The organism is Methylobacterium gnaphalii (genome assembly GCF_007992215.1).
In the GTDB taxonomy this organism is placed as follows: Bacteria; Pseudomonadota; Alphaproteobacteria; order Rhizobiales; family Beijerinckiaceae; genus Methylobacterium; species Methylobacterium gnaphalii.
The window spans coordinates 1-115,343 of record NZ_BJZV01000005.1 but is presented as its reverse complement, the minus strand read 5'-3'; the positions used below and the strand labels follow the sequence as shown (position 1 = coordinate 115,343).

The following is a 115,343-nucleotide window of genomic DNA, read 5'->3' as shown; positions in this document are numbered from 1 at the left end:
GGGCAGGTGGTCTTCACGACGGCTGGCGTGGCGTCGGACACGGGCACGGTCATGGCGTGATCCTCGGCAGGGGTGGGGTCAGCAACAGCAGGGTCGGGCCGAACCCTCCCCCCTCAGCGGGGGAAGGTTTGATGGGCTGTCAGTACACGTCGGCCTGATACCGCCCCGCTTTCTTCAGGCCCGCGAGATAGGTCACCGCCTCGTCCGGGCTCTTGCCGCCGTGCTGGGCGGCGATGTCGATGATCGCGCGCTCGACGTCCTTGGCCATGCGCTTGGCGTCGCCGCAGACGTAGAAATGCGCGCCGCCCTCGAGCCACTTCCAGAGATCGGCGCCGGTCTCGCGCATGCGATCCTGGACGTAGGTCTTCTCCTTGCCGTCGCGCGACCAAGCCAGCGACAGGCGGGTGAGGATCTTGTCGTCGCGCAGCTTGGTCAACTCGTCCTTGTAGAAGAAGTCCGAGGCCTGGCGCTGATGGCCGTAGAACAGCCAGTTGCGGCCCGGCGCCCCCGTGGCGGCACGCTCGCGCAGGAAGGCGCGGAACGGGGCGATGCCGGTGCCCGGCCCGCACATGATGACGTCCTTGGAGAGGTCCTCCGGCAGGGCGAAGCCGTGCGCCTTCTGCAGGTAGATCTTGACCTTGGTCTGCTCGGGCAGACGCTCGCCGAGATGGGTCGAGGCGACGCCCAGCCGCAGGCGCGAGCGATGGTTGTAGCGGACCGCGTCGACGGTCAGCGAGACCCGGCCGGCGTCCATCTTCGGCGAGGAGGAGATCGAGTAGAGCCGCGGCTGCAACTCGTCGAGCGACTCCAGGAAGACTTCAGCATCGGGCCGGGCGCCTGGGAATTTGTGGAGTGCGCCGAGCACGTCGAGATAGGCGGCGTCGCCATCCGGATCCTCACCGGCCGCGAGCGCCTGCGCCTTCTTGCGCGCCTCGCCGGAGGTGAGCAGCGAGAGCAGCTGGTAGAGCCCGTCCGGCGCCGCGCCGAGGGAGTAGTCGGTGAGCAGCGCGTCGCGCAGCGTACGGCCACCGATGATCCGCTCCGGACGCGCGCCGAGTTCGGCGATCACCGCATCGACCAAAGCCGGGGCATTGGCCGGGAACAGCCCGAGGGAGTCGCCGACGGCGTAGTCGATCGGCGTGTCCTTGAGGTCGATCTCGACGTGCCAGGTCTCCTTCTCGCCGCCCGGAGCGTTCAGGCGCGTACGGGAGAGAAAGGTCGCGTAGACGGGGTTTTCGCGGCAATAGCCGAGGGGACCAAGCGCAACGTCAGCCTTCGGCGTTTCGCCTGACTCCGCATTTGCCGGGGCCGCGCCGCCGGAGGCGCCGAATTCCTCCTCCAGCTTCTTGAGCATGCGCAGCGTCTCCTTGCCGCCGGGCTGGCAGAGGTTCAGCCGCTCCTCCTTCTTGAGGAAGATCGCATTGGCGTAGTCGGCGCAGTTGTACCCGCACTGGCCGCAATCCTGCTGGGCCATGGCGGCCATCAGCTTCTGCGGCTCCGAGGCATCCTTGGCCATCGCCATGCGGTCGGCGATCGGCGTCGCCGGGTCGTGCCAGGGCGCATCATCGTTGTCGGCGAGCTTCGGGCCGGCCGAGGGGCCCTCGCCTGGCGCCAGCGCGGTTGCGCCGCCGACGGCTGGGCCGAGCAGGGCCGCGAAATAGCCCGACAGCCAGGCGCGCTGATCGGTGTCGAACGGGGCCGTCTCGGGGATCAGGACGAGCGGGGGAGCGACGTGCTGGGTCATGCTGCGGCCTTGAGGACGGGCTGTTCTTCGGCGGCATCACGCAGGGCCTCGGGGCCTTTGCGCGCGGTGAAGGCCTGGAAGCTCTCGTCCTTGCTGGTGCGCAGGGCGATGTAGGTCTTGAGCAGGGCTTCGACCCGGCCGGGGCAATCCTCGGCCTTCACGGCCTTCCAGATCTCGGTGCCGATCTTCGGGTTCTCGGCGAAGCCGCCGCCGACCACGATGTCGTAGCCGGCGACCATGTCGCCGTCCTCGCCCACGGGCACCTTGGCGCCAATCAGGCCGATATCGCCGATATAATGCTGTGCGCAGGAATGGTGGCAGCCGGTGAGGTGAACGTTCACCGGCACGTCTAGGTCGCTCACCGTCCGCTCGACATGGTCGGCGATGAGGATCGCGTCGCCCTTGGTGTCGGCGGCCGCGAACTTGCAGCCGTTACTGCCGGTGCAGGCGACGAGGCCCGAGCGGATGCCGGCCGCCTTGGTGGTAAGCCCAAGGGCCGCCACGCGACTTTCGACTTCGGCGACCTTGGCGTCCGGCACGCCGGAGAAGATGAAGTTCTGCCAGACCGTGAGACGGATCTGCCCGTCGCCGCATTCCGACGAGATCCTGGCGAGTTCGCGCATCTGGTCGGTGGTCATCTTGCCGACGGGCAGGACGACGCCGACCCAGTTCAGGCCGTCCTGCGCCTGCCGGTGCACGCCGACATGGCTGAAACGGTCAGTCGGCTTGCGAGGAGCAACGTGCTCGGGAGCAACCCGATCGAGCTTGCGCCCGAGCTTTTCTTCGACGGCGGCGAGGTACTTGTCGAAGCCCCAGGCATCGAGGACGTATTTCATCCGCGCCTTCGCCCGGTTGGTGCGGTCGCCATTCTCGATGAAGACGCGGATGATCGCGTCGGCCACCAAGTTGCAGTCCTCGGGCTTGAGGACGATGCCGGTGTCGCGGGCGAGGTCCCTGTGACCGGAGATGCCGCCGAGGACGAGGCGCATCCAGACGCCCGGCTCGACGCCTGCTCCCTCCACCACCTCGACGGCCTGGAAGCCGATATCGTTGGTCTCCTCCAGCACCGGCATCACGCCGCCGCCGTCGAAGGCCACGTTGAACTTGCGCGGCAGGCCGTAGAGCGAGCGATCGTTGAGGATCCAGTTGTGCCAGGACTTGGCGAGCGGGCGCGTGTCGATGAGCTCCTGCGCGTCGATGCCGGCGGTGGGCGAGCCGGTGACGTTGCGGATGTTGTCGGCACCCGCGCCGCGCGCGGTCAGGCCGAGATCGGTCAGGCCGTCGAGGAAGGCCTGGCCGTGCTCCGGGGTGATCTCGCGCACCTGGAGATTGGCGCGCGTCGTGACATGCGTGTAGGGGCCACCATGCGCGTCGGCGAGATCGGCGACACCGGCGAACTGCCAGTGCTGAAGGATCCCGTTCGGGATACGCATCCGGCACATGTAGTGAGTCTTGTTCGGCGCGAGCCAGAACAGGCCGTGGTAGCGCCAGCGGAAATTGTCCTCCGGCTTCGGCTGGGTGCCGGCGGCGGCCTCGCGGATCAGCCGGTTATGGCCATCGAACGGGTTCTCGGCCCGCTTCCACTTCTCCTGGTCGCAGAGCTTGCCGCCGTCCTTGACGGTCTTGTCCTGCGCCTTGATGTGGATCGCATCGGGCCCCGTCGGCTCGGACGGGGCCGCCGCGGCACCTCCCCCGAGGGCGAGGCCGCCGGTCAGGCGAGCGGCGGCGATGCCCGAGGCGAAGCCTTCGAGGTAGCGCTTCTGCTCGGCGTTGAAGTCTCCGGCCATGGTCATGTCCGTTACGCTGCAAGGGCTTGCGGTTCGCGGCGCCCGAACATCAGGTCGTCGCGGTCGTCGAGGGTGAGAGGGGCGCCGGAGCGGATCAGCTCCTTGCACCGAGCCTGCTCGGAGATGTCTCCGACAAAGACCGCGCCGGCCAGGCGGCCATCGATGATCGTCAGCTTGCGGTAGAGGCCGGCGGCGGCGTCGTGCACGGTGATCGCGTCGGTGCCCTCGGGCGTGTCGACGATGCCGGCCGAGAAGACCGGCAGGCCCGAAACCTTGAGGCTCGTCGCCAGCGAAGTGCCGGCATAGGCCGCCTCCTCGCCGATGAGATGCCGGGCCAGCACGTCGGCCTGCTCGTAGGCCGGCTCGACGAGCCCGTAGGCGATGCCGCGATGCTCGGCGCATTCGCCCAGCGCGAAGATGCGCGGGTCCGAGGTCGTCATGTGGTCGTCGACGGTGATGCCGCGCCCGGTTGCGAGGCCGCAGGCCTGCGCCAGGGCGGTCGAGGGCCTGATGCCCACCGACATCACCACGAGATCGGCCGGCAGCACCGTGCCGTCCCTGAGCCGCACGCGCTCGACCCTCCCGTCGCCCTCGATGCCGGCGGTGTCGGCCGAGAGCCGCATCGTCACACCGCGCGCCTCCATCGCTGCCGTCACGAGGCGGGCAGCGGTGTGGTCGAGCTGGCGCTCCATGACCCGGTCCATGACGTGGAGCAGCGTGGTGTCGACGCCGAGCCGGGCGAGGCCGACGGCGGCTTCGAGGCCGAGCAGGCCGCCGCCGATGACGATCGCCTTCGCCTGGTCCACCGCCGCCGAACGGATCGCGGCGACGTCGGCGAAATCGCGAAACGTGACGACGCCGGGCAGATCCGCGCCTGGCAGCGGCAACCGGATCGGCAGCGAGCCCACGGCGAGAACCAGCCGGTCGAAGGGCAGGACGTGGGTCTCGCCGACGACGACCAGACCGTTCTCGCGGTCGACCGCCGTGACCGGTGCGCCCGTGATCAGCCGGATGCCGTGCCCGGCGTACCAGTCGAGCCCGCGGAAGCCGCAGGCCGCCTCGTCGACCTCCCCGCCGAGCAGCGAGGAGAGCAGCACCCGGTTGTAGGCGGCGACCGGCTCTGCCCCGACGACGGTGACGTCGAAGCGACCCGGCGCCCGTTCCGTCAGCCGCTCCAGGAAGCGGAGCGAGGCCATGCCGTTGCCGACGACGACGAGTCTTTCCCTCGCACTCATGACACGCTGACCCTCGTCCTCAGGCTGCGAGAGAGGCGGGCTTGGCGTGGCGCGCGTAGAGGAACTCGAGCACCGCGGCGCGGGCATGCACGTAGGCGGCATCCTCCACGAGTTCGAGCCGGCGGCGCGGACGCTTCAGCGGCACCTCGAGGATCTCGCCGATCGTGGCGGAGGGGCCGTTCGTCATCATCACGATGCGGTCGGAGAGTAGCACGGCCTCGTCCACGTCGTGCGTGATCATGATGACGGTGTTCTTCAGCCGCATCTGGATCTCCATGATCGAGTCCTGGAGATGCGCGCGGGTGAGCGCGTCGAGGGCGCCGAAGGGCTCGTCCATCAGCAGCACCTTCGGTTCCATGGCGAGCGCCCGGGCGATGCCTACGCGCTGCTTCATGCCGCCGGAGATCTCGGCCGGACGTTTGTCGGCGGCATGCATCATGTTCACGAGGGCGAGGTTGTGCTCGATCCACTCGGCTCGCTCGGTGCGGCTCTTCTTGCCGGCGAGCACCTTGTCGACGGCAAGCGCGACGTTCTCGCGCACCGTCAGCCAGGGCAGAAGCGAGTGGTTCTGGAACACCACGGCACGGTCGGGGCCGGGAGCGTTCACCTCCTTGCCGTCGAGCAGCACCGCGCCGGTAGAGGCCTTGAGCAGGCCGGCGACGATGTTGAGCACCGTCGACTTGCCGCAGCCGGAGTGACCGATGATCGAGACGAACTCGCCTTTGGCGATGGTGAGGTCGACCTCGCGCAGCACCTCGGAGGTCTTGCCGGCGCGGGTGAAGCTGATGCCGACCTGGGAGAGGGTGAGGTGGGACATGCGCGTTCTCCTCAGGCTGCGCTGGTGCCGCGGGTCACGAGCAAGCCCACGCCGGCCACCAGCCGGTCGAGGACGAAGCCGATGAGCCCGACATAGACGAGGGCGACGATGATCTCGCTGATGTGCGACGAGTTCCACGCGTCCCAGATGAAGAAGCCGATGCCGACGCCGCCGATCAGCATCTCGGCCGCGACGATGGCGAGCCAGGACAGGCCGACGCCGATCCGCAGGCCCGTGAAGATGTACGGCGCCGCAGACGGCAGCATGATCTTGAAGAAGAACTCGATCGGGTTCAGCCGGATGACCGCGGCGACGTTGCGGTAGTCCTGCGGGATGTTCCGGATGCCGACCGCCGTGTTGATGATGATCGGCCAGATCGAGGTGATGAAGATCACGAAGATGGCCGATGGCTGCCCATCGCGAAACGCGGCGAGGGAGAGCGGCAGCCAGGCGAGCGGCGGGATCGTGCGCAGCACCTGGAAGATCGGATCGAGGCCGCGCATGGCCCATTCCGACTGGCCGACCAGCGTGCCGAGCAGGACACCGGCGACGACGGCGAGCGAGAAGCCGAGAGCGACGCGCTGCAGGCTGGCGGCGAGGTGCCAGAACAGGCCCTTGTCGGTGCCGCCATTGTCGAAGAACGGGTTGGCGATGATGTCCCAGGCCTCGGACACGACGCGCGAGGGCGGCGGCAGGCCGGCCGTCGGGGCGGAGCACAACATCTGCCAGAGCAGCAGGAAGCCGGCGAGCACCACCAGCGGCGGGATCACCCGGGCGGCGACCGCCCGGATGCCCTTGATGGTCACGAAGGGCCCGCGGCTCCTGGCGGAGGCCTTATCGCGGGCGGCGCCGATGGCCGAGGAGAGTGCGGAGCTCGAGGCCATCACGCCACCTTCTTGATGCCGAGGCTGGACAGGTAGGCGGCCGGGTCGGCCGGATCGAAGACCTTGCCGTCGAAGAAGGTTTCCTTGCCCCGCGAGGTCGAGGTGGGGATCGCCGAGACGCCGAGCGCCTTGGCCGCATCCTTCCAGAGATCTTCGCGATTGACCTTCGCGATCAGCGCCTTGGCGTCGACATTCGCGTCGTACTTACCCCAGCGGATGTCCTCGGTGATGAACCAGAGGTCGTGCGACTGGTAGGGATACGAGGCGTTGTCGGCCCAGAACTTCATCGCCACCGGGCTGTTCTCGACGACGCGGCCGGTGCCGTAGTCGAACTTGCCCTTCATGCGGTCGACGACGTCCGCGACCGGCACGTTGATCCACTGGCGCTTGGAGACAATGGCCGCGAGCTCTTCCTTGTTCTCAGGCTTCTCGCACCACTGTTGGGCTTCCATCACCGCCATCAGCAGGGCCTTGGCGGCGTTGGGGTACTTGTCGACCCATGCCGATCGCATGGCGAACGACTTCTCCGGGTGGTCCTTCCAGAGCTCGCCGGTGGTCAGCGCGGTGTAGCCGATGCCCTGGTGGATGAGCTGCTCGTTCCACGGCTCGCAGACGCAGAAGCAGTCCATTGTGCCGACCTTCATGTTCGCCACCATCTGGGCGGGCGGAACGACGATGGTCTCGATGTCCTTGTCGGGGTCGATGCCGCCGGCGGCGAGCCAGTAGCGGATCCAGAGGTCGTGGGTGCCGCCTGGGAAGGTCATGGCGGCCTTGACCGACTTGCCGGCGGCCTTCTTCGCGTCGAGGAGCGCCTTGAAGGGCTTGGTGTCGACGCCGATCTTGGCGTCGATGTACTCCTTGGCGACCGAGATGCACTGACCGTTCAGGTTGAGCCGGGCCATGATGTACATCGGCACCGGCACGTTGTTCTGGGTCACGCGGCCGGACGAGATCAGGTACGGCATCGGCGTGAGGATGTGCGCGCCGTCGATGCCGTTGCCCTCTGAGCCGAGGACGAGGTTGTCGCGGGTGGTGCCCCAGGAGGCCTGCTTCAGCACCTCGACATCGGGCATGCCGTATTTGGCGAAGATGCCCTTCTCCTTGGCGACGAAGAGCGGGCCGGCATCGGTCAACGCGATGAAGCCGAGCTTCGCCCCCTTCACCTCCGGACCCGCACCTTGTGCGAAGGCGCCGCCCGGAAGCGCCGTGCGCGCGGCGGCGGCCAGCGCGAGGGTGGCGGAGGCGCCTTTCAGAAGGCTGCGACGGGTGCTGCTGCGATCGAAATCCATGATGTCCCCACGCCTCGCCGCGCCTATCGCGGTCGAACAAAAAAGGCCGCTGGTCGAGATCGTCCGCGCGATGGCATCGCGTGGGATGATCCGGATCAGCGGCCTTGCTGACGGCTAGAATCCGTCGCCGTTGACGGATGTAGGGACGTTTGCACGAACCGTGCCAAATTGGCCGGATTGAGCTAAATTGCTGATTTTAAGAGATAAAATCTACACCTTGCAGCATCTGGCGCACACGAATGCTCAAGAAGGTGCGTTGCACAAAAATGAGGCGATTGACGCTTTGCGCTGCAAAAGGGCAGGCGACCCCCAAACAATGGTCAAGCTTTGAGCAGGCTTGGCCGATAGAAGGCCTCGGCTTCCTCGCAAACCTCGGTCGCATCGGCGATCTGGCCCGATGCCGCCATTTGCCTGGCGAGCCAAGCCCTGTGTTCTGGCCTCGGCCGATGCACGCTGGAGCCGAGCCTCAGATAGTCGGGGGCGGTCCGGCACAGCCCCGTGGGATCCACCACGAGATGACCGGTGAGCGTTCGACGAATCAGATCGGTATCGGGGCCGAGGCCGCCCTTCTCCGAGAGCAGGCCGGCCAACTCGCCGACATTGGCCGGGTCGGCGCACCAAGTGCCGGCGCGGTGCAGCGCCTCCACCAGGGGGGACAGTGCCTCCGCTTGTGACCCGTGCACGGCGAGCACCTTTTCCGGGCAATCGGGCACGATCTCGCAGCCGAGCGCGGCGATGCGGCCGAGCCCGGCGGCAACGGCGATGCTGTTCCAGGGGGCGCCGACGCAGAACCCGTCGATCTCGCCGCGCCGGAGCGCATCGACGGTTTGCGGCGGCGGGACCACCACGATCCGGACCGCCCGCCCGAGATCGAGGCCGCCCCGCTCGGCAAAGATCCTGAGCTGGTAGCTGTGGCAGGAGAACGGGTGCACGGTGGCGATGGTCAGCGGCCTTCCCTCCCCTGCCCGCGCCATGGCGAGACGGGCAAAGGCCGAGGCCACCGCGTCGAGGTCATCGGCCTCTGGAGCCATCGCTTCCCATAGCGGCAGAGAGACCGTGATGGCGTTTCCGTTGAGGTTCAGCGCCATCGGCGCCACGAGATCCGCCTGTGGGCCGGACAGGCCGAGCCGGGTCGCAAGCGCCAGCGGCGCCAGCATATGCGCGGCATCGAGATGGCCGAGCGCCAGGCGGTCGCGCAGGGTCGCCCAGGACGGCTCCGGCGACAGCACCAGGTCGATCCCTTCCTCCCGCGCGAAACCGAGTTCTGCCGCCGCAATGACCGGAGCGGCGTCCGTCAGGGGCACGTATCCGAGATCGACCCTCATCCGAGCAGATCCGCCGCCGTGACGATCGCCCGGGCGATGTCGATGATCTTGCGCTTCTCGTTCATGGCCTGCTTGCGGAGCAGCTTGTAGGCCTCCTCTTCGGGCAAGCCCTTGCGGCTCATCAGAATGCCCTTGGCCCGGTCGATCACCTTGCGGTCGGCGAGCTCGCTCTTGGCCTCCATCAGCTCCCGCTGCAGCCGGGCGAAGGCGTTGAAGCGCAGGATCGCGATGTCGAGGATCGGCTTGATCCGTTCGGTGCGCAGGCCGTCGACGACATAGGCCGAGATGCCGGCATCCACCGCCGCCTGCATCATGGTGGCGTCGGAGCGGTCGACGAACATCGCCACCGGCCGCTCCACATGCCGCGAGATGCCCGACATCTGTTCCAGGATGTCGCGGCTCGGGCTCTCGAGATGCACCACCACCACGTCGGGCTTCAGCGCACCGACCCGCGCCTGCAGGTCGGGTCCGTCCGGCACGACCACGACCGAGTCGACCCCGGCGGCGCGCAGGCCCTCTTCGAGGATCGCGGCGCGCAGGCTGCTGGGATCGATCACGGCAACGGTGAGGCTGGTCTCGGTCATCGAGGCCGGGTGCTTTTTGCTGAGCGATGAGACGGGGTTGCGGTAGCGTGACGGCAAATGGATTTGCAAGCCGCGTGCCTGAGGTTCTGCGCGGCGATTGGCTCCGGAAGAGCGGCCGGTTCCCTCGACGCTGTGTCTGCAATTGTTTCCGTCCAGAGACGAAACGGCCCTGGTTCTGCCGCAAACCGGTCGGCAAATGCCGGAACGAGGCGAACCGGAGGCTCGAGCCGATGAGCGCATGCGCCCCCCGCGATCCCGGAGTGGAAGCGCTCACGGTGGCGCGCGGATCGGCCTTGCCCTTTCTGCCGACGCTCGTCACCGCGCTCGCCGTCGGACTCCTGTCCCTGCTCTGCCACACACCGTCCGCTCCCGAGGCGCCTCCCCTGTCCATGGTGACGGCCGCGGCCTCGATGACGATGCCCGGCGGCTTCCATCCGGTGCTGCCCGGATCCGAGGCGATGCCGAGCGTCCATGCCGCCGTTGCCTTCGGGCGTCTGCCGGCACCGGTTCTCGAAGTGCCGCAGATGGCCGACGTGTCGCCCGCCGCCAAGGCGCCTGCCACTCAGGGCGCGAACCGCCCCGTCCGGAATGCGGCCCGCCGCCCCTGTGCTGCGCCCCATTGCGCCGATAGCCGCCGCGTCGATACCGCGACGCGCAACGCGCCGGTCAGGGCTGCATCCGAGCCCGAGGCGGTGCCCGCGCCGATGCGGGGCCGTGGCGAGGTCGACGAGGATCTGCCCACCGGCGCTCTGCCCTTCGCCGCCACTGCTGCCTCCTGGGTCGAGCGCGTACGCACCATCGGCGGCAGCGTCGGCAACGGTGCCGCCTCGCTCAGCGGCTCGGTGGTCGATCTGCTCGCCAGCCTCCGCTGAGCGTCCCTGGCGCGGCGCGCTCCCATCGCGCTGCAGCACAGATGCGCATCAGGAAAGCGCGGCCGGGCTGGACCGGTCCAATACTGGCCCTACCTCCGATCTCGCGGCCTTCGCCAGTGCCGTCGCCCGAGGTTCCATGGCAGGTCGAATCGAAGATTACGCGCTGATCGGCGACGGCCGTACGGCGGCGCTCGTCGGGCGAGACGGCAGCATCGACTGGCTGTGCTGGCCGCGCTTCGACGCCTCGGCCCTGTTCGCGCGGTTGCTCGGCACGGAAGAGCACGGATTCTGGAAGCTGGCGCCCGTGGCCGAACAGGCCAAGCAATCCTGGCGCTACCGCACCGGCTCGCTCGTCCTCGACACCTACCACACGACCCGCGAGGGCGAGGTTCGGGTCACCGACTACATGCCGGCGGGCGACGGCTCGCACCTGATCCGCCTCGTCGAGGGCCTCAAGGGCCGGGTCGCCATGCGCATGGATCTCGCCGTGCGCTTCGATTACGGCTCGGCCGTTCCGTGGGTCTCCCGCAACGAGCTCGGTGACCTGCGCGCCATTTCAGGCCCCCACAAGGTCATCCTGCGCACGCACGCCCCGCTGCGCGGCGCCGGCAAGACCACGATCAGCGAGTTCACGATCCACGAGGGCGAGAGCGTCTGGTTCGTGCTGAGCTACGGCGCGTCGCATTGCGAGGACCCGCCGCCGATCGAGCCGCGTAAGGTGCTCGCCGACACGAACCGCTTCTGGCGCGAATGGTCGGACAACTGCGCCTCGGGCACGCCCTGGGACGAGATGCTCAAGCGCTCGCTGCTGACGCTGAAGGCGCTGATCTACCGGCCGACCGGCGGCATCGTCGCCGCGCCCACCACCTCCCTGCCGGAGGATCTCGGCGGGGTGCGCAACTGGGACTACCGCTTCTGCTGGCTGCGCGATTCGACCTTCACCCTGATGGCGCTGATGGATTCGGGCTTCATCGAGGAGGCGCGGGCCTGGCGCGACTGGCTGCTGCGCGCCGTCGCCGGCAGCCCGGAACAGGCGCACATCCTCTACGGCATCGCCGGCGAGCGCCTGCTGCCCGAGATCGAGCTGGCCTGGCTGCCGGGCTACGAGGGCTCGCGGCCGGTCCGGATCGGCAATGCGGCGATCGAGCAGTTCCAGCTCGACGTCTACGGCGAGCTGTTCGACGCGCTCTTCCAGGCGCGCCAGCGCGGCATGCGCGGCGACAAGGACGGTTGGCGCGTCGGCCGCGCGATCATGAAGCATCTGGAGACCGCCTGGCGCGAGCCGGACGAGGGGATCTGGGAGGTGCGCGGCGGGCGCCGCCACTTCGTCCATTCCAAGGTGATGGCCTGGGTGGCCTTCGACCGGGCGATCCGTGCGCATACGGAGGAGGAATCGCCCCAGGCGCCGGTCGGCCTCTGGCGCCGGATCCGCGACGAGATCCACGCCGAGGTCTGCGAGAAGGGCTTCGACCGGCAGCTCAACAGCTTCGTCCAGTCCTATGGCGCGAAGGCGCTCGATGCGAGCCTGCTGCTCATCGCGCATGTCGGCTTCCTGCCCCAGGACGACCCGCGCGTGATCGGCACCGTCGAGGCGGTGGAGAAGCACCTGATGCGCGATGGCTTCGTCCTGCGCTACGAGACCGAGGGGTCCCGCGTGGACGGCTTGCCGGGGGGCGAGGGTGCTTTCCTGCCCTGCACATTCTGGTACGCCGACAACCTGATCGGTCTCGGGCGCTGCGACGAGGCGCGCGCCATCATCGAGCGCCTGATCGGGATCTGTAACGACCTCGGACTGGTTTCCGAGGAATACGACGTCAAGCGCAAACGCCTGGTGGGGAACTACCCGCAGGCGTTCACACACGTTGCACTCGTGAACACGATCCTCAATTACAGCCGCGCGACCTCGCCGAAGGCGACGCGTGGCACGGCCGAGGCGGCCGGCGGGGATGATGAGGACGATACGTCCTCGCTCTCACCGGCGACCGCCCTGCCGCTCTGACAAAATTGGGAAGACACACGGTATGAGCGGAGCAGACACCGTCGCCAAGAGCGGCTTCAGCGAGAGCGACCAGCTCGCGATCAACACGATCCGGACGCTCGCCATCGACGCGGTGCAGAAGGCGAATTCCGGCCATGCCGGCGCCCCGATGGGCCTCGCGCCCGTCGCCTACACCCTGTGGAACCGCTACCTGCGCTACGACCCGGCCAACCCGCACTGGCCGAATCGCGACCGCTTCGTCCTGTCCTGCGGCCACGCCTCGATGCTGCTCTACGGGCTGCTGCACCTCGCCCGCGTGGTCGAGAAGGACAGCGGCAACGCCCCGGCCATCGCCCTCGACGACATCAAGGCCTTTCGCCAACTCGACAGCCGCACGCCGGGCCATCCCGAGTACCATTTCACCACCGGCGTCGAGACCACCACCGGCCCCCTCGGCCAGGGCGTTGCCAATTCCGTCGGCATGGCGATCGGCAGCCGCTTCCTGAACAGCCGCCTGAACAGGCCCGGCCTGCCGCTCTACGATTTCGACGTCTACGCCCTGTGCTCGGACGGTGACCTGATGGAGGGCGTCGCCTCCGAGGCCGCCTCGGTCGCCGGGCATCTGCGCCTGTCGAACCTGTGCTGGATCTACGACGACAACACCATCACCATCGAGGGCCATACCGAGCTCGCCTTCTCGGAGGAGGTCGCCGCCCGCTTCCTCGCCTATGGCTGGCAGGTCATGCGCGTGGCGGATGCCAACGACGCGCACGCCATCGCCGCGGCGCTCGACACCTTCAAGGCCTCGCACGACCGGCCGACCCTGATCATCGTCAAGTCGATCATCGGCTACGGCGCACCGACCAAGCAGAACACCTCGAAGGCGCATTCCGACGCGCTCGGCGAGGAGGAGGTCAAGGGCACCAAGCGCGCCTATGGCTGGCCGGAGGACAAGCAGTTCTACGTGCCGGACGGCGTCTACGACACCTTCGCCGACGGCATCGGCAAGCGCGGCGCCGCCCTGTTCACGGAGTGGCAGGCGCTGCTGGAGGAGGCGCGGCAGGCCGACGCAACCCATGCCGAGGAGCTCGACGCCTTCCTCGAAGGCCGCCTGCCGGAGGGATGGGACAAGGACATCCCGGTCTTCCCCGCCGATGCCAAGGGCCTCGCGACGCGCGAATCCTCGGGCAAGGTGCTCAACGCCATCGCCCCGCGCGTGCCGTTCCTGCTCGGCGGCTCGGCCGACCTGGCGCCCTCGAACAAGTCGAACCTCACCTTCGAGGGGGCCGGCTCGCTGACCCCGCTGAACCCGGGCGGACGCAACGTGCATTTCGGCGTGCGCGAGCATGCCATGGGCTCGATCGTGAACGGCCTCGGCCTCGTCGGCCTGCGCGCCTACGGCGCCACCTTCCTGGTCTTCGCCGACTACATGCGCCCGCCGATCCGGCTCGCCTCGCTGATGGAGCTGCCGGTCTTCCACATCTTCACGCACGACTCGATCGGCGTGGGCGAGGACGGCCCGACCCACCAGCCCGTGGAGCAGCTCCTCTCGCTGCGCGCGATCCCCGGCCTAGTCACCCTGCGCCCGGCCGATGCGAACGAGGTCGCCGAGGCCTATCGCGTGATCTTCTCGCTGAAGAACCAGCCGGCGGTGCTCGCGCTCTCGCGCCAGCCGCTGCCGACCTTCGACCGCTCCACCTACGGCCCGGCCGCCGGCACCGCCAAGGGCGCCTATGTGCTGGCCGATTGCGAGGGCACGCCCGACATCCTGCTGCTCGGCTCCGGCTCCGAGGTGCAGCTCTGCGTCGGCGCCTACGAGACCCTGAAGGCCGAGGGCGTGAAGGCCCGCGTGGTCTCGATGCCGTCCTGGGATCTGTTCGAGCGCCAGGACGAGGCCTACCGGAACGCGGTCCTGCCGCCCGAGGTCACGGCCCGCGTCGCCGTCGAGCAGGGCACGGTGATCGGCTGGGACCGCTATGCCGGCTCCGCCGGCGCGATCATCGGCATGCACACCTTCGGCGCCTCGGCGCCGATCAAGGACCTCCAGAAGAAGTTCGGCTTCTCGGCCGAGAAGGTCATCGAGGCCGCCCGCGAGCAGCTTGCACGGCACAAGAAGTAGGGCTGGGCAGGAAACGCCATCGTCAATCCGGGCCCGCTGAAGGCGGGAACCCGGAATCCACCCGTGATGCTGCGCCTTTTCGTGGCGCTCCATCCTGGATTCCGGGTTCCGCTTTGCGGCTCCGGGCTGACGGAGAGAGATGGAAGGCCGTCGGGCGAATCCGACGAAGAAAATGCCCGCTCCCGCCGCGAGAGAGGGTGCTGCGGTCAGCGTTCGAGCCCTATCTCTCGGACGCGGACGAAACGAAGTTCTTGAGGATCGACCGACATGAGCGCGCTGAACGCCCTCTTCAACGACCACCAGCAGGCGGTCTGGCTCGATTTCGTGGCGCGCGGCTTCATCGCCAAGGGCGAGCTGAAGGCGCTCGTCGAGCGGGACGGCCTGCGCGGCGTCACCTCGAACCCGGCGATCTTCGAGAAGGCGATCGGCCATTCGGCCGAGTACGACGACAGCCTCAAGGCGGTGCTCGACAAGGGCGATGCCCGGGTCATCGACCTCTATGAGGGCCTCGCCATTGCCGACATCCAGGCCGCCGCCGACGTGCTGCGCCCGGTCTACGAGTCGAGCGACGGCGCCGACGGCTATGTCAGCCTCGAGGTCTCGCCCTACCTCGCCCTCGACACGGAAGAGACGCTGAAGGAGGCGCGCCGGCTGCACAAGGCCGTGGGCCGCGACAACCTCATGGTGAAGGTGCCCGCGACACCGGAGGGCATCCCGGCGATCCGCCAGCTCACCGCCGAGGGCATCTCGATCAACATCACGCTGCTGTTCTCGCAGAGCACCTACGAGACCGTCGCGCGCGCCTTCATCGACGGGCTGACCGAGTTCGGCGCCCGGGGCGGCGACGTCTCGCGGGTCGCGAGCGTCGCGAGCTTCTTCATCAGCCGCATCGATTCCCTGGTCGACAAGCTGCTCGACGAGAAGGGCGGCTTCGAGGATCTCAAGGGCAAGGTTGCCATCGCGAACGCGAAGCTCGCCTACCAATCCTACAAGCGCATCTTTGCCGGCGCCGACTGGACGGCCCTCGAGGCCAAGGGTGCCAAGGCGCAGCGCCTGCTCTGGGCTTCCACCGGCACCAAGAACAAGGCCTATCCCGACACGCTCTACGTCTCCGAGCTGATCGGCCCCAACACCGTCAACACCATGCCGCCCGCGACCATGGATGCGTTCCGCGACCATGGTCAGGTGCGGGCCTCGCTGGAGGAGAATATCGGCGATGCCGAGGCCGTGATGGCGCGCCTCGCCAAGGCCGGCATCGACATCGAGGCCGTGGCCCGCCAGCTCGTCGATGAGGGTGTGCAGCTCTTCGTCGATGCGGCCGATGCGGTGCTCGGCGCGGTGGCCGGCAAGCGCGCCGCCTTCCTCGGCACGCGGCTGAACGGCCAGAGCTGCAAGCTCGGCGACCAGCTCCAGGGCTCGGCCGACAAGACCATCGAGGCCTGGCGCGCCAAGGGCGCCATCCGCCGCCTCTGGGCGCATGACAAGACGGTCTGGACCGGCCGCGACGAGGACAAGTGGCTCGGCTGGCTGCGCATCGTCGAGGATGGGCTCGACAGGCTCGGCGAGTATCAGGCCTTTGCCGAGGAGATCCGCTCCGAGGGCTTCACCGACGCGGTGGTGCTCGGCATGGGCGGGTCGAGCCTCGGCCCGGAGGTGATCGCCGCCAGCTACGGCGCTCGCGAGGGCTGGCCGAAGCTGCGGATCCTCGACTCGACCGATCCGAGCGAGGTCCGCACCGTCGAGGCCGCGGTGAACCTCGAGAAGACGCTCTTCATCGTCGCCTCGAAATCCGGCTCGACGCTCGAGCCCAACGTGTTCCGCGACTACTTCCTCGGCCGCATGAAGGAGGTCGTCGGCGACCGGGCCGGGCGCCACTTCGTCGCCGTGACCGATCCCGCATCGGCCATGGAGAAGGCAGCCCGTGACGACGGCTTCCGCGAGATCTTCTACGGCGTGCCGCAGATCGGCGGCCGCTACTCCGTACTCTCGGCCTTCGGGCTGGTGCCGGCCGCGGCGGCCGGCGTCGAGATCGACGAGTTCCTGGAGAGCGCGCACATCATGGTGCGCTCGTCCGGCCCGGCGGTGCCTCCGGCCAACAATCCGGGCGTGCGCCTCGGCGCGGCGATCGGCGCGGCCGCGGTCGAGCACGGCCGCGACAAGGTGACGATCATCTGCTCGCCGGGCGTCGGCACCTTCGGCACCTGGGCCGAGCAGCTCATCGCGGAATCCACCGGCAAGGAAGGCAAGGGCGTCATCCCGATCGAAGGCGAGCCGGTCGGCGTGCCGGCGGTCTACGGGCACGACCGCTTCTTCATCTACCTGCGCCTCGACGGCCGCGCCGATGCGGGGCAGGATGAGGCGGTGCGGGGCCTGGAGAGCGAGGGACATCCCGTGGTGCGCATCGACCTGGAGAAGGTCGAGCAGCTCGCGCAGGAATTCTTCCGCTTCGAGATCGCCACGGCCGTCGCGGGCGCGGTGGTCGGCATCAACCCGTTCGACCAGCCCGACGTCGAGGCAAGCAAGGTCGAGACCAAGAAGCTGTTCGCGGCTGCCGAGGAGACCGGTTCGCTCCCGGCCGAGACGCCGCTTTTCGAGGACGAGACCATCGCCCTCTACGCCGACACCGCCAATGCCGAGGCGCTGGCCCAGGGCGAAGGCGGCGTCGAGGCGACGATCGCCCGCCATATCGGCCGGCTGAAGGAGAACGATTACGCGGCCATCCTCGGCTATATCGAGCGCAACGAGGCCCATCACGCCATCCTGCAGCCCGCCCGGCTCGCCATGCGGGACGCCAGGAAGGTCGCGACCTGCCTCGAATTCGGGCCGCGCTTCCTCCACTCGACGGGGCAGGCCTACAAGGGCGGCCCGTCGAGCGGCGTGTTCCTGCAGATCACGGCCGACCCGTCGCAGGATCTGCCCATCCCCGGACGCAAGCTCGGCTTCGCCACCGTGATCGCGGCGCAGGCGCGGGGCGACTTCTCCGTGCTCGCCGAGCGCGGCCGCCGGGCGCTGCGCGCCCACATCAAGGGTGGCGACGTCGAGGCCGGCCTCAAGCGCATCGCCGCGGCGATCAAGGAGGCGGTGGCGTAACGGCCTTCCTCGCCCTCGCCCTCATCCTGAGGTGCTGCGAAGCAGCCTCGGAGGAGGGCGCCAGGGATCACCGAGACGTCTGGAGACCTCCTTCGAGGCCTCCGCTTTGCTTGCAGCACCTCAGGACGAGGTGGTGGTTTGGACGAGCGGGCCTCGTTGCGCCCGACTGCCGTTCTGAAGGAGACCTGCGATGCAACTCGGAATGATCGGCCTCGGCCGGATGGGCGGCAACATCGTCCGGCGCATCATGCGCAACGGCCATACGGCCGTGGTCTTCGACAAGGACGCCAAGGCCGTCGAGGCCCTCGCGGGCGAAGGCGCGACGGGGGCCACGAGCCTCGAAGACCTCGTCGCCAAGCTGGACAAGCCCCGCGCCCTCTGGGTGATGCTGCCGGCCGGCCGGATCACCAACGAGACCATCACCGCCCTGCACGGCTTGATGGAGGCCGACGACATCATCATCGACGGCGGCAACTCGTTCTACCAGGACGACATCCGCCACGCCGCCGAGCTCAAGGACAAGGGCATCCATTTCGTGGATGTCGGCACCTCCGGCGGCGTCTGGGGCCTGGAGCGCGGCTACTGCATGATGGTCGGGGGCCACAAGAAGGCCGTCGACCGGCTCGACCCGATCCTGAAGACCCTGGCGCCCGGCCGCGGCGACATCCCGCGCACGCCCGGCCGGGAGGGCCGCGATCCGCGCGCCGAGGAGGGCTACATCCATGCCGGCCCGACCGGCGCCGGCCACTTCGTGAAGATGATCCATAACGGCATCGAGTACGGCCTGATGCAGGCCTATGCCGAGGGCTTCGACATCCTCCGGCACGCCAATTCCGAGGACGTCCCGGATTTCCGCCGGTACGATCTCAACCTCGGCGACATCGCCGAGGTCTGGCGGCGCGGCAGCGTGGTCTCGTCCTGGCTTCTCGACCTCACGGCGACGGCGCTCGCCGGCAACGAGAGCCTCGACGGGTTCTCCGGCTACGTCGAGGATTCGGGCGAGGGTCGCTGGACCATCAACGCGGCCGTCGAGGAGGCCGTGCCGGCGGACGTGCTGTCGAACGCGCTCTATCGCCGCTTCCGCTCGCGCGATCACGACAGCTACGCCGACAAGCTGCTCTCGGCCATGCGAAAGGGTTTCGGCGGCCATATCGAGGGCGCGCCGGCTCCGGCCATGGGATCGTCCGGCGGCCGCAAGTAGGGGGGCCCCATGATCGCCCTGCCCCCGAACACCACCCTCCTGCCCGATGCCGAGGCGACGGCCCGCGCCGCCGCCGACCACCTGCTGTCGATCGTGGACACGGCGACGGCGGATCGCATCGCGGTCTGCCTGTCCGGCGGCTCGACGCCGAAACGGCTCTACGAACTCCTGGCCAGCGGGGCCTATGTCGGGCGCCTGCCCTGGTCGCGCCTGCACTGGTTCTTCGGGGACGACCGGGTCGTGCCCTGGGACGATCCCCTGAGCAACGTGCGCATGGTGCGCGAGGCCTTCGGCCACGGCGCGGCACTGCCGACGACGCATTTCCACTTCATCCCCTCCGACGGGGGGGCGGAGGTCGGCGCCCGTGCCTATCAGCGGACGCTGCAGGACTTCTACGGGGCGGACACGCTCGATCCGGCCCGGCCGCTCTTCGACCTCGTGCTGCTGGGCCTCGGCAACGACGGGCACACCGCCTCGCTGTTTCCAGGCAAGCCGGTACTGGAGGAGGAGACGGCCTGGGTCGTGCCGGTGCCGGAGGCGGGCATGGAGCCCTTCGTCCCGCGCATCTCGCTGACCTTCCCGGCTCTCTCCTCCTCCCGCTCGGCGATCTTCCTGGTGAGCGGCGCCGGCAAGCGCGATCCCCTCTCCCGGCTCGCCGCCGGCGAGGATCTGCCCTCCGGCCGCGTCAGCAGCCTGGGGCGCCTCGAATGGCTCATCGACGAGGCCGCGGCCGACGCCTGATCTGTGGCCTCCCGGCCTCGATAGGCGACATCCCTGACGCCGCAACGACTTCCCGACAACCGATCGAGCGGCGGCGCGCCGGCTGCCACACTTTCGCCACAGCCGCTAACGGGTTGTTGCCGAAGAGATATGGCAGCGGCCGAGGGCGCATGATGTCGAGACTGTTCGGGCGCCCCGCGCGCATCGTTCCCGGTCCCCTGAGGGCCGTATCGGCGGCCGGCGGCAGCCCGGTGCCGTTTGCCGCGCTCGCGCTGACGGCGGCCGCCCTCGCCGGCGGCCTCGTCCTGATCCCGCATCTCTCGCAGCCTCGTCCAGCCGCCCTTGCCCCGGTGGCGGAGGTGGCGCAGCCTGCACCCGTGAAGCCGCGCACGGTCGCGCTCTTGACGCCGGCCGCGCCGGCCCCCGCCGAGCCGCAGGCCGTCGTCGAGCCCATCGCCGCCATCGTGCCGGCAGCGGCCACGGACGCGCCGGCGGAACTGCCGGCGGTGGCCGCCGCCGAACCTGCGCCGGCCGCGCCCGCGGTGGTGGATCAGGCGCTGTTCCAGCTCGACGCGCTGCCGGTCCTCGAAGCCAATGGCGAGGAGCTCGACATCGCGGCCGTCGCGCCGAAGCCGGCCGCGCGGTCCGCCGCCCGCCGGAGCCCCGGCAGCCGCAGCGCGGCCCTCGCGGACCGATAGTCCCGACACCGCGCGGACCGGCGCCAGAAATCATGGCCGGGCCGAGCGATCGCGCATGAATGTGGTCGCGGGTGAGCACCGCGGTCATGTTCGGCGTGTGCTCAGCTGGGTCGGCCTTGCGCCGGGCCATGTCGAGCCCGGCGCCCTCCTGTCAGGAAAAATGCTTCGAGAGCTTCAGGCCCTGCGCCTGATAGTTCGAGCCGGCGCCCGCGCCGTAGAGCGCCTCCGGCACCTCGGCCATCCGCTCGTAGACGAGGCGGCCGACGATCTGGCCGTCCTCCAGCAGGAAGGGCACGTCGCGCGAGCGCACCTCGAGCACGGCGCGCGCGCCGGCCCCCCCTGCCCCGGCATAGCCGAAGCCCGGATCGAAGAAGCCGGCATAGTGCACTCGGAACTCACCAACGAGCGGGTCGAACGGCACCATCTCGGCGGCGTGGTCCGGGGGGACCTGCACTGATTCCTTCGAGGCGAGGATGTAGAACTGGCCCGGATCGAGGATCAGCGTGCCGCTGCCGTCGGCGGCGAGTGGCTCCCAGAAGTCGGCGGTCTTGTGGGCGCCCGGCTTGTCGACGTGGATCAGGCCGGTATGGCGCTTGGCCCGGTAGCCGATCAGCCCGTCGAAGCCTGCGAGATCCACCGAGACCGCCACGCCGCCGGTAAAGGACGGCGAGGCTGCGCTCACCAGCGGCGAACGCGCGTGCAGGGCGGCGAGCTCAGTATCGTTCAGCCTCGGCTCGCCCCTGCGGAACCGGATCTGCGACAGCCGCGTGCCGGTTCGGACGAGGACCGGGAAGGTGCGCGGGGATATCTCGGCATAGAGCGGGCCATGATAGCCGGCCTCGACCTGGTCGAAGGCGGCGGCCCGGTCGGTGATGACGCGGGTGAACACGTCGATCCGGCCGGTGGAGCTCTTCGGATTCGCGCTGGCGCAGAGGTCGGCGGGCAGAGCGAGGTGCTCCTGCACCTCGGCGATGTAGACGCAGCCCGTCTCGAGGACGGCGCCCACAGTGAGGTCGACCGGATGCAGCGCCAGCCCGTCGACGCAGGTGTCGACGGTGCGCCCCCTGCCCGGCAGGAAGCTCGTGCGGACGCGATAGGCGCGGGCGCCGAGACGCAGATCGAGGCTCGCGGGCTGGATCTGGTCCGCCGCATAAGGCCGCTCGGGCTTGATCGCCCCCGCCTCGGTCAGGGCGGCGATGCCGCGCGCCGAAAGAATGCCGTCCTGCGCGGCCGCATTGCCTGTCATGCTGCGATCTTTCCCGAGCTGGCCTCGGAGGGTACGGGCGGGGTCTGGAGCCCTGTCGGGGCATCGCGCTTCTCCGCCCCGGTGCGGGACAGGACGCTGCGAATGAAGGAGAGGCGCGCGAGCGCGCCCATGGCAATCAGCCCCGCAATCAGGCTCGCGACAACCGGAAACCGGCCGCCCCCAAGGAGCGGCAGCAGCACAAGGATGGCGGCGGCGAGGCCCGGCATCGCGCCGAGCGGCAGGACCAGCGACGGCAGCCCGCCCATCGCCAGCGCCAGCCCGCAGCGCCGCGAGAGGGCCGCCGCGGCCAGCCGCGAGGCGGCGTCGAGCGCGATCGCGGCGGCCAAAGCGAGACTCGCCGGTCCGTTCGAAACGGGCGCCTGGGAGAGGAAGCCGGCGGTCACGGCGAGCAGCGCGGCTGACCCTAGGCAGTAGGACAGGGAGGCGTCGGCAACTCGAGGATGCAGGGCCTGGGGCGAGGCTTGCGCCAAGAGAACTCCGACGTACTTCGTCGCGATTGACGGGACTCTGGGCGCCACGTACCACGAGGCCGAGCGGTTGTCGCGTGACCGCTTGCGATGGGCGAGGGAGACCATTCCGGCGATGTACAAGGCCGAGACCCGCGGCATCACGGTGACCGTCGAGCCTCGCTTCGTCGAGGAGGAATCGTCACCCGGCGATAGCCGCTATTTCTTCGCCTATACGGTCGAGATCGTGAACAACGGTAGCGAGAAGGTCCAGCTGCGCTCCCGCCATTGGCGCATCATCGACGGGCACGGCGCCTGCCAGGAGGTGCGCGGGGCCGGTGTGGTTGGCAAGCAGCCCCTCCTCGGCCCGGGCGAGTCGTTCAGCTACACCAGCGGCTGCCCGCTCACGACGCCGGACGGCCTCATGGCTGGCAGCTACACCATGACGATCATCGGCGGTGACAGCTTCGAGGCGGAGATCCCGGCCTTCTCGCTCGATTCGCCGCACGTTCGCCGCAGCATCCACTGAGGCGATGCCGTCGGAAGCGAGCCGGTTCACGACCCTCGAACTCCTCGAACGGCTCGTTGCCTTCGACACTGAGAGTTCGAAATCCAATATCGCGCTGATCGATTTCGTCGCCGGCTATCTGGACGGCTGGGGCGTGCCCTATGTCCGCGTGCCGAACGCGGCCGGCGACAAGCAGGCAATCTTCGCGACCCTCGGACCGATGATCGACGGCGGCGTCGTGCTCTCGGGCCATACCGACGTGGTGCCGGTCACCGGCCAGGCCTGGACCTCCGACCCCTTCAGGCTCCGCATCGCCGACGGGCGCGCCTACGGCCGCGGCTCGGTCGACATGAAGGGTTTCGACGCGCTGGCGCTCGGTCTGGTGCCGCAGGCGGTGGAGACCGAGCTGAAGCGGCCGATCCACATTCTGCTCTCCTACGATGAGGAGGTGAGCTGCCTCGGCGTGCTCGACACCGTCGCTCGCTTCGGCGTCAGCCTGCCGCGTCCGGGTGCCGTCATCGTCGGCGAGCCAACCGGGCTCGAAGTGGCGGACGCTCATAAAAGCGTCGTCACCTACGACACGGTCGTGCACGGCCACGAGGCACATTCCTCGAAGCCCTCGCTTGGCGCCAACGCCGTGGCGGCGGCGGCCGATCTCGTCGCCGAGCTGAACCGGATCTCCGACGTCATGATCGAGCGGGGCGACTCCTCGGGCCGGTTCGATCCTCCCGCCACCACGGTGCATGTCGGCGTGATCCAGGGTGGCACGGCGCGCAACATCCTCGCCAAGAGCTGCAGCTTCCAGTGGGAGTTCCGCGGCCTGCCCGATCTCGACCTGACTGAGATTCCGCGGCTGTTCGCTCAGGCGAGCGAGCGCGTGCTCTCCGACCGGCTCAACCGCTATGGCGCATATGGTCGGATCGAGACCATGGAGGAGGTTGCGGTGCCGGGCCTCGCGCCGGAACCGGGCTCCGAGGCCGAGACCCTGGCTCTGCGGCTTGCCGGGCGCAACCGCACCATCTCCGTCTCCTACGCCACCGAGGCTGGCCGCTTCCAGCAGGCAGGCCTGCCGACGGTGGTGTGTGGGCCTGGCTCGATCGACCAGGCGCACCAGCCCGACGAGTTCATCGCCCTGAACGAGCTGGAGCGGGGGGAAGCCTTCCTGCGACGCCTGCTGGCCGAGTGCAGGGCATGAGCGCGAGGCGATCGGCTGGCCTGGTGAAGCTGAGACCGCTGGAGCGCGAGGACCTGCGCTTCGTGCACCAGCTCAACAACAACGACAGCATCATGCGCTACTGGTTCGAGGAGGCCTACGAGTCCTTCGCCGAACTGCAGCAGCTCTACGAACGCAACATCCACAACCAGACCGAGCGGCGCTTCATCATAGCGACGGAGGGGGACGAGCCGGCCGGGCTGATCGAGCTCGTCGAGATCAACCACCTGCACCGGCGCTGCGAGTTCCAGATCGCGATCCACCCGGGTTTCCAGGGGCGCGGCTATGCCTGGAAGGCGACGCGGATCGCCATGGACTACGCCTTCAGCGTGCTGAACATCCACAAGCTCTATCTGCATGTCGACCGGGACAACACGCGGGCAGTGGGCATCTACGAGCGCTGCGGCTTCAAGCCCGAGGGTGTCTTGCGTGACGAGTTCTTTGTGAACGGCCGCTACCGGGACGCCGTCCGCATGTGCCTGTTCCAGCCCGACTATCTCGCCCAGCGCGGCAGCGGCAATGTCGGCGAGCCGGTGCTGAAAGTCTGATTGGCAAAAAGAAAAGGGGCCGTTTCCGGCCCCTCTCCGTTCGTCAGATGATCGCGCCTGCAGCTCAGTTGCGGCCGCCGCCAGCACCGGCCCCGGCGCCACCACCGGCACCGCTGCCCTTGCCCATCGCACCGCCGGCGCCCATAGAACCGCGGTCGCCGCCTGCATTGCCGGCGCCAGCCGCGCCGCCACCCGCATTGCGGATACCGCTGCCCGTGCCGCCATTGTCCGAGGCATTGCGAATGCCGCTGCCGGATTTGGTGTCGGTGCCGGCATTGCGCATGCCGCCCTCATTGCCGCGGGTCATACCCTTGCTGCCCTCGGTCTGCTCGGCACGGCGTCCGCTGCGCTCGTCGCGACCGCGGAAGTTTTCACGGGACGAGACGCTCGTGCGGGTGGAGACGCGATCACGCTCGAAGCCGCCACGGCCGCCGACATTCACCGAGAGACGGCGATACTCCGGCGAGCCGTAGAGCACGCGCTGACCGCGGATGGTCACGTAGCGCTCACGGGTGCCGCCACGACGCTCGGTGACGATCAGACGACGGTATTCCGGCGAGCCGTAGATCACGCGTTGGCCACGGACCATCACGTAGCGCTTGCCGCGGTTGCCGCTGCGCTCGGTGACGACGAGGCGGCGATACTCGGGCGAGCCGTAGATGACCCGCTTTCCGCCGATGAACACGTAGCGCCCACTGCGGCGACCGCCGTCGAAATGCTCGCCGCGCGACGAGGTGCGGACGTCGAACCGGCTGCTGCTGCGCTCGCTGAAGCGCTCGTTGTGGCCGCCGCGCTCGGCCCTGTCGCTGCGAACGCCGCGGTCATCGCGCATTCCGCCGCCGCGCTCATTCGTGGCGGCTCTGCCGGCACTGCGGCTGGTTTCTGCCCCGGCACTACGGCCTTCTGCCCCGCCGGCTGCGCTACCCCTGTCGCTGCCACGAGAGGCCTGCGCGGCACCTGCACCGCCACCCTCATCGCGGGAAGCCGCCGCACCGCCACCAGCACCGCCGCCGCTGCGTCCGCCGCCCATGGCGGACCTTTCAGAGCCGCCGCCTGCGTTGCCAGCGCTGGCAGCGCCGCCACCTTGCTGGGCGTAGACCGATGTGCTCAGCAGAAGCGCAGCCAGACCAATCGCAACTCTCTTCATGAGACCTTCCTCCAGTTTCAAATCTGGGTTCGAAACGTCAGAAGGGCGAAAAGGGTTTCGACATTTTTGGATTTGTCGATCCTAGTCTCGATAGCGGCCCAAGCTTGACCATAAAGGGGCGCTCCGATCACGATCTGTTGCAGCTTGCGGCGCAAATTGACTTTGCGAGACCTTGATCAATAAGCGGCGCAGCCAGACAGGAGGTTGGTCGTTCCTTCCATGCTCACCGCAGGCGGCTGGCCGTTTCCGCAGCTTTCCGGATCGCGGCCGGATTGGGCGTGCCCGCTGGCACGACCCAGCTTCCACCGACGCAGAGCACCGATGGATGGGCGAGCCATTCCGGCGCCGTGACCTCGGAGATGCCGCCGGTCGGACAGAAGCGGACGTTGCCGAACACGGCCGCCAGCGCCTTCAGCGCCTTGAGGCCGCCCGAAGCCTCCGCAGGGAAGAACTTGAACCGGTCGAGCCCATGGTCGAGCCCGCGCATGATGTCGGCGGCATTGGCGATGCCGGGCAGATAAGGCACGCCGCTCTTTTGCGCGGCCTCCGTCAGTGGGGCCGTGAGGCCGGGGCTGACGATGTATTTGGCTCCGGCCGAGAGCGCCGCGTCGAGATCTTTCGGGTTCAGCACCGTGCCGGCACCGACCACTGAGCCCGGCACCTTCGACATCTCACGGATCACGTCGAGAGCCGCAGGGGTGCGCAGGGTAACCTCGAGCGCGACGAGGCCGCCGGCGACCAGCGCCTCGGCGATCGGAGCCGCATGGGCGACATCCTCGATCACTAGGACCGGGATGACGGGGACGGAGCGCATGAGTGCGTCGATGTCGTTGGCCATCAGTGTCTCCTCGTCAGCGTCGTCTTGTCGTCATTGCGAGCGCAGCGAAGCAATCCAAGGCCAACTCGCTGACGTCGGGTGAGTGGTCCTGGATGGCTTCGCTGTCGGCTCGGAATGACGGGCTCGCGGCTTCGGCTAGAGTCCCGCCGCGGCCAGCATCGTGGAAGCGCCCTGCTCTGCTCCATCGGCGCCGTGGCGCATGAAGGCGAATAGCTCGCGTCCAGTGCCGAGGCCGGACGGCGGCGGAACAGCGTCCTCGCGCGAATCCCACTCGGCCGGATCGACAAGGGCTTCAAGCACGCCCTCCTCCGCCGACAGCCGGATCACGTCGCCGTCGCGGATGCGGCCGATCGGGCCGCCGCCGACACCCTCGGGGCTGAGATGGATCGCCGCCGGCACCTTGCCGGACGCGCCCGACATGCGCCCATCCGTCACCAGCGCGATCTTGAAGCCGCGGTCCTGCAGCACGCCGAGCGGCGGGGTCAGCTTGTGCAGTTCCGGCATCCCGTTGGCGCGCGGGCCCTGGAAGCGCACCACCACCACCACGTCCTTCTCCAACTCGCCCGCCTTGAAGGCAGCAATGACGTCGTCCTGGTCGGAGAAGACGCGGGCTGGCGCTTGAATCGTGCGGCGCTCGGGCGCGACGGCGCTGGTCTTGAAGGTGGCGCGACCGAGATTGCCCTTGACCAGCCGCATGCCGCCATCCGGCTGGAACGGGGCTGCGGGATGGCGCAGCATCGTGTCGTCGAGGCTCTGGGCGACGGCGTCTTCGAAGACGAGATCCTCGCCGGACAGCTTCGGGTCGCGGGCATGGTCACGCAGCCTTGAACCCGAGACGGTCAGGATGTCGTCGTGCAGCATCCCGGCATCGATCAGGCTCGCGATGACGTAGGACATTCCTCCGGCCGCGTGAAAGTGGTTCACGTCGCCGGCACCGTTCGGATAGACGCGGGCAATCAACGGCACGGCGGCCGAGAGCCGGTCGAAATCCTCCCAGTCGACGACGATACCCGCCGCGCGGGCTATCGCCGGCAGGTGGATGGCGTGGTTGGTCGAGCCGCCGGTCGCGAGCAGCCCGACGATGGCGTTGACGATGGCCTTCTCGTCGACGCAATGGCCGATCGGGCGGTAATCGTTTCCGCTCCAGCCGATCTGGGTCAGCCGGTGGACGGCTGCGCGCGTTACGGCCTGGCGCAGCTTCGTGCCGGGGTTGATGAAGGAAGCGCCCGGCATGTGCAGGCCCATCACGTCCATCATCATTTGGTTGGAGTTGGCGGTGCCGTAGAAGGTGCAGGTGCCGGCCCCGTGATAGGAGGCCGACTCACTCTCTAGGAGTTCGGCGCGGCCAACCTTGCCCTCGGCATAGAGCTGGCGGATGCGCTGCTTCTCCTTGTTGGCGAGGCCCGAGGGCATCGGCCCGGCCGGCACGAGGATCATCGGCAGGTGACCGAAGCGCAGCGCGCCGATCATCAGGCCGGGCACGATCTTGTCGCAGATGCCCAGCAGCAGCGCGCCCTCGAACATGCCGTGGCTCAGACCCACTGCCGTCGACAGCGCGATGGTGTCGCGGGAGAACAGCGACAACTCCATGCCGCGCTGGCCTTGGGTGACACCGTCGCACATGGCCGGGGTGCCGCCAGCGACCTGTGCCGTCGCGCCCACCTCGCGGGCGAAGACCTTGATCTGGTCCGGATAGCGCCCATAGGGCTGATGGGCCGAGAGCATGTCATTGTAGGCGGTGACGATGCCGATGTTCATGGCCCGGCCTGCGATGATCGCCGGCTTGTCCTCGCCCGACGCCGCGAAGCCGTGGGCGAGGTTGCCGCAGGCGAGCATCGGGCGGTGGACACCGGCCTCGCGCTCGCGCTCGATCAGGTCGAGATAGGCGCGGCGCGTGTCGCGGGAGCGCGCGATCACGCGCTCCGTGACGGCGGCAATCTCGGGGTGGAGGTCGGTCATGCGATCCTGGCCCTGCTCGGATCCGGCGCATGGGGCCGATCGCACGAGAAGAGCGATGACCAGCCTGCTGCGCCGCAACGTTTCGCCTAACATGGAACGGATCCAGTCAAGCGCACACCCCCTTAGTGGAGGCTCTCGCCTGCCTCAGACGCGGCCTCGCCTTCGGCCTCGGCCGGATCGACAACGTAGCGGCGCGAACAGAATTCGCAGGTGATGCCGATCTTGCCGTCGTCGGCCACCATGTCGCGACGCTCCTCGTCCGAGAAGGACCGAATCATACCGAGCACCCGCTCGCGCGAGCAGCGGCATTGCTCGACCAGTGGCTGTGCCTCGAAGACGCGCACGCCGCGCTCATGGAAGAGTCGATAGAGCAGTCGCTCGCTCGACACAGCCGGATCGACGAGCTCGTGGTCCTCCACGGTCGCGGCCAGCGAACGTGCCTCGACCCAGGCGTCGTCCTCCGGCAGCGCGTTCTCATCGAGCCGCTCGTGACCCTCCGGCGCGTCGCCGGGGTTGAGATCGGCCTGGCGCATCCGATCGGGCGAGGAGGGCAGGAACTGCATCAGCAGGCCGCCCGCTCGCCAGCGCTGCTCGCCACCCTCAACCTGTTCGGCGACGGCCAATCGCACACGCGTCGGGATCTGTTCCGATTGGCGGAAGTACTGGTGCGCGGCCTCCTCCAGCCCCTGCCCTTCCAGCGCGACGACGCCCTGGTAGCGGCTCTGGGTCGAACCCTGATCGATGGTCATGGCGAGGTGGCCGTTGCCGATCAGGTCGGCCGCCTTCGCTTTGGCGCCGAGGGCAGCGACGCGGGAGGCATCGAAGCGCGCCGTGGCGCGCAGCCGGTCGGGCGCCTCGTAATCGACGACGATCATCTCGACCGGACCGTCCGTCTTGGTCTGAAGCTGGAAGCGGCCTTCGCCCTTCAGCGAGGAGCCGAGTAGCGCCGTCAGAGCGGTTGCCTCTCCGAGGAGGCGCGCCACCGGGTTCGGATAGTCGTGCCGTCGCAGGATGGTGTCGATGGAGGGGCCGAGCCGCACAGAGCGGCCGCGCAGATCCAGCGGCTCCACGGCAAATGGCAGGATCGCATCGTCGGCACCTTCGGCGAGCGGTGCTGCTGTCGTGGGCAGTCCGGAACTCATGACGTCTCCGTTCGGCGGATCGCCGTGCTTGCGGGATCGGCAATGCTGCGGCCAACGCGTCACGTCGGGCCGTGCTTGGGCCGGGGCTGCATAGCGAAGGGCGGGTGAGGCGCGCAAATCGCGCAAAGACGATATGGAGAGCGACGCCGGAAATTGCGAGCCGTGGGCCCGGCATCGATCGACGGAGCCGTCCCCATGAGAACTGCGATTCTCGTCCTCTGTTTCGCCCTCGTTGGCTCCCTCGCAACGCAGGCTCGGGCTGCGGAAGGCGGCTCGCCGGAGGGCCTGCTCAAGGCGCTCTACGGGCTCTATCCCCGGAAGGGCGGCGCCTCGCCTATCTTCGACACCCCCCAGAATTGGCTCGCCGATCCGCTGCTGCAGCGTGTTCGCGAGGATCAGCGGCAGGCCGCCAAGAACGGTGAGGCCGGCAATCTCGACTTCGACCCGATCTGCGCCTGCCAGGATGATACGGGCCTGAAAGGGACGAAGGTCTCGGTGGAAGAAGAGGACGGCAAGACTGCGCGGGTGAGCGCGCGGTTCATGATCGGCAAGAGCACCATCAACGTGCGCTACAAACTCGCCGCCACGCCGTCCGGCTGGCGGATCGCCGACATTTCCACGAAGGACGTGCCGAGCCTGCTCGCGATGCTCGCCAGGGCTCAGCGCTGAGAGGTCGATCCTGGCAGCGGATCAGACGAGGCTCGCGGGCTCCGCGAGCATGCTATCGACGAACCCCGCGAGTCCGGTGCGGCGCACGCGCTTCAAGCGCTCGGCGGCGAGGATCGATTCGAGCGCTCGAAAGGACTCGTCGAGGTCGTCGTTGACGATGACGTAGTCGTACTCAACCCAGCGCTGCATCTCGTTGCGCGCATTGGCGAGGCGCTTCTCGATGGTGGCAGGGGAGTCCTCGGCCCGGCGTTCCAGGCGATGGCGGAGCTCCGAAAAGCTCGGCGGCAGGATAAAGACAGTGACGACGTCGTCCTGCAAGCGCTCGCGGACCTGCCGAGTGCCCTGGTAGTCGATGTCGAAGATCATGTCCCGGCCCTCGGCCAGGGTCTTCTCAACGGCACGGCGCGGCGTGCCGTAGAAGTTGCCATGGACCTCCGCCCATTCGAGCAGATCGTCGCGGGCGCGCAGACCCTCGAACGCCTCGCGGTCGATGAAATGGTAGTGCCGGCCGTCGATCTCGGAAGGGCGCCGCTCGCGGGTCGTGACCGAAATCGAGAGTTCCAGCCGCCAGCCGCCGGCATTGGCGATGTTGCGCGTGAGCGTCGTCTTGCCGGCACCGGAGGGCGAGGACAGGATCAGCACCAGGCCGCGTCGCTCGATCGGGCTGGGGGTCGGTGCAGTCTTCTGCTTCATCGGTCCTTCACCGCGGACATGGTCTCGGGCAACGTCACTCGACGTTCTGTACCTGCTCGCGGAATTGCTCCACCACGGCCTTCAAGTCGAGTCCGATCCGCGAGAGTGCGATGTCGTTGGCCTTGGCCGAGAGAGTGTTGGCCTCGCGGCCAAGCTCCTGCGCCAGGAAGTCGAGCCGCCGGCCGATGGGTCCGCCCTTGGCGAGTAATTCGCGGGCCGAGGCAAGATGGGCGCGCAGCCGGTCGAGTTCTTCGCGCACGTCCGCCTTGGCGGCGAGCAAGACGGCCTCCTGATGCAGCCTGTCCGGATCGAGGCTGCCATTCTCCGCGAGCGACGCGACCGCCGCTGCAAGCCGGGCGCGTACCGCTTCAGGCTTGCGGGCCGGGCAGGCATCGGCAGCCTCGGTGAGACGCTCCATCTCGGTGAGTTGACCTTCGATGATACCCACGAGCTGACGCCCTTCGGCGGCGCGCATCTCGACGAGGTCGGCGACGAGGCTTTGGGCCGCAGCGGCGAGATCGCGGTCGAGCGCATCGCGATCGGTGCCAGTCTCCTCCTCCGACTCGATCACCCCCCGGATGCCGAGCAGGCCATCGAGCGTCGCAGGCCCGAGGCCCGCCGAGAGCGGTACACGCGAGACGGCCGCCGCGAGATCGGCGAGCAATGCCTCGTTGATGCGGACACGAGGCGCGGCTTCCGGCCGGGTCAGGTTGAGGGAGAGCTGACACTGCCCGCGAGCGAGCGCCTTCTGCAACGCCGCGCGGACCGCCTCGCCGGGACCATCGAATCCACTCGGCACGCGCACCCGTATGTCGAGCCCGCGTCCATTGACGGAGCGAACCTCCCAGACCCACTGCACCGGACCCGTGGTTCCGGCGGCGCGGGCGAAGCCCGTCATGCTGGCGATCATGATGCTGAGCGCGGCCTCGTGTCGGCTAGGGAAGCCGGCTCATAGCACCCGTGCCCGGCTGGCCCAAGACGGATGCTGCCTCACGCGCGGCCGCTGGATGACTGGTGGCCGCATCGCCGTTCGATCACGGGTTCTTCAGCTGAGGCACCATCTTCGGGGAGGTGAGATCGTAGCTGCGGTTCTTCAGCGGATCGAGCCGGGTGCCCTCGGACGCATCGAAAGCCTTTGAGCGCTGCCCATTCGTGCCCATGGTCGAGGTGTCGGCCGTGAAGGTCGAATTTGAGCCCGGCGCGTAGGCAGACGCTCGGCCCGGCTGCGCCGCGTTCGGCTCGCCCGCGGCCGGATCAAGCTTGTCGACGCCGCCGGCGGCATCCGGCTGTTGGGTCTGCTGTCGCGAGCGCTCGACCTGACGCCAGCGGGTCACGTTGCGCTGGTGGCCTTCGAGGCTGTCGGCAAAGGCATGCCCGCCGGTGCCGTCGGCGACGAAGAACAAGTCCTTCGTGCGGGACGGGTTGGCTACCGCCTCGAGCGCGGCGCGGCCCGGATTGGCGATCGGTCCGGGTGGCAGGCCTTCGATCACATAGGTGTTGTAGGGCGTGGCGCGCTCGATCTCGGAGCGCTGGATGCCGCGCCCGAGCGTTCCCCGGCCACCGACGAGACCATAGACGATGGTCGGGTCGGATTGCAGCTTCATGCGCTTGTTGAGGCGATTCACGAAGACGCCCGCGACACGCGGACGCTCATCGGCACGGCCGGTCTCTTTCTCGACGATGGAGGCAAGCGTGACCATCTCGGCGGGGGTGCGCACGGGCACGTCGGTGCTGCGGCGCATCCAGATCTGGTTAAGCACCTCGCGCTGCTTGGCGCGCATGAGGTTCACGATCTGCTGGCGGGTGGCGCCGCGCTCGAACTTGTAGGTGTCGGGCAGCAGCGAACCCTCGGGCGGGATCTCGTTGATCTCGCCGGAAAGAATGTCGTTCTCGTTGAGGCGGCCGACGATCTGCTCGCTCGTCAGGCCCTCGGGGAAGGTGATGGCGTGCTGCACTTGGCGGCCGTTGGTCAGCGTCTCGACGGCGTCGTCGATGCTAGCATGAGCCTTGAACACGTACTCGCCGTGCTTGAGCGGACCCTTGGCGCGGAAGCGCGCGGCGAGTTCGAACAGAGTGGTGCGGTCGATCACGCCCTCGCGGCTCAAAGTCTCGGCGATTTCGCTGGTACCGCTGCGGCTTGGGATGACCACGACTTTGTCGGTGGCGAGCGGCCCGGGCTCGCGGAACTCACGCGTCACGATGGTGAGCCCGATCATCGCCCCGATGGCGAGCACCACCAGCAGTGTCAGAAGCCCACTGACCATGCCGAGGAGGCCGCCGCGCTCGCGCTCGGGCTGCTCCGGCGGCGGTGGGGCGGCGGTCGGCTTCAGCGCCTCGCTCGGGCTGCGCGGCGCGAGGCGCTGTGGCAGGGCCGGGCCGCCTTCCTCATCGGAGGCCGCCGGTACAGGCGGAGGCGTCTTACTTCTGCGGAACATCGAGGATCCTGCTCTCGTCTCGCGCGGCCGGTCCGGTGTCTCGACCGGCCGAAGCCTCTCGGATCAGGCCATGCGCGAATGCTTACCCTCACGCGATTTTGTGGCAAAAATCGAGTGCCGGCGGCTTCTAGGACGCCCTCAGCGGATGCGCCACGCCTTGAGCGCCGTTCCGTTGAGCAGGATCGGATCGAGCCAATCCGCCGTGACCTCACCTCGGGCGAGGCGCGCGCTGAAGGCCTTCTCTTCCTTGTCGGGACACACGACGAGATACCTTGCGTGCGTGGCCTCGGCCTGCCGGCGGAGTTCGTCCTCGCTGCCGTCGGTCACGGCAAGGCCTGCGATCAATCCGGCAAAGGCGCGGTGATAGGGCGCGGCGGCGATGGAGTGGTGGGTGTAGGCGAGGAGGAAAGGCCCTAGATCGATCGCAGCGAGAACGACGCCCGGCTGCAGGCCTTCGAGTGGACGGATCGCTGCGGGTTCCAAGCAGCTATCGGCTTGAGTCTGAACATCTTTCGGTGTGCTTGCCTTCTGCAGGATTTGCTCTCCAGCGCGGCCGCCAGCCAGCCAGATATGCGCATTAAGTGCGAGTGCCGCGAGTACGAGCGCGACCTTCGCGGCTTTGCCGATCCGTGGTGCGTTCGAAACCGGCAGCGCCCGGTCGAGGCAGACGCCTGCGATTATCGGTACGAAAGCCGAGGCGACGTAGAGGCCGCGCATCTGGAAGCAAGTTTGAACGGCGCCGACAGCGAGGAAGAGGCCGGTAACGACGAAAATCCTGCGATGCGCGCGGTCATAGACTGCCAGGGCAGCCGCTGCGATGACGGCGACGAACAGGGTGGCTGCGACCCCCAGGCCCTCTGCGGGCGTCGCCCAGATGATCGTTCCGATCGGCTGCATCTCACGCACCTGGTCGAGCCAGTGTAGGCGCACCGCTTCCGGCATGCCCGTGAAAGGTCCGCGCAGGCAGGCCGGGAATAGCACTGCGAAGCCGGCGACGCCGGCAAGCCCAACGTTCGCTGCGAGGCCGAACCGGGCGAGTGCGCGGGTCGGCGCGATCACTGCCGCCGCAAGCGTGGTCACCGCGCCGATCCCGGTGAGCCAGAGCCAGGGCGGCGAGAGGGCATCGCAGTAGCTACCGCCCCACAGCCTGGGCGAGGTCTGGATCGCGAACAGGGCTACCGAAGCGCCAGCGAGACCCAGGCCGAAGCCGCGGAACGCAGGCATGGCGGGCTGCCCCTTATGCCACCAATCCACGACGGCGATCAGGCCGGCGATCGCGACGAGGGGAAGCGCTTCCAGGCCGATTGCGAGGGAGCCCGCCGCGAGGACGCCGGCGATCGCCCCAGTGCGCCACGTCCGCTCTGCCTGGACCAAGCAGACTCCAACACCGAAGATCAGGATGATCTGCACGTTGTGGTGGTCGATCCGTGTCGGGCTGAATTGCATGACCAGCCCAGCGGTCTGCGTTGCCGCAAAGACACCGAGGAGAGCCGTCCTCGGGCCGAACAGCCCGCGCATGCCGCGAAACAGCATCAGCAGATAGACGAGGAACAGCACCACCGGCCAAACGACCGTCGTCGCGCGCTCGGCGAGTGGGGCTCCGAGCAGAGGAGTCAGGATGGCAATTGCGGCTGCGAGCGGTGCGTCGAGAAGGCGCGACCAGTGGCTCAGCACGCCAGTCGGCGGCAGGAAGCGGTGCTGGATCATGTCGAACCAGCCTTGCCCTGCCACGAGGTCGCGCACCTGGACGAAGCGCATGGCGTCGTCGCTGTCGGAGAAGTGCAACGCGCGCAAGGACGTCGTGAGATCGCCCGTCGCATACACAGAGAACAGCCCGAAGGCAGCGAGCAACCACGGCAGGATCGGGCTGTCGAGCAGGCTAGGCGAGGTCTGTCGAGCTGCGGTGAGAGAGGAGTTTGGAGCCATCATTGCATAGGTCGTTTCTGACGCTCGCCGGCTCAGCGACAAGCGAACAGGCTAGCTCGAAGTCCTTAAGCGAAATTGGACATGTCTGAGGGTGCGCGTCGTGCGGCGATGTCAGTCTGAGCACGCTGTCGTAGCCAGTGCGACTTTCATAGTCCCAGAGCGCCGAGACCAATGAATGCCCAGAGTGTCACCGCGAGCGGATACGGCAGCAGCGAATGACATGAGCGGAAGGGAATGTTCGAGGGGTAGGAGAAGACGCGACTGGTGATCGTCGTAGTGCTCGATCGATCGGATTGCTGAAGACCGGATCAATGCTGCCACGGGTTGAGTAAGCGCCAGCCGGCCGCCCAGTCCTCAGGTCGTCTTAACCATTCCGCCGGTAGAACAAGGCGTTCCGGCGTGCAGCGTCGGCGCTTGCCCGCCATCGGGCTGGAGTTCCTCGATGAGCCACCATACCGAGACGCTGGTCATCGGCGCCGGTCCTGCCGGGCTGACGGCGGCCTATCTGCTGTCGAAGGAGGGCCGTCAGGTCACGGTGTTGGAGCGCGACCCTGCCCAGGTCGGCGGCATCAGTCGCACGGTCTCGCACAATGGCTACCTTTTCGACATCGGCGGCCACCGCTTCTTCTCGAAGTCCAAGGCGGTCGTAGACCTGTGGGACGAGATCCTACCGAACGACTTCATCGATCGCCCTCGTCTCTCGCGGATCTTCTACAAGGGTCGCTACTACGCCTATCCGCTCAAAGCCTTCGAGGCCCTGAAGAATCTCGGGCTGATCGAGAGCGCGGCCTGCGTTGCCTCCTATGCCTATGCGCGTATCCGACCGGTGAAGGACCCGAAAACCTTTCACGAATGGGTGCGCAATCAGTTCGGCGAGCGGCTCTTCTCGATCTTCTTCAAGACCTACACCGAGAAGGTCTGGGGCATGTCCTGCGACGCGATCTCGGCCGATTGGGCCGCGCAGCGCATCAAGGGCCTCGACCTCGCCTCCGCCATTATCGACGGCGTCACTCGCTCGCTCGGCCTGCGCCGCAGGCAGAAAACCGATGGCCCGGTCATCAAGACGCTGATTGAAAGCTTCCGCTATCCTCGCCGCGGCCCCGGCATGATGTGGGAGGCCGCTGCCGAGAAAACGCGCGCGAATGGGGGCCGGGTGCTGCTCGACCGCAGCGTCGAGCACCTGTCCTACGAGCCGCGTACCGGGATCTGGACGGTGACGGCGCGGCGCGGCGACGGCAGCGTTGAGACCCACACCGCCCGCAACCTGATCTCCTCTGCCCCGATCCGCGAACTGGTGGACTCGATCCGCCCGACCCCGATTTCAATCTTCAACGCGCGCGCGCTCAAGTATCGCGACTTCCTCACTGTTGCCCTCATCGCCAAGGCGCGCGAGGACTTTCCCGACAACTGGATCTACATCCACGATCCCTCGGTGATGGTCGGCCGCGTGCAGAATTTCCGGTCCTGGTCGCCGGAAATGGTGCCGGACGAGAGCCACACCTGCCTCGGCCTGGAATATTTCTGTTTCGAGGGCGACGGTCTCTGGAATGCGCCGGACGAGGAGTTGGTGGCGCTTGCCAAGCGTGAGGTCGCGCAGATCGGTCTGATCGCCGAGGGCGACGTGGTCGACGCCTGCGTCGTCCGTCAGCCCAAGGCCTATCCAGTCTACGACGAGGACTACAAATCCCACGTCGCTACGATCCGGCGCGACTTGGAGCGGGCCTATCCGAGTCTGCACCTCGTCGGCCGCAACGGCATGCACAAGTACAACAACCAGGACCATGCGATGATGACCGCTATGCTGACGGTCAAGAACATCGTCGCAGGAGGGCGAGTCTACGACACCTGGTGCGTGAACGAGGACGCCGAGTACACCGAGGCCGGCGTCTCTGGGGCTCACGAGGCGCTCGCCAGCGAGCGCCTCGTGCCGCGAAAGGTCGCCTGATGCCTCAATCCGACGCTCGGCAGCGGTGCCGCCGAATGCCGAGCGGGATCATCCTCTGACGAAGGCCAGCAGGTCTTCGTTGAGGACGTTGGCATGTGTGGTCAGCATCCCGTGCGGGTAATCGGGATAAGTCTTGAGCGAGCCATTCTTGAGCAGCTTCACCGAGAGCCGGGCGCTGTCATCGATCGGCACGATCTGATCGTCCTCCCCGTGCAGAACCAGCGTCGGCACGCTGATCGACTTGAGATCATCAGTCTGGTCAGTCTCCGAGAAAGCCTTGATGCCGTCGTAATGGGCCTTGGCGCTTCCCATCATGCCCTGGCGCCACCAGTTGCGGATCGCTCCTTCGATGACCGTCGCACCGTCCCGGTTGAAGCCGTAGAACGGCCCCGCCGGGACATCGAGGAAGAACTGAGCCCGGTTGTCCGCCAACGCCTTTCGGAAGCCGTCGAAGACCTCGATCGGCAGGCCACCGGGATTGCCCTCGGTCTTGAGCATCAGGGGCGGGACGGCGCTTACGAGAATGGCCTTGGCGACCCGTCCCTGCGGCTCCCCGTACCGTGCGACGTAGCGCGCGACCTCGCCGCCTCCGGTGGAGTGGCCGATATGGACCGCGCCCTGCAGGTCGAGATGCTGGACCACCGCGGAGGCATCGGCAGCGTAGTGGTCCATGGTGTGCCCGTCCCAGACCTGTGCGGACCGACCATGGCCGCGCCGGTCGTGCGCCACGACCCGGTAGCCCTTCGACAGGAAGAACAGCAGCTGCGCGTCCCAGTCATCCGACGAGAGCGGCCAGCCGTGATGAAAGACGATCGGGCGAGCGTCCTTCGGGCCCCAATCCTTGAAGAAAATTTCCACGCCATCCTGAGTTGTGACGAAGGGCATTTCTGGCATTCCCTTAGATCAGCAGCGACGCTCGACTCGCCAACCCAATGTTCGGATGCCGGCCAGCAGTCGTTCAAGTGCATTTTATGAGCTTCGGCGCAGCATTCAGTGCCTTGTTGGGTAACCTGCTGCAGATCCAGCCACGCCTACCCAGCCGGATCGGCACGTCGCGCAAACAATAACCCTCTCCTCGGGGGAGGAGAGGGTTGCGTCGCCCTAGTGTGTATGAGCCGGCGATCAGCGACCGCCGCCACCGCCGGCGCTGTTCGAGGTGGGCTTGTTGTTCTGTTCGGCGTTTCCGGAGGCAGCCGAGGAACTGCTGGGGTCACGGCCTTGCGCAAGGACGGGGCCGGCCAGCGTGACGGCCAGAACCGTGAGTGCGGCGAGCTTACGCATATTCGGTCTCCTCACCGGTGAACCCGGCGAAGACGTGAAACTGTTCGATGTCGAGATGGTTGCCGGATCGCGTGAAAAGCTTACTGCGGCTCGAGCAATGGGTTGCCACTCGACGCCTACTGGCTGGCGGGGCTGACTTGTGCTTTCCCCACCCGGCTCTACGACAGCTTAGTCGACGCGTCGCACCACCAGCGAAGCGTTGGTTCCACCAAATCCGAAGGAATTCGACAGAGCGACGTCGACGCGCTTGCGCTTGGCCTCATGCGGGACGAGGTCGATCGCGGTCTCGACGCTCGGGTTGTCGAGATTGAGCGTCGGCGGGATCACGCCATCGCGGATCGTAAGGATCGAGAAGATCGCCTCGACTGCGCCGGCGGCGCCGAGCAGATGCCCAATCGCCGATTTGGTAGAGGACATTGCGACCTTCGAGGCGGAATCGCCGAGCAACCGCTCGACGGCTTTCAACTCCAACTCGTCGCCGGCCGGCGTCGAGGTGCCGTGAGCGTTGATATAGTCGATCTCGCTCGGCTGGATGCCGGCGCGCTTGAGCGCAGCGACCATGCAGCGGTAGCCGCCTTCACCTTCCGGTGCTGGCGAGGTGATGTGATAGGCATCGCCCGAGAGACCGTAGCCGACCACCTCCGCGTAAATCTTGGCGCCGCGCGCCTTGGCGTGCTCGTACTCCTCTAGCACCACCACACCGGCGCCCTCGCCCATGACAAAACCGTCGCGATCCTTGTCATAGGGCCGCGAGGCACGGGTTGGCTCGTCGTTAAAGGCGGTTGAGAGGGCGCGACAGGCGGCGAAGCCCGCGAGCGCGAGGCGGTTGACTGGCGACTCGGTCCCGCCGGCCACCATCACGTCGGCATCCCCAAGTGCGATCAGTCGGGAGGCGTCACCAATGGCGTGCGCGCCCGTGGAACAGGCGGTGACGACGGCATGGTTTGGCCCCTTGAGGCCGTGCGCGATCGAGACCTGACCGGAGGCGAGGTTGATGATGCGGCCAGGGATGAAGAACGGAGAGATTCGCCGCGGCCCCTTCTCGTGCAGGGTGATCGAGGCGTCGTAGATCGTGCCGATGCCGCCGATACCTGAGCCGATCAGCACGCCCGTGGCACACTGGTCTTCCTCGCTCTTCGGATGCCAATCGGCGTCGTCGAGCGCCTGGCCGGCAGCAGCCACGGCGTAGGTGATGAAGGGATCGACCTTGCGCTGCTCCTTCGGGTCCATCCAGATGTCTGGATTGAACGTCCCGTCGGAGCCGTCGCCGGTCGGGACGGTGCAAGCGATCTTGCAGGCAAGGTCGTCGACCTCGAAAGCCGTGACCCTTCGGGCGCCGCTGTCACCAGCGACAAGGCGGCTCCAGGCATGCTCGACGCTGCTCCCCAGCGGCGACACAATCCCCAGCCCCGTCACCACGACCCGACGCATCATGCTATCCCGAACCGATCCTCGTCTTCATCGAAAACGCGTGGAGCGGGAGACCGGTTCGACCCGCCCGGGCGCATGGGCCCTGCGTCCACTTCGATGGCCCTGAGGCGCGTGCCCCCAAGGCCGTCCGCCACAGCAGGCCGGTTGCTGCGGCCTGCGAAGTGTCGACTGCGAGCGGCGGCGCGCAGTCGCCTTGACCCGGTGGCTGACGATGCCGAAGCTCTCAGCCGCCGGGCCGTAGCCCTCAGGCCGAGTTCTTCTCGAGGAACTTGATCGCATCGCCGACCGTCTGAATGGTCTCGGCGGCGTCGTCCGGAATCTCGACGTTGAATTCTTCTTCGAACGCCATCACCAGCTCGACGGTGTCGAGGCTGTCGGCGCCGAGATCGTCGATGAAGTTAGCGCCCTCGGTCACCTTCTCGGGCTCGACGCCCAGGTGCTCGACGACGATCTTCTTCACGCGCTCAGCGATATCGCTCATCGTTTTTTGTCCTCGTCTTCTCAGATCGATGGTGAATGCGCCGTGGCCGCCCGTCCCGCTACTGGGGATCTTGTCAGGCGGCCGGTGTCCGATCGCGCGTGTTCTCGCAAGCCGTAACCCGCTGAACCGTCAACTCCCCTCGCACGGCTGAGCCGGGTGTTAACACAGGGTTTCCACTCTGGCGAGAGGCGGTTCAGAAAGCGTTCATCGGCGTGGTTTTCAGATCGAAGAGGCTAGGTTTTCGATGCTGCAGAGCAGCGAAACTTAGCTGTCAGATCATGGCCATGCCGCCGTTCACATGCAGGGTTTGGCCGGTGACGTAGGCGGATTCGTCAGCCGCCAGATAGACCGCCGCAGAGCCGATCTCGGCGCCAGAGCCGAGCCTGCCCATTGGCACGCGGCCCAGGATGCCCTCTCGCTGCTTCTCGTTCAGCGCATCGGTCATGGCCGAGGAGATGAAGCCCGGCGCGATGCAATTCACAGTGATGTTGCGCGAGGCAACCTCGGCGGCGAGTGCCTTGGTCATGCCGACGAGGCCGGCCTTGGCGGCAGCATAATTGCCCTGGCCTGGATTGCCCGTTGTCCCGACCACCGAGCCGATATTGACGATGCGCCCGTAGCGCCGCTTCATCATGCCCTTCACGGCCGCCCGCGAGAGCCGGAAGGCGGCGGTGAGATTGACCGCGATCACCGCGTCCCACTCATCGTCCTTCATGCGCATGAAGAGGTTGTCGCGGGTGATGCCAGCATTGTTGACCAGAATGTCGAGACCGCCCAGCGCCGCCTCCGCCGCTGGAATCAGCGCCTCGGCGGACTCCTTATCCGAGAGGTTGGCCTCGACCACCGAGACCCGCTCGCCACCGAGTTCGGCAGCGAGCTCGTCGAGCACCGTGCGCCGGGTGCCAGATAGCGCCACATGGGCGCCCTGTGCGTGGAAGGCCCGCGCGATGGCTCCGCCCAATCCGCCGGTGGCACCGGTGACGAGCGCCTTGCGGCCGGTGAGATCGAACATGGAAGCTGTCCTCAAGCGTAGGCGGCGACGTCGTCCGCCGTACCGATGGCATTGGCGGCGACCCCAGGGGCGATGCGCTTGACAAGGCCGGTGAGCACTTTGCCGGCGCCGAGCTCGTGGAAGCGGTCGATGCCGGCTTCAGCCATCGCGGCGACGCTCTCAGCCCAACGTACAGTGCCCGTGACCTGAGCCACGAGCGCCTCTCGGATCGCCTCCGGATCGCTCAGCGGGGCGGCGGTAATGTTGGCATAGACGGGCACCGACGGCGCGTGCATCGAGACGCCGGCGAGTGCCTCGCGCATGGCCTCTGCCGCCGGGCCCATCAGGGCGCAGTGGAAAGGCGCGGAGACGTTAAGCAGGATCGCGCGCTTCACGCCGCGGGCCTGCGCGATCGCGATGGCCCGCTCGACGGCCGCCTTGTGGCCGGAGAGCACGACCTGCCCTGCCCCGTTGTCGTTGGCGACGCCACAGACTTGCCCCTCGGCGGCCTCCTCGGCAATGGCGTGGGCGGTGGCGAGATCGGGGCCGATCAGCGCCGCCATAGCGCCCTCGCCCGGCGACACGGCGCGTTGCATCGCCTCGCCACGGATGCGCAGCAGGCGGGCGGTGTCGGCGATGGAGAAGGTGCCGGCGGCGGCGAGCGCCGAATATTCACCGAGGGAGTGTCCGGCGACGAAGGCCGCGTCGCGAGCGAGGTCGAGGCCCTTCTCGGTCTCCAACGTGCGCAAGACTGCGAGACTCGCCGCCATCAGCGCCGGCTGGGCGTTGGCGGTGAGCGTCAGCTCTTCAGCAGGTCCCTCGAACATGATCCGGGAGAGGTTCTGGTTCAGCGCGTCGTCGACCTCGGAGAAGACGTGGCGCGCGGCCTGGGAGGCTTCGGCGAGCGCCTTGCCCATGCCCACAGCTTGACTGCCCTGACCGGGGAAGATGAAGGCTCGGGTCATTCGCGTCGTCCTCCCTCGTCGCCTTAAGCGCCATCGAGAGATGGACTGGGCGCTCAAGGCGCGGCGCACTCGCATCCGCGGCAGCGAGTGTCAACGATGCGACGCACAAGGAAGGTTTCGGAAGACGCGCCCTCAGGTTGCAATCGGATGCCGGCAATCAGTGCTGATCGACTTGGCAAAGGCGGCGACGAGGCCGTCTTCCAGCTTGCCCGCCATGCCGTGCAGAATGCGCAGAGCCTCCGTTTCGGGCAGCGGCTTCTTGTAAGGACGCCGCTCGATCAGTGCCGAGTAGATATCGCAGATCGTCAAGAGCCGTACAGGGTCGGCAATCGCATCGCTGCTGAGCCCATCGGGGTAGCCCGAGCCGTCGAGTAACTCGTGGTGATGGCGGGTGACGGCAAGGGTGATCGGATCGCAATTTCCGGAGGCGAGCAGGATTTCGTGTCCGATCGGTGCGTGGGTGCGCATCACCGTGAACTCGTCTGGATCGAGCCGGCCCGGCTTGTTCAGGATCTCGGGCGGGATGCGAGACTTGCCGACGTCGTGGACGAGGGCGGCGCGCACCATGAGGTGAGAATCCTTACTCGACAGGCCGAGCGAGCGGGCAAACCCGGCGGTCAGACCGGCGACGAGCAGGCAGTGCTGGAACGTGACGTCGTCATGCGCACGCACCACCTCGAGCCAGCCGGTCAGGCCGCCTTCCTTGACCGCGTTCAACACCGGATCGAGCCCCTGCTCGACCTCCTGCATGTCGATCTGGCCCGTTGCAGCCGTCTTGAACATGGAGTTGATCAGGGTGCCGGTCCGCGCGATCTGGCGCTGGACCACCAACTCCGACACGGTCGAGTCGGGCTGGATCTGGCGAAACAGTGCCTCGACCACCGTATTGGAATCGAGCAGGGAGGAGAGGCAGGCCGTCGCGCCGAAGGCTTGTGCCTCCCGCACCGTCGAGGCGGTGCTGTTGCGGACGAGATGGATGAAGGGCATCCGGCGCCCCTGCAGCCGGCGGAGCAGCAGGGTCAGGCAACGCCGTGCCTCGGGCTCTGTCAGATTCACGTTGGCAATGATGCCGATGACGTCGTCGATCTCGGCCCAGCGCTCGTCGAGTCCAATCAACCGGCATTCGCTGACTGCGCCAACCGCGTCGGCCAGGGCCCGATCGCGATCGGGCCGATTGCTCAAGACGACGATGCTGCCGGTCAGCACGCGGGCCCCCTTCGAAGTCGATACCGAATGGCTTGGTTTGCCACCGGGGGAAAGCACTTTACTGCTGCCGTGGTTGACGAGACGTTCCTGATCCCATCGCGAGCTCAAGAGTACGTGTGAGATCTGCATTTTCCTTCTGCAGCGCTTACGAAAAGGGGCGGATGGCGGTGCAGTCATATCCTTGCATGGCTCGCCCGCTCATCGTCTTTCATGCACGCTTGTTGCAGGGCCGCATCGGGTGTAAGGAGCCCGTTCACTCCGCAACACTCCGTACGCGTTTGGGAAGGAGCCGCTTCACATGGCTCGCGTCACCGTCGAAGACTGCATCGAGAAGGTCGAGAACCGGTTTGAATTGGTGTTGCTCGCCAGCCACCGCGCCCGCCTGCTTGCCTCCGGCGCGCCGCTCACCGTCGATCGCGACCGCGACAAAAACCCGGTCGTGGCGCTTCGCGAGATTGGCGACGAGACCATCACGGCGGACGACCTCAAGGAGCAACTGATCCACTCGCTGCAGAAATATGTCGAAGTCGACGAGCCTGAGGCCGAGACCGTGCCGCTGCTGTCGAGCTCGCCGGCCGCTGCCGCCGTGGCACCGCAGACGAACTCAAGCGACGACAGCGAGGTCAGCTTCGACCGTATGAGCGAGGAAGACCTGCTCCGCGGCCTTGAGAACCTTGCGCCTCCGACCGAGACGGACGAAGAGGGCGATTGAGCCTGGGTCATCGATCGCGAGGTCCTGATGAAGCTCGGCCCATGCGGCCGGGCTTTTTCTTTGCCGCAGCGCACGCAACGCCATATCCTCATCGCGGCATCTGGCGCCGCGCGGCTCGATGCGGGAATAGTCGGGTCTGAGAATTCCAGCCGGATTTGCGGAAGGTTGTTTCGGCGGATGATGCGCCAGTACGAACTCGTGGAGCGGGTCAAGCGCTACAATCCGCACGCGAACGAGGCCCTGCTCAACCGCGCCTACGTCTACGCGATGCGCGCCCATGGCACCCAGAAACGGGCCTCGGGCGACCCGTTCTTCGCGCATCCGCTCGAAGTCGCGGCGATCCTGACGGATCTCAAGCTCGACGACGCCACCATCATCGCGGCGGTCCTGCACGACACTGTCGAGGACACTGCGGCGACGCTGGAAGAGATCGGCCGGCTGTTCAGCCCCGAGATCGGCGCCCTCGTCGACGGATTGACCAAGCTAAAGCGGCTCGATCTCGTTTCGAAGCGCGCGGTGCAGGGCGAGAACTTTCGCAAGCTGCTGCTCGCCGTGGCCGAGGACGTGCGCGTCCTCCTAGTGAAGCTGGCCGACCGGCTGCACAACATGCGTACCCTCGGCTTCATGCCGCCCGAGAAGCGCGCCCGCATCGCCGAGGAGACACTGGACATCTATGCGCCTCTCGCCGGCCGCATGGGCATGCAGGAGCTGCGCGACGAACTGGAGGACCTCTCGTTTCAGACCCTCAAGCCGGAGGTGTATGCGACCATTACCAAGCGGCTGGAGGCGTTCTCCGAGACCTCGCAGAGCCTGATCAAAACCATCGAGAAGGATCTCACCGCACGGCTCGCCGCGCAGGGCATCGCCGCGGAAGTGAAGGGCCGGCTCAAACGGCCCTACTCGATCTGGTCCAAGATGGAGCGCAAATCCGTCGGCTTCGAGCAGCTCTCGGACATCGTCGGCTTCCGCATCGTCGTGGCCACCACGCCCGAATGCTACGGCGCGCTCGGCGTCGTCCATACGAGCTGGCCAACCGTACCGGGCCGCTACAAGGACTACATCTCGACCCCGAAACAGAACGACTACCGCTCGATCCATACGACGGTGATCGGGCCGAAGCGTCAGCGCGTCGAGCTGCAGATCCGCACACGCGCCATGGACGAGATCGCCGAGTACGGCATCGCCGCCCATGCGCAGTACAAGGAATCCGGCGAGGGCGATGAGGGCGAGATCCATCCCCGCCTCGCTACCGAGAGTGGCGCCTATCAGTGGCTGCGCCGCACGATCGAGCTCTTGGCCGAGGGCGATTCGCCGGAAGAGTTCCTTGAGCACACCAAGCTCGAACTCTTCCAGGACCAGGTCTTTTGTTTCACGCCCAAGGGCCGTTTGATCGCCCTGCCCCGTGGCGCCACGCCGATCGATTTCGCCTATGCGGTGCATACCGATGTTGGCAACACCGCGGTGGGCGCCAAGATCAACGGCCGCATGGCGCCACTGTTGCACGAGCTCGCCAATGGCGATGAGGTGGAGATCGCCCGCTCCGACGGCGCCTCGCCGCCTGCGGCCTGGGAATCGCTGGTCGTAACGGGCAAGGCGCGCGCTGCAATCCGACGCGCCACCCGAGCCGCCGTACGCCGCCAATATGCTGGCCTTGGCCGCCAGATCCTCGACCGCGCCTTCGAGCGCGCGGGCAAGAACTTCACAGAGGAGAAGCTGCGCGGCGCGCTCGCCCGCCTGGCCCGTGCCTCGGCCGACGACGTGTTCGCAGCGGTGGGGCGCGGCGAGATGTTCTCGGGTGACGTGGTGAAGGCGGTCTATCCCGACTTCAAGGACAGCCGCAGCACCGGCTCGCCGGGCTCACTCGCTCCGGCGGGGAATGCCGATGGCGCGGGCAGGCTCAGCCGCAAGGACCAGACGATCCGCCTTACCTTCGCCGAGGGCTCCGCCGACGGCGCGGGCGCGAATGGCGGCATCCCGATCCGCGGCGTTGCTGGCGATTTGCCGGTGAGCTTCGCGCCGAATGGCGGCGCGGTGCCGGGTGACCGCATCGTCGGCATCCTCACACCCGGTGTCGGCGTCACGATCTATCCGATCCAATCGGCTGCGCTCGCGGATTTCGACAATGAGCCGGAGCGCTGGCTCGACGTGCGCTGGGACGTCGAGGCTGGTTCGAGCGAGCGCTTTCCCGCCCGTCTCATGGTCGAATCGATCAACGAGCCCGGCGTGCTCGCTCAGATTGCCCAGGTCATCGCCGACCACGACGGCAATATCGACAACGTCAAGATGACCCGCCGCACGCAGGACTTTACTGACATCATCATCGACCTCGCCGTCTGGGACCTGAAGCATCTCAATGCCATCGTGGCGGAACTGCGAGCCAAGCGCTCGGTAAGTCGGGCCGAGCGCATGAACGGTTAGGCAGCACTCTTGCCTCGCTGGGCTTGCCTTGCGAGAAGCCCCAGGTTTGCCCTTGCGCCTGAAAGCCGTGCCAGCATGACCCATGAGGACGTCCTCGAAGAGTTCCGCTCGTCCGGTGCGCTGCTTCAGGGGCATTTCGTGCTCAGTTCTGGCCTGCACTCCCCGACCTTCCTGCAGAAGATGAACATCTTCTCGGACCCCCCGCGGACTGAGCGCCTATGTCGGGCTCTGGCGGAGGTGATCGCGGCGCGGTTCGGCCAGATCGACATCGTGGTCTCGCCAGCGATCGGCGGCATCGTGCCCGGCTATGAGACGGCCCGGCATCTTGGCGCCCGGGCGATCTTCGTCGAGCGCGATCCTGGCGGCCCGTTCCAACTCCGCCGCGGCTTCAGCATCCCTGCAGGCAAGCGCGCCGTGATCGTCGAGGACATCGTCACCACAGGACTTTCAGCGCGGGAATGTCTCGCTTCGCTCGCCGGAGAAGCTGGCGAGGTGGTGGGCGCGGCCTGCCTGATTGATCGTTCGGGCGGACGCGGTGAGATCGGCCTGCCAATGATCTCGCTCGCCGCTCTCGACATCCCTGCCTATTCGGCCGACGCGCTGCCGCCCGAACTGGCGGCTTTGCCTGCCGTGAAGCCGGGAAGCCGCGCGATTCCCGTACCTTGACGCGGATGAGAGTCTGTCAGACGACGCCACTTTAAGTTGTTCGATAGGACTACGTTCACGAAACTTCGCCGATAGACGAATTACTTGCAGCAAAAACTTCTCGTCGCTTGACAATATCGTGACGGTTCATCAGAAATATTTGGTATCGATTGCATCTGCTTTTTCTTTAGGAGAAGATGTTTTCGGGTTGGATGGCTGCGTTGCCGATTTTCGGTAGCATTTAGTTGCCGAGCCTCTCACGCAGTCTCGGTTGCAAGTGACTTTACACAGTCGACAGGACTCTTTCGCGGCCCGTCAGCCTCGCGGCGAGCCATCACCAATTTCATTGATTTGATTTCGATGGATTTTTGAATGCCGACGCATCAACGTAGCGCGCTCTTCATTGACGGCGCTAATCTCTACGCGACCACCAAGGCGCTCGGGTTCGACATCGATTACAAGCGTCTACTGAAAGAATTCCAGGCGCGCGACAATCTCATTCGCGCTTTCTACTATACGGCCATGGTCGAGGATCAGGAATATTCTTCGATTCGCCCGCTGATCGACTGGCTCGATTATAACGGCTACCGAGTCGTCACCAAGCCAGCGAAGGAATTCACGGACTCGGCCGGGCGACGCAAGGTGAAGGGCAACATGGATATCGAGCTCGCGATCGACGCGCTCGAACTCGCCCCCTACATCGACCACATGGTCCTGTTCTCCGGTGACGGTGATTTCCGCTCACTGGTCGAGGCGATGCAGCGGCGCGGCGTGCGTGTGACCGTGGTCTCGACCATCCAGACCCAGCCGGCGATGATCGCCGACGACCTGCGCCGGCAGGCGGACGAGTTCCTCGACCTGACTCAACTCATCAACCGCGTCGGTCGTGATCCCGGCGAGCGCCCTGCCCGTCCTGCGGCAGATAATGGCCGCCGCGAATTCGCTGAGCGTGGAGCCCCACGCGGAGCCGCCCCAAATCCGGGGCTGGAGAGCCGTTACGGCATCCGCCAGCCGGGCGACGAGGACAGCGCCGACGCGTGAGCGTTCAGGCCCGTGCGTCGAGCCAGTCGATGACCTGCTCGGCACCCCGGTTCGGCGGAAATACTGGGTAGAATGCCTTCGTCACGACACCCTCGTCGATGACGAGGGTGAGGCGCTTCAACAGCACAGTGCCGTTTGCGTCGAAGGTGGGCAGCCGCGCTGCAAGGGCGAAAGCAAGGTGCAGGTCGGAGAGCAGCGCGTAGGGCAGGTGCAGCCGCTCGGCTGCCTCCCGCTGATACGCGCTCGACTGTGTCGACACACCGTGTACCTGCGCGACGCCACGCTTGATCAGGTCCGCATGCCGGTCGCGAAACTCGCAGGCCTGTGGCGTGCAGCCTCGGGCGCCCGGGATCGCGTCCCAGTTCTCGACGAGGTTCCGCTGTCCTGGCTCGCCGGTGCGAGGATAGGCGAAGACGACGGTGCGGCCCGACAACCGGGCCAGTGAAACGATTGTCCCATCCGTCGCAGTTAGCGCAACGTCTGGTAGGCGCAGGCCGGTCAGGTGATCGGCGCCGCCGTCATCGACGGGCACTGGCAGATCGGTGGGAAGATCGGCAAAATCGGGCGTGGCCATCGTGGTATCTACCGCCTTTCGCGGAGGGATCAGCCCCTGTCGCGCATGAGCCGTGCCTTGTCCCTCTGCCAGTCGCGCTGCTTGGTCGCCTCGCGCTTGTCGTGATTTTGCTTGCCCTTGCCGAGACCGAGCTCGACCTTCGCCCTGCCCTGCTCGTTGAAGTAGATCTTGAGCGGGACCACAGTCATGCCCTGGCGCTGTGTGGCGCCGATCAGCTTGTCGATCTGGCGGCGATGCAGCAGCAGCCGGCGCGGGCGCTTGGGCTGGTGGTTAAAGCGGTTGGCCTCAAGGTATTCCGGGATGTTGCAGTTGAACAGCATCAGGTCGTTGCCCGACGGACCGGCATAGGACTCGCCGATCGTCGCCTTGCCGTTGCGCAAGGATTTGACCTCGGTGCCGCTCAGCGCAATGCCGGCCTCGATCACGTCCTCGATCGCGTAGTGGTAGCGCGCCGAGCGGTTATCCGCGACGACCTTGCGGTTGGGGTCGGACTTAGGGGCCATTGTTCGGGAGTCGATCGTATCTGCGGCGGATCGCCTGATATGGCATCGAAGAGGTCGTTCAGCGAGGCCGAAGCCTCAGACCAGTTCCGTCTGATCGCTTCGTCGCCGCTTCATCATTGCGAGCCGCAGGCGAAGCAACCCAGGCCCCACGACGTCGCCCTGTATTGCTTCGCTGCAATCGCGATGTCGACCGAGCGCGGACCAACGGGGGCCAAGCCATCGGGTGGACACGATGTCAGCCGGCGATCAGCCCCGCATAGCGGAGCGCCGCATCGACGGCCTTCTTGCAGCCCTCGGTCGGCGGTACCATCGGGAGGCGCGCCTCGCCCGACATCAGGCCGAGGCGGCTGAGGGCGTACTTCGTTGGCACGGGGTTCGACTCGTAGAACAGGGCCGCGTGCAGCGGAGTCAGCCGGTCCTGGATCGCGAGCGCCTTGGCGTAATCGCCGGCGAGCGTGGCCTCCTGGAGATCGGCTGAGAGGCGCGGGGCGACGTTTGACGCCACGGAGATGCAGCCCTTCCCGCCATGCGCGTTGAAGGCGAGCGCCGTCGCATCTTCGCCCGAAAGTTGGATGAACTCTTCTCCCATAGCGTGGCGCTGCAGACTGACGCGGTCGATCTTGGCGGTCGCGTCCTTCACGCCGGCGATGTTCTTGAGTTCGAACAGGCGCGCCATCGTCTCGACGCTCATGTCGACGATGGAGCGGCCGGGAATGTTGTAGATGATGATCGGGATGCCGACGGCGTCGTTCACCGCCTTGAAGTGGGCGTACATGCCCTCCTGCGTCGGCTTATTGTAGTAGGGTGTGACGGTGAGCACCGCGTCCGCGCCTGCGGCCTCAGCATGACGGGCCCGCTCCACGGCCTCGATGGTCGAGTTCGACCCGGCGCCCGCGATCACGGGCACTCGGCCGGCGGCCTGCTCGATGCAGATCTCGACCACACGGTCGTGCTCTTCGTGGCTCAGTGTCGGGCTCTCGCCGGTGGTGCCGGTGGGTACCAGCACGTGTGTGCCCTGCTCGATCTGCCAGTCGATGAACTTTCTGAAGGCAGCCTCGTCGACGGCGCCGTCACGGAACGGCGTCACCAGCGCGGTCATCGAGCCCCGCAGACGGTCGGTCGGGCGCGAACGGGTATCGGTCATCGTGCTGGTCCCAGCCGTCTCGTGAAGTGCCGTTCTTCCGCCGCCATAAGGCCGTATCCGCGAAAGGGGCGGGCAGACATAGGCGCTCGGCCGCAGCCGCGCAAACCCTCTGCAGGCGCAGTTAATGCCTTCTTAACGCAGCAGAGGCCAGCTTAACGTTTGGCCTCCCGACTCGGGGTGAACCATGGCGGTCTCTGATCGACCTCGACTTGCGCTTCTCGCGCTCGTCCTTGGCGGCGTAGCCTTCGCCGCGCCGGGATGGGCGGCAGAGACCGCGGAGCCGGCCGCCAAGGTGGTCCCGTCGAGCGACGCGGATGCCAGTTCCAGTCGATTGAAGGATACCGCGCCCTCCGACCCAGTCGCTGCCGATGCGCTGCGAGTCGAGCCCTCGAAGAGCGAGGCTGCCAAGGGCGAGGGTGCGAGTGATGCGCCGCTGCCGGCCGGTGCCAGCGCTTACGCCTCCACCGATACCGATATACCCCTCGCCTTCCCGTTACCCGACGCCTCTGCATCGCCCGCAGCCCCTGTGCCCGAGGTGCCAGATCCGGCCCGCGCGCTCTTCGCTGGCGACACAGATCTTGGCCAGCTCCGGCAGGCGATCGACTTCTACCGCAAGGGCAAGTTCGCCGACGGTGACCGCCTTCGCGACGGCTTCAAGGATCCGGCTGCCCGCGCGCTCTGCGAATGGGTGGCGATCCGGGCCGGGACCGGCGTCGATCTCCGCCGCATCACCGCCTTCCTGCGTGATAATCCCGGTTGGCCGGCAGGACCCCTGGTCCGCCGCCGTGCCGAGGAGCGTCTGCTCGCCGAAAAGAAGGACGCGGCACAGGTCCGTGCCTATTTCGCGACCTCGAAGCCCGAGACGGCGCCGGGCAAGCTCGCTCTGGCGCTCGCCTTCAAGGCCGACGGGCTCGATGCGGATGCTGCCGATCTCGTGCGCGATCTCTGGCGCGGCGACAGCTTCGGGCGCGCCTTCGAGGCCAAGGTGATGGACGCCATGCCCGGCATCCTCACCACCGTCGATCACCGTACCCGCATGGAGCGTGCCCTCCTGAAAGAGGACTGGGAGATGGCGGGTCGTGCGGCCGGCTATGCCGGCGGCTCCTATGCCAGCCTGGTGCGGGCGCGCCGCATCGTCGAGGCGAAGGGCTCCGGGGCACCCCAGGCGCTGAACGCCGTGCCGCCGAGCCTGCGCAACGATTCCTCCTTCATGCTCTCTCGCGCCCAATACTACCGCCGGGCTGAGAAGTTCGAGGAGGCGGCCAAGATCCTCGCCGCCGCGCCAACCAATCCGGAGGTGCTCGTCGACGGCGACGAGTGGTGGGTCGAGCGCCGCATCGTCGCCCGCAAGCTCATCGATAAGGGTGACAGCAAGACGGCCCTGGCGATCGTCGGTGGGCACAGCGCGCGCACGGTCGAGAAGCGCATCGAGGCCGAGTTCCATGCTGGTTGGATTGCCCTGCGCTTCGCGGGCGATGCCAAGGCTGCGCAGGCGCATTTCGCCAAGGCCGCGGCCATCGCCGAGACGCCGATCTCGATCGCCCGCACCGCTTACTGGGAGGGCCGCGCTGCCGACCAGCTCGGCGAGGCAACAGAAGCCAAGGCCTTCTACGAGCGTGCCGCGGCCCAGCCGATTGCCTATTACGGCCAGCTCGCCCGTGCCAGGCTCGGCCAGTCGAGCCTCGACCTGCGCCGCGCTGCCGATCTCGACGCCGACGCGCGGAAAAGTTTTGACGACCGGCTGTTCGTGCGTGCTCTCAAGCTCCTTGCCGCCGCCTCGATGAAGGAGCTGGCGCTGCCGCTCTACATCGACGCGGCGAAGTCGCTGACGAGCGAGGCGGAGCTGAACGCCCTCGGCGATGTCGCCACCCAGATGCGGGATGCGCGCGCGCTCGTCGCTCTCGGTAAGCTTGCAACGCAGCGTGGCCTGGCGCTGGACGTGCATGCCTACCCGACCATCGGCATCCCGGATTACGAGGCGTCCACGGCGGTGCCGCAAGTCGAGCGGGCGATGGTCTTCGCCATCGCGCGCCAGGAGAGCCAATTCGATCCGCAGGCCCAGTCGGGTGTCGGCGCGCGTGGCCTGATGCAGATGATGCCGCAGACGGCTCAGCGCACCGCCAAGCGCGTCAGCACCGGCTTCGAGCAGGCGCGGCTTACCAGCGACCCGGCCTATTGCGCTCGGCTCGGCCAGGCGCATCTCGGCGAGCTGATGGAGGATTGGCGCGGTTCCTACATTCTCGCCTTCGCCTCCTACAATGCCGGCGGCGGCAACGTGAAGAAGTGGATCGACGCCTACGGCGATCCGCGCAAACCCGGCATCGATCCGATCGATTGGGTGGAACGCATCCCCTTCACCGAGACGCGGAACTACGTGCAGCGCGTGATGGAGAACCTCCAGGTCTATCGCAACCGGCTCGCTGCCAAGGGTGACGGCAAGACCACGCTACTGATCGAGCAGGACCTCGCCCGCGGCGCGCGCCCGGCGGCGAGCGCGGAGGCGATGCCCGCAGCGCGATAGGAGCGTCGTCAGGACGCCTGCGCCGCCGCATTGTCCTTCTGGCGGTCGACCTCGTTCCGGATGCCGCGGCCGGCCAGGAGGATCTCGACGAGGAAGGCCGCGATGGCGGCCACGGTGCAGACGAGCGCCACGCCGAAGCAGAAGAACAGGACCGTCGTGGTGGTGGCGTCGCGCAGCACCCCGACGAAGAGGGTGAGCACGGCGATGCCGGTCATGATGCCGCCCGCCGAGGCCAGCACCACGGCTATGTCGAGGACGAAGGAGCGCCTGCGCAGGTAGGACAGTTCGGCGCCGAGCCGGTCCGCCTCGGCCGGGCCGGCGCCGCGCAGCGCATTGGCAGCGAGATCGACCTTGTCGGCGACGCGTGCGAGGCGGGTCGAGAAGACGTTCAGCAGTGTTGCCAGCGCCGTCAGCAGGAAGGCCGGCGCCAGGGCGACCTGGATGATGTGGGCGATGTCGTCGGGCGCGAAGGCGGAGGCGGGCATGGCCCGCAGATAGGTCATGGCGGGACGCGCTCAAACAGGGGGTATGATGCGGCCCTCCGTTGCAAGGCGCGTGAGCGGGCCGAACATGTTCCAGGTGCTGTTCCAAGGCGATCTCTTCGCGGATTACTTCCAGATCTACCTGCACGACGAGAACCACCCGGAACTTCCCGACGATTACACGCCGGAATCCCTCGCGCGCCGCCTGATGGCGGGGCCGTACGGGCTGATCCTGCACACGGCGCGCAACATGACGGTGCCCGTCTGTGTCGAGTGGCATGCGGGGCGCCCGGAGCCGGAGCTCGACGGTTTCCAGCACGTCGCCGAGGCCGGCATCGCCTGCCCGACGGGGCGCCTCGTTCTGGCCGGGTTGACCGATGACGCGGCCGTGGCGCCCCGGCTCGCGGTGAAGCCGGGGCCGCTCGCGGCGCGGGTGAGTTTCGCCGGGCTCGATACCCTCGACGCATCGGGGCTGGAGGGTGACGACCGCTACCTCGTGCAGCTCTGGTCGGCCCCGATGACGGCCGGCATCGCCGTGCTCAAGCTCTGGCGCGACGCCTGAGACGGTGTCCGGCGCCGCCGGCGAGGCATCCGACGAGATAGGCTGCGAGCATCAGCGTCGCGGTCTCGACCCAGAGGCCCGCCTGCCCAGGCACCGTCTGCGAGACGGTGAGCCCACCGAGAACGGCCAGGGCCACGACCAGCGATGCGGCGGCGATCAAGCTCGCCCGCTCGCGCGGCAGGCCTGTGAGGGCGCCGATGCAGGCGCCGAGCAGCAGGGCTCCGGCGAGGCCGGGCCACAGGGCGGAGACGAGGAGGGTCATGAGCGCAGCGCCAAGCCGATGCCTTGCCGGTCGCTGAGCGGCGCGCCGCCCTGAACTGCCAGCGCCTGATCGGGCGAGACGCCCGCCTTCAGGAGATAGTCGATGATCGCCGCTGCCCGCGCGGCGGCGAGGTCGGGTGCAGGCTCGGAATCCTTGGCGGCCTGAGCCGGCTCGGACGGGCCGGAGGCAGGCTTGTCCGCCGCTCCCGGTTTGCCCGCGCTCTTCGCCTTGGCTATATCCGATGCTTTAGCTTTGCCGGGCTTCGCCTTGTCGGGCTTAGACTTTTCGGTGTCCGCCTCCGGCAACACAGCGGGCTTCGGCGCCGGTGCCCCGGCGGGATCGAGATGGCCGAGCACCTCCACGTGCTCGGCCCGGCAGGCCTTCGCGATCTCGGCGACGGCGTCGAGCACGGGGTAGAAGTCCGGCTTGAGCTCGATGCTGCCGGGGGCGAAGCGCAGGGTGTGACCCGCCACCCGCTCGGAGAAAAGCCGGGCGCAGGTCGCGGCATCGTAGGCGGGCTCCGCATCGCGCGACGACACCGCGGCCGTACCCTGCCAGCCCGGCGGCAATGCGCGCCGCAGGTCGTCGCCCGCACGGCGGGCGCTCTGCGGATACAGGCTCTCGCCGCTCAGCCGGATCGACGCATCGGCCGCCTCGACCTCGCCGTTCGCCAGCGTCGAGAGCGGCCCGAGGGAGCCGGTGAGCGCGGCGACGAACTGGGCCGGCGCGCCGGACGCGATCCGCGAGCGGTCGACGATGGTTTCGCGCAGGAAGCGCTGGCGCAGGACGGCGTTCAAGCGTTCGCGGGCTGGGCGGTCAGGCAGATAGCCGGAGAGAGTGACACGCCCCGGCTCGCGCCGAATGCGGAACGGGTAGGGCGAGATCGGACGAAGCTGGAGGTCGACCGATCCGGCGGAGACACCGGCCGGGCGCCCAACGCGCATCGCCGCCTCGGCCTCGCCGACTGCCTCCTCGTCGAGCGCGACGCCCGAGACGGAGAGACGGCCCCGCTCGAACCGAACCGAGCCCTCGCGAATCAGGCCAGCGAGCCGGATCGCGGCCCTGGTGAGTTCGGCTGGGTCGATCGCCGGATCGAGCCCTCGGGCAGGCAGCAGGGTGTCGCCGACGGCGGTACGCGGCCCGGCGCCCGGCGCCGGATCGGGCGCGAGCGAAGAGGCCATCGCGAGCGCCTCGGCCCGCGCGGCCTCCGAGACGACATGGCCACCAAGCGTGATAGCGCCGTCCGGCCTCCGTTCGACGACGAAGCGGAAATCGTCCACCCGCGGCGGCCCGATCTCTGTCGCGCCGAACGCGAATCCCTGCGGCGGCCGAGCGGCCCGGGCGGCCTCGTAGGCGGCCGCGTCGACGGCCTCGCCCCGTAGGGACAGCGTGGTGTCGCTGAGCGTCGCCACCGCGCCGGGCGCCAATCCGCGAAGCGCCTCGACGAGAGAGGCGGCCGCTTCGGCGAATCCGTCCGGGCCGCCGCGGGCCGCCCTCGCCCGGTCGCGCAGGGTCGCATCGGCCGGCAAGGCGCGCGTGAGTTTCGCGGCGAGCGCCGCCGCGCCGATCTCGACCGGGCGGTGGCCGCTGGTCTCGATCAGGTCCGGTGCGGTGCGCGTCGCGGTCCAGACGAAGGGTGTAACCGTCTCGATCAGGCCGGTCCGGTCATCGAGTCGCCTCAGGGCGGGGATCGCCTTGAGCCGGGCCAAAGCTGCGTCGCGCAAGGCGACATCCATGGTTTCGCCAAGCGCCAGCAGGTCGCGGCCCTGCACCTCGACGCGTAGCCATGGCTCCGGCTCGCCGCCGCCCGTCTCGCGCACGATCGTGGCACTCTCCCCGCGCAGCGCATCGCCGATCACCGGCGCCGTCACGAAGGTCGCACCGGCCCAGAGCAGGGCGAGGACCGGCAGCCCGGCGAGCCAGCCGAGGCGGTATCGCTTGAGGGACGTGGCGGTTGCGGAGGTCACGGGCCTTGAGAACCCTCGATCGCGGCAGAGCCGGCAAAGCGGGGTGATGACGCGACCCCCTGCCCGCCTTTCACGTCGAGATGAAGGCTGCGCGGCCTCAAGGCACAAAAAAACCCCGGCCGAAGCCGGGGTTGGAGGTTTGCCGATGGTTGGTCTGCGAGACTTAGAAGTCGCGCTGGACGCGGACGCGAGCCTGGAACGTGTCCTGGCCGGAGACCAGACGACCCGTATCGGTGTTGAGGACGCGCTGACCGTTGAGGGTATCGACGCGGATGTACTGGCCTTCCGCACCGATATCGAGGTCCTTGACCGGCGACCAGATCAGGCTCGCACCGGTCACGAGCTGTGACGTGTTGACGAGCGTCGAGGTCGCGGTCAGGGCAGCCGGATTGGCAGACGGCAGGCCGCTGATACCCGTGCCGCCGGCGGCCAGACCGCGAAGCGCTGCGGTGGCGCCGCCGGGCTGACGCATCTCGCCGTACGAGCCGTACACGGCCGAGCGCCACTGAGGCGTCCAGTAGTGCAGGTACGAGGCGACGACGGTCCAGCTGGTCGACAGCTCGAGACGACCCGTGACCGGGTTCACCACGGCGTCGTTCATGTAGACGTTCCACGGGCCACCGCTGACGATGCCGGTCGCCTGGGTGTAGCGGCCGATATACGAGGTGTAGCCGGTGTAGTTGGCTGCGCCCTCGCCGTAGGCACCCTGCAGGTAGAACGAGTCGCCGGGAGCGATGAAGGGCAGGTTGAACTTGGCACCGCCCTGGACGGCCCAGCCGTAATCGGTCTGTGCACCCGAGGTGATGCCCCGAGCCGCGAGCGCCCCAGCGGCTGCGCCAGCTCCGATAGCCGCCTGGCCAGGAGCCGTCGTGATGGTGCCGAGGAAGCCGCCGATGTTGACGTCCTTGACGGCGCCGGAGATCTGGAGCGAGCCCCAGGGCTGATCGTAGCGCAGGGCGCCGACGAAGTCGGGCATGCGAGAGCGCTGCACGACGTCGACGTAGCCGACGTTCGCAACCGCACCGGTCGGACCGAAGTTCAGGATGACGGGGCTCGGAGCGTTCGAGCCAACGGCAAGGAAGGTCTGGCCGATGGCATTGGCGGCCGTGTTGCCGGGAAGCGAACCGCCGTTCGAGAAGATCGGGTTCTTGCGGAAGTTCGGGTCTTCCATCGAGACCGTCGCCGAGAAGCCCTCACCGAAGGTCTTGGTGTAGGCGAACAGGTTGGTCGAGGCCTGATCCGAGCCGAGCGACGAGCCGATGATCTCGAAGTCGTGGGCGTAGAAGTCGAAGAACGAGGAGGCGCGACCGGCGGTCAGGCCAGCGAACTGGATGAAGGCCTTCTCAGCCTGGATGTAGTCCTGCACGCGGTTGAAGGCGTCCTGGCCGGTGCCGAAGAATGCGTTGCCGATACGGGCCTGGGTGCCGGAGGCCATCTTGCCTTCACCGGTGGCGCTTGCCGCCTCGATGCGGGCGAAGGCGCGCAGGGTGCCGAATTCGGTCTGGGTGCGGGCATCCACGTTGAGGCGCAGCAGGCCGCGGAACTGGGAGGTGTCGCCGCCGCCGGCAACCTTGCGGTTCGGGCTGCGGTTGTAGCCGGCCTCACCACGCGCACGTCCCGAGACGCGCAGGCAGGTGTCCGTGCCCGGGATGTAGAAGAAGCCAGCGCCGTAAGCGCCGCAAACACGAACGTACTCGATCGGTGCGGCCTTCTTGACCGGCAGATCGGCTGCCTGTGCCCCTGCGACCGCGGTCAACCCCGCCGCCGATCCCAGGAGAAGGCTCTTGATGAGCTTCATTGTGGAAACCTCCGAAAGTTTCGAGACCCTTGGGAGCGGACTTTGTTTGTGGCTGCATCGTCCCCCGAGAGGAGCGCTGCGAGCCTCGTCCTTCTTCCCTTAGTGGTTCGGCCCTCCCCGCAGAGGCATCGGCCAGACCAGCGACGAGGTTTTTGTCTCTGTCGCCGGGGCACCATGCGGGAGCGTGGCCGCACGAGCAACAGACTTCGGCGTCGTAGAGCTGTTGCAAACTGGCTTCCGCAAAAGCTGTTGCGCGTCCGCAACGCTTTGTTCGCGCGGGAAAACAACTTCTGCTGCACACGAGCGCGATCTTGCAATGATCCTTCTATCGACCTGCCGTCGATTGTAGATCACCTTGGCTGACGGAAGACGAGGCAGCCGGAGCCGCGAGTCGAACGTCGGATTCGTCTTCGGCCGATACGGTGCTGGAGCAGGCTGCGCGAAAGCGCACACGGCTTTTCGCCGAGAGCCTGCGCCAACGCTTTGAATCGATCGTGTCTTCTGCGTCTTGATGGATCCCATCGACACGCAGCGTGATCGGGAGGCTCAGGACTCGCGCAAGATTTCGAGCGCCAGCCAGCGATCCTCGGCTGTGGCGAGCTCGGCCTGGGCCGCGGCCAGCATGGCGCTCGCCTTCTCGAACCGCGCGGGGTCGCGCGCGTAGAGGGTCGGGTCGTCGAGGACGCCCTGCAGGCGCTCCATCGCGGCTTCCAGTTCGCTCATCCGCGCGGGCAGGGTCTTCAGCTCGTGCTGCTCCTTGAAACCGAGCTTCTTCCGCGATGGCTCGGCGGCCTTTGGCTTGTCCGATCCCGCATCGTCGCGCTGAGGGCGCTCGCGACCCGGCACGGTGCGGGCCTCGATGCCCCTGCCCCGCTGGGTGAGCATGTCGGAATAGCCGCCGGCATACTCGGTCCAGCGGCCCTCGCCTTCCGAGACCAGGACGCTGCCGACGACGCGGTCGAGGAAGTCGCGGTCGTGGCTCACCAGGATCAGGGTGCCGGAATACTCGTCGAGCATCTCCTGCAGCAGGTCGAGGGTCTCCAGGTCGAGGTCGTTGGTGGGCTCGTCCAGCACCAGCAGGTTCGAGGGCTGCGCCAGGGCGCGGGCGATGAGCAGGCGGTTGCGCTCGCCGCCCGACAGCACCGAGACCGGCGTGCGGGCCTGTTCCGGTGTGAACAGGAAGTCCTTGAGATAGCCGATGACGTGGCGGCTGTGCCCGCCCACCATGATGGAATCGCCGCGACCGCCCGTGAGCACGTCGGTCACCGTCATGGTGGGCTCGAGGGTGGCGCGGGCCTGATCGAGGAGCATCATCGAGAGGTTGGTGCCGAGGCGCACTGAGCCCGAATCGGGGCTAAGCTTGCCGGTCAGCAGGTTCACCAGCGTGGTCTTGCCGGCGCCATTGGCGCCGACGATGCCGAGCCGGTCGCCGCGCGTCACCCGGATCGAGAGATCCTGCACGATGGCGCGCTCGCCATAAGTTTTTGAGATGCCCTTGGCCTCGACCACCAGCGTGCCGGAGGCCTCGGCCTCCACCGAAGTCATGGTCGCCGTGCCGACCGGGCGGCGGTCCTCGCGGCGCTCCTTGCGCAAGGCGTGCAGGTTGCCGAGGCGCCGGACGTTGCGCTTGCGCCGGGCGGTGACGCCGTAGCGCAGCCAGTGCTCCTCGTCGGCGATCTTGCGCTCGAGCTTGTGCCGGTCCCGCTCCTCTTCCTCGAAGAAATTGTCGCGCCAGGCCTCGAAGGCGGAAAAACCCTGGTCGATCCGCCGGGTGACGCCCCGGTCGAGCCAGATCGTGGAGCGCGACAGGCCGGACAGGAAGCGGCGGTCGTGGCTGATCAGCACGAGCGCGGCGCGCGTGCGGCCGAGTTCGCCCTCGAGCCATTCGATCACGGGCAGGTCGAGATGGTTGGTCGGCTCATCGAGCAGCAGGATGTCGGGCTCGGGTGCCAGGGTCTGCGCCAGGGCCGCGCGGCGCGATTCTCCGCCTGAGAGACTTTTCGGGTTCTCCTCGCCGGTGAGCCCGAGGCTCTCGACGAGGTAGCGGGCGCGGTAGTGGTCGTCGCCGGGCGCGAGGCCCGATTCGACGAAGTCGAGCACGGTGTCGAAGGCGGAGAGATCCGGCTCCTGCGCGAGATAGCGGATGGTGGTGCCCGGCTGCAGGAAGCGCTCGCCGCGGTCGGGCTCGACCAGCCCGGCCGCGATCTTCATCAGCGTCGACTTGCCCGAGCCGTTGCGCCCGACGAGGCAGGCGCGCTCGCCCGGTGCGATCGTGAGTTCGGCGGACTCGATCAGCGGGGTGCCGCCGAAGGTCAGCGCGACGTCTTTGAGGGTGAGGAGCGGAGGAGCGGCCATGGCCGGGGCTTAACCCGGCCCGGGGCCGCGGCGCCAGAGCGGTTCAGGCCGTGGGATTGGCCGGACCGGTCGGCGTCGGCTGCGCGGGCGGAGGCAGCGGCACCTCGACGGGGCTCTCGCCGGGCGATTCAGGCGGCGTGCCTCCAGGAATCTCCGGCGCCGGACTCGGCGTGGGCACCTGCGGCGGATCGTAGGGCGTATCCGGCGGCGCGTCCGGGGTCGGGGTTTCCGGGATCGGCTGTTCCGGGATCGGGCCGGGATTCGACATGCATGCTCCGGTGACGCTGGCGGACGGTCGCCCCTCGGGCGCCCGGTGGGCCAACGCCAACGGGTGCGGGTGGAGGCCGGTTCCGGCCGGCTACTTCTTGGTGAGGAGCTTGGTGCCCTCGTTGCCGACGATGCGCTGGAGCTTCTCCGCGAAGAACGCCAGCAGCAGCGGCAGGCGGACTTCGAGCCGCACCATGTCGGGATGGACGTCGATCTGGCCGTCGACCTTCTGGCCCATGGCGCCGACGCCGAAATCGAGCCGGTCGCCGGTCCAGGCGAGGGTCTCGACCTTGAGGCCGCTCTTCTCGAGCAAGGCCTTGCCGCGCTCGGTGCCGTCGGTGAGTCGACGCTTGGCCTCCTCGAGGCCGAGCTCGTGCGGGATCTCCATCACCAAAGGCTTCGCCATCGCTCGACGCAACTCCCCTCTCGCCGGCCGCTGGGCCGATCCATGCCCTGAAAATGGGAACCGGCCGGCGTCTCGACAACGCCGACCGGTCAGGTCCTCGACAGTGATGGGTGTGTCAGGCCGGCGCGATCAGCGCACCACCGACATCGAGACGTAGCTGGTGCCCGTCATCCCGATGGCACGGGCGGCGCCGGCGGCGAGGTCGATCTGACGGCCGCCCACGAACGGGCCGCGGTCGTTGATGCGCACGACGACCGAACGGCCGGTGGCATTGTTGGTGACGCGCACGCGGGTGCCGAAGGGCAGGCTGCGATGAGCGGCGGTCAGGGCGCCCGAGTTGAAGCGCTCGCCGCTGGCCGTGCGGTGGCCGTGGAAGCCGGGGCCGTACCAGGAGGCATTGCCGCCCGCGGCGTGGCGGACAGGGCGCGCCCGGCGGGACGCGTGGAAGGCGTGGCGGCCGTGGCGGGCCGAACGGAAGCTGTGGCCGTGATGCGCATGACGGGCGAAATGGACGTGGTGTCCGCGGGCGTGGAAGCCGGCATGCCCGCTGCGTGCTTCGGCCGGTGCAGCCAGCGCGAGCGCGCCAAGCACCAGACCGAACACGACCGTAGCGGTCCGAGTGACAACGTTCATGTGCGATCGCTTTCCCTTGTTGTTGCGAGCGCCGCGGAAAATGAAGGAGAAGGCGGCCAAAATACGACGCGCATGATGCGACGCAGCAGAGCCACGGTTAAGGCTATTTCTCAGACTATATTTTCAATAAAGCCGCCGAAGTATTCATTTCTATCGCGTTGTTTCGGCTCGGCGCCGCTGCGCCGTCCCTCAGCTTGGATCGGAAGAATTCGCAAGTCGCATGGCATGCGCCTGAGATACAGTCTGATTACTGTCGACTATGCGCGGTATTGATTTCACGGTTGCAGGCAGCGCGTGGCTTGCAAGCCGGCGAGATCGGTCGCGGGCCGGCGCACCTGCGGTACCCGGCAAAAATTGCAGCCCCAATTCGAGACGCAACGTCAGATTTCGGGGGAACCCAGCCTTTACCCTAGCTGGGCCATTGTCCGGTGGTCAGTCGCGTAACCGGTGTTTGCCATGGCTTCCCCGCGTACCGCGGTCGCCGGCGCCACCGCCCGGGTTCAGGTCTCGCGTTCCGGGCGGGCAGCGTCGGCGCCGCGGATGGGTCTCGCACCCTCCGTCCAGCGTCTTCCCACCACATTCCCGCTCGACGAGATCCTGGTCGGCGATTGCATCGCCTCCATGAACTCGCTGCCGCCGTCGAGTGTCGACTGCGTCTTCGCGGACCCGCCCTACAATCTCCAGCTCGGAGATGCAGGCCTGCTGCGTCCCGACCAGAGCCGCGTCGACGCCGTCGACGACGACTGGGACAAGTTCGCCACCTTCGAGGCCTACGATGCCTTCACCCGCGCCTGGCTCACCGCCGCACGCCGCGTGATGAAGCCGAACGCGACCCTCTGGGTGATCGGTTCGTACCACAACATCTTCCGGGTCGGCAGCGCGCTCCAGGATCTCGGTTTCTGGATCCTTAACGACATCGTCTGGCGCAAGGCCAACCCGATGCCGAACTTTCGGGGCAAGCGCTTCACCAACGCTCACGAGACCCTGATCTGGGCCTCCCGCTCCGCGGAGTCGAAGGGCTACACCTTCCACTACGACGCACTGAAGGGAGGCAACGAAGACCTCCAGATGCGCTCGGACTGGTTCATCCCGCTCTGCACGGGCGAGGAGCGCCTCAAGGGCGCCGACGGCCAGAAGGTGCATCCGACCCAGAAGCCCGAGGCCCTGCTCGCCCGCACCCTGCTCTCGGCCACCAATCCTGGCGACGTGGTGCTCGATCCGTTCTTCGGCACCGGCACCACCGGCGCCGTCGCCCGTCGCCTCGGCCGGCGCTTCATCGGCTGCGAGCGCGACACGGTCTATGCCGACGCGGCGCGCCGGCGCATCGACGCGGTCGTGCCCCTCTCGACGGCGGCGCTCACCATCGCCACGCCGAAGCGTGCGGAGCCGCGCATCCCATTCCTGAGCGTGCTCGAGGCGGGCCATCTGCGCGCCGGCGAGACGCTGACCGACGACCGCCGCCGCTTCAAGGCGACGGTGCGGCCCGATGGCAATCTCAGCGTCGGACCGGTCCAGGGCTCGATCCACAAGGTCGGCGCGCTGGTACAGGGCCTTCCCGCCTGCAACGGCTGGACCTTCTGGCATGCCGAGCGCGGCGGACGGCTCGTCGTCATCGACGATTTCCGCAGTGCCTATCGCAGCGCGAACGCGGCTGCGGAGTAAGGACTTTAGATTTGGGCAGCCCCAAACCCTCTCCCGCAGCGGGGAGAGGGTTTGGCGCAGGCCGGAGATCTATGTCTTCCGCGTCGCCTTCGGCGGCTTCTTCACGATCCTCGCGAGTTCCGACGGCCGAGACCGCGGCGGCTTCGGAATCGGAGCCCGTCGCGGCGGCGGCTCCCGCTCGTGCGGCGTCGCGAGATCGGCGGGTGTCTCTGCCTTCGATGCCGCCGCCGGCATGGCCTTCACGTCGAGGGCATGCGCCAGCACCTTCTTCATCACGCCCGGCAGCGGTTCGGCCTCGAGCCCGGCCCGCGCCGTGAAGCGCAGGCCGGCCGGCGCAGCCGTCCCCGCCGCGACGCGGGCCGAAAACACCGTCAGCTCCAGCGGGAAATGCGTGAAGACGTGCTTCACGATGCCCGGCAGACGCTTCCAGCGCGCGTCGAGCGGGGCGTCGAGCAGGCCCTTGGCGGGGTCGTAATCGGGCGTCCAGGCGGAGGTCGGCGGTTCGGCCATGGCGCCGAGAAGCCCCTCGGGCGGGCGCGTGCGCAGCAGGATCGCCTCGTCGCCGGCCCGCACCACCACGAAGGCCGCCCCCTTCCTAAGGACGCCCTTGTCCTTCTTGATCTTGCGCGGAAAGGCTTCCTGCAGCCCCTCGGCGCGGGCCCGGCACGGCGTCATCCACGGGCAGAGCGCGCAGGCCGGGCGCTTCGGCGTGCAGATGGTCGCGCCGAGATCCATCACGGCTTGCGCGAAATCGCCGGGCCGGTCGTGCGGGACGAGGTCGAGCGTCAGCGCACGGATCTCGGGCCGTGCCGCCGGCAGGGGCGTCTCGATCGCGAAGAGCCGCGTCATCACCCGCTCGACATTGCCGTCGACGGCGGCCGCCGGCCGGTCGAAGGCGATCGCGGCGATGGCACCCGCCGTGTAGGCGCCGATGCCGGGGAGTTTGCGCAGCCCCTCCTCCGTGTCCGGGAAGGTGCCGCCTGCCGCGGCGACCGCCTTGGCACAGGCGTGCAGATTTCTCGCGCGCGAATAATAGCCGAGCCCGGCCCAGGCCGACATGACGCGCTCCTCCGGCGCGGCGGCCAGGGCCGCCACGTCGGGAAACAGGTCGAGGAACTTCGAGAAATACGGTTTGACCGCCGCGATCGTGGTCTGCTGCAGCATCACCTCGGACAGCCAGACCCGATAGGGGTCCGGCCTCTCGTCCGGCAGCGCGCGCCAGGGCAGCACACGGCGATGGCGGTCGTACCAGACCAGGAGATCGGAGGCGTTCGGCCGGGCAGGCGCGCGGGACGTCTGTGCGGGCGCGGGCATGGACGTGGTCTTATCGGCAGCGCAGGCTACGGCAAAGACGCCAACGCCGGATCCAGAAAAAGATCGCGCGCCGTGTCGGAAAGTCCCTGTCCCAGCCGTCTTACTCGGGTGCGATCGATCGCAGCGAGGAGACCCTCATGCCCTATGTCGATGGTTTCGTGATCCCGGTGCCGAAGGCCAAGGTCGAGGCCTATAAGGAACTGGCCCGCAAGGCGCGCGACGTCTGGATGGAGTACGGCGCGCTGTCCTTCGTCGAATGCCTCGGCGACGACGTGCCCTACGGCGAGCTCACCTCGTTCCCGCGCGCCGTCCAGCTCAAGGAGGACGAGATCGTCGGCTTCTCCTGGATTGTTTACGAATCGCGGGAAAGCCGCGACGCGGTCAACGCCAGGGTGATGGCCGATCCGCGCATGCAGCCCGGCCCCGACATGCCCTTCGACGGCAAGCGCATGATCTTCGGCGGGTTCGTGCCGTTCCTGGAGGATTGAGCGGCGTCCGCCTCCTTTTGCGGCGTTCCGGTGTGCCATGGGCGAACCCGGAAGGCACCCGCGATGCGTGGCCGCGATATCACATCGAACCCGGTCAGGTTCGGGTCCGAAATGGCGGCGCTTGCGAGAAGCGACGCGCCGCCTCGCTTGCGCTATCATCGACCGATGGCGCGATCGGCGCCGCTCTTCCATGAATGGCCATGGCCCGCGTCAAACCGCTCGCCGAGCTGATCGAAGCCTGTATCGGGCCGGCCTTCGCCGCGCAGGGCTTCGCCTCGACGGACATCCTCGCGGCCTGGCCCGAGATCGTCGGCGAGCGGCTCGGGCGCGTCTGCCAGCCGGTGAAGCTCGAATGGCCGCGGCGCAAGCGCACCGAAGCCGACGGGCCGACGGAATCCGGCACCCTGGTGGTACGGGTCGAGGGCGCCTTCGCCCTCGAGCTCCAGCATCTTGTGCCGGTGGTGATCCAGCGGATCAACGCGCATTACGGCTGGGCCTGCGTCGGCCGCATCGTGATGAAGCAGGGCCGGGTGCATTCCGGGCAGCGCCGCGCTCCGGTCTCAACGATCGATCCGGCGCGCCGCGGCGAGGTCGCGCTCGCGGTGTCGCGCATCGAGGAGGACGGCCTGCGCGATGCGCTCGACCGCCTCGGCATCGCGGTGGTCGCCTCGGCGGCCGCCCGGCGCTGATGCCGCACGCTTTCGTGAGCGTCTTGCCTTCGACCGTCCGCAGTTCTACCGGACGCCTGAAGAGAGTGTTCTCTCAGCGGAGCGAGCCCACGCCATGATCACTCGGCGCGACGTCGTGAAATATAGCGGTCTCGCAGCTGGCGCGGCCGCGCTCCTGCCGCCGCTCTCGGTTTCGGCCCTGGCCCAATCGGCCGATGCCGCGGCCGTCATGCAGGCCGGTCCGCTCGGCGACGTCTGGCTCGGTCCGGCGGACGCCAAGGTCACGATCGTCGAGTATGCCTCGATGACCTGTTCGCACTGCGCGCATTTCCACAAGACGACCTGGCCGGTGCTCAAGGAGCGCTACATCGACACGGGCAAGGTGCGCTTCACGCTCCGCGAGTTCCCGCTCGATCCGCGCGCCACCGCAGGCTTCATGCTCGCCCGCTGCGACGGCGACGCGAAATATTATCCGATCACCGATCTGCTCTTCGACCAGCAGGAGGCTTGGGCCTTCGTGCGGCCGCCGGAGAGCCCGCTCGACGCTCTCGAGAAGCTGCTGCGGCAGGCCGGCTTCAACAAGGAAAAGCTCGACAGCTGCCTCGGCGACAAGAAGACCTTCGCCGGCATCAATGCCGTGAAGACCAGGGCCCTCGACGTGCTCAAGGTGGAGTCGACGCCGACCTTCTTCATCAACGGCCAGAAATTCGCCGGGGCGATGACGATCGAGGACATGGAAAAGGTCATCAAGCCGATCCTCGGCGCCTGATCGGAGGCTGCCCCGAGCCTCGCGGCCGGCGAGTCGAAAATCCAGAATATCGCTGATTTTGTAATGACTTGACGGAAAGCGTGGCCGCCTTGACTCGCAAGGGGGGCAAAACTATGGTGCGCCCCGTTCGAAGGGCGGCCGAACGGGTCCCTTCGCTTCCGCCGGTGTGAGTGGCCTCGTGAGCGGCAACGAAACAGGGCACGGGGGCGGAGACCCCAAGCCGGGTCCCAGCGACGATCTCTCCGAGAGGCTGAAGCGTCTCGAGACGCAGCTTGAACGGAAGCGGCCCGCGGCCGGTCCCGACGCTTCGGTGCGGTCCGGGCGCGCCGATGGTTCTTCCATCGGGCAGGCCATGCGGCTCTCGACGGAGTTCGTCGCGGGCGTGATCGCCGGGGGAGTCCTGGGCTGGCTCTTCGATCGTCTCCTCGGCACGGCGCCGTGGGGTCTCGTTGTTTTCCTCGTGCTGGGCTTCATCACGGGGATCTACAACGTCATGCGCCTGAGCGGATTCACCGGGCAGGCGGGCGGAAAAGACCCGCGATAGGGCATTTTACGCCGAAACGACGCCGGGGGTCTTGAGACTCGGGGCGCATCGTGTATGGCCACGCGCACAGAACGGCGTGGTTGTCGGCACGAAGGACAAGGGGCGGAACAAGGCATGGCGGGCAGCATCGACCCGGCGCACCAGGTGGCGTTGCGACCGGACCCGATCCATCAGTTTGAGCTGCATTCGCTCGTGCCCTTCGGGCATATCGGCAATCAGCAGATCGCGTTCACGCAGTCGGCGCTCTACATGTTCGCCGCCGTCGCGGTGATCGCACTCATCACCATCGTCGCGACGGCGTCGCGCTCGGTGGTTCCGGGCCGCATGCAGTCGCTGGCCGAGATCTTCTACGAGTTCATCGCCGACACCGTGCACCAGGCCACCGGCGACGCGGGCAAGCGGTTCATGCCGTTCGTGTTCTCGCTCTTCATGTTCGTGCTGATCCTGAACCTGTTCGGCATGATCCCCTACGCCTTCGCGGTGACCAGCCACCTCATCGTCACCTTCGGCCTCGCCTTCCTGGTGATCTGCGTGGTCGTTGTGTTCGGCGTGATGAAGCACGGCACCCACTTCTTCGGCCTGTTCGTGCCCTCGGGCGTGCCCAAGCCGCTTCTCGCCCTGCTCGTGCCGATCGAGATCATCTCCTTCATCTCGCGTCCGATCAGCCTCTCGGTACGTCTCTTCGCGAACGTGCTGGCCGGCCACATCGCCATGAAGATCTTCGCCTTCTTCGTGGTCGGCCTGCTCTCGGCCGGCGCCTGGAGCGTGCTGTCGCCGCTGCCGCTCTTCCTGACGATCGCCCTCACCGCGCTCGAATTCCTGGTCGCGGCGCTGCAGGCCTACGTCTTCGCGACGCTGACCGCGATCTACCTCAACGACGCCCTTCACCCCGGCCACTAGGCCGGCTTCTCCCGCCCTCACGAACAATCAGATCAAGGATTTAGGAGCTTCTTATGGATCCCGTCGCTGCGAAGTACATCGGTGCTGGTCTCGCCTGCCTCGGCATGGCGGGTGCAGGCATCGGCCTCGGCAACCTGTTCGGTCAGTTCCTTGCCGGCGCTCTTCGCAACCCCTCCGCTGCCGATGGCCAGCGCGCTACCCTGCTCCTCGGCTTCGCGCTGACGGAAGCGCTCGGCATCTTCTCGCTGCTGATCGCGCTGCTCCTGCTCTTCGCCGTCTGATCTTCTTCGGGAGTGCGCCGTTCCGGGTTTCGGCCCGGGGCGGCGCCTCTCCTGACAGACGCGTCAGCGCTCCGCTGGTCGGAGCCGGAATACTCCGTCACCGGACGAGGCCATGGCCGAGCAAAAAGCCCTTACGACACCGCCTGCCAATTCGGACGTGAAAGCCGTCCCGGCTCATGGCGCTCACACCGAGCAGCCTTCGCATGCCGGCGCCTTCCCGCCCTTCGAGACCCATACCTTTCTCTCGCAGCTGATCTGGCTCGCGATCTCCTTCGGCCTGCTCTACTACCTGATGGCCAAGATCGCCCTCCCCCGGATCGAAGCGATCCTCGAGTCGCGTTCCAACCGGCTTGCCTCGGACCTCGACGAGGCCCAGCGCATGAAGGCCGAGGCCGACGCCGCGGGCCAGGCCTACGAGAAGTCGCTGCGCGACGCCCAGAACAACGCCCAGAGCATCGCCGGCGAGGCCCGGGCGAAGCTCGCGGCCGAATCCGACAAGCGCCGCAAGGACAAGGAAGCGGAGCTCAACGCCAAGATCGCCGCCTCCGAGACGACGATCCGCGAGAGCACCGCCCGCGCCATGGGCAACGTTCGCGACATCGCCGGCGAGACCGCCGCGAGCATCGTCGAGCGTCTCACCGGCCACGCGCCGGACAGGGCGAGCCTCGACCGCGCCCTCGACGCCGTCCACTGATAGACCGCACGTAAGGACTTGTGACCGGCATGGTGATGACCGCGGAATTCTGGGTCGCCGTCGCTTTCGTGATCTTCGCCGCGATCGTGTGGAAGGTCGGCGGCTTCGGCATGATGACGAAGGGCCTCGACGGCCGCGCCAAGCGCATCCGTCACGAGCTCGACGAGGCCAAGCGCCTGCGCGAGGAGGCTGCTGCCGTCCTCGCCGACTTCAAGCGCCGCCGCGCCGAGGCCGAGAAGGACGCCGAGCGCATCGTCGCCGAGGCGCATGAGGAGGCCAAGCGCATCGACGCCGAGGGCCATGCCCGCCTCGAGGACTATATCACCCGCCGCACCCGGTCGGCCGAGCAGAAGATCGCCCAGGCCGAGACCCAGGCTGCTGCCCAGGTCCGCGCCGCGGCGGCCGATGCCGCGGTGAAGGTCTCCGAGATGCTCCTGCGCGAGCGGCTCCAGGGCCAGGCCGCCCAGGATCTCGTCAAGGCAAGCCTCGGCGACGTGAAGACCCGCCTCCAGGCGTGATCGTCACGGCAGATGCCATCGAACAAGCCGCCTCCGGGCGGCTTTTTCATTTGGGAGGTCTGCAGCGATGAGCCCGTTCCTGATCTACGGCGCGACCGGCTACACGGGCCGGCTCTGCGCAGAGCACGCGGTGTCGCGCGGCCTGCGCCCGGTTCTCGCGGGCCGCAGCGCCAGCGCCGTGCGCGAGCTGGCCGAAGGCCTCGGGCTCGAATGGCGGGCCTTCGGTCTCGACGATCCCCGGGCGCTTCGCGACGGCATCAGGGACATGAAGGCCGTGCTGCACGCGGCCGGCCCGTTCTCCGCGACCGCCCTGCCGATGGCGCAGGCCTGTCTCGCGGCGGCCACCCATTACATCGACATCACCGGTGAGATCGATGTTTTCGAGGCGCTCGCCACCCGCACCGACGAGGCTGCGGCTGCCAGAATCATGCTGCTGCCCGGCGCCGGCTTCGACGTGGTGCCGAGCGATTGCCTCGCCGTGCACACGGCGGCGCGCCTGCCCGGCGCCACGCGGCTGCGGCTCTCGATCGGCGGTTTCCAGGGCATGAGCCGCGGCACCGCCAAGACCATGCTCGAAGGGGTCGCCTACGGCACCCGCTCGCGCCGGGGCGGCCGCATCGTCGAGCTCGCGCAGACGCCGCGCGCGACCGCCGATTTCGGCCACGGCCCGCGCCCGACGATCGGCCTTGGCTGGGGCGACGTCGCCACCGCCTGGTCCTCGACCGGTGTGCCGGAGATCGATGTCTTCTTCCAGGCATCCCCGGCGCTGTCGCGGGCGGCGGCGATGCCTCGCCTGCTGAAGCGGCTCCTGGCGACCGGGATCAGCCAGCGCTGGCTCAAGCACGGCATCGAACGCCGCCTGCCTGCCGGCCCCACGCCCGAGCAGCGTGCCCACTCGCAGTGCCTTTTCCTCGCCGAGGCCTGGGATGCGCGGGGACGGCGGGTCGCGAGCCGGATGCGCTCGCCCGAGGGTTACACCCTGACCGCCGCCACCGCCGTCGAGATCGCCCGCCGTGCGGCGACCGGCGATGCACCGACGGGCTACCAGACCCCGGCAACGGCCTACGGGGCGGATTTCATCCTGTCCTTCGACGGGATCGAGCGGGTCGATCTCTGAAGACCTCTCGGCTGTCGTTCCATGTGTCGCCCGCGGCGAGTGCCGGATGACGGGGGGGGCAGTTGGCTGGACGGCGGGCGCCTTCACCCGCTATGCCCCGGCACTTTCCTGCAGGGAGCGGCCTGTCGGTCGATCGAGGCATGCACGACGAGGATTTCCGTCCACGTAAGTCCGCGAGCAACGAGATCGGACAGAAGCTCGACGAATTGTCCGTCGGCGATCTGGACGAGCGCATCCTGCTGCTGAAGGCCGAGATCGAGCGGCTGGAGGCGGCCAGAGCCGCCAAGGAGGCGGCGCGTATGGCAGCAGGCTCGATCTTCAAGAGCTGAAAGGCACCTGCCGGCTGCCGCCGGCATGCTAGACCAACCTGCCCCGCGCCCAGGGGGCCCTTCCCCATTTGCAGGCCGCGATGCAGCCGATCATCACGATCACCGATCTTTCGAAGACCTATGCCTCCGGCCTGGTCGCGTTGAAGAACGTGAACCTGGAGATCAACCGCGGCGAGATCTTCGCGCTGCTCGGACCCAACGGCGCCGGCAAATCGACGCTGATCAATATTCTCTGCGGCATCGTCACGCCCTCCTCCGGCCGGATCATCGTCGACGGGCACGACATCGGGGGTGACTACCGCGCCGCCCGTCGCCTGATCGGACTGGTGCCGCAGGAACTGACCACCGACGCCTTCGAGAAGGTCTTCAACACCGTGAGCTTCAGCCGCGGTCTGTTCGGCCTCGGCAAGAATCCTCAGTACATCGAGCAGGTGCTCCGGGATCTCTCCCTTTGGGAGAAGCGCGACAGCCGGATCATGTCGCTGTCGGGCGGCATGAAGCGTCGCGTGCTCATCGCCAAGGCGCTGAGCCACGAGCCGCGCATCCTGTTTCTCGACGAGCCGACCGCCGGCGTCGACGTTGAGCTGCGTCAGGACATGTGGCGCATGGTGAGACGCCTGCGCGATTCCGGTGTCACCGTCATCCTCACCACCCACTACATCGAGGAGGCGGAGGAAATGGCCGACCGGGTCGGCGTCATCCGCAAGGGCGAACTGGTCCTCGTAGAGGAAAAGGCCGAGCTGATGCGCAAGCTCGGCAAGAAGCAGCTCACGCTGCACCTCCATGAGCCGCTGCTCGCGATTCCAGACTCGCTCGCCGGCCACCATCTCGAGCTGTCCGGTAACGGCTGCGACCTGATTTACACCTACGATACCCGGGCCGGCCGCACCGGCATCACCGGCCTGCTGACAGATCTCGCCGCCGCCGATCTTCGCTTCCAGGACCTCCAGACCAGCCAGAGTTCGCTCGAAGAGATCTTCGTGGACCTGGTGAAGGAACACGCATGAACTGGCCCGCGATCCGCGCCATCTACGGGTTCGAGATGGCGCGCTTCTGGCGAACGGCTCTGCAGAGCATCGTCGCGCCGGTGGTCTCGACCTCGCTGTATTTCGTCGTGTTCGGCGCGGCGATCGGCTCGCGGGTGTCGATGATCGACGGCGTGCCCTACGGCGCCTTCATCGTGCCGGGCCTGATGATGCTCTCGCTGCTGACGCAGAGCATCGCCAACGCATCCTTCGGCATCTACTTCCCGCGCTTCTCGGGCACGATCTACGAGCTGCTCTCCGCCCCGGTTTCGCCCTTCGACATCATCGCCGGCTATGTCGGCGCGGCCGCCTCGAAGTCGATCCTGATCGGTCTGATCATCCTGGCGACGGCGGCCCTCTTCGTGCCCCTGCACATCGAGCACCCGCTCTGGATGATCTTCTTCCTGCTGCTGACGGCGGCGACCTTCAGCCTGTTCGGCTTCGTCATCGGGCTGTGGGCCGACGGCTTCGAGAAGCTGCAGCTGGTGCCTCTCCTAATCGTGACGCCGCTCACCTTCCTTGGGGGCAGCTTCTACTCGATCGACGTGCTGCCCCCGTTCTGGCGGGCGGTGAGCCACCTCAATCCGGTCGTCTACCTGATCAGCGGCTTCCGCTGGGCCTTCTTCGGGAAGGCGGATGTGAGCATCGGCATCTGTCTCGCCATGGCGGCCCTGTTCCTGGCCCTGTGCCTCGGCGCCGTCACCTGGATGTTCAGGACGGGGTACCGGCTCAAGAGCTAATCCGCGCGGCCCGAGAAGGCACGCGACGGTAGGCCGTAGCTCGGGGCCAGCAGCCCCATGACCCGCTCGCGGAGCCCCCGGGGGGCCGACATCACCCGAACGTGGGTCGGGACGGGCGCGACCCGCTTGACCAGTCTCAGCGTGGCCTCGAACGCCAGGCGCAGGTTGTTGGTGCTCGGCTCGACGCTCGCCGAGTTCAGCGCCGTCGCGGCCGCCTGCCACAGCTGCGCATGAGGGCCCTTGCGCGCGTTGTGGATGCCGTGCCGGTTGAGGGCTGCCAGCCCATCCGGGACCGTCGTGATGACCGTCGTGCCGAATTCCGGACGATCCGGATCCAGCCAGACGACCACGGGGGCAGGCAAGCTTTGCGATGTCTCCGTGATACTTTCACGCATGAAAGCAGCTCCCTGTTCAAGCCTTGCTCGCTGTTGCGTCACTTGATACCGGCGCCGAACCTAGTATCAAGTTTTGCAACATCGGCAGATCGGAACGGTGAACAGGGATTTTAGAGCTGGGTTTCTTTCAGCTGAGGAAAAGATCTTTGTTATATCTTTGAATCTATCAATTTAACCCTTTATTAATCCTGTTGTTTTACGGCAAATTCGCCGTCTTGGGCCCCTTCCCGGTCGAGAAGATCGCGTTTGCGCGCGATGCCCCAGCGGTAGCCCGAGAGCGTCCCGTCCGAACGCACCACCCGGTGGCAGGGGATTGCCAGCGCGATCGGATTGGCGCCGCAGGCCCGGGCCACGGCGCGTATCGCGGCGGGCTCGCCGATGGCCTGCGCCACGTCCCGGTAGGTCGCCGTCGTGCCGGCCGGGATGCGCCGGAGCGCTTGCCAGACCCGTTGCTGGAAAGCGGTGCCGTGGATGTCGAGGGGCAGTTCGACGCTCCGGCCCGGTGCCTCCGCGAGCCCGATCACCCGGGCCACCAGCGCTTCGAAGGCCGCGTCGCCACCTGTCAGCTCGGCATGGGGAAAGCGATCCTGCAGGTCGCGCAGCAGCACATCGGGATCGTCGTCCATCATGATGGCGCAGACGCCCTTGGCCGTGGCGGCGACCAGGATCTGTCCGAGGGAACAGGAACCGACCGCGAAGCGGATCGCCATGCCCACCCCACCCCGGCGATAGACGGTCGGGCTCATGCCCAGCCGGTCGCCGGCCTCGGCGTAGAAGCGGCTCGCGGCGTTGTAGCCGGCCTCGTAGACCGCTTCCGTTACGGTCCGGGCCTCGCGCAGGCCGGAGGCGACGCGCTCCGCGCGATGCGCGACCGCATAGGCCTTCGGCGTCACGCCGGTGATCCGCTTGAAGGTGCGGTGGAAGTGGAACGGGCTCATCCCGGCGGCCTCGGCGAGAGCGTCGAGGGTGGGCGGGGTCTCGGCCTGCGCGATCAGGCGGCAGGCGCGGGCCACGGCCTGGGCCTGCAGGTCGTCCCTGGAGGTCTCGTTCGGCCGGCAGCGCTTGCACGCCCGGAAGCCGTCCACCTCGGCCTCCTCGCAGGTCTCGTAGAACCTGACATTCTCGCGCCGGGCGCGCTTGGCGGGGCAACTCGGCCGGCAATAGATACCCGTGGTCTTCACGGCGGTCACGAAGCTGCCATCGGCTGCCTTGTCGGCCGCGCTGAAGGCAGCCCAGCGGGCATCGTCGCTCGCCGTCACATCGCGGAGGCTGCCCTCGGATGAGGGCTGGTGGGGCTGCATTTGCATGGCTCGGCTCTCCTGGCCGGGTCGCGTGAGGGCGTCCGCGACGCCGTCGATGCGCGCATCCTGGCGCGGGCCCCTGCCCGCTTCATCCCGGCGCTTGCTCGGCAATTTCGCGATCTGCCTGCCGTCCTTCATCGACGCGCCTTCGCCACGAGCCGCGCCGCCTCCATCTCCGCATCGCTCGCCCAGAGATGCATCGCCGCATAGGCCCGGAACGGCCGCCACGCCTCGGCCCGCACGACCAACTGCCGCGAGATCGGCCGGCCTGAGCCTGTGTCGAGGGCGCGCATCAAGCTGGGATCGGCGCAGGGCAGCGCGTCTGGCTCCTTCAGCGCCCGCATCGCGATGTCGTGCGCCGTCCAGTCCCCGATGCTGCGCAGGGCCTCATTCTTGGGCATCGGCGCGATTCTCCTCTCGGAGATGCACCGCGCAAGCCCGAAGTCGCTGCTAGCGGGCGCCTTCCATGAGGCCCTTCACATGCACGGCCGTCGATCGGCCGAGTGCCTCGAGGTTGTAGCCGCCCTCCAGCATCGAGACGACGCGGCCCTGGCAATGCCGGCGCGCCGCCTCGTTGATGACCTCCGTCGCCCAGGCGAAATCCGCTTCCTGCAGGCGCAGATGACCGAGCGGATCGTCCTCGTGGGCGTCGAACCCGGCGGAGATGACGATCAGGTCCGGCCGGAAGGTGTCAAGCGCCGGCATGATGACCCCGCCGAAGGCCTCGCGGAACACCGCGCCGTCATCGCCGGCCCGCAGCGGCGCATTGTGAATGTTGCCGACCCCGCGCTCCGAGACAGCGCCCGTGCCCGGAAACCACGGCATCTGATGGGTCGAGCCGAAGAACAGGCTGTCGTCATCCCAGAAAACCCGCTGGGTGCCGTTGCCGTGATGGACGTCGAAATCGAGCACCGCGACCCGTTCAAGCCCGTGCCGCTTCTTCGCGTAGAGCGCGGCGATGGCCGCGCTCGAGAACAGGCAGAAGCCCATGGCACGGCTCGGCTCGGCGTGGTGGCCGCAGGGCCGCACCTGGCAGAAGACATTGCGCACGCCCGAATCCGGATCGAGCACGGCGTCGACGCCGCGCAGGCCCGCCCCCACCGCCCGCGAGGCCGCCTCGTAGGTGCCCGCAGACATCACCGTATCCGGATCGAGATGGGCTGGCAGCGCCGCGCGGTTGGCAGCCACACTCTTGAGACGTGCCAGATACTCGGCCGGATGCGCCAGCAGGATCTGCTCGTCGAGATCGTCGCGCAGCGGCGCCTCCTCGCGCCGCAGATCCGCGAAGGCGGGATCGGCGAGCGCCCGGTCGATCACCTCCATGCGCGCCGGGCGCTCGGGATGGCCCTGCCCCGTGTCGTGCGCGACGAAAGCGGGATGCGTGAGGAGTAACGTCTGCATGACTATCGTTGCCCGTGCCCTACCCTCCCCTACAACGGCGCCGGCAATCTGGTCGACAATATTTTACGGGTCGGAAGCAGCGTGTTCTGATCTCGAATGCGTTGACACCACCGAGCCGGATTCCCTATATCGCCCGTCTCCGGCCGGCGACCGCGTCTCGACATGGTTGCCGGCCGCGATGCGTGGCGGGGTAGCTCAGTTGGTCAGAGCAGAGGAATCATAATCCTTGTGTCGGGGGTTCAAATCCCTCCCTCGCTACCACCCATTCTTCGAGCCCCGCCGATGCTTCAGCGGGGCTTTTTCGTGCCTGCTTTAGCCCGCCGGGGCGCTGCAGCAGGTCTCCGATGTCCACAGCGAGTTACGCGACCAGGCATGGTCCTTCGCGGCTGGTCCGCGCACCACGTTTGGCCCTCAGAAGGCCGCGACGCTGCCGTCCTCGGCCGTTTTGCGATGTGATCCGGGCGGAGCGAAAGCGCCGAGCAGTGGCCGCTTCGCCGAGAGCCCTGTCCTGCTTATGCAGATCAGAATGCACAATCGCAGCACAAAGGCGTCGATTTTCGTCACATCGAAAGTAAATCGTTCTCAAGAAGCTATGGTTTTGAAATCTTTAAAGTAAAATTAAATATTTAAATCGGTTAAAATTCGCGATTGATCTCCAAAAATGTTCCCTATCCGCTCGAATCGGATGAAAAAATACCTTTCCGATTCGAGCACTAGTGCTGCCGCTCTCCGCATTTGACAAGTCATCCGACGAAAATTTGAGCAATGCGAGCCGGAGCGCTCAGTTTGCTTGAGCCTATGAACGACTCTGCTTGGAAATGTGTCGGACAGTGACGATGCATGCCGAGATCCTGGGTCCAGTCTCGGGGATTGATGATGGCGGTGAATCAGGCGTTTGAATCTTCCGTTGGCCTCACGGGCAACCCGATCATCCTCGACGGTTTCATCTACGCCCAACGGACGTCCCCGACGTCAAACTCAGGCAATTTGAATGTCAGAAGGGAAGTGCTGTCTGACGCGGCTCTGTATGCGTCCAGCGGCTCTGGATACCTGTCCAACTGGCAGGTTTCAGGGACGGCATTCGATCTCAATTGCTGTCCGTCACACGAGATCTTGCTCTTCTCCCGACGACTTACATCGTCGGCTACCGGAACGGCGTTCAGGTTGCCGTCTACCAGGACACCAATCTTCTCGCCATTGGCGAACATACGGTCACGCTCACGGGAGCGGACTGGAGAAATCTGACGGAAGTCAGGGTCTACAACTCGAGCAGCCTGCTCGACGTGAGCATCGGGCCCGGCTTCGGCATCGACAACGTCAACACCACCGACGCCACGGCGCCGATAGCCCCTACGCTGTCGATTGGCGCCAGCGCGACGGCCAACAGCACCCCAACCGTCGCCGGAACGGCCGAGATCGGTTCGACGGTCACCATCTACGACGGCGCCACGGTCCTCGGGGCGACCACGGCTGGCGCAAACGGCCTCTATGCCTTCACGACCCCCGTCTTTCGGACGGGACACACAACCTCAGCGCGCGGGCAACCGATCTCAGCAGTATGTCAGTCTGCCCTCGACGGCCGCAACGCTGCGGGTCGATACGGTGGCACCGACGGCGCCGGTCCTGGCGGCCGGAACCGGGCTGAGCAACAGCCAGACGCCGGCCATCACGGGGACGGCCGAGGCAGGCTCCACCGTCACGATCTCGAACGGTGCTACCGTTCTCGGATCCACCGTCGCCGCGGCCGACGGCACATTCAGCTTCAGGCCTTCGACCGCGCTCGCCGACGGAAACTACGTTCTGACCGCAAGGGCGGTTGATGCAGTCGGCAATACCAGCCTCGTCTCGAGCGCGATCAACCTGCGCATCGACACCGTCGCGCCGGCCGCGCCGGCCATCACGGCCTTCAATCAGCGCACGACCCCGGAGATCGAGGGCTGGGTCGGCCGCGTGTCGGCGGACGTCACCACCGACCAGAAGACCGGGATGAGCTTCTACACGGCGCGCATCCATTTCGACGAAGCGCAGAAGGAGAAGCTCGGCCAGGCGCGGCTCGTGCCGGGCATGCCGGTCGAGGCCTTCCTGCAGATCAACGAGCGCTCGGTCCTGAGCTTTCTCACCAAGCCACTGGCGGACCAGATCGCGCGCGCTTGGCGCGAACGATGACACAGCTCAGGGGGACGCCCTGATCCGACCGCAGCCCCTCGGTGGGGTTGCGTCCTGCGTTTCCCGTCAAGCCAGGAGGGGACGCCCGCTTCCCGGCGCCACGGGGCCGGGCGTGGACACCCCGATGGGACGCGGAGCGGCCGGCAGTTCCGCAAGGCGGCGGGAGCGGCGGGTCAGGTTTCGGCGCAGTCCGGCCAATCGGCGTCCGGCAGGGGCCGCCGGGCCTGATGTCGATTCAGGAGATGCAGACCGCCGCGGACGGCGCGCCGGCCTGCAAGGTCAACCCTTGGTTCAAGGGGCCGGATGAGCCGTGGTCCCGTACTTCGCGTCCCGCCGCTCTTCGACTACGACCGTCTCGACGATGCCGGCCGGCTCGTAGAGCCACTTGGCCAACGTCCCGGCCACCAGCGCGCCCAGGATCGGAGCCAGCCAGAACAGCCAGAGCTGCGCCACATACTCGCCGCCCGCGAACAGCGCCGGGCCGGTGCTGCGCGCCGGATTGACTGAGGTGTTGGTCACCGGGATCGAGATCAGGTGGATCAGCACCAGCGCAAAGCCGATCGGGATGCCGGCGAAGCCGCTGGCGGCGCCCTTCGATGTCGTGCCGATGATGATGAACAGGAAAAAGAATGTCAGCAGGAACTCGGTGATGAGGCAGGCGGTCAGGCCATACTTGCCGGGGCTCAGCTCGCCGTAGCCGTTTGAGGCGAAGCCGTTGGGCTGCCAGCCGGCCTTGCCCGAGGCGATCAGGTAGAGCACGGCGGCGGCGAGGACGGCGCCGACGACCTGGGCAATGATATACGGAACGACGTGCTTGCTGGCGCAGCGTCCAGCCGACCAAAGCCCCAGTGTGACCGCCGGGTTGAAGTGGCCCCCTGAAATATGACCAACGGCATAGGCCATCGTCAGAACGGTGAGGCCGAAGGCGAAGGCAACGCCGAGGAAGTGGATTCCCAGCTCAGGAAAGGCCGCCGAGAGAACGGCTGCGCCGCAGCCGCCAAAGGTGAGCCAGAACGTGCCGAAGAACTCTGCCGCAGAGCGCTTAACAGTATCGTGTCCCATGGAATGTCTCCTGGCTGCCCGTCGATGACCGGGGAGTCGCAACAGGCTGACGCGGCAGTTTAAAGCTCGAAATTTGTAACCTGTATAGCCTTCTTCAGGCTTAGCGGATCGTCTGCATAAAATTCAAAATTATAAGTTGCGGGCATGGCATCATCCGCATCGCATCTCATCATTTGTGGCGTTGACCAGAGGCTCAGCCGGCGACCTCCACGGATGTTGTAAGCGTGCTACCAAGACCACGTGGCGACCGTTTCCGAAGGCGGCGGCGATGTTCGAGTGGCGGAGCGGGAGGCGAGGTGAGGATGCACGATCTTGGCGGAGACGATCACCCGGATCATGACGCACGTGATCACGATGCCGGCGGCTCGGCCGAGGCCCACGAGCGCTGGAAGCACGACGGCGTTCGCGTCATTCCGGGCGACCGGCTCGATCCCAACACGGCCCAGACGCCCGGCATGTTCCGGCAGGCCGCCATCAACGCCGCCCGGGTCGACGCCCAGAAGATCTGGGCCGGCACGGTGGCGATCGAGCCGGACGCCAAGACCGGCGTCCACCACCACGGCGCGCTGGAAAGCGTGATCTACATCGTCTCCGGCAAGGCCCGCATGCGCTGGGGCGAGCGGCTCGAATACGTTGCCGAGGCCGGCCCCGGCGACTTCATCTTCGTGCCGCCCTACGTGCCGCACCAGGAGATCAATGCCTCCACCGACGAGCCCCTGCATTGCGTGCTGGTCCGCTCGGACAACGAGGCAGTGGTGGTCAACCTGCCCGACGTCGACCCGGTCGAACGGCCCGAATCCGTCTACTGGGTCGATCCGATCCACAAACACCCGGGTGGAACCGACCGGACGTAAGGCAAGCCGCGTCTATGCGAGCGTCGAAAACCGGCTAAATCCTTCCAAGCAAAGCACAAAATAAAGAAGCCTCGTTCCAGCAGCCTCGGCTATATCGAGAAGCATCAATATGCAGACGGGGTCGGCGGACATGGCTGGAGTCTTGGACAGGCGCGGTTTTCTGAAGGCTTCTGCTGCTTTCGCCACGGGCGTTGCCGGGCTCTCCTGCGTCGAAGTCGCCCGCGCGGCAACGATCGAGATCCCGACGGTCGACAAGCTGAGCGTTCGTGTCCTGATCGACTCGTCGCACGATCAGTTCCTGAAACCGAGCACGGTCCAGGGCGTGGTGCATCAACCCCCGGGCAACGGCCGCGGTAGCGATTATCGGAAGGTGCTGCACAACCAATGGGGCCTGTCGCTCTTCGTCGAGTCGCAGCGTGCGGACGAAGCCCGCACCATCCTGCTCGACTTCGGCTACAGCCCGGACGCACTCCTGAACAACATCGATATCCTGAAGGTCGATCCGGCTAAGCTCGATGCCTTGATCGTCAGCCACGGGCATCACGACCATTACGGTGGCCTGACCGGTTTCCTCGACCAGTATCGAGACAAGCTGGCGCCGGACGTGAAGCTGTATGCCGGTGGCGAGGATAATTTCTGTCATCGGGTCAGCCCGAGCGGCGTCCAGGGCCAGTTCACCGATTTCGGCCAGCTCGACCGCCGCGAACTCGCGGCAAGGCGGATCACCACGGTTCTCTGCGAGACGCCGACGGTGGTGGCGGGTCACGCCTTCACCACAGGTCAGATCAAGCGCTCCTCGATCGAGCGCATCCTGCCCAACACCTTCGTCCAGCGCGGCATCACGGACGGCCTCGGCTGCGACGCGACGCACTACTCGGCGGCCGAGCTCGAAGGGAAGATCATCCCCGATGAACATGTCCACGAGCATGCGACCTGCTTCAACATCAAGGACAAGGGGCTCGTGGTCATCAGCTCCTGCGGCCATGTCGGGATCGTGAACTCGGTCCGGCAAGCTCAGGAGGTGTCCGGCGTCCGGAAGGTCCATGCCATCGTCGGCGGCTTCCATCTCGGACCGGCTCCGAAAGACTATCTCGGTCAGGTCGTTGCCGAGATCAAAAAGCTCGAGCCCGACGTGGTCATCCCGATGCATTGCAGCGGCCTGAACTTCGCGCTCGAGGCGCAGGCGCAGATGCCGGCCAATATCCTCGTCACGACGACCGGCAGCCGGGTGACCTTCGGTGCGTAAGGCCACCGCCTGTGCACTGTTGGTGATGCTGCTCAGTGGGCCGGCGGCTCCCGCCGCGGAGGCGCCCCGCCGAACCTCAGCCGAACTGATGGACGTGCTGATGTGGAACCGCGAGCCCGTCGGCGGTCCCTTTGCACTCGTCGATCACCAGGGGCATGCGCGCACGGAGGCGGATTTCCACGGCAAGCTGCTGCTCGTCTATTTCGGCTTCACCTCTTGTCCGGACGTCTGTCCGACTGACCTGCAGGAGATCGCACGGGCCCTCACGCTCCTCGGCGCGCAGGGCGACCAGATCCAGCCGCTCTTCATCACGCTCGACCCCGAGCGGGACACCGGCGCGCAGCTCGCCGAGTACGTGGCGAACTTCGATCCGCGGGTCGTCGGGCTGACAGGCAGCCCGCAGGCCGTTCGCGCCGCGGCCGACGCCTACAAGGTGTTCTACGAGAAGGTTGCGCTGGCTGGCAGCGACTACACGATCGACCACTCCGCCTTCATCTACCTGATGGACCGTTCGAGCGGCTATCTCGGCTTTTTTCCTCCGGGCACATCGGCCGAACGCATGCTGACCATCCTCCGGCCTCATCTCGTCCAGCCCTGATGGCCCTGCTTATCGATATCGTGACGCCGCGGCTGCGGGCCTCGCTGTCTGTGCGCACTGGCGCAGCATGCTAGCTCAGGCCTGCCGTCACCTTCTGCTCCCGGCCGGCCGCTCGCCCGCACCAACCTGACCCTGCTTACAGTCACGGCCCTGGCGACGGGTTTGAGTGCCATGCTGGTCGGGCCGATGAGCTCATCGGCCTCATGGTGCCGCATTTCGTGGGCTCTACTGGCCTGGCCCCGCGCGGGCACATCTTGTTGGCTCGATGCTGATCGGCTGCGGCCTCATGGCAGCGGCCGACCTGCTGTTGCGTCTGCTCTTCTACCCCTATCAGATGCCCGCCGGCTTCTTCGCCTCCCTTGTCGGCCCCTACCTGGCTGGGCAGTGACGCGCCCCACGAGTTCCTGATGCTGAAGGCCTTCCTCGCCTATTATCGGCCGCACCGGACGCTGTTCCTGGTGGATTTCGGCTGCGCGGTGCTGTCCGGCCTGCTCGAGCTCGGCTTCCCGATCGCCGTGAAGGTCTTCGTCGACCGGCTGCTGCCGCAGCAGGATTGGGGGCTGATCCTGCTCGCCGCGGCCGGGCTCGCCCTGCTCTACGTCGCCAATGCCGGGCTGATGGTGGTCGTGACCTATTGGGGCCACGTGCTCGGCATCAACATCGAGACCACGATGAGGGCGCGGGCCTTCGACCACCTGCAGAAGCTCTCCTTCCGCTTCTACGACGGGCAGAAGACCGGGCACCTCGTCGCCCGCGTGACCAAGGACCTGGAGGAGATCGGCGAGGTCGCCCATCACGGGCCCGAGGACCTGTTCATCGCGGTGATGACGCTGGTGGGTGCCTTCGCGCTGATGATCTGGGTCCACCCGCCGCTGGCCTTCATCACCGCGGCGATCCTGCCGGTCATCGCCTTCGTGACCCTGCGCTACGGCGGCCGCATGACCCGCAACTGGCAGTCCCAGTACGGGCGCGTCGGCGCCTTCAACGCGCGGATCGAGGAGAATGTCGGCGGCGCCCGCGTGGTGCGCGCCTTCGCCAACGAGGCGCATGAGCGCGCACTGTTCGCGGCCGACAACGCCCGCTACCGGGCCACCAAGCTCGAAGCCTACCGGATCATGGCGGCGAGCCTGTCGATCAACTATCTCGGCATGCGTCTCGTCCAGATCGTCGTGCTCCTGGGTGGGGCCGCCTTCGTGGTGAGCGGCGACCTCTCGGCCGGAGGCTTCGTCGGCTTCCTGCTGCTCGTCGGCGTGTTCTACCGCCCGCTGGAGAAGATTGGCGCGGTGGTCGACACCTATCCCAAGGGCATCGCCGGCTTCCGCCGCTACATGGAGTTGCTCGGCACCGAGCCTGACATCGTCGACCGGCCTGGCGCGGTCGCGGTCGCGGGTTTGCGCGGGGAGATCCGCTTCGAGGGCGTCTCCTTCGGCTATAGCCCGGACCGTCCCGTCCTGCAGGGTCTCGATCTCGCGATCCAGGCAGGCGAGACCGTGGCGCTGGTCGGCCCCTCGGGCGCGGGCAAGACGACGTTGTGCTCGCTGATTCCGCGCTTCTACGAGGTCGAGGCCGGGCGCATCACCATCGACGGCCACGACATCCGAGACTGTACTCTCGCCGCTCTGCGCGGGCAGATCGGCATCGTGCAGCAGGACGTATTTCTCTTCGCCGGCACGATCCGCGAGAACATCGCTTACGGCCGGCTCGCGGCCAGCGAGGCCGAGATCCTGGAGGCGGCGCGGCGCGCCCGTCTCGCCGACATGATCGCCAGCCTGCCCGACGGACTCGACACAGTGGTGGGCGAGCGGGGCGTGAAGCTGTCGGGCGGCCAGAAGCAGCGTCTCGCCATCGCCCGGGTCTTCCTGAAAAACCCGCCGATCCTGATCCTCGACGAGGCGACCTCGGCGCTGGACACGCAGACCGAGCGCGAGATCCAAGGAGCGCTCACGGAGCTCGCCGTCGGGCGCACCACGCTGGTGATCGCCCATCGCCTCGCCACGATCCGCCACGCCGATCGCATCGTCGTCGTCACCGAGAGCGGCATCGCCGAGGAGGGGCGGCACGAGACCCTGCTGGCGGCGGGAGGTTACTATCGCCGGTTGCACAGCGCCCAGTTCGCCGTGGATGACGCTCCGCCCAGCGCTGCCGAGTAGGCAGCCCGCGTAGACGCGGCTCGATCCCGGCCGAGCGACGAAGGGCTGTGTGGTCTTGCTTTCGGCGCGGGCAAGTTCCTGGAACGATGCCTTTGATGAGCCCTGCATTGTCGGGATCGCTGTCTTAACCTAGCTTAAACCTGCCCGTCTCAAGGGCACCAGGGAGGAAGCAGATGGAGCGCAGTCGCGACCTTGATCCGGTCGAGACACGGGAGTGGCTCGACTCTCTGGATGGTGTGCTGGACGTCGAGGGGCCGGACCGGGCTCACTTCCTGATCGGGCAGGTGGTCGAAGAGGCCCGCAAGCGCGGCGCACCAGTGCCGTTCTCCGCCAACACGGCCTACCTGAATACGATCCCCGTCAATAAACAGGACCCGCATCCGGGCGACCGCCAGATCGAGCACCGCATCCGCTCGGCGATCCGCTGGAACGCCATCGCCATCATCCTGCGGGCAAACAAGGAATCTTCGGAACTCGGCGGCCACATCGCCAGCTTCCAGTCGTCGGCGACGCTCTATGACACCGGCTTCATGCATTTCTGGCGCGGTGACAACGAAGAGCGTGGCGGCGACCTGATCTACGTGCAGGGCCATTCGTCTCCCGGGATCTATGCTCGCGCCTTCCTTGAGGGGCGCATGACCGAGGAGCAGCTTGTCGGCTACCGCCAGGAGGTCGACGGCAAGGGCATCTCCTCCTATCCGCATCCCTGGTTGATGCCGGATTTCTGGCAGTTCCCCACCGTTTCCATGGGCCTCGGCCCGCTGATGGCGATCTATCAGGCGCGCTACCTGCGCTACCTGCACCATCGCGGTCATGCCAATACCGACGGCCGCAAGGTCTGGGCCTTCATGGGCGACGGCGAGATGGACGAGCCGGAGAGCCTCGGCGCCATCTCCATGGCTGCCCGCGAAAAACTCGACAACCTGATCTTCGTCATCAACTGCAACCTGCAGCGGCTCGACGGGCCGGTGCGCGGCAACGGCAAGATCGTCCAGGAGCTGGAGGCCGATTTCCGCGGCGCTGGCTGGAACGTGATCAAGTGCCTGTGGGGCTCGGGCTGGGATGCGCTGCTCGCGCGTGACACGACCGGCATGCTGGCACGCCTCATGGAGGAGTGCGTCGACGGCGAGTACCAGGACTTCAAGTCGAAGAACGGCGCCTATATCCGCGAGAACTTCTTCGGGAGGTATCCGGAGACGGCGGCCCTGGTGAAGGACTGGTCGGACGATGACATCTTCCGCCTCACCCGCGGCGGCCACGACCCTTCGAAGGTGTTTGCGGCCTACTCGGCGGCATCCAAGCACAAGGGCCAGCCGACGCTGATCCTCGCCAAGACCGTCAAGGGCTACGGCATGGGCGAGTCGGGCGAAGGCCAGAACATCACCCATCAGCAGAAGAAGATGGGTGAGGCGGTTCTCAAGCAGTTCCGCGACCGCTTCCAGATCGATCTGACCGACGAACAGATCAAGGAAATGCCGTTCATCCGCTTTCCCGAGGGAAGCCCGGAAATGAACTATCTCAAGGCCCGGCGCGCGGCGCTCGGTGGCCCGCTGCCGGCACGGCGGCGCAAGTCGATCAGCCTTCAGGTCCCGCCGCTTTCTGCCTTCAGCGCGCAGCTGAAGGAGACTGCGGGCCGCGAGATCTCCACCACCATGGCCTTCGTGCGGGTACTCAACACGCTCCTGCGCGACAAGAACATCGGCAACCGCATCGTGCCGATCGTGCCCGACGAGAGCCGCACCTTCGGCATGGAGGGCATGTTCCGCCAGTTCGGCATCTTCAGCCAGGTCGGCCAGCTCTACCGCCCGGAAGATGCCAACCAGCTCATGTACTACAAGGAGGACGAGAGGGGTCAGATGCTCCAGGAGGGCATCAACGAGCCCGGCGCAATGTCATCGTGGATCGCGGCGGCGACCTCCTACTCGACCTCCAACGCGCCGACGATCCCATTCTACATCTACTACTCGATGTTCGGCTTCCAGCGGACCGGCGACCTCGCCTGGGCGGCGGGCGACATGCGGGCACGGGGCTTCCTGGTCGGCGGCACGGCCGGGCGCACGACGCTGAACGGCGAGGGCCTGCAGCACGAGGACGGCCACAGCCACCTGATGTCGGCAACGATCCCGAACTGCGTCTCCTACGACCCGACCTTCTCCTACGAGGTCGCGGTGATCGTTCAGGATGGCCTGCGCCGGATGTATGCCGAGCAGGAGGACGTCTTCTACTACCTCACCATCATGAACGAGAACTACGAGCATCCCGCCATGCCCGAGGGTGCCGAGGCCGGCATCATCAAGGGGATGTACCTGTTCCGGGAGGGCAAGGGCCGAAAGGATGGCCCGCGCGTGCAGCTTCTCGGCAGCGGCACCATTCTGCGGGAGGTGATCGCGGCGGCCGGGATACTTGAGACCGAGCACGGCATCGCCGCCGACATCTGGAGCTGCCCCAGCTTCACCGAGCTGAGGCGCGACGCGATGGCAGTGGAGCGCTGGAACCTCCTGCACCCTACCGAAACTCCGAAGAAGTCGCATGTCGAGACCTGCCTCGAGGGCCGCGGCGGTCCCGTGATCGCGGCGACCGACTACATGCGGCTCTTCGCCGACCAGATCCGCCCCTACGTTCCTGGCCGCTACCGTGTGCTCGGCACCGACGGTTTCGGCCGCTCGGATTATCGCAAGAGGCTCCGCGACTTCTTCGAAGTGGACCGGCGCTGGGTGACGGTGGCGGCCCTGCACAGTCTTGCCGCCGACGGGGCGGTTCCCACGAGCAAGGTCGCCGACGTCATCGCCAAATACGGAATCGATCCAGAAAAGCCCTGTCCCTGGATGGTGTGATCTCATCGCCTGAACACGTCCCGGGCTCGCGCCCGGGACGGACCACCTGAAAGCGCTCAGACAAAGCGGGGGCCGGCAGAGGCCCGTCGACGAGGGAGATTGCACGTGGGTATCGAGGTCAAGGTTCCCGACATCGGCGACTTCACGGACATCCCGATCATCGAGATCTTCGTGAAGGAGGGCGACACGATCGGGCCGGACGATCCGCTGGTCTCGCTCGAATCCGACAAGGCGACGATGGACGTGCCCTCCCCGCAGGCGGGCGTGGTCGAGAAGATCCTGATCAAGATCGGCGACAAGGTCAGCGAAGGCGCGCCGATCCTGCTGCTCAAGGGCGAAGGCGAGGCCAAGCCCGCGGGCGGCAGCGTCGCGGCCGGCGGCGGTCCGGCGGGTCAGGGCGCCGCCACGCCTGGCGGCCCGAGCACGGCCTCGGCGGTGCAGGACGCGGCGGCCGTTGCCGTCAAGCAGGAGCCTGCTCCAGCCGCGGCACCCGCTGCGTGGGCACCGGCGTCCAACATCCCTGATTTCTCCAACGTCCATGCGAGCCCGGCCGTGCGCCGCATCGCACGCGAGCTCGGCATCGACCTCAACGGCGTGAAGGGCACCGGCGAGAAGGGCCGCATCACCAAGGAGGACGTGAAGGGTCAGCTCACCCGCTCAGCTGCTCCCGCAGCTGCCGGAGGCGGCGCGGTCATGGCGTCGGGCGGTATGGGCATCCCCGAGATCCCGGCGGTCGACTTCTCGAAGTTCGGACCCATCGAGTCCAAGCCACTGGCCCGGATCAAGAAGATTTCCGGCCCGCACCTGCACCGGTCCTGGCTCAACGTGCCGCTCGTCACCCACTCCGACGAGTCGGACATCACAGACACGGACAAGTACCGCAAGGAACTCGACGCGGCTGGCAAGGAGAAGGGCTACCGCGTCACCCTGCTCGCCTTCCTGATCAAAGCCGCGGTCTCGGCGTTGCGCCAGCACCCGGAGTTCAACGCGTCGCTGAGCCCTGACAAGGAATCCCTGATCCTCAAGAAGTACTACAATATCGGTGTCGCGGTGGACACGCCGGACGGTCTCGTCGTGCCCGTCATCAAGGATGCCGACCGCAAGGGCATCGTCGAGATCAGCCAGGACCTCGGCGCGATTTCCAAGAAGGCCCGCGACGGCAAGCTTGGCGCCAACGACATGCAGGGCGCGACCTTTTCGATCTCCAGCCTAGGGGGCATCGGCGGCACCAACTTCACGCCGCTGGTCAATGCACCCGAGGTTGCCATCCTCGGCGTGCCGCGCTCGAAGATGCAGCCGGTCTGGGACGGCACGGAGTTCAGGCCGCGTCTGATCCTGCCCTTGAACGTCTCGTACGACCATCGCGTCATCGACGGAGCGCTCGGCGCGCGCTTCACCCGCCACCTCGCCCACGTCCTGGAGGACGTCCGCCGCCTCGTCGTCTGACGGGGCGATCGCGCGATTCCACGGATATGGCTGACAAGGCGTGAGGTGAGGCAATGAGCAACGAGGTCAAACTCCCCGACATCGGCGACTTCAAGAACGTGCCGATCATCGAGGTAAGCGTCAGCGCGGGCGACCAAATCTCGGTCGACGACGTGCTGATCGTTCTCGAATCCGACAAGGCCACCATGGACATCCCCTCCCCGGTTGCTGGGACGGTGGCCGAGGTGAAGGTCAAGCCGGGCGACACGGTCACCGAGGGCGACCTGATCCTGGTGATGGCCGAGACCGCGGGGGCCGGCGCAGCAAAGCCGGAGGTTGCCGCTCCCGCGACTCCCGTCGCCGCCGGACACGGCGCGGGCGAGGGTCAGGCCGGCTACGGCTCCTCCGCTGCCGGTGCCACCAACGGTGCTGCTCCCGCGGCGCCCGCTCCGCAGGCCGCCGCGCCGGTCGCCGGCGAGGACATGCGTGCCGAGGTGCTGGTGCTCGGTGCCGGTCCCGGCGGCTACACGGCGGCTTTCCGCGCGGCCGATCTCGGCAAGAAGGTGGTGCTCGTGGAGCGCTGGCCCCAACTCGGCGGTGTCTGCCTCAATGTCGGCTGCATCCCGTCGAAGGCGCTGCTGCACGCGGCCAAGGTCATCGACGAAACTCATGCCATGGCCGCCCACGGCATCAGCTTCACCGCGCCGCAGATCGACATCGACAAGCTGCGCGAATGGAAGGACGGCGTGGTCAAGCGCCTGACCGGTGGCCTCGGGGGACTGGCCAAGCAGCGCAAGGTCACGGTGGTGACCGGCACTGGCCGCTTCGTCAGCCCGCACCAGATCGAGGTCGAGCACGAGGGTGCCAAGACAGTCATCGGCTTCGACCAGGCGATCATCGCCGCCGGCTCCGAACCGATCCAGATGCCCTTCATCCCGCATGACGACTCGCGGGTGATCGATTCGACCGGCGCGCTCGAACTCGACGGCATCCCGAAGCGCCTGCTCGTCATCGGCGGTGGCATCATCGGGCTGGAGATGGCGACCGTGTATCACGCGCTCGGCTCGCGGGTGACGATCGTCGAGCTGATGGACCAGATCATCCCGGGCGCCGACAAGGACATCGTCACGCCGCTCGCCAAGCGCATCGGCAAGCAATACGAGGCGATCCACCTCAAGGCTAAGGTCACCAATGTCGAGGCGAGGCCCGAGGGCCTCAAGGTGACGTTCGAGGGCGGCTCGGCCCCGCCGACCGACACCTTCGACAAGATCCTCGTCGCTGTCGGCCGCCGGCCGAACGGTAAGCTCATCGCCGCGGACAAGGCCGGCGTCGCCGTGGACGAGCGCGGTTTCATTCCCGTCGACAAGCAGATGCGCACCAACGCGCCGCATATCTTCGCCATCGGCGACGTAGTCGGCCAGCCGATGCTCGCCCACAAGGCGGTGCATGAGGGTAAGGTCGCCGCCGAGACGGCGTCCGGCAAGAACAGATTCTTCGACGCGAAGGTGATCCCCTCGGTGGCCTATACCGATCCGGAGGTGGCCTGGGTCGGCCTCACCGAGAACGAGGCCAAGGCCAAGGGCATCAAGGTCGGCAAGGGCGTGTTCCCCTGGGCGGCCTCGGGACGGTCATTGTCGCTCGGACGCGACGAGGGCATCACCAAGGTGTTGTTCGACGAGGCGACCGACCGGATCGTCGGCTGCGGCATCGTCGGCCCCTCGGCAGGCGATTTGATCGCCGAGGCCGCGCTCGCCATCGAGATGGGGGCAGATGCCGAGGATATTGGGCTCACCATCCACCCGCACCCGACCCTGTCGGAGACCGTGGGCATGGCGGCCGAGGCCTTCGAGGGCACGATCACCGACCTCTACATGCCGAAGAAGCCGCATCCGCGCCCGGCCTGAGCCGCGAGAAACGGTCGCACGGCGGCTGGAGATGGGTGAGCCGGGCCGCTGCCCGTCCCGGTCCCCCATCCGGCCGTTACCTCTGCAAGCTGAGCATGCCGCCGCAGATCGTCGCGGTTGCACTGCAGCGAACACATGCCCTGTTTGCCAATATGGCCCATTGCGCTAGGCATATGAATGCCGCACGAGGCGGTGCGTTCGCACGTCCCTCTGAGCAAGCCGGTCGCCCGCGATGTCTATCGAGCCTACCATGGCCCATTCTGCCGCGCTCGAACGCGATGCGCAGCAGGCCTATACTGACCATAAGGTGGCGCCTGGCGAGATCGCCATCGGCGTCGTGATCGGCCGCGCCTCCGAGTATTTCGACTTCTTCGTCTTCGGCATTGCCTCGGTGCTAGTCTTTCCGAAGGTGTTCTTCTCCTTCGAGCCGGACCAGCTCACCGCGACGCTGTATTCTTTCGCGGTCTTCGCGCTGGCCTTCGTTGCCCGCCCGATCGGCACCGTGATCTTCATGGCCGTCGACCGCAGGCACGGGCGCAGCGTGAAGCTCACGACCGCCCTATTCCTGCTCGGCGGATCGACGGCGGCGATCAGCTTCCTGCCGAGCTATGCCAGCATCGGCTACGCCTCGATCTGGCTGCTCGCGGGGCTGCGGATCGCGCAGGGGCTGGCACTGGCCGGCGCCTGGGACGGTCTCGCCTCGCTGCTGGCGCTGAACGCGCCGCCAGAGCGACGCGGCTGGTACGCGATGATCCCGCAGCTCGGCGCGCCGCTCGGCTTCATGGTGGCGAGCCTGTTGTTCGCGTTCTTCCTCGTGAACCTGTCGAGCGAGGACTTCCTGGATTGGGGTTGGCGCTTCCCGTTCTACTGTGCCTTCACCATCAACGTAGTGGCTCTGTTCGCGCGTCTCAGCATCGTCGCTTCCGACGAGTTCAAGGCAATGATGGACCAGCGCTCGCTGGAACCGGTGCCGATCGTTGAGCTGATCCGCCGCCATGCCCTCGACGTCTGGATCGGCGCCTTCGTGCCACTCGCGGCTTTCGCGCTGTTCCACCTCGTAACGATCTTTCCGATCAGCTGGCTCTCGCTTTTCGCGGACCGGCCGGCGGGCGAGTTCCTGATCGTGCAGTTCTCGGGTGCTATCGTCTGCGCTGGCGCCATCGCGGCCTCGGGCCTGATCGCTGACCAGATCGGCCGGCGTAACACGCTGATCCTCAGCGCCTGCCTGATTGGCCTGTTCGCGGTCGGTAGCATCATCGCGCCGCTGATCTTCGGCGAGAGCGCCATTGGCCAGACCATTTATGTGAACGTGGGCTTCATGCTTCTCGGTCTCGCCTACGGCCAGACCGCCGGCGCGGTCACGTCGCGGCTCGGCTCGCGCTACCGCTATACCGGCGCGGCGCTGACCTCGGATCTCGCCTGGATGTTCGGCGCCGGTTTCGCCCCGCTGGTCGTGCTGTTCCTGGCCAGCCGTTACGGGCTCGCCATGGTCGGCCTGTATCTGCTGTCAGGCGCGGCCGCGACGCTGCTCGCCTTGTTCCTCGACCGGTCCGAGATGCGCCAGATGTGAGCGCACGCATCATCCGGGCGGCGCCCTCGTGCCGCTCTCTTCGCCGATAGGAAGCGCCGCTGCGGCAAGCGGCTGAGAATGGGTCTGACGTCGCGTGGCCACCCCTGCCCCGAATACACTGCCAAGCCCCTCCCCCGCCCGGCATCGCCGTGGGCCGGCGGCGTCGGCCCGCCGGCTCCTCCAGGCGCTCGCGCTGCCGCCGCTCTTCGTGCTGCTCTCGGGCTGCAACCTGGTGGTCATGAACCCTGCGGGCGACGTGGCCGTGCAGCAGCGCAACCTCGTCCTGGCCTCCACCGGGCTGATGCTGCTCATCATCCTGCCAGTGATCGGGCTGACGCTCTGGTTCGCCTGGCGCTACCGGGCCTCCAACGAGAACGCGACCTACGATCCCGAATGGCACCACTCGACACAGCTCGAAGTGGTGATCTGGACGGCGCCGCTTCTGATCGTCATTGCGCTCGGCGCGCTCACCTGGATCAGCACCCACACGCTCGACCCATTCCGGCCGCTCGGGCGCCTCGCGCCGAACCGTCCGATCCCGGCCGACGTCAAGCCGCTGGAGGTCGAGGCTGTGGCGCTCGATTGGAAGTGGCTGTTCTTCTATCCCGAACTCGGCATCGCCACCGTGAACGAGCTGGCCGCGCCGGTCGACCGGCCCTTGAGCTTCAAGCTTACGGCCACCTCCGTGATGAACGCCTTCTACGTCCCTGCGCTCGCCGGCATGATCTACGCGATGCCGGGCATGGAGACGAAGCTGCACGCCGTAATCAACAAGGAGGGCGTCTATGACGGGCTCGCCTCGCAGTACAGCGGCAGCGGCTTCTCGCGGATGACCTTCAAGTTCCACGGTCTGTCGAATGACGGCTTCGACAAGTGGGTCGACAAGGTGAAGCAGGAGGGTGCGGAACTCGGCCGCGATGCCTATCTCGAACTCGAGAAGCCTAGCGAAGCTGTCGCTCCCCGCTACTACAAATCCTACGAAAGCGGCCTCTTCACCGCGATCGTCAATCTTTGTGCGCAGCCCGGCAAGATGTGCATGAACGAGATGATGCGGATCGATGCCGCGGGCGGTGCCGGCAAGGACAGCGCGGAGAACCGCGAGCGCCTGCAGTACGACAACCGGCGCATTCTCCAGGGCGAGGAAGCACCGGGGGCGACTGTGCCCGCCGCCGGCCGCGCTCCGCGCAGCGAGGACGCCAAGGACGGCAAGCCCGACCCGAGCCGATCGGGTCCGGACATGAACCAGGACAAGGCTGCTCCGGCGCAGCGTCATCACCACTGAGCCAGGCGTTAAGCCGGCACCGTATCGAGACGATCCCATGGCTGACACGGATCTCATGAACCTTGTCTTCGGGCGCCTGCGCCTCGACGACATCCCGTACCACGAGCCGATTCTGCAGGTGACGTTCGCGGGCGTCGCCGTGGTCGGCCTCGCCGTGCTCGGGGTCATCACCTATTACCGCTTCTGGGGTCCGCTCTGGCGCGACTGGGTGACGAGTGTCGATCACAAGAAGATCGGCATCATGTACATCATCCTGGCGATCGTCATGCTGCTGCGTGGTTTCGCCGACGCCCTCCTGATGCGTTCGCAGCAGGCGATCTCCTTCGGCGAGAACCAGGGCTTCCTGCCGCCGCACCACTACGACCAGATCTTCACCGCCCACGGCGTGATCATGATCTTCTTCGTAGCGATGCCCTTCGTCACCGGCATGATGAACTACGTCGTGCCGCTGCAGATCGGTGCGCGCGACGTCGCCTTCCCCTTCCTGAACAACTTCTCGTTCTGGATGACGGTGTCGGGCGCGATCACGGTGATGATCTCCCTCTTCGTCGGCGAGTTCTCGCGCGCCACCTGGCTCGCCTATCCGCCGCTCTCGGGGGCTGACATGAGTCCGGGGGTGGGTGTCGATTACTATATCTGGGGCCTGCAGATCGCGGGCATCGGGACGACGCTCTCAGGGATCAACCTCGTCGCCACCATCGTGAAGATGCGGGCGCCGGGAATGACCATGATGAAGCTGCCGATCTTCGTGTGGACCTCGCTCTGCACGAACGCGCTGATCGTAGCCGCATTCCCGATCCTCTCCGCCGTTCTCGCGCTGCTGACCCTCGACCGCTACGTCGGCACGCACTTCTTCACGAACGACCTCGGCGGCAACCCGATGATGTACTTCAACCTCATCTGGATCTGGGGTCACCCGGAGGTCTACATCCTGATCCTGCCGGCTTTCGGCATCTTCTCGGAGGTGACCTCGACCTTCTGCGGCAAGCGGCTCTTCGGCTACGTGTCGATGGTCTACGCCACGGTGGTCATCACCATCCTCTCCTACCTCGTGTGGCTGCACCACTTCTTCACGATGGGCTCAGGCGCCTCCGTGAACTCGTTCTTCGGCATCACGACGATGATCATCTCGATCCCGACGGGCGCGAAGATCTTCAACTGGCTGTTCACGATGTTCCGCGGCCGCATCCGGTTCGAGGTGCCGATGCTGTGGACCGTGAGCTTCATGGTCACCTTCGTGATCGGCGGCATGACCGGCGTGCTGCTCGCCGTGCCCCCGGCCGATTTCGTGCTCCACAACTCGCTGTTCCTGATCGCGCACTTCCACAACGTGATCATCGGCGGCGTGCTGTTCGGCATGTTCGCGGGCGTGAACTACTGGTGGCCCAAGGCCTTCGGCTTCAAGCTCGACCCGTTCTGGGGCAAGGTCTCCTTCTGGTTCTGGACAGTCGGCTTCTACGTCGCATTCATGCCGCTCTACGTGCTCGGCCTGATGGGCGTAACGCGACGCCAGCAGCACCTCGAGGATCCCTCGCTCCAGGTCTGGTTCGTGCTGGCGGCCTGCGGAGCGGTTCTGATCGCCATCGGCATCGCTGCGATGCTCACGCAGTTCACGGTCTCGATCCGCAACCGCGAGAAGCTGCGCGACGTCACGGGCGACCCCTGGGGCGGCCGCACCCTCGAATGGTCCACCTCCTCGCCGCCGCCCGAGTACAACTTCGCCTTCACGCCGCGCATCCACGACCTGGATGCCTGGTACGACATGAAGCGCCGCGGTTACGAGCGGCCGCGCGAGGGTTTCAAGGCGATCCACATGCCGAAGAACACCGGCACCGGCGCGATCATCTCTGCCTTCAGCGTCGCCTTCTCGTTCGGCATGGTCTGGTACATCTGGTGGCTGGCGGCCCTGAGCTTCGTCGCCATGATCGCCGCCGCGATCATCCACACCTTCAACTACAACCGCGACTTCGACATCCCGGCCGACACCGTCGTGCGGACCGAGGCTGAGCGGAGTGCCGTACTCGCGGCCATGGCCTGACTCCGATGACGATGCACACCGACACCGCTCCTCCCGGAGCCCAGGCCCCGGTCTTCTACGAGACCGAGGAGCACGCCCACGAAGCCTCGACCATGCTCGGCTTCTGGGTCTACCTGATGAGCGATTGCCTCATCTTCACGGTCCTGTTCGCCACCTACGCCGTGCTCGGCCGCAACTACGCGGCCGGCCCCTCCCCGCTCGATCTGTTCGACCTCAAGCTCGTCGCGCTCAACACCGCGATGCTGCTGTTCTCCTCCATCACCTACGGCTTCGCGATGCTGGAGATGGAGAAGGGTCGACTGAAGGCGATGCAGCTCTGGCTGCTCGTCACCGGCCTGTTCGGCGCGGCCTTCATCGGCATTGAGCTCTACGAGTTCTCGCACCTGATCCACGAGGGCGCGACGCCGCAGCGGAGTGCTTTCCTTTCGTCTTTCTTCGCGCTGGTCGGCACCCACGGCCTGCACGTCACCTGCGGCATCGTCTGGCTGATCGTTCTGATGATCCAGACCGCGCAACGCGGCCTGATCCCCGAGAACAAGCGTCGGCTGATGTGCCTGTCGATGTTCTGGCACTTCCTCGACGTCGTCTGGATCGGTGTGTTCACCTTCGTCTACCTGATGGGAGTCGTGCGATGAGCGCTGCCCAAGACGCAGATCACCACGGCCACGGGCATGGTCACGACGGCGGGGCCCATGGCAGCTTCAGGGGCTACATGACCGGCTTCGTGCTGTCGGTGATCCTGACGGCGATTCCGTTCTGGCTCGTCATGGGCGATGTGCTGAAGAACCCGGTCTGGACCACGGTCATCATCCTGGCCTTCGCCGTGGTGCAGATCATCGTCCACATGGTCTACTTCCTCCACATGAACACCAAGTCGGAGGGTGGCTGGACCATCTTGGCGCTGATCTTCACCGTGACCCTGGTGGTCATCACGCTGACCGGCTCCATCTGGGTCATGCATCATCTCAATACGAACATGATGCCGATGTCTCCGCACGACATGCTGCACCATCAGCCCTAAGACCGGCATGAGCGGCGAGGCCACGTCGCACCGATCGCGCGGCGCGCTCGTCGCGATCAATCTGCTTGGCCTGCTCCTGGTAGCGGCCTTCGTCGGCCTTGGGATCTGGCAGATGCAGCGCCGGGCCTGGAAGCTCGACCTGATCGCTCGCGTCGAGGCGCGGGTCCACGCCGAGCCCGGCCCTGCGCCCGGGCCGGCGGACTGGCCCGCTATCAGCGCCGAGACCGACGCCTACCGGCGCCTGCGTCTGACTGGCGGTTTCGACTTCGATCGCTCCACCCTGGTCCAGGCCGTGACGGCACTGGGCGGCGGCTACTGGGTGCTGACCCCGCTTCGCTCCGAGCGCGGCTTCACCGTGCTGGTTAATCGTGGCTTCGTGCCGGCCGACCGGCGCGACCCGGCCGCCTGGCAGCAGCCCAAGGGCACGGTGACGCTGACCGGCCTCCTGCGCACCAGCGAGCCCGGAGGCGGCTTCCTGCGCGCCAACGATCCCGAGGCCGGACGCTGGTATTCCCGCGACGTCGCGGCGATTGCGCAGGCGCAGGGCCTCGGTGAGGTCGCCCCCTATTTTGTCGACGCAGATGCGGGTGCCGATGCCGGCCAACTCCCTGTGGGCGGGCTGACCGTGGTCTCGTTCCGCAACGAGCACCTCGTCTACGCGCTAACCTGGTTCGCCCTGGCGGCGATGAGCATCGGCGCTCTCGCCTATCTCGACCGCGAGGTCCTCAGGGGCCGGCGGGGCAAAACGGAATAAGGATCGCTTCGTGGGCGCAAGCGAGGCGGCTCTTGGATCTTAGCCCGTTGATCGCCGCACCCGATCCGAAGCCTCCGGACCGAGCGATCGCGCCGTGCACACGGTCGCCTTCGACAGGCGTTCCGAAATTATTTTGCGTATATCTGCTTAGCTAGCATTATTCTTAATGCATTTTTGTTGCCCCCTGTCGGCGTTTCCCGTATTTCGAAGCGGTCCGACAGGCCGAATCCGTGAAGCTTCCGTCAAGCCTCGTCTCTACAAAAGACAGTCGCGACGAAGCAGAGAGCGGCGCGCCGGACACGTCTCGCAGACGAGAGGGCGACAGACCGCGCCGGAGACAGTGCAGGAAGAACGCACGAGGCTCCGTAACAGTCCTGCCCGCCGCGAGGCATTAGCATCCGCCCGGGAAAGCTGGGGCCGGATGGACGGCGGGGGCGGACGTGGCAGGTCATCTCGGGTCGAAGGTTTTCGGATCAGACTGGCAGCGTCTCGCCCGCGGGGCGCTGCTGCTTGTCGGGCTCTCAATGTCATCGACGGCGGTTCTCGCCTATGCCGATCTTCTGCCCGACGCCTTCGACCTCGGCGTCTTCGACGGCGACTCTTCCCGTGCCACCCATCTGCCGCACGTCGCGCAGCAGGTCGCCCTGGGCGAGCCGCTGCGCATCGTGGCGTTCGGCTCCTCGTCGACGCAGGGCATCGGCGCGAGCACGCCGGCCGCAGCCTATCCCGCCCGTCTCGAGGCGCTGCTGAAGAGCGCCCTGCCCCATCTGTCCGGCGGCATCAGCGTACTCAATCGCGGCATCGGCGGAGAGGCCGTCGACGAGATGATGGCCCGGCTCGACCGTGACGTGATCGGTGAGCATCCCGACCTCGTGATCTGGCAGACCGGCAGCAACGATGCGCTGCGCGGCATCTCGCTTGACCATTTTCGCGAGGAGACGGAGGCTGCCGTGCGCCGCATCCGCGAGGCCGGCATCGACGTGGTGCTGATGGAGCCGCAATGGTGCCCGCGCTTCGACGCGACCCCCGGCGCCTATCGCTTCCGCGATGCCGTGCGCCAGATCGGCGACAATCTCGAGATTCCGGTGATCCGCCGCTCGTCGCTGATGCGGAGCTGGATCACCCAGGCGAAGCTCACTCATACTGAGCTGTTCGCCGCCGACGGCCTGCACATGGCCGACCGCGGCTACGACCTGCTCGCCCAGGCGGCGGCCGAGGACGTGTTGCGCGGCGCCGCCGTGAAAGTCGCCGAGACCGAGGCGGTCGAGGACTGAACTCCAATTACAAACGAAAAAGGGCCCCGCGAGGGGCCCTGAACCGTCATCGCTCGCCGGTTTGGCGGGATGGTGGGCGCGACAGGGATCGAACCTGTGACCCCTTCCATGTCAAGGAAGTGCTCTCCCGCTGAGCTACGCGCCCGGCCTGGCCCGAGGACCCCGGCAAGGCGGCGGCTATAACCGCTGCCGCACGGCCGTGCAAGCGATGGTTCTGCCGATTTTCGCGGAATCGTCCCGAGAGCGGGGACCTGCCGCAGGACAAGGCTGCGCACGCGTGCAAAATCGATCGACCCGGAGATACGGGTGCCCATCATCAGACGGACATGCTCCTGTGCTTTGCCCGCTTCGGGATTGCCGCTACAGGTGCGATGCAACAGGGAGGCTTCGTCGGCTTCCTTCGTCTAGGAGTCCGTGGCTTGCGCATTGCGATGATCGGTTCGGGCTATGTCGGCCTGGTCTCCGGGGCGTGCTTCGCCGATTTCGGCCACGAGGTGGTCTGCGTCGACAAGGACCCGAGCAAGATCGAGGCCCTCCAGGCAGGCCGCATCCCGATCTTTGAGCCGGGCCTCGAGGCGTTGGTCGGCGATAACGTCCGCCAGGGGCGCCTATCCTTCACGACCGAACTCGCCCCGGCCGTCTCCGGCGCCGATGCGGTGTTCATCGCGGTGGGTACGCCCTCGCGGCGCGGTGACGGCTTCGCCGACCTGTCCTTCGTCCACGCCGCCGCCCGCGAGATTGCTGAGGCGATCACCGGCTACACGGTGGTGGTGACCAAATCGACGGTTCCGGTGGGCACCGGCGACGAGGTCGAGCGCATCATCCGCGAGGCCGCGCCGCAGGCCGAGTTCGCGGTGGTGTCGAACCCCGAATTCCTGCGCGAAGGCGCGGCCATCGACGATTTCAAGCGGCCCGACCGCATCGTCATCGGTACCGAGGATGCTCGCGCCGCAGCCGTAATGAACGAGGTCTACCGTCCGCTCTACCTCAACGCTGCGCCGATCCTGGTGACTGGACGACGCACGGCGGAGCTGACCAAGTATGCCGCCAACGCCTTTCTCGCTACCAAGATCACCTTCATCAACGAGATCGCCGATCTCTGTGAGCAGGTCGGCGCCAACGTCCAGGAGGTCGCCCGCGGCATCGGCCTCGATAACCGCATCGGCAAGAAGTTCCTGCATGCCGGCCCGGGCTACGGCGGCTCCTGCTTCCCGAAGGACACCCTGGCACTGGTCAAAACCGCGCAGGACCACGGCGCACCGATCCGCATCGTCGAGACGGTGGTGGCGGTCAACGACCAGAGGAAGCGCGCCATGGCGCGCAAGGTGATTGTGGCCTGCGGCGGCTCGGTGCGCAGCAAGACAGTCGCGCTGCTCGGCCTGACCTTCAAGCCGAACACCGATGACATGCGCGACGCGCCGTCCCTATCGATCGTTGCCGGCCTCAAGGATGCCGGCGCCGTCGTGCGGGCCTACGATCCTGAGGGTATGGAGCAGGCCCGCCCGCTCCTCGACGGCATCACCTATGCCGACGATGCCTATCACTGCGCGGAAGGGGCGGATGCGCTTGTCATCGTCACGGAATGGAACGCCTTCCGCGCGCTGGACTTCGCGCGGCTGCGTACGGTTATGACCGAGCCCGTCCTGGTGGATTTGCGCAACATCTACAGCCGAAACGCCGTCGAGCGGCACGGCTTTCGCTATACAAGCATTGGCATAGCGTGACGGATCGATATTTTAAGCAAAAACGTCGACCTTGGCATTAATGAACTGTATTCGATTGATTTCAACGCTGTAAAAATGTTTTTCTCTCAAAAAAGTTCAGATTCGCGATCGTCTGTGCTAAAAATGGTATTCGCGCATAAGTTTATTTTAAAGTATACGTTTGCGGGTTTGAGCGGATGGCGTTCTATGTTGCGTCTTTGCTTGATATGAGTCTTGGATTGGTTTCCGGCGTGAGGCTAGATCTTAAGCGGCCTGATCGATGAAGCCTGGCAATGCGGCGGATCGATCGACTTCGGGCACGGGTCGTTATCGAGCAGGGCTCGGTGACCATACCGATGCCACACTAGGGGGCGATGTCCGCCCCCGGATAGGTCTCTCCGAGAGGCTTGTCATACCCTTTCACGAGCGTGTGCGAATCGAACGTGACCAAGCGAACTGACATCGCGATCATCGGTCGTGCCTGCCGCCTTCCCGGCGCTTCGAGCGTCGACGGGCTTTGGCAACTCCTCACCGAGGCGCGCTGCGCCGTCTCGTCGATTCCCGCCGATCGTTGGTCGCTGGAGCGCTACGCGCATCCGCGGGCGAACGAGCGGGGCAAGAGTTACACCTGGGCCGCGGGCGTCATCGACGACGTCTGGTCCTTCGACCCGGGCGTGTTCGGCATCTCGCCGCGCGAGGCCGAGCAGATGGACCCGCAGCAGCGGCTGCTGCTTGAGCTGACTTGGGAAGCGCTGGAGGATGCCGGCATCGCGCCGTCCTCCGTCGCAGGCCGTGACATCGGCGTCTTCGTCGGCGCCTCGTCGCTTGATTACGGCAACCTGCGCATCCTCGACACCGCGTCGGGCGATGCCTACGCCGCGACGGGCAACGTGCTGTCGATCCTCTCGAACCGCATCTCCTACATCTACGACCTGAAGGGGCCGAGCTTCACCCTCGACACCGCCTGCTCGTCCTCCCTTGTCGCCCTCGACACGGCGCTCGTCGCGCTGAACAGTGGGCAGGTCGACACGGCGATCGTAGCCGGCGTGAACGTGCTGGCGAGCCCGTTCAACTTCATCTCCTTCTCGAATGCGACGATGCTCTCGCGGACCGGCCTGTGCCAGGCCTTCTCTGCCAACGCCGACGGCTACGTGCGCGCCGAGGGCGGCGTCGTGCTGGTGCTGCAGACCGCGAAGGCGGCGGCGCGCGACGGCAACGTGGTGCGCAGCGTCATCGCTGCCAGCGGCGTGAATTCCGACGGGCGTACCTCCGGCATCTCCCTGCCCTCGGGCACGGCCCAAGGCGCGCTCCTGGAGCAGGTCTATCGCGAGGCCGGAATCAACCTCGATTCCATCGCCTTCGTCGAGGCGCACGGCACCGGCACGCCGGTCGGTGACCCAATCGAGGCGAAGGCAATCGGTTCGCGGCTTGGCAAGGGCCGCAAGGCGCCGCTGCCGATCGGCTCGATCAAGACCAATATCGGCCATACAGAGCCGGTCTCGGGCCTCGCCGGGCTGCTCAAGGCGAGCCTCGCCCTCGAACACGACATGCTGCCGCCCTCGCTGCACTCGGCCGAGCTCAACCCCGACATTCCGTTCGCCGAGCTGAACCTCTCGGTGAACCGGGCGCCGCTGGCGCTGCTGCGCGGCAAGGCCGAGCGCTTCGCCGGCGTGAACTCCTTCGGTTTCGGTGGCACGAACGCGCACGTCGTGCTCACCGACCCCGCTCGCGCCGCGGCACCGTCCGGCGACAGTCAGAAGCCCGAGATCCTGCTGCTCTCGGCGCAGAGCCGCGCAGCGCTCAACGATCTTGCCCTCGACTATGCCGAGAGGCTCGAGGCCGCGGCGCCTGCAGAGGCCGCACGCATCGCCGCCGCGGCGGCCCACCGCCGGGACCGCTTGCCCGTGCGCCTCGCCGTACCGTTCGGCGCCGGGGACGAGGTCGTGCGGGCCCTGCGCGACGTCGCCGAGGGCGAGGATACCGATGCTGCCGTCATCGGCACGGCGGCCGAGCGCGCGGCCGAGGCCGTCTTCGTCTATTCCGGCAACGGCAGCCAATGGGGTGGCATGGGCCGCGAGGCCTACGAGACCAACACCGTCTTCGCCGCCGCCTTCGACCGGGCCGATGCCCTGTTCGCACCGCTTTCGGGCTGGTCGCTGAAGGAGGCGATGTTCGCCGACGATATCGACGAGCGGCTCTCGCTCACCCGGATCTCCCAGCCGCTGATCTTCGCGATCCAGGCGGCCTCGACGGAGGCCCTGCATGCGCAGGGCCTGAAGCCGGCCTACGTCCTCGGGCACAGCGTCGGCGAGATCGGTGCCGCGTATGCTGCCGGCATCCTCAGCCTGGAACAGGCGGTGAAGGTGATCTTCCACCGCAGCCACCACCAGGAGACCACGCGCGGCCTCGGCTCGATGGCCGTGCTGCTCGGCCCGGTCGAGGAGCTGGAAGCCTTCCTCACGGATTATCCAAGCCTCGACATCGCCGCCTATAACAGCCCCAAGGCGATCACCGTCGCCGGCCCGGTCGACGCCATCGAGGAGGCGATGAAGGCGCTGGCGCGCAAGCGCCGTCGCGGGCGCAAGCTCGACCTCGAATATCCGTTCCATGGCCGGCTCATGGATCCGACCGAGAAGCCGCTCCTGCGCGATCTCGCGGGGCTCGATGCCTCGGCCGGCCACACGCCGATGATCTCCACCGTGACCGGCACGATCGAGCCGGGCTCGGCCTATGGCGCCGGCTACTGGTGGCGCAACATCCGCGAGCCGGTCCGGTTCTGCGATGGCCTCCAGGAGGCGGCCCGCCAGGGTGCGCGTGTCTTCGTCGAGGTCGGTCCCCGAGCCACGCTGCTGTCGCATGTCGGCGATGCCGTCGAGCCGCTCGGCATCGAGATCTCCACCGTCGGCGTGATGCACCGCAAGCCGGCCGGTGGCGACCCGATCGCCAAGGCGCTCGCCGCCGCGCTCGTCGCGGGTGCGGCCGTCGACGAGACGAAGGTGTTCGGATCGAATCCGGCCGGCGCCGTCTCGCTTCCCACCTATCCCTGGCAGCGCCGCTCCTTCCGCCTCGCCGAGACGAGCGAGGGTGTCGGCGGGATGACGCCGCGCCCCTACCACCCGCTCGTCGGCTCACGCGTCTCGCCCGATGGCCTGGAATGGCACGGCGCGCTCGACGCGCAGCTGGTGCCGGATCTCGACGATCACCGCATCGAGGGGCAGGTCATCCTGCCGGGCGCCGCCTTCGTCGAGATGGCCCTGCAGGTCGCCCGAGAGGCGCACCGCTCCGAGACGGCCGTCCTCGCCGACCTGGAGATCCAGGCGCCGATGGTGTTCGCGGAGGACTCGCTGCGCGAGGTCGCGGTTCGGCTGTCCGGCTCGGGCAACATCGTCCAGATCCTCAGCCGGCCGCGCCTGACACAGACGCCCTGGCAGCTGCACGTCACCGCGAAGATCGTGGACGGCGACTACGCGCCGGCCGAGCGCCGCGACGTCGAGATGCCGGTCGAGCATGCTGTTGCCGGCGAAGATCTCTATCGCCGCGCGGCGGCGTCGGGTCTCGGCTTCGGGCCGAGCTTCCGCCAAGTTGCCCTGTCCGCGCGCTTGGACGAGACCACCATCGTCTCCGAGCTGCTGCCGGCCGAGGCCGATACGCGCTATGGCCTCGTGCCCGCACGCCTCGACTCGTGCTTCCACGGCCTGATCCTGCTCTTCGCCGAGCTGCTCGGCGAGGATTCGGCCAAGGCCTACGTGCCGGTGCGCTTCGGCGAAATCCGCCTGAACCGGCCCGGCGCCGTGATCCACCGCGCCGTGATCAGCACGCGCCGCTGCAACGAGCGCTCGATCCTCGCCGACTTCACCCTGCTCGACGAGACCGGCGAGGTTATCGCGACGATCCGCGAGGGCCGCTTCCAAGCACTTCGCGTCAAGGGGGGCAGCGAGCTCTCGGCCTACGCCATCGCGCAGACGACCGAGCTCGCCACTGTGCCCACGGCCATCGCCCTCGATCGCCAGCCGGAGATCGCCGAGATCATGCGGCCTGGCGCCGCGACGGCCGTCCTGTCCGACGAGGAGCCGCTCGGCCCGGGCCAGCTCCTCCTCGAAGGCTGGGCGACGGCCCTCGCCTACCGCCTCGCGGACGGCCTGTCCCAGGCTGGCCGGGTCGATACGGCGAAGCTGCCGGCGGACCTGCGCCCCTGGCTGCTCAACGCCCTCCAGGCCCTGGAGAGCAGCGGTCTCGCCTCGCATGACGGCAAGGCTTGGCGCGTGCGCGGCGACGTCTCGTTGCCGCGTCCCGAGGAGATCATGCGCTGGATCGCGGCGGATCACCCCGAGCTCTCCGCGGAACTCGTGCTGATCGCCGACGTGACGGCCCTCGTCGCCCGCCTGCTTGGCGGGTCTCCGGTCACGGCTACGAGCCTGCCGCAGGCGGCGCTCGATGCCTTCGTGATGCGCAGTGCCACGGCCCGCGCCTCCGCCGAGGTGATCGCGCAGGTCGTCGAGAGGGCCCGCGAGGCCCTGCCCCGCGACCGGGCCCTGCGCATCCTGCAGGTTGGCTTCGGTCCGCTCTCGAGCAAGGCGGCTGCCTTCGCCGAGACGATGCAGGCGCAGATCAGCGTCTTCGAGGCCGACCGGCGGCTGGCCGAGCGCGCCCGCCTCGCCCTGCCCCGCCGTGTCACGGTGATCGAGGCCGTCGAGGATCTGGCATCTGCCTCCTTCGACCTGATCCTGGCGAGCGACGCACTGCATCGTGCCGACCGGGCCCTGCTCGCGGCCGTCGCCGGCTCCCTCGCGACCGGCGGCCTGCTCGCGGCCGCCGAGCCGACCAATGCCCTATTCCGCGACATGGTCTTCGGGCTCGACCCCAACTGGTTCGAGGGCACCGCGGAGATGCCGCACAGCCGCCTGGAGGACGTAGCCGGCTGGCAGCGCGTGCTCAGCGGCGCTGGCCTCGTCGGTGTCACGGCCGAGCGCGCGGCCTCCGCCAACGGCAACGACCTGCTGCTGCTCGCTGAGGCACCGGTGCGTCCGGTGGCTCCGCACGGCCAGAGCTTCGCCTTCGTCATCGGCTCCGAGGACGAATTCGCCGCTGATACGGCCTCCTCCCTAGCAACGTTGCTCGTCGCCGCGGGCGTGCATGTCTCGATCATCCTCGATTCCGAGCAGTCGCTACGCGAGCTGGAGCGCGAGAACCCGGACACGGTGGTGTTCCTGGCCGGCGCCTTCGGCCATGGTGGTGAGGCGTCCGAGCGCCTGCGCGATCGCTGCCTCAGTCTCAAGCGCTGCGCCGAGCATCTCGGCAGCCGCCAGACCCGTCTCTGGGTGGTGGCCCCCGGCGCTACGCGCGATCGTGGCGGTTACGCCGTGGCGATCGAGGCGGGCCTTTGGGCCTTCAGCCGCACGCTCGCCAATGAGACTGCCTCGCTCGACGTGCGCCGTGTCGACCTCTCGCCGGCGCTCACCTCCGAGCAGGCCTCCCAGCGCCTGTGCGGGCTCATCCTCTCCGGCACGCCGGAGACGGAGATCGTGCTCGACGAGGACGGCACCCGCGTGGTGCGCTTCCATCCAGGGCTTCCGGCGCGCCGCATCGGCGCCGATGTCGAGGCCGCTCCGGCGGCGCGGCTGGAGCGCAGCAATGCCGGCGGCCTCAACGAGATGGAATGGGGACCGGCCGAGCGGACCGCCCCCGGGCAGGGCGAGGTCGAGATCGCCGTCGAGGCCACCGGCCTCAACTTCCGCGACGTGCTCTGGGCGCTCAACATGCTCCCGGAGGAAATCCTGGAGGATGGCTTCGCCGGTCCGCGCCTCGGCCTCGAAGTTGCCGGCCGCGTCGTTGCGGTGGGTGCCGGCGTAACCGACTTCGCGGTGGGCGATCCGGTGGTCGCCTTCGCCAAATCGGGTTTCGCCACGCATATCGTCGTGCCGGAGATGGTGGTCGCGCCGATGCCGTCGGGCATGAGTCCGGCCGCCGCGGCGACGATCCCGGTCGCCTTCCTCACCGCCTATTACGGCCTCGTCACCTGCGCTCGGCTGCGCAAGGGCGAGTGGGTGCTCGTCCATGGCGGCGCCGGCGGCGTCGGCCTTGCCGCGCTCCAGGTCGCCAAGTGGAAGGGCGCCCGCGTCATCGCCACGGCCGGCTCGCGCGAGAAGCGCGCGCTCGTCGAGGCGCTCGGCGCCGAGCACGTGCTCGACTCGCGCTCCCTCGCCTTCGTGGACGATGTCCGCCGCATCACCGGGGACGGCGTCGACGTGGTGCTCAACTCGCTGTTCGGCGAGATGATGGAGCGCTCGCTCAACGTGCTGAAGCCGTTCGGTCGCTTCGTCGAGCTGGGCAAGCGCGACTACGTCGCCAACACCCATATCGGCCTGCGTCCGTTCCGCCGGAACCTGTCCTATTACGGCGTCGACCTCGACCAGGTGCTCCAGCACCAGGGCGAGGACGGGGCGCGGATGTTCCGCGAGGTCATCGCGCTGTTCTCCGACAGTGGGCTCAAGCCGCTACCGTATCAGCCGTTCACCTCGGACGAGGTCTCCGATGCTTTCCGGCTGATGCAGCAATCGGGGCATGTCGGTAAGATCGTGATCACGCCGCCGAAGACCGGCACCGTGGCCCGTGCCCGCAAGGCGCCGTTCGCAGTGTCGGACCGGGGCGTCCACCTGATCACCGGCGGACTCGGCGGGTTCGGCATCGAGGCCGCGCGCTGGCTGGCCGATCGCGGCGCCCGACACCTGCTGCTCGTCGGCCGTTCGGCTAAGCCGAACGATGAGGGCCGCGCCGTCATCGCCGACCTGAAGGCCAGGGGCGTCGGCGTCGAGGTGAAATCTTGCGACCTCACCGACCGGAAGGCAGTCGATGCGCTGGTCGCCGGGATCGAGAAGGCCGGCAAGACGCTGGCCGGCGTGATCCATGGCGCCATGGTCCTCCAGGACGGCCTCATCGCCAACCTGGAGCCGGAAGCGCTTGAAGCCGTGATCCGGCCGAAGGTCATCGGCGCCCAGCTGCTCGATGCGGCGACGCGCAACCGCCGGCTCGACTACTTCGTGCTGTTCTCCTCGGCCACCACCTTCATCGGCAATCCCGGACAGGGCGCCTATGTTGCTGCCAACGGCTTCATGGAGGGCCTCGCCCGCCAGCGCCGCCGGCTCGGTCTGCCGGGGCTCGCTGTGGCCTGGGGCGCAATCGGCGATGTCGGCGTGCTCGCCCGCAACAAGGCGGTAATGGAGACGCTGGCCGGCCGCGTCGGCGTCACGCCGATGGACGCCCGCCACTGCCTCGACCTGATGGCCGAGGCCCTGACCGCGCAGGGGCCTGCCTCCGACGAGGCCGTGGTCGCCATCGCGGCGATGCATTGGGGCAAGGCGCGCGAGCGTCTCGCCACGCTGCGCTCGCCGAGCTACGGCGATCTCGGCTCCGACCAGCAGGCCGAGGCCGGCACCGTTGCGGCCATCAACATCGCCGCGCTCCTCAAGGGCAGCGACGTCGACACGGTCCGCAAGACCGTCGCCGACGCCATCGTCGAGGACATCGCCCGTATCCTGCGCCTGCCCAAGGACGACATCAGCCGCACCCGGCAACTCTCGGAGATCGGCCTCGATTCGCTCATGGGCGTCGAGCTCGGTGCGAGCCTGCAGGAGCGCTTCGCCCTCGATGCGCCGCCGGCCGGCATCTCGTCGGGTCTCACGGTGAACGAACTCGCGGACACGCTGATCCAGGCAGTCGCGACCCCGGTCGACGAGAGCGCGGGTGCCTCCCTGGTGCTCGCTCAGAAGCATCTCGGCGACCTCGATGCCGAGACGCTGGTGCCGTTCCAGGACCTCGTCGAACAGAATACGGCCGAGATCAAAGAGATCCTGTCATGACCCGATCGACACGGGCCGACGAGGAGGGCCGCGCGGCCCTGGCCAGCTTCGTCACGAACCGCCTCGGGCGCACACCCGTGCGCCCGGCCCCGGCGCCGGCCGAGACCAAGAGCGAGACGCCGGACTCCCCTCAGGATTTCGAGAAGCTTGCGGGCTACCGCGAGCTGAAGCTGCAGCGCTCCGCCGCCGACCTGATCGGCGTCGCCAACCCGTTCTTCCGCGTGCACGAGACCCGTGCCGGGGCGACGACGCGGATGGAGGGGAAGACCTGCATCAACTTCTCGTCCTACGACTATCTCGGCCTCAACGGTCATCCGGCCGTGAGCGGGGCGGCGCGCAAGGCGATCGAGGCCTACGGCACATCGGCCTCCGCGAGCCGGATCGTGGCGGGTGAGCGGCCGGGCCACGGCCGGCTGGAGAAGGCGCTCGCCACCCATTACGGCACCGAAGCCTGCGTGGTGATGGTCAGCGGCCACGCCACCAACGTCACCGCGATCGGCGCGATCCTCGAATCGCCCGACGTGATCTTTCACGACGCGCTGATTCACAACAGCGTGGTGACCGGCGCGCAACTCTCCGGGGCGCAGCGCCGCTCCTTCGCCCATAACGATCCGGCGGCCCTGGAGAAGCTCCTGGAGGCCACCCGCCACGAACATCGCCGCGCGCTGATCGTGATCGAGGGCCTCTACAGCATGGACGGTGATGCGCCGGATCTCGCCGCCTTCGTCGAGCTGAAGCGCCGCTATGATTGCTGGCTGATGGTCGACGACGCCCACGGGCTCGGCGTGCTCGGCCGGACCGGCGCTGGCCTGCATGAGCATTGCGGTGTCGATCCCTCGGACGTCGACATCTGGATGGGCACGCTCTCGAAGACGCTCTCGTCCTGCGGCGGTTACATCGCCGGGCCTGGGGTGCTGATCGAGTACCTGAAATGCACCGCTGGCGGTTTCGTCTACAGCGTCGGGCTATCGCCGCCACTGGCAGCCGCGAGCGATGCGGCGCTGGCCGTGATGCTCGCCGAACCCGAGCGGGTCGAGCGCCTGCGTCGCAACGGCAACCTGTTCCTGACGCTTGCGAAGAAGGCGGGCCTCAACACGGGGACGAGTCTCGGCCTCGCGGTGACCCCGGTGATCGTCGGCGATTCCCTGAAGGCCGTGACCCTGTCGAACCGGCTCTATGAGCGCGGTATCAACGTTCAGCCGATCATCCATCCGGCGGTGCCGGAGCGGGCCTCGCGGCTCCGCTTCTTCATCACCTCCGAGCACACGCCCGACCAGATCAAGGAGACGATCACCGCGATCGCCGAGGAACTGGCGGCGCTGGAGACCGGGAGCACGCTGATCGAGCAACTCATGGCACGCCGCGGGGTCTGACCGATCCCAGGCTCCGGAATGAAAACGGCCCGGACCTCGCGGTCCGGGCCGTTTTCATGTTCGCGCTGCGACTGGCTTACATGCCGTAGGCGACCTTGCCGGTGTTGCTCTTCTTGAGGTTGCGGAAGCGCGCCATCGCCCAGAGCGGGAAGAACTTCGGGTAGCCGTGGTAGCGCAGGTAGAACACCCGCGGGAACCCGGTTGCCGTGTAGCGCTCCTCCGACCAGAAGCCGTCCGGCCCTTGCGTGCGCGACAGGAAGTTGATGCCGCGGGCCACTGCCGGATCATCGACCTTGCCGGCTGCCATCAGCGCTAGCAGCGCCCAGGCCGTCTGCGAGGCGGTCGACTTGCCGGGTTCGAACTCCGGATTGATCTTGTAGCTCAGCGCGTCCTCGCCCCAGCCGCCATCCGGGTTCTGGATGCGGATCAGCCACGCGGCGGCCTTGGCGACCTGCGGGTGGCTGCCGTCGACGCCGGCCGCGTTGAGCGCGCAGAGCACCGACCAGGTGCCGTAGATGAAGTTCATGCCCCAGCGGCCGTACCAGCTGCCGTCGGCCTCCTGGTCGTTGAGCAGGTAGGTCACGCCGCGATCCAGCGCACGGCTCGTCTCGCGGGTCTCGCCGAGCTGCGCGAGCATCGAAACGACGCGCGCCGTCACGTCCGCGGTCGGCGGGTCGAGCAGCGCGCCGTGATCCGAGAACGGAATGTGGTTGAGGTAGTGGTGGTTGTTGTCCGCATCGAAAGCCGCCCAGCCGCCATCGGCGCTTTGAAGGCCCTCCACCCATTCGCGGGCGCGTGCGATCGAGGTCGAGTAGTCGGGCATGCCAGTGACGAGGCCGTGCTGGCGCATGGCACGGTCCATCGCCATCACCACCACGGCGGTGTCGTCGAGATCCGGGTAGTGCGGGTTGGCGTACTGGAAGGCCCAGCCGCCGGGGCGCACGTCGGGCTTGGCCGCGGCCCAGTCGCCCTTGATGTCGAGCACCTGGAGGGGCTTCAGCCAGTCGAGGCCGTTGCGCGCCGTGGCCTCGGCCTGGGCACCGCCGGCTTCGAGCAGGGCGTGACCCGACAGGGCCGTGTCCCAGACCGGCGAGACGCAGGGCTGGACGTAGGCCTCGTCGTCCTTTTCGACGACGAGCTTCTCGATGGCCTCGCAGGCGATCTTCACCTGCGGGTGATCCTTCGGATAGCCGAGCACGTCGTACATCAGCACCGAGTTGGCCATGGCGGGGTAGATCGCGCCGAGCCCGTCCTCACCGTTCAGGCGCTCGCTGACCCAGGCCACGGCCTTGTCGATGGCGCGCTGGCGCGGCGTCTTCGGGAAGTAGTCCTGGGTCTTCTGGAGCACGCGGTCGATGGCGCCGAAAATCGGCGTCCAGGGCCAGGCGGCATGGGGTGAGCCGGGCCAGTGGCGCACCGAGGCCGGCGGGGTCACGAACAGCTCCTGCACGCCGACGCCGCGCGGGTTCTTCGCCAGCGGCTTCTTCGCCTGCAGCACGAAGAGCGGCACCATCACGGTGCGAGCCCAGTAAGAGACCTTGTCGAGGTGGAACGGGAACCACTTCGGCAGGTGCATGATCTCGACGGGCATCACCGGCACGGCCGTCCACGGCACCTCGCCGTAGAGCGCGAGCAGGAAGCGCGTGAAAACGTTGGCATTGCTGGCGCCGCCGCGGCTGAGGATCGCCGCGCGCGCCTTGCGCATATGCGGCGCCTCGATGTCGTCGCCGATCATCTTCAGCGCGAAATAGGCCTTCACGCTGGCGCTCATGTCGAAGGCGCCGTCATGCACGAGCGGCCAGCCGCCATGCTGCGCGGACTGCGTGCGGCGCAGATAGGCGCCGATCTTCTGCTCCAGCCCCGGCCGGACCTCGGTCCCACGGAACTGGTGGAACAGGATGTACTCGGACGGGATCGTCGCGTCCGCTTCAAGCTCGAAGCAGATATGGCCGTCCTTCTGGGCGAGATCAGACAGGGCGCGCGTGGCGGCCTGGATGCTGCGCTCGACCGTATCGAGCGAGACATCCCGCGTCTTCACACGCTGCAGCGACTCGACCTTCGAGTCGATCCTGTCGATGGCAGCCTCTCGCATCGCTTCGTTCCCCGAAATCCTCATTCCTGTCGTCATGCGTCACGCAACTCCCGCGTGCCTGTGTCCGACCGCACGTGCCGGAACGGGCAAGCTTGCCCGACCCCTAAGCGCGAGCGCGGCATTTGTTCCCGATCGGATGGCGCCCTCGATGGTCGAGGGCAGTCCGTTCGCGATCCAATCACCTGCCAAGACGAGATTGTCGTAAGCGGTCGCCGCACCCGGACGACGTGCGGCCTCCGCGGGGGTCGCCGCGAAGGTCGCTCGCTTCTCCTTGACGATCTGCCAGCTGGGCAATTCGCGTGCAAGTCCGTGCAGATCCGCGATCTCGTGCCAGATCTGGCGGGCGAGATCCTCGCGCGGCACGTCGAGCAGGTGATCCGCACCGCTGATCGTCACCGAGAAACGGTCGGGATAGGCGAAGAGCCATTCGGTCAGGCCGCCGACGATGCCCAGCAGCAGAGGACTGCCCGGCGGCGGCACGGCCACGAAATGCGCGTTGACGATCGAGCGGAATTCCTGCGGCGTCGGCAGGCCCGGCATCAGGTCGGCGGCGACCCAGGGCGGCACGGCGAGCACCACGGCATCGCCCGGGCCGATCTCGGTGGGCTCGTCGGTGAAGTCGAGGCGTGTGATGCGTCCGCCCTGCGCATTGATGCCGCGCAGACGCCGACCGAACCGGATCTCGGCGCCGCGCCGCGAGAGATACGCAAGGGCCGGGTCGACGAAGGCCGCCGAGAGACCGTCCACGGCCACCAACGGACGGCAGGCCTGGCCGCCGGCGCCGAGGGTCTCGCGCAGAATCGTCGCGGCGAGCCCGACATCGCTCTCGCGCGGGTCCGTATTGAGGGCGGCGAGCAGCACCGGGTGCCAGAGCCGCTCGTAGAGCAGGCCCTCACAGGGAATCGTCTCGCCGATCGTGCCGGCCTGACCGGGCTTCTTGCCGGAGGCGGCGAACATCAGCGTCAGGGGCGCGAGGTAGTCGCGCGGCCGGCTTCCGGGCACCCGGCGCGAAGCGGCGAGCACCCACCAGGGCAGGCGCCCGGCATTGGGCCGCAACGTCCAGCGCTCGCCGGTGCGCAGATCGGCGAAGTCGAAGGCGGCCTCGTCCGGTCCCTGGAGCGCCGTGGCCGGTGCGCCGATGACCTTCAGAAAATCGAGCGCCGAGCGGTTGCCCGACAAAAGCAGATGGTTGCCGTTGTCGATGGTCAGGCCGAGGGACGGATCGAAATACGAGCGGCAGCGGCCGCCGGCATGTTTGGCGGCCTCGTGCAGCACGACGCATTGGCCGGCCTCCGCGAGACCAGCCGCAGCCGCGAGACCGGCGAGCCCGGCGCCGACAACGTGAACAACGCCCGCCATCAGACGATCCCGTGCCTCAGCGCGACGCCGATGAGCGAGAGCTTGCTCGGCTTCACCCGCGTGCGGGGCGCGGTCCAGCCGCGCTTCACCACCGCGTCGAGATAGAGGTGATAGGCCGCTGCCATCAGGCGCGCGGCCTTGGTCGCGCTGCGCGGGTTGCGGCGGATGATCTCCCAGGTCGTGCGATAGTGCTCCTCGGCCTCGGCGGCGACGCCGGCGCAAACTTCGGCGAGCCGGGGATGGGCGAGCGCGCTCTGCGGGGTTGGGTTCTGCAGGCCGACCGCCTGGAATTTCTCCAGCGGCAGGTAGAGCCGGCCGCGCTCGGCATCCTCGTCGATGTCACGCAGGATGTTGGTGAGCTGGAGCGCCCTGCCCTGGTGCCAGGCGAGCTTGATTCCGTCCGCCTCTTCCATGCCGAAGATCCGTACGGAGAGCCGGCCGACGGCGCTGGCAACGCGATCGCAGTAGAGGTCGAGCTTCTGCTCGCTCGGCGCCACGATGTCCTCGACGGCATCCATCGCCATGCCGTCGATGACGTCCTGGAAGTCCTGGCGTTTCAGGCCATACGTCTTCACCGGCCCGACGAGCGCCTGGACGCGGGCGGGCGGCTTGCCCGCATAGAGGGCGTCGATGTCGGCACGCCAGCGGTCGAGTTCGGCCGCGCGGACCTCGCGGGCGCCGCCATCGTCGGCGACGTCGTCCACCGCGCGGCAGAAGGCGTAGACGGCGTACATCGCGTCGCGCCGCTCGGCCGGCAGCAGCCGCATCGCCGTGTAGAACGACGAGCCGGCGGCCGGCAGGGCCTGTGCGTCTGCGCTCGATGCGGCGACGGGGCTTGCGGTGGCGCTCATCGTTTGGCCTCCGCCGTGGTCATGCGGTTGGATCGGGGCCGGAACGGCCTGCGGACCAGCGTCGACGCGATGCCGCCCAGCGCCGTCATCGCGAAGCCGGCCTTGGAGTGATGGACCTTTTGCGAGAGCGGGTCGCGCGTCAGCAGTCCGCGCGTCAGCACGACCGCGAGGCGGTAGATCGCTGCGATTTCGAGGCTGAGCCGGAGGTCGTCGATCTGCCCCGGCAGTGGCGCGCCGTCCTCCAGCAGGTCGAGGGTTCGTTGCGCCAGCTCGCGAATCGCCTCGAGAAGCTGCGGCGAGGCGGTCGTTGCCCCGAGCATCGACACGTCGGCCCCGTGCTTCCGAAGAGTGTCCTCGGGAAGATAGACGCGGTCGAGGTTGCGATAATCCTTGCCGCAATCCTGGAGGTGGTTGAGCACCTGCAGGGCCGCGCAGATCGCGTCCGAGGTCTTCCAGACCCGGGCCGGATCCTCTCCGTGGATGTCGAGCACGAAACGGCCGACCGGCATCGCCGAGTAGCGGCAATAGTGGATCAACTCATCCCAGTTCGCGTAACGGCTCTTGCGCGCGTCCATGCGGAAGGCGTCGAGCAATTCGAGCGCGTGGGTCGGCGGCTGAGCGTGGGCGGCGAGTTCGCGCTTGAGCGGCTCGGCCTCCGGGTCGGAGGGCCCCCGGCCGGTCAGCGAATCCGCGAGCGCGTCGAGCATCGCGATCTTCTGCTCGGGCGACAGCGCGGCATGGTCGGCAATGTCGTCGCCGGCGCGAACGTAGTTGTAGAAGGCCAGGATCGCCCCGCGATAGCGCGGATGGATCAGGTGGGACGCGACGGGGAAATTCTCGTCCCGGTGGCCCTTGCCCGAGCGGGTTTCGGTGGCAGTGGAGGGCGCAGCGCTCATCGCGACGCCTTCATGTAGCCAGCCTGCCGGAACCACGCGATCGCGTCCGAGAGACCTTCGCGATAGGGGCGCGAAGTGTAGCCGAGTTCGGCCCGCGCCTTCGCGTCCGAGAAGAACATCGTGTACTTCGACATGCGCACGCCATCGATCGTGGCGAGCGGCGCCTTGCCGGTCACCCGCGCGATCTGCTCGGAGATGAAGGCGATCGGATAGATCACGGCGTAGGGCAGCCTCGTGGTCGGGGCCTTGCGGCCGACCATGCCGGCGATGTCGGCGAGCATCTGCGCCAGCATCACGTCCTCGCCGCCGAGGATGTAGCGCTCGCCGATCCGGCCCTTGTTGAGCGCCAGCAAATGGCCGGCGGCGATGTCGTCGACATGGGCGAGGTTCAAGCCGGTATCGACGAAGGCCGGAATCTTGCCCTGCGCCGCGTCGAGGATGATGCGCCCGGTCGGCGTCGGCTTGACGTCACGGGGGCCGATCGGCGTCGACGGGTTGACGATGACGGCGGGCAAGCCCTCGCGGGCCACCATGTCCTCGACCACACGCTCGGCCACAACCTTGCTGCGCTTGTAGGCGCCGATGGCGGTCTCGGGCGTCAGCGGCCGGGTCTCGTCGGCGGGCGTGCCGTCGGTATGCGGTTTGATGGTCGCGACGCTCGACGTGTAGACGACCCGCTCGAGTCCGGCCTTCAGCGCCTCCTCCATGAGGATGCGCGTGCCGTCGCGGTTGGTGCGGACGATCTCTTCCATATCCGGCGCCCAGAGCCGGTAATCGGCGGCGGCGTGGATCAAGTAGCGCTGGCCGCGCATCGCTGAGCTCACGGCGGCGCGATCGCGCATATCGGCCTCGACGATTTCCACGTCAGTCCAGGTCAGGTTGGTGCGGGGCGACGAGGCACGCACGGTGATCCGCACCGGGAAGCCGGCCTTGCGGAACACGTCGACGAGGGCGGCTCCGAGGAAGCCGCTCGCGCCGGTGATCAGCACGGGCCCCGGTTCGAAGGGGCCGCTGGACGTCGGCTCTGTCATGTCTCTCGCATCGACCATGAGGAAAACGCCTGGGCCGAGTCGGCCCAGGCGTTCACGAAGCGCGGTACGCTTGTCTCACCGATAATGCGGCGCAGCAAGATCAGGCGAGGCGCAGGTGCCCCGCGCGGCTGTCC

The 115,343-nt window shown here is 67.3% G+C and carries 96 protein-coding genes, 2 tRNA genes and 3 pseudogenes (1 of these 101 running past the window's edge); 51 read left to right on the top strand and 50 right to left on the bottom strand.

Features of this window, described 5'->3' with window-relative positions:
- The 9 genes from MGN01_RS06265 to MGN01_RS06225 form a co-directional block, all read right to left on the bottom strand.
- Positions 1-53: the 5' portion of a nitrate reductase gene (locus MGN01_RS06265; RefSeq protein ID WP_147045739.1), read on the bottom strand. It extends 2,635 nt beyond the left edge of the window; 53 of the gene's 2,688 nt are visible here — the first part of the coding sequence; its start codon is at positions 51-53; the stop codon falls past the left edge of the window.
- 86 nt (positions 54-139) lie between these two features.
- Entirely contained in the window at positions 140-1,744 is a 1,605-nt protein-coding gene (locus MGN01_RS06260) for a sulfite reductase subunit alpha (protein WP_147045738.1), read from the bottom strand.
- Positions 1,741-3,531 (bottom strand): NirA family protein, encoded by a 1,791-nt coding sequence (locus MGN01_RS06255; RefSeq protein ID WP_147045737.1) that lies wholly within the window; start codon positions 3,529-3,531, stop codon positions 1,741-1,743. The genes MGN01_RS06260 and MGN01_RS06255 overlap by 4 nt, the downstream gene beginning before the upstream one ends.
- A gap of 11 nt (positions 3,532-3,542) precedes the next feature.
- Positions 3,543-4,766 carry an NAD(P)/FAD-dependent oxidoreductase gene (locus MGN01_RS06250; RefSeq protein ID WP_147045736.1) on the bottom strand — a complete coding sequence of 408 codons (1,224 nt, stop codon included), beginning with the start codon at positions 4,764-4,766 and terminating at the stop codon, positions 3,543-3,545.
- 19 nt (positions 4,767-4,785) lie between these two features.
- On the bottom strand, positions 4,786-5,583 hold the full coding sequence (locus MGN01_RS06245; protein ID WP_147045735.1) for an ABC transporter ATP-binding protein: 798 nt from the start codon (positions 5,581-5,583) through the stop codon (positions 4,786-4,788).
- A gap of 11 nt (positions 5,584-5,594) precedes the next feature.
- A complete protein-coding gene (gene ntrB, locus MGN01_RS06240; protein ID WP_147045734.1) occupies positions 5,595-6,467 on the bottom strand; it encodes a nitrate ABC transporter permease in 873 nt (290 codons plus the stop codon).
- Positions 6,467-7,756, bottom strand: coding sequence for a CmpA/NrtA family ABC transporter substrate-binding protein (locus MGN01_RS06235; RefSeq protein ID WP_147045733.1), 1,290 nt, complete (start codon positions 7,754-7,756; stop codon positions 6,467-6,469). Before MGN01_RS06235 ends, ntrB begins: the two co-directional genes overlap by 1 nt.
- Positions 7,757-8,076: 320 nt before the next feature.
- Positions 8,077-9,081 (bottom strand): CmpA/NrtA family ABC transporter substrate-binding protein, encoded by a 1,005-nt coding sequence (locus tag MGN01_RS06230; RefSeq protein ID WP_147045732.1) that lies wholly within the window; start codon positions 9,079-9,081, stop codon positions 8,077-8,079.
- Positions 9,078-9,665, bottom strand: coding sequence for an ANTAR domain-containing response regulator (locus tag MGN01_RS06225; protein ID WP_147045731.1), 588 nt, complete (start codon positions 9,663-9,665; stop codon positions 9,078-9,080). Before MGN01_RS06225 ends, MGN01_RS06230 begins: the two co-directional genes overlap by 4 nt.
- Before the next feature lie 230 nt (positions 9,666-9,895).
- On the opposite strand from MGN01_RS06225, the gene MGN01_RS06220 reads away from it, so the two are divergent.
- From MGN01_RS06220 to MGN01_RS06190, 7 genes are all read left to right on the top strand, one after another.
- The gene (locus tag MGN01_RS06220; protein WP_147045730.1) at positions 9,896-10,537 is read left to right on the top strand and encodes a hypothetical protein; all 642 of its coding nucleotides are present in this window, start codon (positions 9,896-9,898) and stop codon (positions 10,535-10,537) included.
- A 136-nt stretch (positions 10,538-10,673) separates the two neighbouring features.
- The gene (locus MGN01_RS06215) at positions 10,674-12,536 is read left to right on the top strand and encodes a glycoside hydrolase family 15 protein (protein WP_147045729.1); all 1,863 of its coding nucleotides are present in this window, start codon (positions 10,674-10,676) and stop codon (positions 12,534-12,536) included.
- Positions 12,537-12,558: 22 nt separating this feature from the next.
- Positions 12,559-14,634 carry a transketolase gene (gene tkt / locus MGN01_RS06210; RefSeq protein WP_147045728.1) on the top strand — a complete coding sequence of 692 codons (2,076 nt, stop codon included), beginning with the start codon at positions 12,559-12,561 and terminating at the stop codon, positions 14,632-14,634.
- A 267-nt stretch (positions 14,635-14,901) separates the two neighbouring features.
- Entirely contained in the window at positions 14,902-17,724 is a 2,823-nt protein-coding gene (locus MGN01_RS06205; RefSeq protein WP_147045727.1) for a bifunctional transaldolase/phosoglucose isomerase, read from the top strand.
- A gap of 190 nt (positions 17,725-17,914) precedes the next feature.
- Positions 17,915-18,925 carry a phosphogluconate dehydrogenase (NAD(+)-dependent, decarboxylating) gene (gene gnd, locus MGN01_RS06200; protein WP_147045726.1) on the top strand — a complete coding sequence of 337 codons (1,011 nt, stop codon included), beginning with the start codon at positions 17,915-17,917 and terminating at the stop codon, positions 18,923-18,925.
- A gap of 9 nt (positions 18,926-18,934) precedes the next feature.
- Entirely contained in the window at positions 18,935-19,666 is a 732-nt protein-coding gene (gene pgl / locus MGN01_RS06195; protein WP_147045725.1) for a 6-phosphogluconolactonase, read from the top strand.
- Between the two features lie 149 nt (positions 19,667-19,815).
- On the top strand, positions 19,816-20,343 hold the full coding sequence (locus MGN01_RS06190) for a hypothetical protein (RefSeq protein WP_147045724.1): 528 nt from the start codon (positions 19,816-19,818) through the stop codon (positions 20,341-20,343).
- Between the two features lie 151 nt (positions 20,344-20,494).
- Here the strand turns inward: MGN01_RS06190 and MGN01_RS06185 are convergent, their stop codons facing one another.
- Positions 20,495-21,589 (bottom strand): 2'-deoxycytidine 5'-triphosphate deaminase, encoded by a 1,095-nt coding sequence (locus tag MGN01_RS06185; RefSeq protein ID WP_147045723.1) that lies wholly within the window; start codon positions 21,587-21,589, stop codon positions 20,495-20,497.
- Entirely contained in the window at positions 21,586-22,080 is a 495-nt protein-coding gene (locus MGN01_RS06180) for a hypothetical protein (RefSeq protein ID WP_147045722.1), read from the bottom strand. The genes MGN01_RS06185 and MGN01_RS06180 overlap by 4 nt, the downstream gene beginning before the upstream one ends.
- A gap of 112 nt (positions 22,081-22,192) precedes the next feature.
- Here MGN01_RS06180 and apaG point away from each other — a divergent pair, with 112 nt between their 5' ends.
- The 3 genes from apaG to speG are packed head-to-tail and all read left to right on the top strand — an operon-like array spanning position 22,193 to position 24,325.
- Complete coding sequence (apaG, locus tag MGN01_RS06175) at positions 22,193-22,585, top strand: Co2+/Mg2+ efflux facilitator ApaG/CorD (RefSeq protein ID WP_147045721.1); 393 nt, start codon at positions 22,193-22,195, stop codon at positions 22,583-22,585.
- Positions 22,586-22,589: 4 nt separating this feature from the next.
- The gene (gene argE / locus MGN01_RS06170) at positions 22,590-23,759 is read left to right on the top strand and encodes an acetylornithine deacetylase (protein WP_147045720.1); all 1,170 of its coding nucleotides are present in this window, start codon (positions 22,590-22,592) and stop codon (positions 23,757-23,759) included.
- Entirely contained in the window at positions 23,756-24,325 is a 570-nt protein-coding gene (gene speG, locus MGN01_RS06165) for a spermidine N1-acetyltransferase (protein WP_147045719.1), read from the top strand. The genes argE and speG overlap by 4 nt, the downstream gene beginning before the upstream one ends.
- Positions 24,326-24,389: 64 nt before the next feature.
- On the opposite strand, the gene MGN01_RS06160 is transcribed toward speG, so the two are convergent.
- The 4 genes from MGN01_RS06160 to MGN01_RS06145 form a co-directional block, all read right to left on the bottom strand.
- Positions 24,390-25,472: a hypothetical protein gene (locus tag MGN01_RS06160; RefSeq protein ID WP_147045718.1), complete on the bottom strand. Its 1,083-nt coding sequence runs from the start codon at positions 25,470-25,472 to the stop codon at positions 24,390-24,392.
- A 223-nt stretch (positions 25,473-25,695) separates the two neighbouring features.
- On the bottom strand, positions 25,696-26,310 hold the full coding sequence (gene eda / locus MGN01_RS06155) for a bifunctional 4-hydroxy-2-oxoglutarate aldolase/2-dehydro-3-deoxy-phosphogluconate aldolase (protein WP_147045717.1): 615 nt from the start codon (positions 26,308-26,310) through the stop codon (positions 25,696-25,698).
- A 135-nt stretch (positions 26,311-26,445) separates the two neighbouring features.
- Positions 26,446-28,269, bottom strand: coding sequence for a phosphogluconate dehydratase (gene edd / locus MGN01_RS06150; protein ID WP_147045716.1), 1,824 nt, complete (start codon positions 28,267-28,269; stop codon positions 26,446-26,448).
- A 122-nt stretch (positions 28,270-28,391) separates the two neighbouring features.
- The gene (locus MGN01_RS06145; protein WP_147045715.1) at positions 28,392-29,411 is read right to left on the bottom strand and encodes an Hsp33 family molecular chaperone; all 1,020 of its coding nucleotides are present in this window, start codon (positions 29,409-29,411) and stop codon (positions 28,392-28,394) included.
- A gap of 195 nt (positions 29,412-29,606) precedes the next feature.
- On the opposite strand from MGN01_RS06145, the gene MGN01_RS06140 reads away from it, so the two are divergent.
- Positions 29,607-30,080, top strand: a complete 474-nt coding sequence (locus tag MGN01_RS06140) for a YqhG/Tai3 family protein (protein ID WP_147045714.1) — start codon at positions 29,607-29,609, stop codon at positions 30,078-30,080.
- 21 nt (positions 30,081-30,101) lie between these two features.
- On the opposite strand, the gene gmk is transcribed toward MGN01_RS06140, so the two are convergent.
- From gmk to MGN01_RS06120, 4 genes are all read right to left on the bottom strand, one after another.
- The gene (gene gmk, locus MGN01_RS06135; RefSeq protein ID WP_147045713.1) at positions 30,102-30,773 is read right to left on the bottom strand and encodes a guanylate kinase; all 672 of its coding nucleotides are present in this window, start codon (positions 30,771-30,773) and stop codon (positions 30,102-30,104) included.
- A 34-nt stretch (positions 30,774-30,807) separates the two neighbouring features.
- Complete coding sequence (locus tag MGN01_RS06130) at positions 30,808-31,683, bottom strand: YicC/YloC family endoribonuclease (protein ID WP_174804559.1); 876 nt, start codon at positions 31,681-31,683, stop codon at positions 30,808-30,810.
- A gap of 124 nt (positions 31,684-31,807) precedes the next feature.
- Entirely contained in the window at positions 31,808-33,208 is a 1,401-nt protein-coding gene (gene mltG, locus MGN01_RS06125) for an endolytic transglycosylase MltG (protein WP_147045711.1), read from the bottom strand.
- A 138-nt stretch (positions 33,209-33,346) separates the two neighbouring features.
- On the bottom strand, positions 33,347-35,137 hold the full coding sequence (locus MGN01_RS06120) for a hypothetical protein (RefSeq protein WP_147045710.1): 1,791 nt from the start codon (positions 35,135-35,137) through the stop codon (positions 33,347-33,349).
- Positions 35,138-35,576: 439 nt separating this feature from the next.
- Here MGN01_RS06120 and MGN01_RS06115 point away from each other — a divergent pair, with 439 nt between their 5' ends.
- Positions 35,577-37,079 (top strand): NAD(P)/FAD-dependent oxidoreductase, encoded by a 1,503-nt coding sequence (locus MGN01_RS06115; protein WP_147045709.1) that lies wholly within the window; start codon positions 35,577-35,579, stop codon positions 37,077-37,079.
- A gap of 48 nt (positions 37,080-37,127) precedes the next feature.
- On the opposite strand, the gene MGN01_RS06110 is transcribed toward MGN01_RS06115, so the two are convergent.
- From MGN01_RS06110 to MGN01_RS06085, 7 genes are all read right to left on the bottom strand, one after another.
- Entirely contained in the window at positions 37,128-37,964 is an 837-nt protein-coding gene (locus MGN01_RS06110; RefSeq protein WP_147045708.1) for an alpha/beta fold hydrolase, read from the bottom strand.
- 237 nt (positions 37,965-38,201) lie between these two features.
- A complete protein-coding gene (locus tag MGN01_RS23440) occupies positions 38,202-38,360 on the bottom strand; it encodes a hypothetical protein (RefSeq protein ID WP_170245849.1) in 159 nt (52 codons plus the stop codon).
- 168 nt (positions 38,361-38,528) lie between these two features.
- Entirely contained in the window at positions 38,529-39,791 is a 1,263-nt protein-coding gene (gene fabF, locus MGN01_RS06105; RefSeq protein WP_147045832.1) for a beta-ketoacyl-ACP synthase II, read from the bottom strand.
- A 244-nt stretch (positions 39,792-40,035) separates the two neighbouring features.
- Entirely contained in the window at positions 40,036-40,272 is a 237-nt protein-coding gene (locus MGN01_RS06100) for an acyl carrier protein (protein WP_147045707.1), read from the bottom strand.
- Positions 40,273-40,543: 271 nt separating this feature from the next.
- Positions 40,544-41,284, bottom strand: coding sequence for a 3-oxoacyl-[acyl-carrier-protein] reductase (fabG, locus tag MGN01_RS06095; RefSeq protein ID WP_147045706.1), 741 nt, complete (start codon positions 41,282-41,284; stop codon positions 40,544-40,546).
- A gap of 11 nt (positions 41,285-41,295) precedes the next feature.
- A complete protein-coding gene (fabD, locus tag MGN01_RS06090; RefSeq protein ID WP_147045705.1) occupies positions 41,296-42,228 on the bottom strand; it encodes an ACP S-malonyltransferase in 933 nt (310 codons plus the stop codon).
- A gap of 132 nt (positions 42,229-42,360) precedes the next feature.
- Positions 42,361-43,434 (bottom strand): HD-GYP domain-containing protein, encoded by a 1,074-nt coding sequence (locus MGN01_RS06085; protein ID WP_238257712.1) that lies wholly within the window; start codon positions 43,432-43,434, stop codon positions 42,361-42,363.
- A 298-nt stretch (positions 43,435-43,732) separates the two neighbouring features.
- Between MGN01_RS06085 and rpoZ the strand changes: the two genes are divergently transcribed.
- The 4 genes from rpoZ to MGN01_RS06065 all read left to right on the top strand — a co-directional run bounded on the left by rpoZ (position 43,733) and on the right by MGN01_RS06065 (position 48,250).
- Positions 43,733-44,146, top strand: coding sequence for a DNA-directed RNA polymerase subunit omega (gene rpoZ, locus MGN01_RS06080; protein WP_147045703.1), 414 nt, complete (start codon positions 43,733-43,735; stop codon positions 44,144-44,146).
- Positions 44,147-44,323: 177 nt separating this feature from the next.
- On the top strand, positions 44,324-46,564 hold the full coding sequence (locus MGN01_RS06075) for a RelA/SpoT family protein (RefSeq protein WP_147045702.1): 2,241 nt from the start codon (positions 44,324-44,326) through the stop codon (positions 46,562-46,564).
- 75 nt (positions 46,565-46,639) lie between these two features.
- Positions 46,640-47,230 (top strand): orotate phosphoribosyltransferase, encoded by a 591-nt coding sequence (gene pyrE / locus MGN01_RS06070; protein WP_147045701.1) that lies wholly within the window; start codon positions 46,640-46,642, stop codon positions 47,228-47,230.
- A 351-nt stretch (positions 47,231-47,581) separates the two neighbouring features.
- Positions 47,582-48,250: a LabA-like NYN domain-containing protein gene (locus tag MGN01_RS06065; protein ID WP_147045700.1), complete on the top strand. Its 669-nt coding sequence runs from the start codon at positions 47,582-47,584 to the stop codon at positions 48,248-48,250.
- A gap of 4 nt (positions 48,251-48,254) precedes the next feature.
- On the opposite strand, the gene MGN01_RS06060 is transcribed toward MGN01_RS06065, so the two are convergent.
- From MGN01_RS06060 to dapA, 3 genes are all read right to left on the bottom strand, one after another.
- A complete protein-coding gene (locus tag MGN01_RS06060; protein ID WP_147045699.1) occupies positions 48,255-48,824 on the bottom strand; it encodes a peroxiredoxin in 570 nt (189 codons plus the stop codon).
- Positions 48,825-48,853: 29 nt separating this feature from the next.
- Positions 48,854-49,327 carry an SsrA-binding protein SmpB gene (gene smpB, locus MGN01_RS06055; RefSeq protein ID WP_147045698.1) on the bottom strand — a complete coding sequence of 158 codons (474 nt, stop codon included), beginning with the start codon at positions 49,325-49,327 and terminating at the stop codon, positions 48,854-48,856.
- Between the two features lie 235 nt (positions 49,328-49,562).
- The gene (gene dapA, locus MGN01_RS06050) at positions 49,563-50,471 is read right to left on the bottom strand and encodes a 4-hydroxy-tetrahydrodipicolinate synthase (protein ID WP_147045697.1); all 909 of its coding nucleotides are present in this window, start codon (positions 50,469-50,471) and stop codon (positions 49,563-49,565) included.
- Positions 50,472-50,655: 184 nt separating this feature from the next.
- Here dapA and MGN01_RS06045 point away from each other — a divergent pair, with 184 nt between their 5' ends.
- On the top strand, positions 50,656-52,992 hold the full coding sequence (locus MGN01_RS06045; RefSeq protein WP_147045696.1) for a lytic transglycosylase domain-containing protein: 2,337 nt from the start codon (positions 50,656-50,658) through the stop codon (positions 52,990-52,992).
- An 8-nt stretch (positions 52,993-53,000) separates the two neighbouring features.
- Here MGN01_RS06045 and MGN01_RS06040 read toward each other — a convergent pair whose 3' ends face one another.
- The gene (locus MGN01_RS06040; RefSeq protein WP_238257715.1) at positions 53,001-53,495 is read right to left on the bottom strand and encodes a DUF2721 domain-containing protein; all 495 of its coding nucleotides are present in this window, start codon (positions 53,493-53,495) and stop codon (positions 53,001-53,003) included.
- Positions 53,496-53,547: 52 nt separating this feature from the next.
- Here MGN01_RS06040 and MGN01_RS06035 point away from each other — a divergent pair, with 52 nt between their 5' ends.
- Positions 53,548-54,036 (top strand): hypothetical protein, encoded by a 489-nt coding sequence (locus MGN01_RS06035; RefSeq protein ID WP_147045695.1) that lies wholly within the window; start codon positions 53,548-53,550, stop codon positions 54,034-54,036.
- Here the strand turns inward: MGN01_RS06035 and MGN01_RS06030 are convergent.
- The 7 genes and pseudogenes from MGN01_RS06030 to MGN01_RS24495 all read right to left on the bottom strand — a co-directional run.
- Entirely contained in the window at positions 54,014-54,298 is a 285-nt protein-coding gene (locus MGN01_RS06030; protein ID WP_147045694.1) for a hypothetical protein, read from the bottom strand. The two genes, MGN01_RS06035 and MGN01_RS06030, sit on opposite strands and share 23 nt — an antisense overlap.
- The gene (locus tag MGN01_RS06025; protein WP_174804558.1) at positions 54,295-56,265 is read right to left on the bottom strand and encodes an OmpA family protein; all 1,971 of its coding nucleotides are present in this window, start codon (positions 56,263-56,265) and stop codon (positions 54,295-54,297) included. Before MGN01_RS06025 ends, MGN01_RS06030 begins: the two co-directional genes overlap by 4 nt.
- Before the next feature lie 163 nt (positions 56,266-56,428).
- Positions 56,429-58,063, bottom strand: coding sequence for a porin (locus MGN01_RS06020; RefSeq protein ID WP_147045693.1), 1,635 nt, complete (start codon positions 58,061-58,063; stop codon positions 56,429-56,431).
- 546 nt (positions 58,064-58,609) lie between these two features.
- Positions 58,610-60,418 (bottom strand): ABC-F family ATP-binding cassette domain-containing protein, encoded by a 1,809-nt coding sequence (locus tag MGN01_RS06015; RefSeq protein ID WP_147045692.1) that lies wholly within the window; start codon positions 60,416-60,418, stop codon positions 58,610-58,612.
- A gap of 43 nt (positions 60,419-60,461) precedes the next feature.
- On the bottom strand, positions 60,462-60,686 hold the full coding sequence (locus MGN01_RS06010) for a hypothetical protein (protein ID WP_147045691.1): 225 nt from the start codon (positions 60,684-60,686) through the stop codon (positions 60,462-60,464).
- A gap of 90 nt (positions 60,687-60,776) precedes the next feature.
- The gene (locus tag MGN01_RS06005; protein ID WP_147045690.1) at positions 60,777-61,091 is read right to left on the bottom strand and encodes a polyhydroxyalkanoic acid system family protein; all 315 of its coding nucleotides are present in this window, start codon (positions 61,089-61,091) and stop codon (positions 60,777-60,779) included.
- 129 nt (positions 61,092-61,220) lie between these two features.
- A pseudogene (locus tag MGN01_RS24495) lies at positions 61,221-61,502 on the bottom strand (septal ring lytic transglycosylase RlpA family protein); the annotation flags it as partial.
- Between the two features lie 678 nt (positions 61,503-62,180).
- Between MGN01_RS24495 and MGN01_RS05995 the strand changes: the two are divergent.
- Positions 62,181-63,386, top strand: a complete 1,206-nt coding sequence (locus MGN01_RS05995) for a site-specific DNA-methyltransferase (protein ID WP_147045688.1) — start codon at positions 62,181-62,183, stop codon at positions 63,384-63,386.
- Between the two features lie 69 nt (positions 63,387-63,455).
- On the opposite strand, the gene mutY is transcribed toward MGN01_RS05995, so the two are convergent.
- On the bottom strand, positions 63,456-64,700 hold the full coding sequence (gene mutY / locus MGN01_RS05990) for an A/G-specific adenine glycosylase (protein ID WP_147045687.1): 1,245 nt from the start codon (positions 64,698-64,700) through the stop codon (positions 63,456-63,458).
- Between the two features lie 137 nt (positions 64,701-64,837).
- Here mutY and MGN01_RS05985 point away from each other — a divergent pair, with 137 nt between their 5' ends.
- The 12 genes from MGN01_RS05985 to MGN01_RS05930 all read left to right on the top strand — a co-directional run bounded on the left by MGN01_RS05985 (position 64,838) and on the right by MGN01_RS05930 (position 72,773).
- Positions 64,838-65,188 carry a DUF1428 domain-containing protein gene (locus MGN01_RS05985; RefSeq protein ID WP_147045686.1) on the top strand — a complete coding sequence of 117 codons (351 nt, stop codon included), beginning with the start codon at positions 64,838-64,840 and terminating at the stop codon, positions 65,186-65,188.
- Between the two features lie 200 nt (positions 65,189-65,388).
- Complete coding sequence (locus tag MGN01_RS05980) at positions 65,389-65,877, top strand: DUF721 domain-containing protein (RefSeq protein ID WP_147045685.1); 489 nt, start codon at positions 65,389-65,391, stop codon at positions 65,875-65,877.
- A 94-nt stretch (positions 65,878-65,971) separates the two neighbouring features.
- The gene (locus MGN01_RS05975) at positions 65,972-66,625 is read left to right on the top strand and encodes a DsbA family protein (protein WP_147045684.1); all 654 of its coding nucleotides are present in this window, start codon (positions 65,972-65,974) and stop codon (positions 66,623-66,625) included.
- Between the two features lie 178 nt (positions 66,626-66,803).
- Complete coding sequence (locus tag MGN01_RS05970) at positions 66,804-67,169, top strand: AtpZ/AtpI family protein (RefSeq protein WP_238257717.1); 366 nt, start codon at positions 66,804-66,806, stop codon at positions 67,167-67,169.
- A 144-nt stretch (positions 67,170-67,313) separates the two neighbouring features.
- Positions 67,314-68,069, top strand: a complete 756-nt coding sequence (locus MGN01_RS05965; protein WP_147045830.1) for a F0F1 ATP synthase subunit A — start codon at positions 67,314-67,316, stop codon at positions 68,067-68,069.
- A 53-nt stretch (positions 68,070-68,122) separates the two neighbouring features.
- Complete coding sequence (locus tag MGN01_RS05960) at positions 68,123-68,350, top strand: F0F1 ATP synthase subunit C (RefSeq protein ID WP_007566773.1); 228 nt, start codon at positions 68,123-68,125, stop codon at positions 68,348-68,350.
- Positions 68,351-68,462: 112 nt separating this feature from the next.
- The gene (locus MGN01_RS05955) at positions 68,463-69,044 is read left to right on the top strand and encodes a F0F1 ATP synthase subunit B family protein (protein WP_147045682.1); all 582 of its coding nucleotides are present in this window, start codon (positions 68,463-68,465) and stop codon (positions 69,042-69,044) included.
- Positions 69,045-69,076: 32 nt separating this feature from the next.
- On the top strand, positions 69,077-69,562 hold the full coding sequence (locus MGN01_RS05950; RefSeq protein WP_174804564.1) for a F0F1 ATP synthase subunit B family protein: 486 nt from the start codon (positions 69,077-69,079) through the stop codon (positions 69,560-69,562).
- 67 nt (positions 69,563-69,629) lie between these two features.
- Complete coding sequence (locus tag MGN01_RS05945; protein ID WP_147045680.1) at positions 69,630-70,679, top strand: saccharopine dehydrogenase family protein; 1,050 nt, start codon at positions 69,630-69,632, stop codon at positions 70,677-70,679.
- Between the two features lie 140 nt (positions 70,680-70,819).
- Positions 70,820-71,008, top strand: a complete 189-nt coding sequence (locus MGN01_RS05940) for a DUF1192 domain-containing protein (RefSeq protein WP_147045679.1) — start codon at positions 70,820-70,822, stop codon at positions 71,006-71,008.
- 80 nt (positions 71,009-71,088) lie between these two features.
- Positions 71,089-72,015 (top strand): ABC transporter ATP-binding protein, encoded by a 927-nt coding sequence (locus tag MGN01_RS05935; protein WP_147045678.1) that lies wholly within the window; start codon positions 71,089-71,091, stop codon positions 72,013-72,015.
- The gene (locus tag MGN01_RS05930; RefSeq protein WP_147045677.1) at positions 72,012-72,773 is read left to right on the top strand and encodes an ABC transporter permease; all 762 of its coding nucleotides are present in this window, start codon (positions 72,012-72,014) and stop codon (positions 72,771-72,773) included. Before MGN01_RS05935 ends, MGN01_RS05930 begins: the two co-directional genes overlap by 4 nt.
- Here the strand turns inward: MGN01_RS05930 and MGN01_RS05925 are convergent.
- The 4 genes and pseudogenes from MGN01_RS05925 to MGN01_RS05910 form a co-directional block, all read right to left on the bottom strand.
- On the bottom strand, positions 72,770-73,135 hold the full coding sequence (locus MGN01_RS05925; protein ID WP_147045676.1) for a hypothetical protein: 366 nt from the start codon (positions 73,133-73,135) through the stop codon (positions 72,770-72,772). The genes MGN01_RS05930 and MGN01_RS05925 overlap by 4 nt on opposite strands.
- Before the next feature lie 215 nt (positions 73,136-73,350).
- A complete protein-coding gene (gene ada / locus MGN01_RS05920; protein WP_147045829.1) occupies positions 73,351-74,469 on the bottom strand; it encodes a bifunctional DNA-binding transcriptional regulator/O6-methylguanine-DNA methyltransferase Ada in 1,119 nt (372 codons plus the stop codon).
- 134 nt (positions 74,470-74,603) lie between these two features.
- Positions 74,604-74,855: pseudogene (locus MGN01_RS05915) on the bottom strand (DNA-3-methyladenine glycosylase 2 family protein); the annotation flags it as partial.
- Between the two features lie 64 nt (positions 74,856-74,919).
- A complete protein-coding gene (locus tag MGN01_RS05910; RefSeq protein WP_147045675.1) occupies positions 74,920-75,870 on the bottom strand; it encodes a histone deacetylase family protein in 951 nt (316 codons plus the stop codon).
- A 184-nt stretch (positions 75,871-76,054) separates the two neighbouring features.
- On the opposite strand from MGN01_RS05910, the gene MGN01_RS05905 reads away from it, so the two are divergent.
- A tRNA-Met gene (locus MGN01_RS05905) sits at positions 76,055-76,131 on the top strand.
- Positions 76,132-77,128: 997 nt separating this feature from the next.
- On the opposite strand, the gene MGN01_RS23435 is transcribed toward MGN01_RS05905, so the two are convergent.
- Positions 77,129-77,305 (bottom strand): hypothetical protein, encoded by a 177-nt coding sequence (locus MGN01_RS23435; protein ID WP_170245848.1) that lies wholly within the window; start codon positions 77,303-77,305, stop codon positions 77,129-77,131.
- Between the two features lie 53 nt (positions 77,306-77,358).
- On the opposite strand from MGN01_RS23435, the gene MGN01_RS24555 reads away from it, so the two are divergent.
- On the top strand, positions 77,359-78,036 hold the full coding sequence (locus MGN01_RS24555) for a beta-barrel domain-containing protein (RefSeq protein WP_147045674.1): 678 nt from the start codon (positions 77,359-77,361) through the stop codon (positions 78,034-78,036).
- A 291-nt stretch (positions 78,037-78,327) separates the two neighbouring features.
- Here MGN01_RS24555 and aqpZ read toward each other — a convergent pair whose 3' ends face one another.
- The gene (aqpZ, locus tag MGN01_RS05895) at positions 78,328-79,098 is read right to left on the bottom strand and encodes an aquaporin Z (RefSeq protein ID WP_147045673.1); all 771 of its coding nucleotides are present in this window, start codon (positions 79,096-79,098) and stop codon (positions 78,328-78,330) included.
- Positions 79,099-79,400: 302 nt separating this feature from the next.
- Here aqpZ and MGN01_RS05890 point away from each other — a divergent pair, with 302 nt between their 5' ends.
- The 15 genes and pseudogenes from MGN01_RS05890 (at position 79,401) to MGN01_RS05820 (ending at position 98,048) form a co-directional block, all read left to right on the top strand.
- Positions 79,401-79,952 carry a cupin domain-containing protein gene (locus tag MGN01_RS05890; RefSeq protein ID WP_147045672.1) on the top strand — a complete coding sequence of 184 codons (552 nt, stop codon included), beginning with the start codon at positions 79,401-79,403 and terminating at the stop codon, positions 79,950-79,952.
- Between the two features lie 130 nt (positions 79,953-80,082).
- Positions 80,083-81,198 (top strand): MBL fold metallo-hydrolase, encoded by a 1,116-nt coding sequence (locus tag MGN01_RS05885; protein WP_147045671.1) that lies wholly within the window; start codon positions 80,083-80,085, stop codon positions 81,196-81,198.
- On the top strand, positions 81,191-81,796 hold the full coding sequence (locus MGN01_RS05880; RefSeq protein ID WP_373319158.1) for an SCO family protein: 606 nt from the start codon (positions 81,191-81,193) through the stop codon (positions 81,794-81,796). The genes MGN01_RS05885 and MGN01_RS05880 overlap by 8 nt, the downstream gene beginning before the upstream one ends.
- A 253-nt stretch (positions 81,797-82,049) precedes the next feature.
- Positions 82,050-82,184, top strand: a pseudogene (locus MGN01_RS05875) (iron chelate uptake ABC transporter family permease subunit); the annotation flags it as partial.
- A gap of 19 nt (positions 82,185-82,203) precedes the next feature.
- On the top strand, positions 82,204-83,946 hold the full coding sequence (locus MGN01_RS05870; RefSeq protein WP_147045669.1) for an ABC transporter ATP-binding protein: 1,743 nt from the start codon (positions 82,204-82,206) through the stop codon (positions 83,944-83,946).
- Between the two features lie 173 nt (positions 83,947-84,119).
- Positions 84,120-86,780: a pyruvate dehydrogenase (acetyl-transferring), homodimeric type gene (gene aceE, locus MGN01_RS05865; RefSeq protein WP_147045668.1), complete on the top strand. Its 2,661-nt coding sequence runs from the start codon at positions 84,120-84,122 to the stop codon at positions 86,778-86,780.
- Positions 86,781-86,789: 9 nt separating this feature from the next.
- The gene (gene aceF / locus MGN01_RS05860) at positions 86,790-88,226 is read left to right on the top strand and encodes a dihydrolipoyllysine-residue acetyltransferase (RefSeq protein ID WP_147045667.1); all 1,437 of its coding nucleotides are present in this window, start codon (positions 86,790-86,792) and stop codon (positions 88,224-88,226) included.
- 53 nt (positions 88,227-88,279) lie between these two features.
- Entirely contained in the window at positions 88,280-90,109 is a 1,830-nt protein-coding gene (gene lpdA, locus MGN01_RS05855; RefSeq protein ID WP_147045666.1) for a dihydrolipoyl dehydrogenase, read from the top strand.
- Positions 90,110-90,359: 250 nt separating this feature from the next.
- Positions 90,360-91,679: an MFS transporter gene (locus MGN01_RS05850; protein ID WP_238257719.1), complete on the top strand. Its 1,320-nt coding sequence runs from the start codon at positions 90,360-90,362 to the stop codon at positions 91,677-91,679.
- 118 nt (positions 91,680-91,797) lie between these two features.
- Positions 91,798-92,961, top strand: coding sequence for a ubiquinol oxidase subunit II (gene cyoA / locus MGN01_RS05845; RefSeq protein WP_147045827.1), 1,164 nt, complete (start codon positions 91,798-91,800; stop codon positions 92,959-92,961).
- Between the two features lie 37 nt (positions 92,962-92,998).
- The gene (gene cyoB, locus MGN01_RS05840) at positions 92,999-94,999 is read left to right on the top strand and encodes a cytochrome o ubiquinol oxidase subunit I (protein ID WP_147045664.1); all 2,001 of its coding nucleotides are present in this window, start codon (positions 92,999-93,001) and stop codon (positions 94,997-94,999) included.
- A gap of 5 nt (positions 95,000-95,004) precedes the next feature.
- Positions 95,005-95,634: a cytochrome o ubiquinol oxidase subunit III gene (cyoC, locus tag MGN01_RS05835; protein WP_147045663.1), complete on the top strand. Its 630-nt coding sequence runs from the start codon at positions 95,005-95,007 to the stop codon at positions 95,632-95,634.
- The gene (gene cyoD / locus MGN01_RS05830) at positions 95,631-96,020 is read left to right on the top strand and encodes a cytochrome o ubiquinol oxidase subunit IV (protein WP_147045662.1); all 390 of its coding nucleotides are present in this window, start codon (positions 95,631-95,633) and stop codon (positions 96,018-96,020) included. The genes cyoC and cyoD overlap by 4 nt, the downstream gene beginning before the upstream one ends.
- Positions 96,021-96,027: 7 nt before the next feature.
- The gene (locus MGN01_RS05825; protein WP_147045661.1) at positions 96,028-96,774 is read left to right on the top strand and encodes an SURF1 family protein; all 747 of its coding nucleotides are present in this window, start codon (positions 96,028-96,030) and stop codon (positions 96,772-96,774) included.
- A gap of 524 nt (positions 96,775-97,298) precedes the next feature.
- Positions 97,299-98,048: an SGNH/GDSL hydrolase family protein gene (locus tag MGN01_RS05820; protein ID WP_147045826.1), complete on the top strand. Its 750-nt coding sequence runs from the start codon at positions 97,299-97,301 to the stop codon at positions 98,046-98,048.
- A gap of 70 nt (positions 98,049-98,118) precedes the next feature.
- Here MGN01_RS05820 and MGN01_RS05815 read toward each other — a convergent pair.
- Positions 98,119-98,193, bottom strand: a tRNA-Val gene (locus MGN01_RS05815).
- A gap of 274 nt (positions 98,194-98,467) precedes the next feature.
- Between MGN01_RS05815 and MGN01_RS05810 the strand changes: the two genes are divergently transcribed.
- The 3 genes from MGN01_RS05810 to MGN01_RS05800 all read left to right on the top strand — a co-directional run bounded on the left by MGN01_RS05810 (position 98,468) and on the right by MGN01_RS05800 (position 108,980).
- Entirely contained in the window at positions 98,468-99,772 is a 1,305-nt protein-coding gene (locus MGN01_RS05810) for a UDP-glucose dehydrogenase family protein (protein WP_147045660.1), read from the top strand.
- Between the two features lie 422 nt (positions 99,773-100,194).
- Complete coding sequence (locus tag MGN01_RS05805; protein ID WP_147045659.1) at positions 100,195-107,607, top strand: type I polyketide synthase; 7,413 nt, start codon at positions 100,195-100,197, stop codon at positions 107,605-107,607.
- Positions 107,604-108,980 carry an aminotransferase class I/II-fold pyridoxal phosphate-dependent enzyme gene (locus tag MGN01_RS05800; RefSeq protein WP_147045658.1) on the top strand — a complete coding sequence of 459 codons (1,377 nt, stop codon included), beginning with the start codon at positions 107,604-107,606 and terminating at the stop codon, positions 108,978-108,980. Before MGN01_RS05805 ends, MGN01_RS05800 begins: the two co-directional genes overlap by 4 nt.
- A gap of 76 nt (positions 108,981-109,056) precedes the next feature.
- Here the strand turns inward: MGN01_RS05800 and shc are convergent, their stop codons facing one another.
- From shc to hpnA, 5 genes are read right to left on the bottom strand one after another with little or no spacing between them, the layout of a single operon-like run.
- Positions 109,057-111,072, bottom strand: a complete 2,016-nt coding sequence (shc, locus tag MGN01_RS05795; RefSeq protein WP_147045657.1) for a squalene--hopene cyclase — start codon at positions 111,070-111,072, stop codon at positions 109,057-109,059.
- 39 nt (positions 111,073-111,111) lie between these two features.
- The gene (gene hpnE / locus MGN01_RS05790; RefSeq protein ID WP_147045656.1) at positions 111,112-112,431 is read right to left on the bottom strand and encodes a hydroxysqualene dehydroxylase HpnE; all 1,320 of its coding nucleotides are present in this window, start codon (positions 112,429-112,431) and stop codon (positions 111,112-111,114) included.
- Positions 112,431-113,282, bottom strand: coding sequence for a presqualene diphosphate synthase HpnD (gene hpnD, locus MGN01_RS05785; RefSeq protein WP_147045655.1), 852 nt, complete (start codon positions 113,280-113,282; stop codon positions 112,431-112,433). The genes hpnE and hpnD overlap by 1 nt, the downstream gene beginning before the upstream one ends.
- Complete coding sequence (gene hpnC / locus MGN01_RS05780; protein ID WP_147045654.1) at positions 113,279-114,178, bottom strand: squalene synthase HpnC; 900 nt, start codon at positions 114,176-114,178, stop codon at positions 113,279-113,281. The genes hpnD and hpnC overlap by 4 nt, the downstream gene beginning before the upstream one ends.
- The gene (gene hpnA, locus MGN01_RS05775) at positions 114,175-115,209 is read right to left on the bottom strand and encodes a hopanoid-associated sugar epimerase (RefSeq protein WP_147045653.1); all 1,035 of its coding nucleotides are present in this window, start codon (positions 115,207-115,209) and stop codon (positions 114,175-114,177) included. The genes hpnC and hpnA overlap by 4 nt, the downstream gene beginning before the upstream one ends.
- Positions 115,210-115,343 lie beyond the last annotated feature (134 nt).

Bases quoted from the DNA above. Each gene is read 5' to 3' on its own strand.
- MGN01_RS06100 (WP_147045707.1), bottom strand. From the start codon at position 40,272: ATGAGCGATATCGCTGAGCGCGTGAAGAAGATCGTCGTCGAGCACCTG.
- MGN01_RS06115 (WP_147045709.1), top strand. From the start codon at position 35,577: ATGAGCCACCATACCGAGACGCTGGTCATCGGCGCCGGTCCTGCCGGG.
- dapA (WP_147045697.1), bottom strand. From the start codon at position 50,471: ATGACCGATACCCGTTCGCGCCCGACCGACCGTCTGCGGGGCTCGATG.
- MGN01_RS05995 (WP_147045688.1), top strand. From the start codon at position 62,181: ATGGCTTCCCCGCGTACCGCGGTCGCCGGCGCCACCGCCCGGGTTCAG.
- MGN01_RS06040 (WP_238257715.1), bottom strand. From the start codon at position 53,495: ATGACCTATCTGCGGGCCATGCCCGCCTCCGCCTTCGCGCCCGACGAC.
- MGN01_RS06005 (WP_147045690.1), bottom strand. From the start codon at position 61,091: ATGGCGAAGCCTTTGGTGATGGAGATCCCGCACGAGCTCGGCCTCGAG.
- MGN01_RS06010 (WP_147045691.1), bottom strand. From the start codon at position 60,686: ATGTCGAATCCCGGCCCGATCCCGGAACAGCCGATCCCGGAAACCCCG.
- hpnA (WP_147045653.1), bottom strand. From the start codon at position 115,209: ATGACAGAGCCGACGTCCAGCGGCCCCTTCGAACCGGGGCCCGTGCTG.
- MGN01_RS05850 (WP_238257719.1), top strand. From the start codon at position 90,360: ATGGCCCATTCTGCCGCGCTCGAACGCGATGCGCAGCAGGCCTATACT.
- MGN01_RS23440 (WP_170245849.1), bottom strand. From the start codon at position 38,360: ATGCGTAAGCTCGCCGCACTCACGGTTCTGGCCGTCACGCTGGCCGGC.
- gnd (WP_147045726.1), top strand. From the start codon at position 17,915: ATGCAACTCGGAATGATCGGCCTCGGCCGGATGGGCGGCAACATCGTC.
- MGN01_RS05825 (WP_147045661.1), top strand. From the start codon at position 96,028: ATGAGCGGCGAGGCCACGTCGCACCGATCGCGCGGCGCGCTCGTCGCG.
- MGN01_RS06015 (WP_147045692.1), bottom strand. From the start codon at position 60,418: ATGGCCGCTCCTCCGCTCCTCACCCTCAAAGACGTCGCGCTGACCTTC.
- argE (WP_147045720.1), top strand. From the start codon at position 22,590: ATGCCGTCGGAAGCGAGCCGGTTCACGACCCTCGAACTCCTCGAACGG.
- pgl (WP_147045725.1), top strand. From the start codon at position 18,935: ATGATCGCCCTGCCCCCGAACACCACCCTCCTGCCCGATGCCGAGGCG.
- MGN01_RS05820 (WP_147045826.1), top strand. From the start codon at position 97,299: ATGTCATCGACGGCGGTTCTCGCCTATGCCGATCTTCTGCCCGACGCC.
- MGN01_RS05955 (WP_147045682.1), top strand. From the start codon at position 68,463: ATGGCCGAGCAAAAAGCCCTTACGACACCGCCTGCCAATTCGGACGTG.
- MGN01_RS06215 (WP_147045729.1), top strand. From the start codon at position 10,674: ATGGCAGGTCGAATCGAAGATTACGCGCTGATCGGCGACGGCCGTACG.
- MGN01_RS05885 (WP_147045671.1), top strand. From the start codon at position 80,083: ATGGCTGGAGTCTTGGACAGGCGCGGTTTTCTGAAGGCTTCTGCTGCT.
- MGN01_RS05940 (WP_147045679.1), top strand. From the start codon at position 70,820: ATGCACGACGAGGATTTCCGTCCACGTAAGTCCGCGAGCAACGAGATC.
- cyoC (WP_147045663.1), top strand. From the start codon at position 95,005: ATGACGATGCACACCGACACCGCTCCTCCCGGAGCCCAGGCCCCGGTC.
- MGN01_RS06045 (WP_147045696.1), top strand. From the start codon at position 50,656: ATGGCGGTCTCTGATCGACCTCGACTTGCGCTTCTCGCGCTCGTCCTT.
- cyoD (WP_147045662.1), top strand. From the start codon at position 95,631: ATGAGCGCTGCCCAAGACGCAGATCACCACGGCCACGGGCATGGTCAC.
- MGN01_RS05870 (WP_147045669.1), top strand. From the start codon at position 82,204: ATGCTGAAGGCCTTCCTCGCCTATTATCGGCCGCACCGGACGCTGTTC.
- MGN01_RS06250 (WP_147045736.1), bottom strand. From the start codon at position 4,766: ATGAGTGCGAGGGAAAGACTCGTCGTCGTCGGCAACGGCATGGCCTCG.
- MGN01_RS05975 (WP_147045684.1), top strand. From the start codon at position 65,972: ATGATCACTCGGCGCGACGTCGTGAAATATAGCGGTCTCGCAGCTGGC.
- hpnE (WP_147045656.1), bottom strand. From the start codon at position 112,431: ATGGCGGGCGTTGTTCACGTTGTCGGCGCCGGGCTCGCCGGTCTCGCG.
- MGN01_RS06260 (WP_147045738.1), bottom strand. From the start codon at position 1,744: ATGACCCAGCACGTCGCTCCCCCGCTCGTCCTGATCCCCGAGACGGCC.
- MGN01_RS05935 (WP_147045678.1), top strand. From the start codon at position 71,089: ATGCAGCCGATCATCACGATCACCGATCTTTCGAAGACCTATGCCTCC.
- speG (WP_147045719.1), top strand. From the start codon at position 23,756: ATGAGCGCGAGGCGATCGGCTGGCCTGGTGAAGCTGAGACCGCTGGAG.
- eda (WP_147045717.1), bottom strand. From the start codon at position 26,310: ATGGCCAACGACATCGACGCACTCATGCGCTCCGTCCCCGTCATCCCG.
- rpoZ (WP_147045703.1), top strand. From the start codon at position 43,733: ATGGCTCGCGTCACCGTCGAAGACTGCATCGAGAAGGTCGAGAACCGG.
- MGN01_RS24555 (WP_147045674.1), top strand. From the start codon at position 77,359: ATGCCTTCACGACCCCCGTCTTTCGGACGGGACACACAACCTCAGCGC.
- MGN01_RS23435 (WP_170245848.1), bottom strand. From the start codon at position 77,305: ATGGTGACCGTCGAACCGATCTCGGCCGTTCCGGCGACGGTTGGGGTG.
- mutY (WP_147045687.1), bottom strand. From the start codon at position 64,700: ATGCCCGCGCCCGCACAGACGTCCCGCGCGCCTGCCCGGCCGAACGCC.
- MGN01_RS05960 (WP_007566773.1), top strand. From the start codon at position 68,123: ATGGATCCCGTCGCTGCGAAGTACATCGGTGCTGGTCTCGCCTGCCTC.
- MGN01_RS06110 (WP_147045708.1), bottom strand. From the start codon at position 37,964: ATGCCCTTCGTCACAACTCAGGATGGCGTGGAAATTTTCTTCAAGGAT.
- MGN01_RS06030 (WP_147045694.1), bottom strand. From the start codon at position 54,298: ATGACCCTCCTCGTCTCCGCCCTGTGGCCCGGCCTCGCCGGAGCCCTG.
- MGN01_RS06075 (WP_147045702.1), top strand. From the start codon at position 44,324: ATGATGCGCCAGTACGAACTCGTGGAGCGGGTCAAGCGCTACAATCCG.
- mltG (WP_147045711.1), bottom strand. From the start codon at position 33,208: ATGTTCCGCAGAAGTAAGACGCCTCCGCCTGTACCGGCGGCCTCCGAT.
- shc (WP_147045657.1), bottom strand. From the start codon at position 111,072: ATGCGAGAGGCTGCCATCGACAGGATCGACTCGAAGGTCGAGTCGCTG.
- MGN01_RS05985 (WP_147045686.1), top strand. From the start codon at position 64,838: ATGCCCTATGTCGATGGTTTCGTGATCCCGGTGCCGAAGGCCAAGGTC.
- smpB (WP_147045698.1), bottom strand. From the start codon at position 49,327: ATGGCCCCTAAGTCCGACCCCAACCGCAAGGTCGTCGCGGATAACCGC.
- MGN01_RS06130 (WP_174804559.1), bottom strand. From the start codon at position 31,683: ATGATCGCCAGCATGACGGGCTTCGCCCGCGCCGCCGGAACCACGGGT.
- MGN01_RS05910 (WP_147045675.1), bottom strand. From the start codon at position 75,870: ATGCAGACGTTACTCCTCACGCATCCCGCTTTCGTCGCGCACGACACG.
- aceE (WP_147045668.1), top strand. From the start codon at position 84,120: ATGGAGCGCAGTCGCGACCTTGATCCGGTCGAGACACGGGAGTGGCTC.
- MGN01_RS06185 (WP_147045723.1), bottom strand. From the start codon at position 21,589: ATGACAGGCAATGCGGCCGCGCAGGACGGCATTCTTTCGGCGCGCGGC.
- tkt (WP_147045728.1), top strand. From the start codon at position 12,559: ATGAGCGGAGCAGACACCGTCGCCAAGAGCGGCTTCAGCGAGAGCGAC.
- MGN01_RS06225 (WP_147045731.1), bottom strand. From the start codon at position 9,665: ATGACCGAGACCAGCCTCACCGTTGCCGTGATCGATCCCAGCAGCCTG.
- MGN01_RS06160 (WP_147045718.1), bottom strand. From the start codon at position 25,472: ATGAAGAGAGTTGCGATTGGTCTGGCTGCGCTTCTGCTGAGCACATCG.
- aqpZ (WP_147045673.1), bottom strand. From the start codon at position 79,098: ATGGGACACGATACTGTTAAGCGCTCTGCGGCAGAGTTCTTCGGCACG.
- MGN01_RS06140 (WP_147045714.1), top strand. From the start codon at position 29,607: ATGAGAACTGCGATTCTCGTCCTCTGTTTCGCCCTCGTTGGCTCCCTC.
- MGN01_RS06230 (WP_147045732.1), bottom strand. From the start codon at position 9,081: ATGAGGGTCGATCTCGGATACGTGCCCCTGACGGACGCCGCTCCGGTC.
- ada (WP_147045829.1), bottom strand. From the start codon at position 74,469: ATGCAGCCCCACCAGCCCTCATCCGAGGGCAGCCTCCGCGATGTGACG.
- ntrB (WP_147045734.1), bottom strand. From the start codon at position 6,467: ATGGCCTCGAGCTCCGCACTCTCCTCGGCCATCGGCGCCGCCCGCGAT.
- apaG (WP_147045721.1), top strand. From the start codon at position 22,193: ATGTACAAGGCCGAGACCCGCGGCATCACGGTGACCGTCGAGCCTCGC.
- hpnC (WP_147045654.1), bottom strand. From the start codon at position 114,178: ATGAGCGCTGCGCCCTCCACTGCCACCGAAACCCGCTCGGGCAAGGGC.
- gmk (WP_147045713.1), bottom strand. From the start codon at position 30,773: ATGAAGCAGAAGACTGCACCGACCCCCAGCCCGATCGAGCGACGCGGC.
- cyoB (WP_147045664.1), top strand. From the start codon at position 92,999: ATGGCTGACACGGATCTCATGAACCTTGTCTTCGGGCGCCTGCGCCTC.
- pyrE (WP_147045701.1), top strand. From the start codon at position 46,640: ATGACCCATGAGGACGTCCTCGAAGAGTTCCGCTCGTCCGGTGCGCTG.
- MGN01_RS05890 (WP_147045672.1), top strand. From the start codon at position 79,401: ATGCACGATCTTGGCGGAGACGATCACCCGGATCATGACGCACGTGAT.
- MGN01_RS06205 (WP_147045727.1), top strand. From the start codon at position 14,902: ATGAGCGCGCTGAACGCCCTCTTCAACGACCACCAGCAGGCGGTCTGG.
- MGN01_RS05980 (WP_147045685.1), top strand. From the start codon at position 65,389: ATGGCCCGCGTCAAACCGCTCGCCGAGCTGATCGAAGCCTGTATCGGG.
- edd (WP_147045716.1), bottom strand. From the start codon at position 28,269: ATGACCGACCTCCACCCCGAGATTGCCGCCGTCACGGAGCGCGTGATC.
- MGN01_RS05945 (WP_147045680.1), top strand. From the start codon at position 69,630: ATGAGCCCGTTCCTGATCTACGGCGCGACCGGCTACACGGGCCGGCTC.
- hpnD (WP_147045655.1), bottom strand. From the start codon at position 113,282: ATGAGCGCCACCGCAAGCCCCGTCGCCGCATCGAGCGCAGACGCACAG.
- fabG (WP_147045706.1), bottom strand. From the start codon at position 41,284: ATGTTCGATCTCACCGGCCGCAAGGCGCTCGTCACCGGTGCCACCGGC.
- MGN01_RS06245 (WP_147045735.1), bottom strand. From the start codon at position 5,583: ATGTCCCACCTCACCCTCTCCCAGGTCGGCATCAGCTTCACCCGCGCC.
- MGN01_RS06060 (WP_147045699.1), bottom strand. From the start codon at position 48,824: ATGGCCACGCCCGATTTTGCCGATCTTCCCACCGATCTGCCAGTGCCC.
- MGN01_RS06235 (WP_147045733.1), bottom strand. From the start codon at position 7,756: ATGGATTTCGATCGCAGCAGCACCCGTCGCAGCCTTCTGAAAGGCGCC.
- MGN01_RS05930 (WP_147045677.1), top strand. From the start codon at position 72,012: ATGAACTGGCCCGCGATCCGCGCCATCTACGGGTTCGAGATGGCGCGC.
- MGN01_RS05800 (WP_147045658.1), top strand. From the start codon at position 107,604: ATGACCCGATCGACACGGGCCGACGAGGAGGGCCGCGCGGCCCTGGCC.
- lpdA (WP_147045666.1), top strand. From the start codon at position 88,280: ATGAGCAACGAGGTCAAACTCCCCGACATCGGCGACTTCAAGAACGTG.
- MGN01_RS06065 (WP_147045700.1), top strand. From the start codon at position 47,582: ATGCCGACGCATCAACGTAGCGCGCTCTTCATTGACGGCGCTAATCTC.
- fabD (WP_147045705.1), bottom strand. From the start codon at position 42,228: ATGACCCGAGCCTTCATCTTCCCCGGTCAGGGCAGTCAAGCTGTGGGC.
- MGN01_RS06020 (WP_147045693.1), bottom strand. From the start codon at position 58,063: ATGAAGCTCATCAAGAGCCTTCTCCTGGGATCGGCGGCGGGGTTGACC.
- fabF (WP_147045832.1), bottom strand. From the start codon at position 39,791: ATGCGTCGGGTCGTGGTGACGGGGCTGGGGATTGTGTCGCCGCTGGGG.
- MGN01_RS06220 (WP_147045730.1), top strand. From the start codon at position 9,896: ATGAGCGCATGCGCCCCCCGCGATCCCGGAGTGGAAGCGCTCACGGTG.
- MGN01_RS06190 (WP_147045724.1), top strand. From the start codon at position 19,816: ATGATGTCGAGACTGTTCGGGCGCCCCGCGCGCATCGTTCCCGGTCCC.
- MGN01_RS06255 (WP_147045737.1), bottom strand. From the start codon at position 3,531: ATGGCCGGAGACTTCAACGCCGAGCAGAAGCGCTACCTCGAAGGCTTC.
- MGN01_RS06120 (WP_147045710.1), bottom strand. From the start codon at position 35,137: ATGATGGCTCCAAACTCCTCTCTCACCGCAGCTCGACAGACCTCGCCT.
- MGN01_RS06145 (WP_147045715.1), bottom strand. From the start codon at position 29,411: ATGAGTTCCGGACTGCCCACGACAGCAGCACCGCTCGCCGAAGGTGCC.